Here is an 85,277-nt window from a genome sequence, read left to right as displayed (position 1 = left end):
AGGCTATTGATCCCCGCACGAAAGTCGATCGGGTCCCGGTGAAGATAGACGCGAAGATCGTCAGCCAGCCGGAACATCGCACCGCCCCAGAACTTCGATCATCGCGCAAAGGGCACGCTCATCCACATTCTCAAGTTCAAGCCGCACACCATTCGGCAAAGACGCCATCAGCCGCATTCCTGCCGATGATGACCGGGCCGGCATGTCGGGCTGCCGCGCAGTCGGCGACGCTGCAACCACCGGAACAAAGGCCGACGTTTCCGGCCCTGCAACGACCGTCAAAGTGTCTTGGGCCTGCCGATTTCGGCGAAGCTTCACCCAATCGCGTAACTGATTGGCGTTGACGCCGCGCGCCAGGGCCAGGCGGGCGACTGATACGCCGGGCTTCATTGCAGCGTCGATCAGACGGTCTTTCTCGATGGGATCGAACCGTCGCTTCCCGTTGGAAAGAACCTTCACAGCCCGAAGGGGCTCCGATCCAGTCAAGATATCCAATGCCATTATGTCCACAGTCTCCGTTGTGGACACAGACTCCTTCATTCGATTTTCAATGAACAGGTGCCGCGAATTGTGCGCTTACGTTTAATTCACTCCTCGGGATCGAGCAGCCGCGGTCCCGCCCCTTCCTCGGAAAGCCTATCCCAGGGATTGCGCAAGGGACAACTGTCGAGCGACAGGCAGCCGCAGCCGATGCAGCTGTCCAGCTGGTCGCGAAGCCCCTGCAGGCGTTCGATGCGCGCGTCGAGATCGTCTTTCCACACTTCCGAGAGCGCCTTCCAGTCGCTAGCCGTCGGCGTGCGTCCCTGCGGCAAGGCTTTAAGCGCCGCTTGGACTTCAGCAAGCGGAATGCCGACCCTTTGCGCCACCTTGATGATGGCGACCCGGCGCAGGACTTCGCGCGGATAGCGCCGCTGGTTGCCTCGGCTGCGATGGCTCTCGATCAGCCCCTTTGCCTCGTAGAAATGCAGCGCGGAGACCGCTACGCCACTGCGCGCCGCCACCTCGCCCACCGTCAGCTGCTTGGAAAATTGACCAGGTTCGATTTTTCCCATTTTGCGCTATTGACCTCAACTTTACTTGAGGTTTTATAACCCGAGCTCCAAACCGCGTAAAGCAGGAGCAAGATATGACAGAAAGAACCCGGCTGGCGATCATTTACGGCAGCACCCGCCAAGGCCGCCTGTGTGACCGGATAGTCAACTGGGTCGCTCGGGAACTGGCGCATTATCCCCTCATCGATATCGACCTGATCGATCCCCTCGAATTCGACTTGCCCTTCCAGCATGACCGCGAGCATCCCGGCGTTGCCGCGCTTTCGGCGCGGCTTTCGAACGCGGATGCCTTCATCGTCGTCACGCCCGAATATAATCATAGCTTCACGGCCTCGTTGAAATTCCTGCTCGATCTCGTCTATGAGCCGTGGCACGGCAAGCCCGTCGCCTTCGTTTCCTATGGCGGCATTTCCGGCGGCCTGCGCGCCGTCGAGCAGCTGCGGCTGGTCTTTGCCGAACTGCATGCCGTTACCGTGCGCGATACGGTCAGCTTCGCCAATCCCTGGGGCAGGTTTGCCGAGGACGGCTCGCTGGAAAATCCGCTGGACGCCCGCAAATCGCTGGTGCTGTTGATTGCGCGGCTGAACTGGTGGAGCAACGCCTTGAAGCCGGCGCGCGCAACACGCCCCTATCGCTCCGTCGCCGCCTGATCCTCCTTCCAACATCCGAATCCGGTCTCTCGTTTCTGGCAGGTACGGGAGATCGGTTCGACGCCCGGGCCCTGCGCCATGGGTCCGGGCGTCGTGCTTTCGGGGATCCGTCTTGCCGAAACCGCCGCGATGACCTAACCCAATGGAGAGGGAATTTCGGCGGATACGGAAATGGAGAACGGAAGACGTCTGGGAGGAGCGGATTTCATGCGCGCCATCGCATGCTTGATGGTGCTCGTTCACCATCTCGTGCTTCGCATGAACTTCTACAAAATCCCGCCGAACCTGGATTTGACCTTCATCCTGGCGCGTTTCGGCAATCACGGCGTCTCGGTCTTCTTCGTTCTCAGCGGCTTTCTTCTTGCGCGGCCTTTCTGGCTGGCGCTGGATAGAGGCCAGCCGTTACCTTCGCTGAAAATCTATGCCATGCGCCGCGCAGCACGCATTCTGCCGGGTTTCTGGTTTGCCCTGACGGTCGGCTTCCTGATCAGCTTCACGGTCTACGGGTTTGCGCTCGATGGAGAGCTGGTCGGCCGCTACATCGCCGGCTTCTTTCTGATGAGCCAATGGCACTGGCGCACCTTTTTCCCGGTGCAGGGGGACGGTCCCCTATGGTCGATCCCTTTCGAGACGACCTGCTATGTTCTCTTGCCGATCGGCTTCCTGCTGCTGTTCCATGCGAAGCCACGCTCCGCTCTCGTCAGCCGTCTGCTCTGGATTGGCATCATCGCTGTATCATTGATCGGCCACTGGCTTGTCGTCACCTATCTCCCGACCGATAGTCTCGGGAAGGGATGGCTACATGGCTTCCAGGGCGGCGCCAAGGAATGGATGCCGCGCTATAACCCCATCGGCTTCTTCGCGATATTTGCGATCGGCGCATTGGCTGCCGGAATCCAGACCATCCTCCCGCCGCGCCGCTCGGCAATCTACGATATCATCGGAGCGCTGGCGATCGTCATGGGCGCATGGCAGTTGCCGCAGTCGATCGGCGGCGCGGGAGAAGGCTATGCCTGGCTCGGCATTCCCTATCAATTTCCGCTGCTTCCCGTGGCGGTCGCGATCGCGCTTTGCGCGCTGCCGCAATCGCTACTGCTGGCAAGGCTGCTCGACAACGGCCTCACCCGCTACATCGCCACCGTCTCCTTCGGCGTCTATATCTGGCAGGATATCGTGCTGACCTTGATGCCGCAGCTCTTCCCTTCATCCTTCGGTGTCGGCTCGGACGACGTGCTGGGCGGCTGGGTAGTCTCAAGCTTCATCGCAACCGCCATTATCTTCGCCATCGGCACGCTGAGCTATATCCTGCTCGAACGCCCCGTCATCCAGTGGGCACGGACACGAGAAAACACGGTGACACGACCCGTCACCGCGTGACACGCAATTGCCCCGCTATGTGATGGGGTAAACGGATAAGGCTGAGGATTCGGAAGGCGCCTTTATATGCGCGTCGCCTTCAGACGCTCCTCATCAAGAACGATGCCAAGCCCCGGCGCAACGCCGAGATCCAGCCAGCCGGCATCGTGCTTGAGCGGCGATGCCATCGGATAGTCACGGCGAGCCTCGCTCCATTCCGGATTGTCATAGGGATATTCGAGCCAGGCCGCATCGCCAACCCCGGCGGTCAGATGCGCGTTGGCCAGCACTCCGATGCCGTTCGTCCAGGAATGCGGGGTGAACTGCACGCCCGCCTCACGGGCCTGATAGACCAGCCGCCGGCAACCGGTGATACCGCCGACCAGAGCGGCATCGGGTTGGATGACGTCGAAGGCACGCTCCTCGATGATGTCGCGGAACTCGTAGAGCTCGCGCGTCATCTCGCCGCCGGCGATCCGGACCGAGGTTGCCTGCTTCAGTTCCTTCATGCCCTTGCGGTCCGAGCGGTGAAGCGGCTCTTCCATCCAGTAGACGCCGAGCCGCTCCAATTCCTTCGCGACAGCAAGCGCATCCTTGAAGGTCCAGGGCAAGGTCGTATCCCAGGGCATACGCCAGCCCTGATTGCAGTCGACCATGAGCTCCAGCCGGTCGCCGACGCGGGTGCGGATCGCTTCCAGCGCCTTGACATCCTCGCGCCAGCCGCCACGGCCGCCCGAAGACGATGAGAAGCGCACCTTCATGGCCGGAAAGCCTTCATCGATATAGCGTTCGGCCTGATCGGCCATGGCAGAGGATTCGCGCAGCACGCCGGAGGAGGCATAGAGCCGCACGCGGCTGGCGCGGCCACCGAGCATCCGCCAGACCGGCTCGCCGGTGATCTTGCCGGAGAGGTCCCACAGCGCCAGGTCCATCGGCCAGCAGCGGCCATAATGGAAGTTGATGTGCGACAGGACTTCATAATGCCGTTCGACGTGCCGAGGGTCCTGCCCGATGAACAGGTCCTCATGTCCCTCGAAGCCCTTCATCAGGTCGCCGGAGCCGATGCCTTCGCGGCCTTCGTCATCCCTGACGCGAACGATGGTCGCATCGAAATGCCGGCGCGGACGGCCATCCCAGCTCGCCTTGAACGCCGGATCGAGCGGCAGGCGATGATGGGTGATTTCGATGGAAACGATCTTGCTCATGGTAACTCCCCTCTCCCGAAGCGTGGTCCCGAAGGCGAAGCGCGTTTCGGGATCACATCATGTCAAACCTCAACCGAACTGCTGCCAGATCGTCTTGTAATCGCAATATTTATCGATCGCATGCACCGAGCGATCGCGGCCGAAGCCGGATTGCTTGAAGCCGCCGAAGGGCGTGGCGAAGTTCGACATGTCGTAAGTGTTGATCCACACCGTACCCGCGTGGATCGCCTCGGAAAAGCGGTGGGCGCGATCCATGTCCTTGGTGAAGACAGCGCCGGCAAGCCCATAGATCGTGTCGTTGGCGATCTTCAGCGCCTCCTCCTCGGTATCGAAGGGAATCGCTGCCAGTACCGGGCCGAAGATTTCCTGCCGCGCCAGGTTCATGTCATTGGTCATGTCGACGAAGACGCCCGGCGAGACATAATAGCCGCCAGTCTCGCTCAAGACGCGCTCGGCGCCGAAGGCACGGCACGCGCCTTCCTTTTCGCCGGCCGCAATCATCGCCAGCACCTTGTTCATGTGCTCTTCCTCGATGAGCGCGCCGATCTGCGCCGAGGGATCGAGCGGATGCTTGAGCGCGATGTCGGAGCGCGTGACCGCCTCGATTTTTGCGATAAGCTTCTCCTGCACAGACCGCTGCACGATCAGGCGCGTCGAGGCATGGCAGGTCTCGCCGGAATTGTAGAAGCAACCCCAAGCAGCCGCGACGGCGGCGGCATCGAGATCGGCATCTTCGAACACCACCAGCGGCGACTTGCCGCCGAGCTCCAGCGCCACGCGCTTGACGTTCGATTGCGCCGCATAACCCATGATCAGCTTGCCGACTTCGGTCGAGCCGGTGAAGGCGATCATGTCGACATCCATGTGCAGCGCCAGCGGCTTGCCGGTCTCTTCGCCGTAGCCTGTGACGACGTTGAAGACGCCAGCCGGCAAGCCTGCTTCGATCGCGAGTTCGGCAAGACGGATCGCCGAAAGCGAGGATTGTTCCGCCGGCTTCAGCACCACGGAATTGCCAGCCGCAATCGCCGGCCCGAGCTTCCAGGCATCGATGATCATCGGATAGTTCCAGGGCGTGATCGCCCCGATGACACCGAGCGGCACTTTACGAACCAATGCGCGGGCATTCGGGCCGGTTGGCGCGATCTCGTCATACATCTTGTCGATCATTTCGCCGTAGAACTGGATGCCGTCGGCGCAAAGGCGCACGTCGACACCAAGCGATGCCATAACCGGCTTGCCGACATCGATCGTCTCGAGCATGGCCAATTCATCGCCATGGGCGCGAATGAGTTCGGCCCATTTCAGCATGATCTTCTTCTTTTCCAACGGCTCTTTCTTGCGCCAGACACCGCTTTCGAAGGCGGCACGGGCAGAGGTGACGGCGGCATCGACATCGGCGGCATTGCCGCGCGCGAGTTCAGCGCCGGGCTTGCCGTCCATCGGCCGGATACGGGTGAAGGTCTCGCCCGATGCGGCGGCGCGATGGGCGCCATCGATGAAGTGACGACCTTCGGGCTTGAGGCCGGAAAGAACACCTTCCCAATAGTCGCGCGTATAGGTCTTGGTCATCTCAAATTCCTTTCGGCAGCGCCATGATGGCAGCGGCAAAGCGGTCGATATCGGCATCCGTCACGTCGCGGATCGTCGAGCGCCGCATGGGCTGGTTTTCGGGCGCACGCATTTCACGGGCAAGATCGGCTTCATCGAATGGCTTGAAGGCCGCGGGCAGAGCGCGGACGATGCCGCAACGGTCCATCCAGTCGGAGATGAAAGCGGGAAGCTCAGCCGCACTATCGACACCGCAAACCTTGGCTGCGGCATTGAGGTCTGACGTATCCGCCTCGACCAGCCACGGAAGCGTCACTTCGAAGCCGAGCGCCGTTGCAAGCCCATGATGGACAGGAGCAAGGCCCGCCAGCGCATGGCTGATATTGTGGGCGATTGCCGTGCCGCAATTGTCGATGGCGATGCCGGCAAAGCAGGAGCCGAGCAGCACATCACCGCGAGCGGCCATATCCTCGGGCTCTCTGACGGCCGTTTCCAGCGCACCGGTCAGCAACCGCAGCGCCTGATGCGCATAGAACTGCGCGCCGCGATGGGTGTTGCGGTTCGTCGCCGCCTCGAAGGCGTGGATGAAGGCATCGAGCCCGCACCATGCCGTCAGGCTGGCGGGCAAGGTCTTCGTCAGCGCCGGATCGAGAATGACGAGATCCGCCTTCGTTTCCGGCCCCCAGATCCAGAGCTTCTTGCCCTCGGGGCCAGCGAAGATATTCGTCGCCGATGTCTCCGAACCAGTCCCGGCCGTAGTCGCGATCATGACCTTTTTCAGCGGAGTCTTCGGCAGCGGATTGGCGGCCAGCGCATAATGCATCGGATCTTCACCGGAGGCGATGCAGCAGGCGACGATCTTGCCGATATCGAGCGCCGAGCCGCCGCCGATACCAATCACCATATCCGCCGCCTGTCCGGCTTCGATCGCCGCGTGCAGATGCGCAAGCTTCGGCTCACCGGCAAAATCGGAAAAGACCTGTGTCTTCACGCCGGCCTCGGCAAGCTCGGCGCTGATCCTGGCGGCAAGGCCCGACTGCGCCAAAAAGGCATCGATCACAAGCAGAACGGCGCCGACGCCATCGAAGGATTTGACTGCGGTGGGAAGGCCGGAGAGCGCCCCCTCACCGAAACGAATGTCTGGAATGGCGGAAATGGAAAAGGACACGCGGGATCCCCTTGGAAAAGCTGCCGAAAATCATGCCATAATCCTGCATCACAATTTCAGATCTTCAAATCCGGGCAATTATCAGGAATATTGATGATCTGAAGTCATGGAGAACCAATGCTGGAGAAAATACCGCTAGAGGCCTTCCGCGTGTTCGACGCGGCCGCGCGCGCCATGAATTTTTCCCGCGCCGGCCGGGAGCTGAACATCACCCAGGCCGCCGTCAGCCGCCGCATCAAGGGGCTGGAGGATCACCTCGGCGCGACGCTCTTTACCCGGCGCGGCCGAAATCTGGCGCTGACGCCGGATGGCGAGCGGCTGTTCCAGCGCGTGCGCGCCACGCTGGAGTATCTGGAGGAGAGCCTGGAACCCTTTCGCGCCGGTACGGGCGAGATCATCTCGATTGCGGCAAGCGGCTCGATCTCGCATCTCTGGCTTGGGCAGCGGCTCAGGGATTTCGGCAAGGAGAGCCCGGGTATCTCCGTGCGCCTGCTGACGACGGACGTGCATTCCGAACTCGCCTCGGAGAACAACGACCTCATCATCATCTATTCCACCGGCGAGCATCCGCGCTGGAGCCTGACACCGCTGATGAAGGAGGTGCTGGTGCCGATCGCCTCGCCGGACTATCTGGCGGTCCGTGGCCTCGACCCGGAGGCGCTGACAGCGGTCGACATCGCCGGGCTCGATCTCATCGATTACGAGCGCGCCAACGCCCATTGGATCAGCTTCCGCCAATGGTTCGGCCGCATCGGCGATCCCTTGATGGGCAAGCTGCCGAGACCGCGCCTGTCCTTTTCGACCTATATTATGGCGGTGGAGGCGGCACTCAGGGGCGAAGGCATAGCGCTCGGCAGCCTCGGCCTCATTGAGGAGTATCTGCAGTCAGGCGCGCTCGTCACCGTCGGCAACGATCGCGTGGAAAGCGGCTTCGGATACTATCTCGGCGCCCCGCGCTTCCGTTCGCTGTCGCCGGAAGCGACCCAGCTGCACCGGTTCCTGCTGCAGGGGCAACAAGTCTGATACGATTTCGGGAAAGAATCTTCTCGCTGTTCCAGCCGTGAGAAGTCGGAGTTGCGGTCGCTCGCCATCCGCCCTCGTGGTTCGAGGCTTCAGCCCCCATTCGACAAGCTCATGGGGCTTTCGCACCTCACCATGAGGACTGATCTTGCGTGCCTTGCCACAGGGCGTGCTCCACCTCATGGTGAGGTGCAACGCCGTTAAGCGAAGCGAAAACGGTGATGCCTCGAACCACGAGGTGGCCCAAGTTCGCGCCGAATCTTACCCAAACCCTGTGATTTGCTCCACCTCAGCCTGAAGTAAGCAGGCCGAAGCCTCGAAGCGCGAGGACGGCCTCCGGACCTTCCAACAAAAAAGCGGCCCATGGGACCGCTTTCATCTCACTCATCAGTATCTGTATCGCATCAATCCTGCGGGATCGAGCCGCGCAGATGCGTGAGTTCCATGATGAAATGCTCCAGGCGCGACTTGTGCTCGTGATGCTCGGCATCTTCGAGTTCGGCCTTGGCGGCATTGATGCGGCGGTCCAGCTCGTCGCGGCTCATGTCCTCGACCGGAACGGCGGATTCAGCAAGCAGCGTGCAGCCGGTCGGCAGGATATCGGCGAAGCCACCGAAAACGACGTAGTCCTGCTTCTTGCCCGAAGCCGAATGCACCTTGACGACGCCGGGCTTGATCGTGGTCATGGTCGGCGCATGGTTCGCCATGACCGTCATCTCGCCTTCGGTCGCGGGGATGACGACATCGATGACCTGTTCCGACAGCAGCAGACGCTCCGGAGAAACCAGTTCGAAATTGAAATTGTCAGCCATGGCCCGTCACTTCTTGATTGTCTTATTCGCAAGGCAAGGGCGCGCGGGCAATGCCGCGCGCCGATGGATTGGCCTTATCAGGCAGCCAGCTTCTTGGCCTTTTCGATCGCTTCGTCGATCGAGCCGACCATGTAGAAGGCAGCTTCCGGCAGGTGGTCGTATTCGCCGTTGACGAGGCCCTTGAAGCCCTTGATCGTGTCTTCGAGCGCGACGAGCTTGCCCGGCGAGCCGGTGAAGACTTCGGCGACGAAGAATGGCTGCGACAGGAAGCGCTCGATCTTGCGGGCGCGGGCAACAGCCAGCTTGTCGTCTTCGGAAAGTTCATCCATGCCCAGGATGGCGATGATGTCCTGCAGGGCCTTGTAGCGCTGCAGCGTCGACTGAACCTTACGAGCAATTTCGTAGTGCTCTTCGCCGACAACCAGCGGGTCGAGCATGCGCGAGGTGGAGTCGAGCGGGTCAACGGCCGGATAGATGCCCTTTTCAGCGATCGAGCGCGACAGAACCGTCGTTGCGTCCAGGTGGGCGAACGAGGTTGCCGGTGCCGGGTCGGTCAAGTCGTCGGCCGGAACGTAAATGGCCTGAACTGAGGTGATCGAACCCTTGGTCGTCGTGGTAATGCGTTCCTGCATCTGGCCCATGTCGGTTGCGAGCGTCGGCTGATAGCCCACAGCCGACGGAATACGGCCGAGCAGAGCCGACACTTCCGAACCAGCCTGGGTGAAGCGGAAGATGTTGTCGACGAAGAACAGAACGTCCTGGCCTTCATCGCGGAAGTTTTCGGCAACCGTCAGACCGGTCAGAGCGACGCGGGCGCGGGCGCCCGGCGGTTCGTTCATCTGGCCATAGACGAGCGCAGCCTTGGAGCCTTCGCCGCCGCCATGCTTGTTGACGCCCGATTCGATCATTTCGTGGTAAAGGTCGTTGCCTTCGCGGGTACGTTCACCCACGCCTGCGAACACCGAGTAACCACCGTGTGCCTTGGCGACGTTGTTGATCAATTCCATGATGAGAACGGTCTTGCCGACGCCGGCGCCGCCGAACAGGCCGATCTTGCCGCCCTTTGCGTAAGGCGCGAGCAGATCGACAACCTTGATGCCGGTGACCAGGATCTGACCTTCGGTGGATTGCTCGACGTAGGACGGAGCGTCCTGGTGGATGGCGCGCTTGTGGGCAGTCACCAACGGACCGGCTTCGTCGACGGGCTCACCGATGACGTTCATGATACGGCCGAGCGTTTCGTGGCCGACCGGAACCGAAATCGGAGCGCCGGTGTCGGAAACGGGCTGGCCGCGAACCAGACCTTCGGTGGAGTCCATGGCGATCGTGCGGACCGAGTTTTCGCCGAGGTGCTGCGCGACTTCCAGAACAAGGCGGTTGCCATTGTTGCTGGTTTCGAGAGCATTCAGGATCTTCGGCAGATCGCCGTCGAAAGAAACGTCCACGACGGCGCCGATAACCTGCGTAACCTTGCCGACCGAAACTGCGGCCTTAGCTGCGTCAGCCATAATCTTACCCTCTTTTCCTAACCTCAGAGCGCTTCCGCGCCCGAAATGATTTCAATCAATTCCTTGGTGATCTGCGCCTGACGCTGACGGTTGTAGTTCAGCGTCAGCTTGTTGATCATCTCACCGGCATTGCGCGTCGCGTTGTCCATCGCGCTCATCTTGGCGCCCATTTCGCCGGCGACGTTTTCGAGCAACGCGCGGAAGATCTGGACGGAGATGTTGCGCGGGATCAGGTCCGCGAGGATCGAAGCCGCATCCGGCTCGTATTCGTAGACGGCGCCCTTGTGAGCGGCATCTTCTTCGACAACGGCCGGAGCAGAAGCCGGGATGAGCTGCAGACCGGTCGGCACCTGACTGATCACCGACTTGAATTCGGAATAGAACAGCGTGCAGACGTCGAACTCGCCAGCTTCGAACATTTCGATAACGCGCTTGCCGATCGCGTCGGCATTGTCGAAGCCGATGCGCTTGACGTCGCGCAATTCCTTGCGCTCGATGATCAGCGAAGCGTATTCGCGGCGAAGTACGTCATAGCCCTTCTTGCCGACGGTGAAGATCTTCACCGTCTTGCCTTCGGCCAGAAGCTTGCGGGCATGGTCGCGGGCGAAGCGCGAGATCTGCGAGTTGAAGCCGCCGCAAAGACCGCGCTCGGCCGTGCAGACGACAAGCAGATGCACGTCGCTCTTGCCGGTGCCTGTCATCAGCAGAGGTGCGTCGTCCGCTTCGCTGACGGCAGCCGTGATGTTGGCAAGAACGGCGCCCATACGCTGCGAATAAGGCCGCGCGGCCTCGGCCGCCTCCTGGGCACGCCGAAGCTTCGCCGCGGCGACCATTTTCATCGCCTTGGTGATCTTCTGCGTCGCCTTGACGGAGGCGATCCGGTTTTTCAGATCCTTAAGTGAAGGCATCCGGTATCCGTCCTAGAAGTGAGTCCCGATCAGGCGAAAGATTTGGCGTAGCTATCGAGAGCAGCGGTGAGCTTGCCCTTGGTCGCGTCACTGATTGCCTTTTCGGCGCGGATCGTGTCGAGGATTTCCTTGCCTTCCGAACGGAGGTAGGACAGCAGGCCCTGTTCGAACTTGCCGATCTGCGGAACCGCGACCTTGTCGAGGTAGCCATTGACGCCGGCGAAGATCACCGCAACCTGCTCTTCCGTCTTCAGCGGCGAGAATTGCGGCTGCTTCAGGAGTTCGGTCAGGCGGGCGCCGCGGTTCAGGAGGCGCTGCGTTGCCGCATCGAGGTCGGAACCGAACTGAGCGAAGGCGGCCATTTCGCGATACTGGGCGAGTTCGCCCTTGATCGAGCCGGCAACCTGCTTCATCGCCTTGATCTGAGCGGACGAGCCAACGCGCGAAACCGACAGACCGACGTTAACAGCCGGGCGGATACCCTGATAGAACAGGTCGGTTTCGAGGAAGATCTGTCCGTCGGTGATCGAGATCACGTTGGTCGGAATGAAGGCCGAAACGTCGTTGCCCTGCGTTTCGATGACCGGAAGAGCGGTGAGCGAACCGGCGCCCTTCTCGTCGTTCATCTTGGCAGCGCGCTCGAGGAGGCGCGAGTGCAGGTAGAAAACGTCGCCCGGATAAGCTTCGCGGCCCGGCGGGCGGCGCAGCAGCAGCGACATCTGACGGTAAGCAACGGCCTGCTTGGACAGGTCGTCATAGCCGATCAGCGCGTGCTGGGCGTTATCACGGAAGTATTCGCCCATGGCGCAGCCGGCGAACGGTGCCAGGAACTGCATCGGAGCCGGATCGGAAGCGGTCGCGGCAACGATGATCGAATACTTCAGCGCGCCGCGCTCTTCGAGCACCTTGACGAACTGGGCAACGGTCGAACGCTTCTGGCCGACGGCGACGTAGACGCAGTACAGCTTTTCGCTGTCCGGGCCGGCATCGTGGATGGCCTTCTGGTTCAGGATCGTGTCGAGAATGATGGCGGTCTTGCCGGTCTGGCGGTCACCGATGACCAGCTCGCGCTGGCCGCGGCCAACCGGGATCAGAGCGTCGATGGCCTTGAGGCCGGTCGACATCGGCTCATGAACCGACTTGCGCGGAATGATGCCCGGAGCCTTGACGTCGACGCGCGAACGGCGGGTCGCATTGATCGGGCCCTTGCCGTCGATCGGGTTGCCGAGCGCGTCGACAACGCGGCCGAGCAGTTCCGGACCGACCGGAACGTCAACGATCGCGCCGGTGCGCTTGACGGTGTCGCCTTCCTTGATGTCGCGGTCGGAGCCGAAGATAACCACGCCGACATTGTCGGCTTCGAGGTTCAGCGCCATGCCGCGGATACCACCGGGGAATTCGACCATTTCGCCGGCCTGGACATTGTCCAGACCGTAGACGCGGGCGATACCGTCACCGACGGAGAGAACCTGGCCGACTTCGGAGACTTCAGCTTCCTTGCCGAAGTTTTTGATCTGATCTTTCAGAATTGCGGAAATTTCCGCGGCGCGGATATCCATCAGCCGACCTCTTTCAATGCAAGCTTAAGGGTGGAGAGTTTGGTGCGAAGGGACGTATCGATCTGACGCGAACCGACCTTGACGATCAGGCCGCCAAGGATCGACGGATCGACGGTGACGGCAATCGCCACGTCCTTGCCGGTGACGCCCTTCAGCGCCGCCTTCAATTCATCTTCCTGCGCGGGGGTGAGCGCATGGGCCGAGGTAACCTCGGCGGAAATCTCGCCGCGATGCTGAGCGGCGATGATGCGGAAAGCCCTGATCATGCCCGGCAGCGCAAAAAGGCGCCGATTGCTGGCCACAAGCTTTAGAAAATTGGTGGCGTAAGCGCCGAAGCCGGCCTTCGTTGCCAGCGCCTGAATCGCGCCGACCTGCTCTTCAGCCGAAAAGACCGGGCTGAGGACGAAGCGCTTTAGATCTTCGCTTTCGTCGAGCATGGCTTGGAACCGATCGAGATCGGCGGTCACCGCCGGCACGGCACCTTCTTCAAGGGCCAATTCGAACAGCGACGAGGCATATCGTTCTGCAACGCCAGAAACATGCTGGGATGTGTCTGCCACGGGCACAAAATTCCCTGATTTCAACCCAAGAACTCGACTCCCGGGTGACGGAAGCCATATGTCCTTGAATTCGTTTTGATTTCCCCCAGAAATCAGCAGGAGCGCGCTCCCACCTCATCCGAAATTCGGGGTTCGTCTAACATAGGATATTGAGACTCGCAACACGCGTAATCGACGAATACGCCATTCGGGCGAATTTATGATGCCAAAATTCGAAAAGCATGGGGATAGCGCGGGCAAAACAGGCCGCGCCGGAGCTGTTTTCGGCTCAAATATAGCCAAGCCCATAGAGAAAAGGTAGCGCAGCCAGCGCAGCCTGCACAACCAGAAGGAGAATACTCAAAAATATGCTGCCACGATCGGACATGAGCGACAGGATACGACCGAACGCCGCGACACCGAAGGAAGCACCAAGCGCGAGATAGATCATCGGCTGCGCCAAGAGAATTGCCACCAGCCCGAAACCGGCCAGGAAGCCGCCGGCGGAGCGGGCCTCGGCATAGGCTTCGGATCGCCCTTCCTTCACCTGCAGCTTGAGAAAGCGATAGGTGTAACCCGGCGCAAACATCAGGAATAGGCCGATCAGCGCCGTGACGGCAGCCGAACAATAGGCAAGCCGCTCGCCGAATTCGGTTGGAAAATAAAGCTCCATCGGTTGCCCCCAAATCAGCCCAAATCAAATCAATCGCAGGAAGAGATCGACATATGGCATGAAGCGCAAGAAGAAGGAATACGGAATGACGGTGCTTCGGCGCAGGATATATATAACCGTATCAACATTTTGAAAATATATACATTATCCCTTTCTGATGGTATTTTGAATGAAAAGGGATAATTTGCCGCTGAAGGCCACCCGCTTTGCGGAGATGAATTTATCCCTTTTTGGTAAGATAGTTTTCTGAAAGGGATAAATTGTTTTATTTCAGCGAATTAAAGAGCGATCAAATAAGGCAAACCATCGATACGGAGCAGCTGTTCGAGGCGTGGCTCGCCGTAAATGCCGAGTTGTCCCATCGCTTTGCGGGCGCCATGGCATGGAAAACGGTTTCCGGACGCGACTACCTTTATCGCAAGGCAAAGACTGCATGGAAATCACTTGGTCCACGCTCTTCCGAAACTGAGCAAACTTACCAGCAATTTCATGAAGGCAGAAACGAACGTCGGCAGCACCTGGCCACATTATCAACCAAGCTCGATGAAATGGCGGCCATCAATCGGGCTATGCGACTTGGCAGAATGCCACTAACAACTGCGCGTATTCTGCGGGCGCTCAATAAGGCGGATCTTATCGGCAACGCCCTGGATATTGTCGGTACGAATGCACTTTTTCTCTATGAAAGGCTTGGCGGCATCAGGATCGACAGCGGTCTGCTCGCCACCGGCGACATCGATCTGCTTTTCGACGCGCGAACAAGCCTCAATCTCTTGCGAAGGAATATCGGCGCGGAAGGCTTGATGGGTGTCCTACGCACCGCCGACAAATCGTTTCATCCACTTGGCAAGCGGAGCTTCCGCGCGGCAAACAAGGATGGATATCTTGTCGACTTGATCGGCCCCATGCCATCGCATCCCATCAGCAATTCAAGGCCCACCAGTATCAGTCAGAATGAGGATGATCTGGCTGCCGTCGAGATAGAGGGGCTGCAATGGCTGGTTAATAGCCCTAAAGTGACAGCTATTGTCCTTGATGAACGCGGCTACCCCGTACAATATACCTGCCCCGATCCTAGAAGTTTTGCCTTGCACAAGCTTTGGCTTTCACGCCGGGACGATCGTGACCCCCTGAAGAAACTCCGCGATGAAGCGCAGGCTCATGCGGTCGCAAACATGATAGGCCGTTATCTGCCGCATCTTCGATTTGACGACACTGTACTCGGCGCTGTTCCGAAGGGCCTGCGAAAGCTGTCCCACGAGTTGGAAGAAACGGCGCCGAAGTCGCCAGACGATAAAATCGAACCGAATTGGTAGCCTCACAGAAAGCTTTGCGGATCGATGTCGAGCTGCACCTGCACGGAGCCGCGCTCTTTCGGTGACTGCGCGAGCATGGCCCGCAGGAACCCCTGCATGTCGGAATTGCGCCGGCCGTGTACCAGCAGGCGGAAGCGGTGGCGGCCACGCACCAGCGCGATCGGCGCTTCGGCCGGGCCGAGCACCGAAATGCCTGTCACCTGCGGTGCCGCATTGCGCATGCTTCGTGCGTGGGTCTCCGCATCCTGCCTGCTGTCGGCCGAGACAATGATCGAGGCAAGCCGGCCGAAGGGCGGCAAGATGGCCCTCTCCCGCTCCGAGATCTCGCGCTCGTAAAAGGCGCTGGCATCGCCCGAGACAATTGCCTGCATGACGGGATGCTGCGGCTGGTAGGTCTGCAGCAATCCGTGGCTCTTAAGACCGGTTCGCCCGGCACGCCCCGTCACCTGCGACAGGAGCTGGAACGTCCGCTCGGCGGCGCGTGGATCGCCATTGGCCAGGCCGAGATCCGCATCGACGATGCCGACCAGCGTCATCAGCGGAAAATTGTGGCCCTTGGCGACCAGCTGCGTACCGATGACAATGTCGGCCTCGCCCTTGGCGATCGCATCGAGCTCCAGCCTCAGCCGCTTGACGCCGCCCATGATGTCGGAGGAGAGCACGATTGTCCGCGCCTCGGGAAAATGCCGCTCCACCTCCTCGGCGATGCGCTCGACGCCCGGCCCGCAGGCGACGAGATGATCGAGCGTGCCGCATTCGGGGCAGGCTTCCGGCGTGCGCTCGGCATAGCCGCATTGATGGCACTGGATCTGGTTGCGGAAACGGTGCTCCACCAGCCAGCTCGAACATTGCGGACACTGGAACCGGTGGCCGCAGACGCGGCAGAGCGTCAGCGGCGCATAACCGCGCCTGTTGAGAAACAACAGCGCTTGCTCGCCCTTGGCAACCGTCTTGCCGATCGCGCGGATCATGACGGGCGAAAGGAAACCGCCGCGCTCCGGCGCATGCCGCCGCATGTCGATCAGATGCAGATCGGGAAGTGCCGCATCGCCAAAGCGGGTCGGCAGATGGATTGTCGTGTAGCGGCCGCTCTGGCCGTTGACCTGGCTTTCGACTGATGGGGTCGCCGACACCAGTACTACGGGAAAATCGCCGATGCGGCCGCGCACCACGGCCATGTCGCGCGCATTATAATAGACGCGATCCTCCTGCTTGTAGGCAGGATCATGCTCTTCGTCGACGATGATGAGCCCGAGATCCTCGAAAGGCAGGAAAAGCGCCGAACGCGCGCCGGCTACCACCCGCACCTCGCCTGTGACGGCCTGACGCCAGACCTTTTCGCGCATGCGCGGCGCGAGATCGGAATGCCACTCGGCCGGTTTGGCGCCGAAGCGATCCTGAAAGCGCTCGAGAAAACTTGCCGTCAGCGCGATCTCCGGCAAGAGGATCAGCACCTGCTTGCCGCGCCTCAGCGTTTCGGCAATGGCCTCGAAATAGACCTCCGTCTTGCCGGAGCCGGTGACGCCGTCGATCAGCGAAACCGCGAATTCGCCCTTGCGCACATCCGCCAGGATCTCGTCGGCCGCGTCCTTTTGCGGCCCTTGCAGCCGCGAGAGGGTGAATTCCGGGTCCGGCTTGGCGACGACCGGCGGCGGCGGCAAAAAGATGGTCTCGAAAATGCCCTGCGAGATCAGCCCGTCGATGACGCTGGTGGAAACGCCCGCCGCATGCGCAAGGCCCGTGCGCGTCCACGAAAGCCCGTCGGCGGCAATCTCCATCACCTTGGCGCGAGCCGGCGTCAGCCGCTCCGGCTGACCGCCGATGAAGCGCAGCCCCTCAATCATCGGTTCGGGATCAAAGGCGGCCGGCGCCCTGAGCGCCATGCGCGCCACCAGCCCCGGCGGCGACAGCGTATAGGCGGCAACCCAATCGATGAAATCGCGCATCTGCTTGCCGAGCGGCGGGCAATCGAACACATGGCTGATCGGCCGAAGCTTCTTCGGATCGACGCCACCATCGTCATCGCCATCCCAGACGACACCGATAACCTGCCGCGGGCCGAGCGGCACCTGCACGACCGAACCCGGCTCCACCGCCACGCCCTCCGGCACGGCATAGGAATAGGCCGTGGGCGCCGGCATCGGCACGAGAACCGGAACCGTACGGCTCATCACAGGTTTTGCGGGCGCCGCCTCGAAAAGCGCACCGAACAGATCGGAAGAATCTTTGCTCATTGCGCCAGACCATGCCCCGGACGGACAAAAAAGAAAACCCGGGAGCTACTCAAGAGCACGCGCAAAATGCGAGCGGCCCGCAGAGTGGTAGTAGCCGAGACATTTCGGAGCTAAAAACCGGCGGTCTCACGCACCTCGATCGCCCCCATCCGAGCGAGCGAGTCCCGCTCCGCGATCTCCATCGCCTCTGCAAGGTTCTTCGCTTCGATGAGCAGGAAGCCACCCAGATGCTCCTTGGTCTCCGCGAAGGGCCCGTCGGTCCAACTCGCCTTGCCGGCACGAACGCGCAATGTCTTTGCGGTCTTTGGATCGGCGAGAGCGTTGGAGGCGAGATAGTGGCCTGATCGTTTGAGCCCTTCATTGGAAGCTAGGGACTCCCGGTCGATCTCGGCCCATTCCTCCTTACTGGCAGCGTCAGCAAGGTTTTGATCGATGTAGAAGAGACAAAGGTAGCGTATCCGGTTCCTCCATTGTGCTATCGATGCTAGTCGCAGGGGACGACCGCAATTCGACAATGAGCGGAAGAATCCTGTTCACTTCCGCTTCAGGGAAGTTGTCGGCGATCATCTACCGTCGCGGCTCGATCAATCCAAGCGAGTAACCATTCGCGACTGCCACCGGCCTACGCAGAACGACGAACTCGAATCACCGCTATTCGTCGTCGTCATCGATCACGCCGGTCAACCGCATGCCGTCGATCCAGGTGGAGCCGTCTTCGCGGATCACTCGGCGCGGCTTGGCACCGCAGCGCTCGCGCACGGCCTCTGCCAGACGTTCGGAATGGGTGACGATCCAGATCTGGCTCGTCTTCGCGGCCTCAGCGATCATATCGGCAAGCGGCGGCAGCATGTCGGGATGCAGGCTGGCTTCCGGCTCGTTGAGCGCGATCAGCGGCGGCAGGCGGTAGGACATCAGGGCCGCGGCGAGACCGAGGAACCGGATCTGGCCATCGGAGAGCTCGCGCGGCTGGAAAACGCGATTGGGAAATTCTGGCAGCATCAGCCCGAAATACGCCGTTTCCAGCGGCTCCGGCACGACAAGCCGCGCGCCGCCGAGGGCAGCGGCGATCACTCGGTCGAGCTCAACGGTATCTCCCCGTATATGCGCGAGCGTGGCGAAAACGGCGGCGATATTGGCGCCGTCCTCATCCAGCATCGGCGAGGTCACCGCCAGGCACGGCGCGCGCAGCGGCGAGCCGCGATCAGTGCGAAAGCCATGAAAGAACCGCCAGGCGTCGACAGCTCGCCGGAAAGTGCCGACTTCGGGATAGTGTCCGGCATCGCCGAGCAGCGTGATCGCAGTTTCCGATGGCAAAGCCTGCTCACCATAGGCTTCCATGCGGCCGGTGTCGCCGCGCACGGAAATGCCAGGCCCATCGCGTTTCATCATCGTCACCGGCCGTCGCCCGGTCTCGACCGAAAGTTCCTCGGTCTTGATTTCCGGCTCAAGCGGGAAACCTGCTGCAGCCGGCGGCCGCATCCCGGCCTCGATCCAGTAGCGGAAGGTCGCCGCCCGCTCCATATCGAGCAGTTCGACATCGAAGCGGATACGGGCGGATTCGTGCGAACGCCGCTTGCCCGACCACATGGCCGAGAACATGCCGCCCTCGCTGGAGATTTCATGCGCCAGCCGCCCGCGAACAGCCGCCTGCACGAGCTGCAGCGAACGATAGAGGTTGGATTTGCCCACACCGTTCTCGCCGATGAATAGATTGACATCGGAGAGATCCATGCGGATCGAGCGCAGGGAGCGATAATTCCGGGCAAACATGGAGCGTAGCTGCATGCCCGGGGATTTAGCCGATTCCCCTGTCAAAGAGAATGCGAAACCAGGGGCTCATCCTGTTCGGAGGGAACAAGCGGCGAGAAGGTTGCATTGCCGTCGGCGGCAAGGTCGACCACCGTGTGCTTCTCCAGTGCCTTCGTCACCTCGTTCACATCGCCATCCAGATGCTCGACGGGGATGAGATTGCCGACGAGGAAATCGAAGCGGTCGCCGCGCTTGTTGAGCAGCTCGTGAAAGACGGTCATGTCGCGCAGCTCCGTCGACCATTTGGCAAACCAGTAGAACAGGCCGGAATTGCGCGCCGTCAGATGCACAGGCAGGATCGGCAGATTGTATTTGCGCGCCAGGCCCACGGCCGATGTCTTCCACGGACGCTCGTTGAGCCTGCCGTTCGCCCAATAGGCAATGCGGCCGGACGGGAAGAGCACGGTCACCTTGCCCTCCGCCACGGCACGGTTGGTCAGCTGCAGCGTTTCGCGCGTCTTCGGCTTGCTCTTATATTCCTCGCGCCATTCGACCGGGATGATCATCTCGGCAAAACGCGGGTTGACGCGTACAGCATCGCGATTGGCAAAGATCATCATGTCGGGCCGGCGCGATTTCAGCAGATCGAAGACAGCGACGCCATCGGCAATGCCTGTCGGATGGTTGCTGACGAGAATGAAACCGCCGGAGGCGGGAATGCGATCGGCATGGGTGACGCCGATGTCGAGCTGCAGCAGATCGCTCATATATTCGAAGCACTGGAAGCCTGAAAGCTTGGCGACATCATCGGCGAATTCGATCGCCTTGTTGTAGCGCAGCAGCATGTAGAGAAACGGGCGCATCAGCGGCCAGAGCGGATTGCGGACGATCTTCTGGCCGCGCTCGGCGATCAACGTGTCGACGATATGTCCGGGCTGGCCCTGGGACACCAAAGCGATCGCCTCTGCAAGCTGTCCCAGTGCAGTTATCGACCCGCGGCGTGCCATGAAGTATCCTGAATGGTTGGGAAATATTCTATCGCAATCGAATATGATCGAAGCATGACAAGCGCCTCGCATGCAGCCACCGAACCACCGGAGATCTGGGAGCAGGCCTGCATGCCCTTTGTGTGCAGCCGCATTCCAGACACATGCGGAAACATGTCTGGAGCAGCGGGAAAGTTAGCGATTCCATAACCTTCCTTCCTTCAAAGTGGCAGAAGGAATCCGAATTTCAAGGGGTTTTCCACTGAACGAGTTGTTGATCATCGCCGACTCAGGGTTGATGGCCGAACGCAGCCGCTGGCTCGAAGCGCTTGGTCAGGAGCGGCGGCTCGCGGCCCACACGTTGAATGCCTATGAGCGCGATACGCGGCAGTTTTTGACGTTTCTTACCGGCCATCTCGGCGGTCCGGCGACGATCGCCGATATTCACGATCTGCGCCCTGCCGACTTCCGCGCCTTTCTCGCCGCGCGCCGCAAGGATGGCGCCGGCGCTCGCTCACTTGGGCGCAATCTTGCCGGCCTTCGTTCGTTGCTGCGCTACCTCGAAAAGAAGGGCCTGGTCAACGCCGCCGGTGCTGCCGCCGTGCGCTCGCCGAAGCAGCCGAAATCGCTTCCAAAGCCGCTTTCCGACACACAGGCGATCACCGTCGTCAGCGACGAATCGCAGCTGCACGAGGAGCCCTGGATCGCCGCGCGTGATGCGGCGGTGCTGACCCTGCTCTACGGCTGCGGCCTGCGCATTTCCGAGGCGCTCGATCTAAAGCCTCAGGACTTTCCGAGAGGCGCGACGTCGCTGCGCATCACTGGCAAGGGCAACAAGACACGGCTGGTGCCGTTGCTGCCGATCGTTGTCGAAGCGGTCGACCACTACCGGGCGATTTGTCCTTACCATCTCGATGCGGATGGCCCGCTCTTTCGTGGCGCGCGTGGCGGCAAGCTGCAGCCGGGCATCATTCAGCACGGCATGCAGAAGTTGCGCAGCGCCTTCGGCCTGCCCGATACGGCGACGCCCCATGCGCTGCGCCATTCCTTCGCCACCCATCTGCTCGCCGGAGGCGGCGACCTGCGCACTATCCAGGAGCTGCTCGGCCATGCCAGCCTCTCGACGACCCAGGTCTATACCGGCGTCGATTCCTCTCGCCTGCTCGAGGTCTACGACCGCGCTCATCCCCGCGCGTAAGAAAAGATTAACTTCTTGCGTTAAGGGAATATCCGTCTCGTGCGCATAAAGCAGAACCATGTCTCGGCATGCCTCCCGAAAGCCGCTTTCGCGCGTTAGGGATCACGCCCTCTGCGAATGGAAGGTTTTGATGATTTCTGCCCTCGGATCCAGGACGATGCGGTCGATGAAGCCGGCACTCGGCGATATCCTGCTTTGGATTGCCACGGCCCTTCCGTTGATGCTGGCGATCCTGCTCATCGCGACGATGCTGACGCTGCAGCCGGCGCATGCGGAAGGCGCAGTCTCCGATAGCTGCGGCGGCAAGGATCTCATGGCCGAACTTCAAAAGACCGATCCGGCCAAATATGCCTCCATCATCGCCGCCGGCGACAATGTGGAAAACGGCAAGGGCATCTTTTGGAAGATCGAAAAGCCCGGCCTGAAGCCGTCATGGCTGCTCGGCACCATGCATGTCTCGGATTCACGCGTGCTCACTATGCCGAAGGGCGCCGCCGAGGCCGCTGCCAGCGCCGATGCGATCATCGTCGAATCCGACGAGATCCTGGATGACAAGAAGGCGGCCCTTGCCCTTTTCGCCAATCCCTCCCTGACGATGCTCACCGACGGATCGACCATCAGCGAGCATCTGTCGCCTGAAGACAATACCCGGCTGGAAGCCGGCCTGAAGGAGCGCGGCCTGACACTCGCCGCTGTCTCGCGCATGCAGCCCTGGCTGATCTCGAGCTCCTTCGAAATGACCGGCTGCGAGGTTCGCCGCAAGGCGGCCGGCGCAAAGTTCCTCGACCAGAAGCTCGCGGGCGATGCCGCCGCCAAGGGCAAGAAGGTCGTCGGCCTCGAGACGCTGGCCGAGCAGGCGAAGGCGATGAGCGATCTGCCGATCGCGCTGCATCTGAAGTCGCTGATGCAGACGCTCGAACTGGGCAACAAGATCAATGACGTCAACGAAACGATGACCGGCCTCTATCTCGCCGGCAATATCGGCGCGATGATCCCGATGCTGAAGGTGATCGAGCCGGACCAGAAGATCACGGACGACGATACCGCCGCCTTCGAGCAGCGCATCATCCTCGACCGCAACAAGGTGATGGCCGAACGCGCCGCCCCGGTTCTCGACAAGGGCAATGCCTTCATGGCCGTCGGCGCACTGCACCTCGTCGGCGACCAGGGTCTGGTAACGCTGCTGCGCAAGCAGGGCTTTACGGTAACGGCCGTTAACTGACAGCTCGCATCCGCTTGGCCAAATTGGAAAGCGTCGTCGCGACGATCAGCCGGTGGAATGGCGTGATGATGGCGAGATAGATCCGGCCAAGCAAGATTTTCCGCCGGACGAGCGTCGTAGCATCGACCAGCCGATGCCCCTGATCGTCGTTGCGCACATCTATGACGACCCGAAAATCGAGATGCCGGTCATCGAACCCGAGTACGACCTGATTGTCGGACTTGCTGACGACGGGAAAGAAGCCGATCTTTTCCAGCTCGTCCGCCCGAAGGTCGCTGCTGGCTCTCAAGCCGAACAAGGCGGTTACCGCATCGCGCACTCGTATCAGCAGCCGCACCCAAAATGGAAAGCGGCTGAGCATCGTTCGGGCGGCGACAATGGCCGTTAGATTCGAGTTCGGGATCTTCAGCTCGTAGCAGTCAGCCCAATCGGCATCCGGCAACGCCGGATGCGGCATAAGGGGCTTCACCATCAAAGGCCTTGCAGACATGGTTTCATCCGTCTCTATTCGACGTCTGCAAGCTACCACACATTGCGATGCGACCCGATCGGCAAATGCTGGCTGCGGCAATTTTACCGATGGGTTTTCCGCTTAGCGAACCGCTGATCCGCCGGCCGGCAATATCTTCATCCGCCACGAGGTCCCCGGCTTCAGATAGGTCGTCGCGATGGCGCGGACGTCCTGTGCGGTTACGGCCTGGTAGCCGCTGATGCCGCTGCGAATCCGTTCGAGACGGCGCGAGTCCGTCTGGGCGTTCTGCAGGCTTTGAAGCCAGTAGCTGTTGGTCTGCTGAGACCGTTTGACCTCTTCGATGATCGGAGCCTTCGCGCGCGTCAGCTCATCCGGCGAGACGTCTCCGACGCCCAGATCGCCGGCGATCTTGTCGACCAGATCGAAAAAGTGATCCAGCTTGGCCGGCGTCGTCTCGACATAGGCATAGGCAAAGCCATAGCCCGGGATCGATCTCGACAGATCGACCTCGCTCTGGGGGCTGTAGGTTGCTCCCTCGGCGAGGCGGAACTGGTCGACCAGGCGATTCTGCAGGATCGCCCCGGTCACATTGGCGGCGGCGGCTCTGGGCAGATCCGAGAGAAAATCGCCGATCGGCATTGCGACGGCCGCGCCGGCATTGTCACTTCGTCCGTCGTGAAGCCGGATGACCGGCTCTACGGTCGGCGCGGGAAAATGCACATCGGCGCCATCTACCAGACCCTGCGCATCGCTGCGCGGCGGCAGCGCGCCGAAAGTCTCAGCTGTCATGCGGATGGCATCCTCGACCTCGACGTCGCCGGCGATGATCACCTCGATCCGTCCCTTGGAGAGAAGCGGCTGCAGAAGCGCCTCGAACTCCTCCGGATTGGCATCGAGCAGCTGCGACCGGTTCGGGAATGCCCAGCGCGGATCGCCGGAGTGCAGGAGGCCGGGCAGATCGCGACCGACCACGCTGCCCGGCGTCGCCTGAAGCTGGGCGAGACTGTTCAGATAGGCCTGCTGCACCCTCTTGAAAACGTCAGGGCGGTAGGCCGGATCCGAAACATAGGCCGTCAGAAGCTGCAATTGCGCCGCCAGATCGCGCGGCCGCGTCGTGCCCTCGAATTTGAAGGCGGCATCCTGGATGGCAAAATCGTTACCGACGACCTTTCCGGCAAAGGCCTTCTGTATGTCGTCATAGCCGATGGCCTTCAGGCCGGACAGCGGCAGCGCCGGCGCCGCCCAGATCGGCAGCGGACGGTCTTGCGGCAGATCCAGCCGGCCATGGCCGATGTTGGCGCGCACCAGCACCTCGTCGAGGCGGTACTTCGTCGGCTTCACGGTCAGGCGGACGCCATTGGCAAAGCGAAGCATGGTAATGCCGAGATCATCGACCGACCGACGTTCGACGATGTCATCCGGCTGCCCGAAATTGGTGTAGGGCCAGGCGACCACGGCCGCCTGCTCCGGCGCGGTGACCGCAACGGCGCGCGACTCGGCATAGGTCTTGGCGACGGCCGCATTGCCGCCCTCCGGCGCTTGCGGGATCTGAAGCACCAGCTGCGGGCCGTTGCCGGAGAAAACGCGCTGGAGAGTTTGATTGACTTCATGCGCGCTCAGGCCCTCCATCGCGGCATCGAACAGCGAAAGATCGTCCGCGGGCGACGTGAAAACCAGGTTCTCGCCGACGCTCCAGTTGAGCGATGAGGCAATGTCCGGGCTGGTACGCGTTGCCGCCCCGCCCGCAGCCGCCTGCAGGGCGGAACGATAGTCGGCGATTTCACGATCGATCTCGCTTTGATCGACGCCGAACTGCGCGATGCGGCGTTGCTCCTGATCGATGGCGGCAAGCGCTGCCTGCCACTTGGCTGCGTCGCTATCGGCGGCAATCAATGCGACACGAGCCGACTTGAAGAAATCCTGCGCCCCGGCCTGCGCACTGACGAAGGGCGGATTGGGTTGCTGCGCCAGAAGCGACAGGCGCCGGTTGAGAACGGCGAGACCGATATCCTCGATCAGTTGCGCGCGTCGCTTGGCGGCCATATCAGGCGAAGCATCATAGGGGCGCGTCCAGGCGAGCTGTACGCGGGTAGCACCGCCGGGCACGACGACCGTACCGACGCGTTCGCCATGCTTTTCCAGCGCACCGAGGTCAGGATCGACCGGCGCCGGGCTGGCGGCGGCCCAATTGCCGAACCGGTTGCGGATATCGGCTTCGATGGCGGCGGCATCGACATCGCCGACCACCATCAGCGTGGCGCGATCCGGGCGATAATAGCTGCGGTAAAAGTCCCGCACGAGATCGACCGGGGCGTTGCTGATGATATCGGTCTTGCCGATCGGCGGGCGCTGCGGCGCGCGCTGCCCTGGCAGCAGTTGCGCAAGCAAACCGGTCCCGCCGCGATATTGCGGCGTGTCGCGCAGCTTTTCTTCCGAAAGGATGACGCCGCGCTCGCGGTCGAAGGCGCCGGCATCGAGCGTCAGCTCGCTTGCCGTCTCCCGCATCAGCATCAATCCGGTCGAAACCGTCTCCGGATTGGCTTCCGGCAGATCCAGGGCATAGACCGTCTCGCCATAGCTGGTGGACGCATTGGTATCCGCGCCGAAGGCCAGGCCGAGACGCTGAAGAATGCGCACCATCTCGCCTTCGGGAACATGGGTCGAGCCCTTGAAGGCCATATGTTCGAGGAAATGCGCCAGGCCCTGCTGGTCGTCACGCTCCTGCAGCGAGCCGGCGCCGATGCGGAAGCGGATCGCCACCTGGCCGGCCGGCGTCGCATTGTGCATGACGGCAAAGCGCATCCCGTTCGGCAAGGTGCCGAAGCGGATCCCCGGTTCCACCGGCAGGTCGCTGACCGCCTGCGGCCAGCCCGCGGCCGGCGCTTCGGCATGCACGGGCGCCACAACGGCAGCGAGGAATGCGAGCGCCGTCGCAACGAAAAGTTTCAGGGATAGATAAGCGGCGGGGATTTGGCGTGACATGCTTGCTTTGTTGGTGAGAACGATTGGATGATGCGATGCACGGGAGCCCCGTACATCGCATCATCAGGCAAGCATTGCAATCCTGCGCTGAACCTGGCGTAAAACGCCGGATCTTACATATGGATCGGCTTGAAGAAGGTCGCGAGCGCGGCTTCCTTCACGGCTTCCGACATGGTGGGATGCGCATGGCAGGTACGGCCGAGATCTTCCGACGAGCCGCCGAATTCCATCAGCACGGCAATCTCGTGGATCATCTCGCCAGCGCCGAAGCCGACGATATGACCGCCGAGAACGCGATCCGTTTCCTTGTCGGCCAGGATCTTGACGAAACCATCCGTCGCCAGCATGGCGCGGGCGCGGCCATTGGCGGAGAACGGAAACTTGCCGACCTTGTAGGCGATGCCCGCGGCCTTCAGCTCTTCCTCGGTCTTGCCGACGGAGGCGACTTCCGGCTGCGTGTAGACGACGCTCGGGATGACGTCGTAATTCACATGGCCGGCCTGGCCGGCGAGGATTTCGGCAAGCGCCACGCCCTCGTCTTCCGCCTTGTGCGCGAGCATCGGACCCTTCACCACGTCGCCGATGGCATAGATGCCGGCGACATTCGTCTTGAAGTGACCATCGATTTCGACGCGGCCTCTGCCGTCGAGCGCAACGCCGGCTTCTTCCAGGCCGAGGCCTGCCGTGTACGGCTTGCGGCCGGTGGCAACGAGAACGACATCGGCATCGAGCACGACCTTGTCGCCGCCCTTGACCGGCTCGAAGGTGACCTTCGCGCCATTGCCTGTTTTTTCGACGCCGACGACCTTGGCGCCGAGATTGAATTCGATGCCCTGCTTGGCGAGCATGCGCTGGAACTGCTTGGAGACTTCGCCGTCCATGCCGCCGAGGATGGTGTCGAGATATTCGACGACGGTGACCTTGGCGCCGAGGCGCGACCAGACCGAGCCGAGCTCGAGGCCGATGACGCCGCCGCCGACCACGATCATCTTGCCCGGAACCTTGTCGAGCGCGATGCCGCCGGTCGAGGAGATGATGACCTTCTCGTCGATTTCGAGCGGCACGCCCGGAATGCCGGCAACGTCGGAACCGGTGGCGATGACGATGTTCTTGCCCTCGATTTCGGTCACCTTGCCGTCGTCGGCGGTGACGGCAACCTTGCCGGCCGAAACGATCTTACCGGTGCCCTGGAAAGCATCGATCTTGTTCTTCTTGAAGAGGAAGGCGACACCGTCGACATTCGACTTAACCGTCGCGTCCTTGTGCGCCAGCATCTTTTCAAGATTGAGCTTCGGCGCGGCGACTTCGACGCCAAGAGCATCCATGCCATGACCGGCATGATGGAACACTTCGGAAGCGTGCAGCAGTGCCTTGGACGGGATGCAGCCGACATTGAGGCAGGTGCCGCCATAGGTCGCGCGCTTTTCGACGACCGCGACCTTCAAGCCGAGCTGCGCCGCCTTGACTGCGCAGACATAGCCGCCGGGGCCGGTTCCGATAATGATCACATCGTAGGACATGTTTTAATTTCCTTGTTTTGTATCTGTTTTAGTCGGTCGCCCGCGCCAAGGCGAGGCGGATGCCGAAGCCGACGAGCGCCGCTCCGGTGATGCGGTTGAACCATTTGCCTGACGCGATGAAGCGATCGCGGACCGGCTTGACTGTGAAGAAGGTAGAAACGCCGGCAAACCAGGCGACAAGCGCTACCGCCATGCCGATGCCATAGCTGAACTGGATGAGCGCCGGCGTGTCGTGATGAACGAGTGTCGAAAACAGCGACAGGAAGAACAGCACCGGCTTCGGGTTGAGCGCATTGGTGATGAAGCCCGTGGCCAGGCACCGCCAGACGGAAACCGGCTTACGGTCTTCCTCGGTGATCTCGACGTCCTTTACCTGGAAACCCGCCTGGCGGAAGGACTTGATGCCGAGATAGACGAGATAGAGGACGCCGGCCCACTTGATCATGCTGAACAGGACAAGCGACTGCGAGACGATCAGGCCGAGGCCGAGAATGGTGTAGCTGATGTGGAAGAGCAGCGAGAAGCCCATGCCGAGCCCGGTCATCATGGCGGCGCGGCGGCCATGCACGATGCTCTGGCGCAGGATGACGGCAAAGTCGGCGCCGGGCACGACGATGAAGATCGAGAACACCGCCATCAGGCCGAGGAATTCGAGAATATACTGCATCTTATCGACCCTTTCCGATCAGCGCCCGCCGCTCACGTCGAGCACGGCGCCGGTTATATAGGATGCATGCGGGCTCAAGAGGTAGAGGATGGAGTCGGCGACCTCATCGGCCGTTCCCGCCCGTTTCATCGGCAATTGCGGCGCGATATCGCGCGCCCGGTCCGGCAGGCCGGCGGCTGCATGGATATCCGTATCGATGATCCCCGGCCGCACCGCATTGACGCGGATGCCTTCCGCCGCCACCTCGCGCGCAAGCCCCACAGTGAATGTATCGATCGCACCCTTGGAGGCGGCATAATCGACATATTGTCCGCCGCCGCCGAGCGTGGCGGCCATGGAGGAGACATTGACGATCACCCCGCCCTTGCCGCCATGCCGCGTCGACATGCGGCGCACGGCTTCCGCCGCCGCCAGCATCGAGCCGGTGATGTTGATGCGGAACATGCGGTCGAGCCGCTCCGGCGTCATCGCGTCCAGGCGCTGGATGGCGTCGACGATACCGGCATTGTTGACCAGCCCGTCGATGCGGCCGAAATGCGCGTCGACTTTGGCGAAGAGGGCTTTGATATCCTCGGGCTTGCCGACATCGCCGGGGATCGCGATCGCCTCGCCGCCGCCGTCGCGGATCGTTGCTACCACGGCCTCGGCCGCATCCCTGTTGGACGCATAGTTGACCGCCAAGGCCCAGCCATGCTGGGCGGCGGCCAGGCAGACCGCGGCACCGATGCCGCGGCTGCCGCCGGTCACGAGGAGAACGGGTGCATTCTCGGTCATTGATTGCATCCTTTCAGGCTGAGGACGTCCCAGGGTGCGACGGTCGCTTTCCCTTTGCCCCACAGCGACGACTTCTGGATCGAGGGACCAAGCGCCGGCAGAAACAGCCGGTCGGCAGCACTCTCGCCTTCCGCCGGCAATGCCCGGATATGGCCTTTCAAGTCGGAGGCGTAGACCATTCCTTGCCAGACGGTGCAGGCTCTGAGCTCCGCCCCGGTGGCGTCGCCCTCGGGGCATTCGAACATGATCCGGCCGTCGGCGCGCAGCTGATCGTCACCGCGCATGACGATGCCTTCGGCCACGATGACGGTATTGCGCACGGAGAGCTTGAACCTGTTGCTGATCGCAGATTCCGACCCCATCGGCTCGAACCGCAACTCGTAGGCATTGTCCATATCGACGTAGACGGCCTTTTCCTGCACGCATGCTTCTGCATGAACAGAGACAGGAGCGGCCGCGCAGACCAGCGTTACCAAGGGCATCGAAGCCAGTCGTGCCACCATGTTTTGAGCCGGCATGATCATTCCCCTCCCGGCTCGTGCCGGCCATCGGCATTTTCGGCCACGCCGAAATCGGTGAGAAGCACAAGCGGGCGCCCACTGGCATCGAGCCCCCAGAAGACCGGATAGAAGCCGTCGCCCCAGCCGCTCCAGAAGATGGCAACGTTGCCGCGCTTGCCCGATATCGGCCGATGCATGACAGAGTTGTCGCTCAGCTCCGGCGCCAAAACGTCGTCATAGTAGTTGACGTCGGACGACGCCTTCTCCGCCTGGACCTGCTTTTCGCGCTCCTGGATCAGCGCGTACGTATCGGCATCCATGTAGCAGCCGAGACCGGCATCGACCGGATACCCGAAGAATTCGTCATTCTTCAGCGAATTGATATCCTGGCCGGAGATCACGGCCAGCTCCCAGCGCACCGGCTTGCCCTCGGCAAAGCGCATGCTGGCTGCGGCGATGCGGCCGAAGGCCTGATAGAGCGTGACGGGATAATCGCCGGGGGAAACGGCACGAGTGAGCGCCGGGCGATCAGGTCCGACGAGCGGATCGCTGGCGACGATGCGCCCCGAGGTCAATTCCACCTTGCCGATGCGCAGGACCTTGATCGAGCGGGCGGCAAGATCGGCGTCGCTGAGCGACGCCAGATCGAGATTGCTGCTGAGCTTGGAAATGTCGAGCTCGACCGCGCCAGCGGACGACGGCATCCATGCGGAAACGGCGCACATCAATCCGCGCAGCGTCCGCATGGGCCATGTCGACATGATCCAACGCTCCCCTTAGAGATCGAGAACGAGACGTTCCGGATCTTCCAGGCTTTCCTTGACGCGCACGAGGAAGGTAACCGCTTCCTTGCCGTCCACCATGCGGTGGTCGTAGGAGAGCGCCAGATACATCATCGGGCGGATGACGACCTGACCGCCGATGGCGACCGGACGCTCCTGGATCTTGTGCATGCCGAGAATGCCGGACTGCGGCGCATTCAGGATCGGCGAGGACATCAGCGAACCGTAGACGCCACCATTGGTGATGGTGAAGGTACCGCCCTGCATGTCGGCCATCGACAGCGTGCCGTCGCGAGCAGCCTTCGCCAGACGGCCAAGCTCCTTCTCGACTTCGGCAATCGACATCTGGTCGGCATCGCGGATAACCGGAACGACGAGGCCCTTGTCGGTGCCGACGGCCATGCCGATGTGGCAGTAGTTCTTGTAGACGATGTCGGTGCCGTCGATCTCGGCGTTGACAGCCGGCAGTTCCTTCAGCGCGTGGGTAACAGCCTTGGTGAAGAAGCCCATGAAGCCGAGCTTCACGCCATGCTTCTTCTCGAAGACGTCCTTGTACTTGTTGCGCAGGTCCATGACAGCCTTCATGTCCACCTCGTTGTAGGTGGTGAGCATGGCGGCGGTGTTCTGCGCATCCTTGAGGCGGCGAGCAATCGTCTGGCGCAGGCGCGTCATCTTAACGCGCTCTTCGCGGCTGACGTCCTCGACGGCGGTCGGGGCGCGGGCGGCAACGGGTGCGGCCGGTGCGGCGGCAGGCGCCGAAGCAGCCTTGGCGACAGCGGCGATGGCATCGCCCTTCAGCACCTGGCCGCGCTTGCCGCTGCCTTCGATCTGGTCGGCCGAGAGATTGTTTTCAGCAAGCAGCTTGGCCGCGGCCGGTGCCGGCGGCATGGAAGAAGCCGGAGCGGAAACGGCGGGCGCTGCAACTGGTGCGGCGGCGGCCGGTGCAGGAGCAGCCGGAGCTGCGGGTGCGGCAGCCGGTGCCGGAGCGGCGGCAGCGCCATTGCCGGCGGAGATCTGGCCGAGCAGCGCGCCGAGGCCCACGGTTTCTCCGGCCTGGACAACGATTTCGGAAAGCGTGCCGGCGGAAGGCGCCGGAACTTCGATCGTCACCTTGTCGGTTTCAAGTTCGAGAAGCGGCTCATCAGCCTTGATGGCATCGCCGACCTTCTTGAACCAGGTACCGACGGTCGCTTCGCTGACGGATTCGCCGAGGGTAGGAACGCGGATTTCAGTGGCCATTGTTCAAATCCTGATTTTCGTCATTATGAGTTAGATGGAATTCCGGCGACAGAGGGCCGGGGGACGGGTGATACGCCGCGGCGCTGACGCCCGGACAACGACGACGGTCGGCCGGGCTTTTGCTTGATTGTGGCGATAGGCTGCATGTTGTTGCATGGCGGCCATCTTCTCCCCCGTCGCATCATGCGGAAGGCTGGAGCGCGACGACGCGATTTTCAAACGAAAACGTGTCATCGCGCAACCCCTCAACCGCCGAGCGCGTCCTCGAGGAACGCCGCAAGCTGCGACAGATGCTTGGACATCAGGCCCGTCGCCGGAGAGGCGGCGGCCGGACGGCCGGTGTAGCGAACGCGCTGGTACTTCGCATCGATATGGGCAAGCACCCATTCCAGATACGGATCGATGAAGGACCATGCGCCCATGTTCTTCGGCTCTTCCTGGCACCAGACCATCTCCGCGTTGCGGAAGCGGCTGAGCTCGTTGATGAGCGCCTTGGCAGGGAACGGATAGAGCTGTTCGATGCGCAGCAGGTAGACGTCGTCGATGCCGCGCTTCTCGCGCTCTTCCAGGAGATCGTAGTAGACCTTGCCGGAGCAGATGACGACGCGACGGATCTTGTTGTCCTTCTGCAGCTTGATCGGGCCATCCTTGATCACTTCCGCATCGTCCCACAGCAGGCGGTGGAAGGAGCTTTCGCCCGCCATCTCCGCAAGGGTCGACACCGCGCGCTTGTGGCGCAACAGCGACTTCGGCGTCATCAGGATCAGCGGCTTGCGGAAATCGCGTTTCAGCTGACGGCGCAGGATGTGGAAGTAGTTCGCCGGCGTCGTGACGTTGGCGACCTGCATGTTGTCTTCGGCGCAGAGCTGCAGATAGCGTTCCAGGCGGGCGGAGGAGTGTTCCGGACCCTGGCCTTCATAGCCATGCGGCAGCAGGCAGACGAGGCCGGACATGCGCAGCCACTTGCGTTCGCCCGACGAGATGAACTGGTCGAACACGACCTGCGCACCGTTGGCGAAGTCGCCGAACTGGGCTTCCCAGAGGGTCAGCGCGTTCGGACGGGCCAGCGAATAGCCGTATTCGAAGCCGAGAACCGCTTCCTCCGAGAGCATCGAGTTGATGACTTCGTAGCGAGCCTGGGTCGGCGACAGGTTGGCGAGCGGAATGTAGCGCTCCTCCGTCTCCTGATCGTAGAGAACCGAATGACGTTGCGAGAAGGTGCCGCGTTCGCAGTCCTGGCCGGACAAGCGGATCTTGTGGCCTTCGACGACGAGCGAACCGAATGCCAGGGCTTCCGCCATGGCCCAGTCGATACCCTCGCCCGTCTGCACCATGTTGGCGCGGTTTTCCATGAAGCGCTGGATGGTGCGGTGCGCGTGGAAGCCGGCCGGGATTTCCGACAGCTTGCGACCGATTTCCTTCAACGACTTCATCGGCACGGCCGTCTTGCCACGGCGCTGCTCGTCGGCATTGTCGGCCGTGTGCAGGCCGGACCACTCGCCGTCCAGCCAGTCGGCCTTGTTCGGCTTGTAGGACTGGCCGGCCTCGAACTCCTGCTCGAGATGGGCACGCCAATCGGCCTTCATCTTTTCGACTTCGCCTTCGGTCAGCACGCCTTCGCTGACCAGCCGCTGCGAGTAGATCTGCAGGACCGTGCTGTGGGCGCGGATGACCTTATACATGTTCGGCTGCGTGAAGGACGGTTCATCGCCTTCATTGTGGCCGTAGCGGCGGTAGCAGAACAGGTCAAGGACCACAGGCTTGTGGAACTTCATACGGAATTCGGTTGCGATCTTCGCAGCGTAAACGACCGCTTCAGGATCGTCGCCGTTGACGTGGAAGATCGGCGCTTCGATCATCTTGGCGACGTCGGACGGATAGGGCGACGAACGCGAGAAGGCCGGATTGGTGGTGAAACCGATCTGGTTGTTGATGATGACGTGCATCGTACCGGCAACGCGGTGGCCGCGCAGGCCGGAGAGGCCAAGGATTTCGGCAACGACGCCCTGGCCGGCAAAAGCCGCGTCACCATGGATGAGCAGCGGCACGACCTTGGCACGCTCGGACAGAGGGATGATATCGCCGTCCCACTGGGTGGCGCCCATGTCCTGCTTGGCGCGGGCCTTGCCCATGACCACGGGATTGACGATTTCGAGATGCGACGGGTTCGCCGTCAGCGAGACATGCACCTTGGCGCCGTCGAAATCGCGGTCCGAAGAGGCGCCAAGATGGTACTTCACGTCGCCCGAACCTTCGACTTCGTCAGGCGCGTAGGAGCCGCCCTTGAATTCGTGGAAGATGGCGCGGTGCGGCTTGCCCATGACCTGGGACAGCACGTTCAGGCGGCCGCGATGGGCCATGCCGAACACGGCTTCCCGGAGACCGAGCTGGCTGCCACTCTTCAGGATCTGCTCAAGAGCCGGGATCAGCGATTCGCCGCCGTCGAGGCCGAAGCGCTTGGTGCCCTTGAACTTGACGTCGAGGAACTGCTCGTAGCCTTCGGCTTCGATGACCTTCTGAAGGATGGCCTTCTTGCGCTCGGGGTTGAAAGCGATGCCCTTGTCCGGCCCTTCGATGCGCTCCTGAATCCAGGCCTTTTCCTCCGGATTGGAGATGTGCATGAATTCGACGCCGAGGGTGGAGCAGTAGGTGCGCTCGAGAATCTCGATCATCTCGCGAAGGGTTGCGAATTCGAGGCCGAGCACGTTGTCGATGAAGATCTTCCGGTCGAGGTCCGCATCGGTGAAGCCATAGGCTTCCGGCGACAGCTCCTTGTAGTCTTCAACGGGAGCGGCGATGCCGAGCGGGTCGAGCTTGGCGTGCAGATGGCCGCGCATGCGATAGGCGCGGATCATCATGATGGCGCGCACGGAATCGCGGGTCGCCTGCAGGACGTCGGTCGCGTCAGCCGGCGCACCGGCTGTTTCGGCCTTTGCCTTCAGCTTGGTCTCGATGACCTTTTCGACAACGCCCCAGTCGCCGTCGAGCGCCGACACGAGATCGCCCTTTGCCGGGATCGGCCAGTTCTTGCGCTGCCAGGAGGCGCCCTTGGCCGCCCTCTTCACATCGTCGGGGCTATCCTCGAGCGCCTTGAAGAAAGACCGCCATTCGTCGGAGACCGATGAAGGATTGTCCTCGTAGCGCGCATAAAGCTGCTCGATATAGGCAGCGTTGGCGCCATCCAGGAACGAGGTGATCTGAAATTGCTCGTTGGCTTCTTGCCTTGCCATGGTGAATCCGCGGGCGCTCTCGCCCGTCTCCCAACTTGTTTGCATTGCCGGTTTTCGGATCCCGGCGACCGTATGTCGTTCGCGGCCATCAAGACCGCAGCTATGCACTTGCGAATGTCGGAACCGGACGGGACAAGGCGGCTGCCGCCCCGTCCGGCCTTGCTATAGGTAGGCTCAGCCCTTCAGGACTTCCACCAGCGTCTTGCCGAGACGCGCCGGCGACGGCGACACGCGGATGCCCGCCGCTTCCATCGCCGCGATCTTGTCTTCCGCGCCGCCCTTGCCGCCGGAAATCACGGCGCCGGCATGGCCCATGGTGCGGCCGGGAGGTGCCGTGCGGCCGGCGATGAAGCCGACCATCGGCTTCTTGCGGCCCTTCTTGGCTTCGTCCTTGAGGAACTGCGCGGCTTCTTCTTCCGCCGAACCGCCGATTTCACCGATCATGATGATCGACTTGGTTTCGTCGTCGGCGAGGAACATTTCCAGGATGTCGATGAATTCGGTGCCCTTGACCGGGTCGCCGCCGATGCCGACGGCCGTCGTCTGGCCAAGGCCTTCATTGGTGGTCTGGAACACGGCTTCGTAGGTCAGCGTGCCGGAGCGCGAGAGAACGCCGACGGAACCCTTCTTGAAGATGGAGCCCGGCATGATGCCGATCTTGCATTCGTTCGGGGTCAGAACACCCGGGCAGTTCGGTCCAATGAGGCGCGACTTCGACTTCAGCAGGCGATCCTTGACCTTGACCATATCGGCAACCGGAATGCCTTCGGTGATGCAGACGATCAGCGGGATCTCGGCTTCGATCGCTTCGAGGATCGCAGCGGCAGCGCCTGCCGGCGGCACGTAGATGACCGAAGCGTTGGCGCCGGTGGCGTCCTTGCCTTCGGCGACGGACTTGAAGATCGGCAGCTTTTCGCCGTCCTTGCCGGTCCAGGTTTCACCGCCCTTGGAGGGGTGAATACCGCCGACCATCTTCGTGCCGTGATAGGCAAGAGCCTGTTCGGTGTGGAAGGTACCGGTCTTGCCGGTCAGGCCCTGAACCAGAACCTTGGTGTCTTTGTTGATGAGAATAGACATGCGAGGCCTTTGTTACGAGAGGTTGGAAGACGCGGAGGCAACGCGACGATATAAGCCGCTGACGACCTCCTGCCATGTATCGCTGCCGGCGGGCGAGAACGTGACGCCCATGCGGTAGCAGTCTTCATTTTCGAACTGGAAGAGAGTGCGCTGGCGACCGCGCGGCGAGGCTTTGGTCAGGACAAGCTTTTCGTCGATCCATTCGCCGGAGGCCGGCGCGGCGGGCGTAAAGCCCACCGTATCGAACTGATAGAGCTTGTAGGCCTGATCCGCAGCGTCGAAGCCGAGAATGTTCCGGGCTTCGAACGATGTGCTGCCGTCCCGCTTCTGCACGTAGCGCTGTTCGACGAAAAATCCGCCGAACAGACATTCTGCCGTGAGCTGCGCGGTTGCCGTTCCTTCCTTCGTCCAGGCCGAAGCCGCGACACGCTCTTCCCCCTCCCAGGTGCCGGCAAAGGCACCGAGGCGGAGATGAGCAGCCGTTGGAGCGAAGGAAGCAGCCATCCCGATCAGCCCTTGACTGCCTTCACGATCTTCTGGGCGGCATCGTCCAGGTCATCTGCGGAGATGACGTTGAGACCGGATTCATTGATGATCTTCTTGCCGAGCTCGACATTGGTGCCTTCGAGGCGCACGACGAGCGGAACCTTCAGACCGACTTCCTTGACAGCTGCGAGCACGCCTTCGGCGATGACGTCGCACTTCATGATGCCGCCGAAGATGTTGACCAGAATGCCCTGGACAGCCGGATCGGCAGTGATGATCTTGAAGGCGGCCGTGACCTTTTCCTTGGTGGCGCCGCCACCGACATCGAGGAAGTTCGCCGGCTCGGCGCCGTAGAGCTTGATGATGTCCATGGTCGCCATGGCGAGACCGGCGCCGTTGACCATGCAGCCGATGTTGCCGTCGAGGGCGACATAGGCGAGGTCGTATTCGTGCGCCTGGATTTCCTTCTCGTCTTCTTCCGACGTGTCGCGCAGCGCGCGGACGTCTTCATGACGGAAGAGTGCATTGCCGTCGAAGGAAACCTTGGCGTCGAGGACGCGCAGGCGACCGTTGGTCATGACGATCAGCGGGTTCACTTCGAGGAGCGCCATGTCCTTTTCGACAAAGGCCTTGTAGAGGATCGGGAAGAGCTTGGCGGCATCTTCGCGGGCAGCACCCTCGAGCTTCAGCGCGTCGGAAAGAGCAGCCGTGTTGGCGGCCGTGACGCCCGTCGCCGGATCGATGGCGACGGTGATGATCTTTTCCGGCGTGTCGTGCGCGACGGTCTCAATGTCCATGCCGCCTTCGGTCGAAACGACGAAGGCAACCTGACCGACGGAACGGTCGACCAGGATCGAGAGGTAAAGTTCGCGGTCGATATCGGCGCCGTCTTCGATGTAAAGACGGTTGACCTGCTTGCCGGCCGGGCCGGTCTGCTTGGTCACCAGCGTGTTGCCGAGCATGTCCTTGGCGTTGGCGACGACATCGTCGACCGATTTGGCAAGGCGGACGCCGCCCTTGGCATCCGGGCCGAGTTCCTTGAACTTGCCCTTGCCGCGGCCGCCGGCGTGGATCTGGCTCTTGACGACGTAAAGCGGGCCAGGAAGCTGCTTGGCAGCGGCGGCGGCTTCGTCGGCGGAGAAGATGGCAACGCCGTCCGCGACGGGTGCGCCATAGGTCTTCAGCAGAGCCTTGGCCTGATATTCATGAATATTCATGGGTTTATCCCTGTTATAACGGCTAGATTATTTCAGCGACGGCGCGATGGTGATGCAGGCTTCGCAAAGGCCGGCGACGGAAGCGACCGACTTGTCGAAGGCTTCCTTTTCGGCCCTGTTCAGGTCGATCTCGATGATGCGCTCGATGCCGCCGGCACCGATGACGGTGGGAACGCCGACATACATATCCTTGACGCCATACTGGCCGTCGAGGTGAGCAGCGCAGGGCAGCACGCGCTTCTTGTCCTTGAGGTAGGATTCGGCCATGGCGATGGCGGAAGCGGCCGGAGCGTAAAAGGCAGAGCCGGTCTTCAGCAGGCCGACGATCTCGGCGCCGCCGTCACGGGTGCGCTGGATGATCTCTTCGAGGCGCTCGGCGGTGAGCCAGCCCATGGTGACGAGGTCGGTCAGCGGAATGCCGGCAACGGTGGAGTAGCGGGCGAGCGGCACCATCGAGTCGCCATGGCCGCCAAGAACGAAAGCCGTGACATCTTCGACGGAGACGTTGAATTCCTTGGCGAGGAAGAGGCGGAAGCGCGAGCTATCGAGCACGCCGGCCATACCGACGACCTTGTTGGTCGGCAGGCCCGAGAACTTCTGCAGCGCCCAGACCATGGCGTCGAGCGGATTGGTGATGCAGATCACGAAGGCATTCGGGGCATATTTCTTGATGCCGGCGCCGACCTGCTCCATGACCTTGAGGTTGATGCCGAGAAGATCGTCGCGGCTCATGCCGGGCTTGCGGGCAACGCCTGCCGTAACGATGCAGACGTCGGCGCCTTCGATCGCGGAATAGTCGCTGGCGCCGGTGAGGTTGGCGTCGAAGCCTTCGACCGGCGAAGACTGGGAAATGTCGAGGCCCTTGCCCTGAGGAATGCCGTCCGCGATGTCGAACAGGACGATGTCGCCCAGTTCTTTCAGGCCGGCGAGATGCGCCAGCGTGCCACCAATCATGCCAGAACCAATAAGTGCGATCTTGTTGCGCGCCATTTCGGTGTATCCTTTGCGATCAAAATCCGTGGCGGGACACCTGCAAGGCATCCACCTTTGCCGCCATTCGCATAGACCCAAAGGTCGAAATTGGCAATTGATTATTTTGAGATCAGGAATTTCAATCGGTTAGATCGAAAAATTCTTACGTAAACGTAAGTCATCCTGTCACCGATTTGTTACTCGGCGGCACGCCTGGCCGGAGTCTGGGCGAGGTATTCGGCGCTGCGCATTTCGAAAAGCCGCGACGCCGTGCGGTCGAATTCGAAGCCTTCCGTCCCTCGCCGCTCTTCCAGCAGGTCCTCCGGCATGGCGGCGGCAGACACATAAAGGCGGATATTATGATCGTAGAGCGTGTCGACGAGAATGATGAAACGCTTCGTCTGGTTGCGCTTGTCCGGCCCGAGCTTTGGTACGCGATCAAGAAAGATCGTATCGAAGCGTTCGGCGATGGCGAGGAAATCGGCAGGTCCGAGCGGCGCCTCGCAAAGATCGGCAAAGGAGAAGCGCGCCATGCGGTCGACGGCGAGCGGCACATGAATGGAGCGCCCCTTCATCGGGATTTCGGTCGGCTGCGCCTTGCGTCCGTGCAATGCCTGCATCCACGACGCGTCCATCGCCATATCGGTGCGCTGGTCGAGCGGCGTCAGATAGACGGGTTGGCTGTTCAGCTTCTCCATGCGGTAATCGGTCGGCGAATCCAGCGTCACAATATCGACATGCTTCTTCAACAGATCGATGAAGGGCAGGAAAAGGCCGCGATTGAGCCCGTCACGATAGAGATTGTCCGGCTCGACATTCGACGTGGCGATCAGCACGCAGCCGAGCGAGAACAACTCGGAAAACAGCCGCGAGAGGATCATCGCATCGGCAATGTCGGTCACGGTAAATTCGTCGAAGCAAAGCAGTTCGGCTTCGGCGTAGAGATCGGCGGCAACCGGCGGCAGGGGATCGGTCTGCTTCGTCTCGCCATTCTTGAATTTCAGCCGCTGCGCCGCGATGCGATTGTGCACATCGGTCATGAACTCGAAAAAATGCGCCCGGCGCTTCTTCTGGCAGGGCGCCATGGAGAAGAACATGTCCATCAACATGGTCTTGCCGCGTCCGACGCTGCCGTGAATATAGAGGCCCTTGATCGCCTCGGCGGACTTTTTGCGCGCGGCAAACATCCAGCCGAGCGCGCTGGATTTGGCCGCGGGCCGCTTCCGCTTGAGATCGGCAAGCACGCGGTCCAGCATTTTCGCCACATCCATCTGCGCCGAATCCACCTGGAGGGATCCGGACGCCGTCAGCGCCTTTAGCTGTTCGCAGACGCTGAGCGAGTAATCTGGCATGGGCTGCATGGGGAAATATCCGCCTGTGCAAATGGGGCGCATCCAAGGGATGCTGCCCCTTCAAATAAGCTTATCGGCTGAGGCTGAGCGGCTGACCGGAGGCGGTCGAGCCGTCAAAGCGCGAATCGGCCGTCTTGTAGACCGTGCCGATCGTCGAGCCATCACGATTTTTCAGGAGGACCTGCTTGCCGGACACTTCCCACGAACCCATCGCGGTCAGTTCACCGGCGCAACCGCGCGTACCGCCGCGCGAGCCGCCGCCGAGGTTCGTCAGCGTCAGGAACATGTCGCAGCTCGATCCGCCATTGCTGACCTTCCAGCTGCCGACCATCGATTCCTTCGTGACATCCATGGCGGAAGCCGCCATTGCCTGCTGCTGCGCCGGATTGGCGGCATTCGGCGCGCTCGCCGGCGCGGCCGGGAATTGCGAACCGTTGCCGGCGCCTGCGGGCGGAAGCTGGCTGGATTGGACGGAAGGAACAGGCTGGGCCTGCAGTGGCGGGGCAGAATAACTGTCATTGTTGTATGCCGTGCGCTGGCAACCGGCAAGCGACAGGCCAATCGCCGCAGCCGTCACTGCATATCTAAACTGCATCATCACACTCCTGGTTGATTGTCCACCGCTGACATCTGCGAAGTCATGTTTAATGATGTCCGAATTATCGTATTTCACTTTGGTTAATCAAGTCGATACCGCTACAAATTGCCGTTGGCGATAGCTGGACAAGAATCGGGTGGTTTCAAGGCTTAATTCGACAGCCTCGCCCAAAATTGGACGCAAGCAGTGAATTTCGGCACCCTCTTCGATCCCATCCGGGACGAGATGATATCTGGTGTCACCTGAAGGACCACCCCAGCGCTTCGGCAAATCTGCCGAAGCATTCTTTCCTCGTTGGCGGTCAAATGGCCGGAATCGGCGGACTTAAACCCGCCGCTCGACCATCATCTTCTTGATTTCGGCGATTGCCTTGGCCGGGTTCAGACCCTTCGGGCAGGTCTGAGCGCAGTTCATGATCGTGTGGCAGCGATAGAGGCGGAAGGGATCCTCGAGGTTGTCGAGGCGTTCGCCCTTGGCTTCGTCTCTGGAGTCGATCAGCCAGCGATAGGCCTGCAGCAGGACGGCGGGACCGAGATAGCGGTCGCCGTTCCACCAGTAGCTCGGACAGGAGGTCGAGCAGCAGGCGCAGAGAATGCATTCGTAAAGACCGTCGAGCTTCAGGCGATCCTCATGGCTCTGCTTCCATTCCTTGGCCGGCGGCGGCGATACCGTCTTCAGCCAGGGCTCGATCGAGCGATGCTGGGCATAGAAGTTCGTCAGATCCGGCACGAGGTCCTTGACGACGGGCATGTGCGGCAGTGGATAAATCTTCACCGTGCCCTTGATTTCGTCCAGACCCTTGGTGCAGGCGAGCGTGTTGGTGCCGTCGATATTCATGGCGCATGAGCCGCAAATGCCTTCGCGACAGGAGCGGCGCAGCGTCAGCGTCGGGTCGATCTTGTTCTTGATGTAGAGCAGACCGTCGAGCACCATCGGGCCGCAATCGTCGATATCGATATAATAGGTATCGATGCTCGGGTTCTGGCCGTCATCCGGGCTCCAGCGATAGACGCGGAATTCGCGCGTATTCTTGGCGCCGACCGGTTTTGGCCAGACCTTACCTTCGCGCATCTGAGAGTTCTTGGGGAGAGCGAGTTCAACCATGGTCAGTTCCTCTCAGATCAGTACACGCGTGCCTTCGGCTCGATCTTGTGCGGATCGATGCCTTCGGCGATCAGGTCTGTGTGAACGGGACGATAGTCCAGTTTCACGTCGCCTGACTCGTTGACCCAGGCAAGCGTATGCTTGCGCCAGTTTTCGTCGTTGCGGCCGGCGAACTTGCCCTCGGTATAGTCCTCGCGGGCGTGCGAGCCGCGGCTTTCCTTGCGGGCCTCGGCGCCGTAGATCGTCGTGATGGCGTTGGCCATCAGATTGTGCAGTTCCAGCGTTTCGACGAGGTCGGAATTCCAGATCAGCGAGCGGTCGGTGACCTTGATATCAGACATTTCCGTCCAGATTTCCGAAAGACGGCGGCAACCGGATTCCAGCGATTCCTGGGTGCGGAACACGGCGGCGTCTTCCTGCATGGCGCGCTGCATCTTCTCGCGCAGCGCGGCCGTCGGCGTCGAGCCGCTGGCGTGGCGCAGACGGTCGAAGCGATCCATGATCTTGTCGCAGGCAGCGACATTGACAGGCGGAACCGGGCTGTTGCGGTCGATGACCTGGCCGGCGCGGATGGCGGCGGCGCGGCCGAAGACCACGAGGTCGATCAGCGAGTTCGAGCCGAGGCGATTGGCGCCGTGCACCGAAGCGCAGCCGGCTTCGCCGACGGCCATCAGGCCCGGCAATACGCGCTCGGGATTGTTGCTGTCGGCGTTGAGCACTTCACCCCAATAGTTCGTGGGAATACCGCCCATATTGTAGTGAACGGTCGGAAGCACCGGGATCGGATCGCGGGTCACGTCGACGCCGGCGAAAATGCGGGCACTCTCGGAAATGCCGGGCAGACGCTCATGCAGCACGGCCGGATCGAGATGGTCGAGATGCAGGAAGATGTGATCCTTGTTCTTGCCGACGCCGCGTCCCTCACGGATCTCAAGCGTCATGCAGCGCGAAACGACGTCGCGCGAGGCAAGGTCCTTCGCGGAAGGAGCGTAGCGCTCCATGAAGCGCTCGCCCTCGGAATTGACGAGATAGCCGCCTTCGCCGCGCGCCCCTTCGGTGATCAGGCAACCCGAACCGTAGATGCCGGTCGGATGGAACTGCACGAACTCCATGTCCTGCAGCGGCAGGCCGGCGCGGGCCACCATGCCGCCACCGTCGCCGGTGCAGGTATGGGCCGAAGTCGCCGAGAAATAGGCGCGGCCGTAGCCGCCGGTCGCCAGCACCACCATCTTGGCGGCGAAGCGATGGATCGTGCCGTCGTCGAGGCACCAGGCAACGACGCCGGTGCAGCGGCTGCCGTCATCGGACATGATCAGGTCGAGCGCGAAATATTCGATGAAGAATTCCGCATTGTTGCGCAGCGACTGGCCGTAAAGCGTGTGAAGGATGGCGTGGCCGGTACGGTCGGCGGCAGCGCAGGTGCGCTGCACCGGCGGTCCATCGCCGAAATTCTGCATATGGCCGCCGAACGGGCGCTGATAGATCTTGCCTTCTTCGTTACGCGAGAAGGGCACGCCGTAGTGTTCCAGCTCGTAGACGGCCTTCGGCGCTTCCATGACCATATACTGCATGGCATCGACGTCGCCGAGCCAATCGGAGCCCTTGACGGTGTCGTAGAGATGCCACTGCCAGCTGTCCGGCGTCATGTTCTGCAGCGAGGCGGCGATGCCGCCCTGGGCTGCGACGGTGTGCGAACGGGTGGGGAAGACCTTGGTGATGCAGGCGGTGCGGAAGCCCTGTTCGGCCATGCCGAGCGTGGCGCGCAGACCGGCGCCGCCGGCGCCGACGACGATCACGTCATAGGAGTGGTCGATATACTTATAGGCTTTCCCGTTCTGAGCGGGCCCATTCTGAGCAGAAGAGTTCGGTGCCATGATGCAATTATCCTACGAACGCGATCTTCAGAATGGCGAAAAGACAGAGCCCCGCCACGACGACCGCGAAGAACGTGTTGAGCATGAGAAGGACGATCTTGCCGAATTCGCCGTGGACATAGTCCTCGATGATGACCTGCATGCCAATCTTCATATGGATAATGGCGGAGATCACCATCAGGCCGAAGATGACGGCAACGATCGGATTCGAGATCGCATGCACGACTTCAGCGTAAGGCGCGCCGGCATAGATCATCAGGAAGATGACGAAGAAGAGAAAGAGCGGGACATTGGCAACGGCGGTCAGGCGCTGGCGCCAGAAATGATCGGTACCTTCCTTGGCGGAACCGAGACCGCGGACTTTGCCCAGAGGAGTGCGCATATCCATGAGAAATATCCTTTAAAGCATGATCCCGAAAGGCGCCTGAGCGCTTCCGGGAATGATCATGCCAATCAACCCAGGCGGATGACGATGCCGATGATCCAGACCAGCGCGGTCAGACAGATCGAGGCGATGAGCGTGGCCTTGGCCATTTTCGTCGAGACGGCGGGATCGAAACCGTATCCGAGGTCCCAGACGAAATGGCGCAGACCGCCGACCATATGGTGCAGCAGCGCCCAGGTGTAGCCGAGCAGGATGATGCGGCCGATGATCGTGCCCATGATCCAGTTGACCAGCTCGAAATAGCCCTGGCCCGTCGCCGCGGCAATCAGCCACCAGGCGACCAGCAGCGTGCCGAAGTAAAGCGCGGCGCCGGTGATGCGGTGGACGATCGACATGACCATGGTGGGGATGGGTTTGTAGATTTGCAGATGCGGCGACAGAGGCCGGTTTTGTGTGACGTTCGCCATCAGAACCTCGCGGCGTTACGATACGCTTAGAACCCGGTTATCCGGGGCAACGCGCGCACAGGGATATGCAGTGTGCGTTGCATCATTGCGACCATTAATCACCCAGACGCCTATCCACAAGCACAATTGATGCCTGCTTTGAATTTAATCGATTCGGATTGCCCTGCACTTTAGCGAGCATGCAGGGACGAGCTCTCCAAGCCGGGCCGTTTACCATTTCATCAACCCTGGCGTGGACTTCGCCACGGTCTTGGGGCAATCTGCCGTTAAGATTTCATTAACCGACCGAAGCGGAGCGAATCATGAAGCCGCATCTTTTCAAGGCAGCAGCGTTCGTTTTGGCGGCAGCAGCCATTCTTTCCTTCGCGCCGGCCTCAGCGGGCGACTATCGCCACTGGCATCATCACGATCATTCCGGCATCATGCGCCTCAACCAGATTTCCGCGCCGCAAGGCACCATGCGGCAACAGCCGGACAGAATCATTTTCATGGAACGGCCTGAGGCGGCAAGCGCCGGAACCTATGCCGGCACGGCGGATGTCTACCAGGCCAATGGCGGGACCTATGTGCTGGGCTATGGCGGCTATAACCCCTACGCCCGCCCCACCGCGGTGCAGCTGAGGCCGAAGGCGAAAGTCATCGATGTCCGCTATGCCGGCAATCCCTGCTCATACGAAGCGGGCGTCTGCGTCATCCGGCACTGACGATCCTCAACCCGCAAGAAATCGCCAGACCGTCGTTTTCTTGACTTCGCTATCCTCGAGCGCGCGCGTAACAGGCACCTGATAGGTTACCTGCATCTCCAGGCGATCCTTGGGAAGATAGGCCCTGCCGGGATCGCCGACCAGAACCAGCCTCCCCTCACCGGCCAGCCGCCGTAGCCAGGGAACGAGGCTCGTGGCAAAATCGCGATCGTAGAAGACGTCGCCGGCGAGGATGATGTCCGCACCCACAGCGCGACCGATAATGTCATCGCCAGAGAAATCGACGGTGACATCATTTTCAACAGCATTGAGCCGGATCGCCGTGCCCGCCCAAGGATCGACATCGACGGCCAATACATGGCTTGCACCCGCGCGCTTGGCCGCAATGGCGACAAGCCCTGAACCGCTGGCAAAATCCAGCACGGTTTTGCCGGTCACGGTCTCCGGATGATCGAGGATATAACGTGCCAGGCCCTGGCCGCCCGCCCAGGCAAAGGCCCAGAAGGGCGGCGGCAGGCCGATCTCTTCAAGCTCCTCTTCCGTCTTCAGCCACAGCTCATGTGCCTCGCTTGCAAGATGTAGCCGGATTTCGGGCACATGCGGCGGCGACATCAGGCTGGTATTGGCGCGGATGAAGCTTTCCGGATCGGTTTTCAATGGATTCCTCGCACCGGATCAGACGGGCGGGTTGTCCAGACCACCCATGCGGCAGACTTCCAGCCATTCCTCATCCGTCACCGGCTGCACCGAAAGCCGCATGGAGGTGACGAGCGCCATTTGCAAGAGCTTCGGATTGGCCTTGATGTCCTTGAGCGTCACAGGGTTCGGCATGTCGCGGACGGCGCGGATGTCGACGCATTCCCAGCGAAGATCGTCCTTGGCGGTCAAATCCGGATGCGCCAGCGCGCAGACTTCAACGATGCCGACGACCTCCAGCCCGTCATTGGAGTGATAGAAGAAACCCTTGTCGCCGATCTGCATGGCCCGCATGTTGTTGCGGGCGAGATAGTTGCGCACGCCGGTCCATTCGGTGCCTTTTGCCCCCGCATCCTTCTGCTGCTGCCAGGACCAGGAGGACGGCTCGGATTTATAAAGCCAATGCGCCATCTCTCATGCCTCCGGATTGTTGAAGACCCAGTTGAACGGCTTGATCTCGACGCTCTCGAACAGGCCGGCCTTCGTATAGGGATCGGCATCGGCAATCACTTTCGCCGCCTCGATGCTCTCGGCATTGACGACCACGAGACTGCCGTTCGGCTTGCCTTCGGCATCCAGGAAAGGCCCCGCCATCTTCAGCGTCCCCTCGGCATTGAGCTTGTTCAGATGCTCCAGATGCGCCGGGCGCGTCTCCATGCGAACATTCAGATGACCGGGCTTGTCCTTGCAGACAAAGGCAAACAGCATGTTTGGCTCCTTTAGATATTCAGAAATTATTCCGTGGTGATCGGTCGTGTCATCAACTGCCCGATGACGGTGGCTATGTCGAGCTTGCCGTCGATGATGGCGGAAACCGCGTCTGTGATCGGCATGTCGACACCGAGTTTCTGTGCAAGCCGCGCGGCGATGGAGGCCGCATAGGCGCCTTCGACCAGCGCGCCATGCGTTGGATCGGCAGCCTTGCCTTCACCAAGCGCGATGCCGAATCGCAGGTTGCGGGATTGATGGCTGGTGGCAGTCAGAACGAGGTCACCAAGGCCGGAGAGCCCACGCACGGTTTCAGCCTTGCCGCCCTTGGCCGCGACGAAGCGCGACATCTCGGCAAGACCCCGGCTGATCAGCGCCGCCCGTGCGGAATCGCCGATGCCCCGTCCCTCGACGATGCCGCAGGCAATCGCGAGAACATTCTTCAAGGCACCGCCGAGCTGCACGCCGATGCGATCATCCGATGCATAGAGGCGGAAGGTCGGGCCGGAAATTGCCTGCGCAAGCCTTTCGGCCACCACGATGTCTGCAGCGGCAATCGCCATGGCCGTCGGCAGGCCCTTGGCGATATCTGTGGCAAAGCCCGGCCCGGAGAGAACCGCGATAGCGTGCTGCGGCAGCTCGCGCTCCAGCATGTCGGTCAGGAGATCACCGGAGACCTTGTCGATACCCTTGGCGCAGGTGACGACGACGGCATCCTTGGCGAGATAGGGCCCATAATGCCTGGCAGCATTGGCCTGTGCCTGCGAGGGCATGGCGAAGAGAACGATGCCGGCATTGGAAACGGCATCCGCCTCGGCCGAAAACTGCAGCGAATCCGGCAGCTCGATCCCGGGCAGCACGGCATCATGCATGCGATCAGCGGCAAGATCCGCCATCAGACCGGCTTTCCGCCCGACGAGCGTGACGTCGCTGCGGCCGGTCAACGCGATGACGGCTGCGAGTGCGGTGCCGAAAGCGCCGGCGCCGATGACTGCGATCTGCTCGTTGCCGCTCATGCCTTTGCTCCTCGTTTGCCGTGTCCAAGCAGAGTTGCCGCCTTCTGATCCAGCGGCCAGCGCGAGCGCGGCTGCACATCGAGATCGTCAGGGGCCGCCCCCGTCGCCATGCGTTCCAATCCCGCCCAGGCGATCATGACGGCATTATCGGTACACAATCTCAATGGCGGCGCGATGAAACGGAAGCCATTGGCATCGCAAAGCTCCTGCAGAGTGCGGCGCAGCTCGAGATTGGCGGCGACGCCGCCTGCCACGACAAGCGACGGCTTTTCCTCAGTCTTCGGAAACTCCACCTTGAAGCGCTGCAGGCCACGGCTGATCCGGTCCTTCAGCGTGCGCGAGATCGCCTTCTGGAAGGAGGCGCAGATATCGGCGATATCCTGCTCCGTGACCGGCGCGATTGCCGTTGCCGCCTGCCGCACCGCCGTCTTCAGGCCGGAAAAGGAAAAATCGAGGCGCGCTTCGCCGACCAGCGGCCGTGGCAGATCGAAGCGGTCCGGATTGCCGTTCCTGGCGGCTGCCTCCACAGCCGGACCGCCTGGATAGGGCAATCCCAGCAGCTTCGCCGTCTTGTCGAAAGCTTCGCCGAGCGCATCGTCGATCGTCGTGCCCCAGCGCTCGTAGTCGCCGACACCGCGCACCAGGATCAGCTGGGTATGGCCGCCGGAGACGAGCAGCATAAGGTAGGGAAATGCAAGTCCGTCCGTCAGCCGCGCCGTCAGGGCATGGCCTTCCAGATGGTTAATGGCGTATAATGGTTTGCCTGTGGCACGCGAGATTGCCTTGCCAGTCATCAACCCGACAAGCAGGCCGCCGATGAGGCCGGGGCCAGAGGTGGCAGCGATGGCATCGACGTCTGAGAGCAACACATTGGCGCGTTTCAATGCTTCGTCGATCAGCGTATCCAGCGCCTCGACATGCGCCCGCGCGGCGATTTCCGGCACGACGCCGCCATAGGCGCTATGCTCGTCCAACTGGCTGAGGACGACATCGGAACAGACCGTCGAGGTGCCGTCATCCCGGCGCTCGACAATGGCCGCAGCGGTTTCGTCGCAGCTTGTTTCGATGCCGAGAATGCGAAGAACGGGCGCCATGGAGATTGTTCGTTGCCTACAGGTCGATTGCGATAAAGCGGAAATATGGTTACGGGAACTGTCGGTAACAACGGATCAAAGCGGATGCAAACAAAACCTTTCCGGATCGGCACGCGCGGCAGCCCGCTGGCGCTCGCCCAGGCGCGAGAAGCGCGCGACCGCCTGATGGCGGCTCATGGCCTTCCGGAGGAGATGTTCGAAATCGTCGTTCTCAGCACCAAGGGCGACCGCATCACCGACCGGTCGCTCGCGGCAATCGGCGGCAAGGGCCTGTTCACGGAGGAGCTGGAAGAGAAACTGACCTCCGCCGAGCTTGATTTCGCCGTGCACTCCGCCAAGGACATGGCGACCAAGCTGCCGCAGGGTCTGGCGCTGACCGCCTATCTGCCGCGCGAGGACATCCGCGATTCCGTCATCGGCCGCACTGCGCCGAAACTGATCGAGCTGCCGCATGGCGCAACCGTCGGCTCGGCGTCGCTGCGCCGCCAAGCCCTGATCCGCCGCCTGCGCCCGGATATCAATGTCATCACCTTTCGGGGCTCGGTCCAGACCCGGCTGCGCAAGCTGGAAGAGGGACAGGCCGACGCGACCTTGCTGGCGCTCGCCGGCCTGAAGCGGCTCGGCATGGTCGAGGTCATCACCGATATTCTCGACCCCGACGAATTCCCGCCCGCTCCCGCGCAGGGCGCAATCACCATCGAGAGCCGGATCGACGATATCAGGATGAACGACCTGCTCGCCGCCGTGAATGACGGGCCGACCTTCGACGCCGTCTCCTGCGAACGCGCCTTCCTGGCCGCGCTCGATGGCTCCTGCCGCACACCGATAGCCGGCTATGCAATCTGCGAAGGCGACCATCTGCGCTTCTTCGGCATGATCCTCACCCCGGACGGCCAGCAGGTGCACACGACCACCATCGAAGGCCACCGGCGCGATGCCGAGGCGCTCGGCATCAACGCCGGCCAGGCGATCCGCGCCGAGGCCGGCAGCACTTTCTTCGAAGACTGGACCTGACGAAAGATGCGCGTCGTCGTCACCCGCCCCCAGCATTCGGGTGAACGCACCGTGCGGCGACTGGCGCAGATGGGGCACGAGGCCTTCCTCCTGCCGCTCGCGGAGCCCGTGCATCATGTCGAGGAAGCAGGGCGGGCACTGCTGAACACGCAGGGCGCCATCGCCGTTACCAGCGCCGAGGCGATCCGGACGCTTGCATCATTAGGCTCCGATCTGGCGCCGCATCTTGGTCGAACCCTCTTTGCCGTGGGAAAGGCGACAGCCAAGGAGGCGGCTGATCTCGGCTTTAACAATATCGCCATATCGGAAGGTGGCGGCACCGAGCTTGCCGTCTTGATTTCAGGCCATTCGGCGAGCTTTGGCGAGGTCCCCCTCCTCTATCTCGCCGGCTCCCCTCGCGCGCCCGGTTTCGAAGCGGCGCTGACGGAGCTGCAACTGCCGTTCCTGACTGTGGAATGCTATCGGATGCGTGACATCGCTCCCGACAATGCCGTTCTTCGCCGCCTTTTCACGGATGCCCGCGCCGATGCCGTGCTGCTTTACTCCCATCAAACGGCGCAGCGCTTTTTCGGCCTCCCCTTCGTCCAGGAAAATCCCGAAGCCCTCGCCGAAACGCGATTTCTCTGCCTGAGCGAGGCGATCGCCGCGGCTATTCCGGCACGAATGCATTCCCTGACCGACATCGCCGACATGCCGAATGAAGACCGGCTTCTGTCGCTCCTGATCCAGGCGTAACGCCGCAATTTTGATCTAAGGCCTTTCCATAATCGTCTTGTCTGTCTAACTTCGTTGCAGCGCATGATAAAGAGGACCTCATGGTATCGCGAAAACCGCCTAACCATTCGAAGCCCAACGACGAACCGGTCACGATCGATCTGGAAGCCGAAAAAACAGCGCAGGACGCAGCTCCCGAAGACGTGACGGAGCACGGTCACGACGAATTCGGCTCCTCCTCCGCCAATGAAGTGGAAATGCCGCTCGAAACGGATAAGGAACCGCTTCCCGAGGAAGCTCAGGAGTCTATCTTCGCCTCTACCCCTGAAGAACGGCAAACGACGGCGCAGCAGGCAAATCCTGAGCCTCCTCATGCCGAGCAGCCGCAGCAGCAGTCTCGCGAAGGCTCGACCTCCGGCCTTATCGCGGCCGGCATCGTCGGCGGCTTGATTGCCCTCATCTGTGCCGGCGCATTGCAATATGCCGGTCTTCTGCCCGGCGGACGCGCAGCCAGGGACAATTCCGCCGATGTAGCCGCATTGAATGCGGAGATCGACGGCATCAAGCAGAGCATCGCCAATCTCCCTGCCGCGCCGGCGGCCAAGCCCGACGAGGCGCTTACGGCCCGCGTCGCAGCGCTTGAGACGAGTGCGGCCAACGGCACTTCGACGGGCGGATCGGGCGAAGCCGCAAACCCGGCATCCGATCAGAAGATCGCCTCGCTGACCGGCGAAGTCGAGCAGTTAAAGGCGGATCTCAGCAAGGCGACCCAGAGCCAGGCCACCGCCGATGCCGAAGTCAGCAAGCGCCTCGACGACGCCGAAAAGAAGCTGAGCGGACCGAGCCAGGAAAGTGCCGTTGCCCGCGCCATCGCCGCAGCTGCCTTGAAGGCGGCGATCGACCGTGGCGGTCCCTTCCGGCCCGAGCTCGACACCTTCGCCAATGTCGCGCCGGACGATCCCGCTGTTGCCGATCTCAGGAATTTCGCCCAGACCGGCGTTCCCTCCCGCGCCGACCTGATCCGCCAGGTTTCCGATGTCGCGACCGCAATCGTCGTGACGGCGCAAACGGAAGATCCGAACCAGAGCTGGAGCAGCCGCCTGATGTCGGGCGCCAAGTCGCTGGTGCAGGTCCGCCCGGTCGGCAACGTACCCGGCGACAGCATCGATGCCATCGCCGCCCGCTTCGAGGACAAAGTCAGGAACGGTGATCTGCCGGGAGCCGTCACCGAGTGGAACAGCCTGCCCGATGCGGCCAAATCGGCTTCGGCCGCCTTCAAGCAATCGCTGGAGGCCCGCATCCGCGTCGAGGATCTGGTAAGCGACGCCTTGTCGAAGGCGATCGCCAATACCGGGAAACAGAACTAGAGCATGATGCCGAAAAATGTGAGCGGTTTTCGGACGACATCATGCTCTACCTATTTGATTTTAGAGCGGATTCAGATTTTAGATCGTTTCGATCTAAAATCATCCGGCTCTAATGACGGAGCGCAGCAATGATCAGACTGCTCATCTTCGCCATTCTCGTCCTGGCTCTCGGCTATGGTTTTTCCTGGCTGGCGGATCGCCCTGGCGATCTATCGCTGGTGTGGGGAGGCCAGCTTTATCAGACGAAGCTGATTGTTGCCGCCGCGATCCTGATTGCGCTCGTCGCGGCCGTCATGATCCTTTGGTGGTTCGTGCGGCTGATCTGGACCTCGCCTCACTCCGTCACCCGCTATTTCCGCGCCCGCAAGCGGGATCGCGGCTATCAGGCATTGTCTACCGGCCTGATCGCCGCCGGCGCCGGCAATTCGCTGCTGGCCCGCAAGATGGCGGCGCGCACCCGCGGCCTCATCCGTGCCGATCAGGAGCCGCTCATCAATCTGCTTGAAGCGCAGGCCGCCTTGATCGAGGGCAAGCATGACGAGGCTCGCCAGAAATTTGAGCTGATGGCCAATGATCCCGAAACGCGCGAGCTCGGATTGCGCGGCCTCTATCTCGAAGCCAAGCGCCTCGGCGCGCATGAGGCGGCGCGGCAATATGCCGAAAAGGCTGCCGACCAGGCGCCCTACCTGCCCTGGGCGGCGCAGGCGACGTTGGAATATCGCAGCCAGGCCGGCCGCTGGGACGATGCCATCAAGCTGCTGGACCAGCAGAAGGTTGCCCATGTCGTCGACAAGACCACGGCCAACCGTCAACGCGCCGTACTCCTGACGGCACGCGCCAATGACAGGCTTGAGAGCGATCCGGCCGGCGCGCGCGACGATGCGCTGGCGGCGCTGAAGCTCGTGGACGATTTCGTGCCCGCGGCACTGATCGCGGCCAAGGCGCTCTTCCGTGAAGATAAGGTACGCAAGGCGGCTTCCACCCTTGAGCAGGTCTGGAAGGCGCATCCGCATCCCGAGATCGGCAAGGCCTATGTGCGAGCCCGCAGCGGCGATTCCGTTCTCGATCGCCTGAAGCGTGCCGAGCGGCTGGAAGCCATCCGCCCGAACAATGTCGAAGCCCTGCTGCTGACCGCGAAGGCGGCGATGGATGCGGGCGATTTCGGCAAGGCCCGCGCCAAGGCGGAAGCCGCCGCGCGGATCGATGCGCGCGAAGGCGCCTTCCTGCTCCTGGCCGATATCGAGGAGGCCGAAACCGGCGATCAGGGCCGCATCCGGCACTGGATGGCGCAGGCTTTGCGCGCGCCGGGTGATCCGGCCTGGGTCGCCGACGGTTTCGTCTCGGACAAGTGGCTGCCGCTGTCTCCGGTCACGGGCCGTCTCGATGCTTTCGAGTGGAAGGCGCCCTTCGGCCAGATCGAAGGCCCGGTGGAGGAGGGTTCGGCCGTTTCGGTCGATGCGGCACTGAAATCGCTCCCGCCGATACGCGAGGCCGCTTCCGCAACCTCAGCGGCGAAGCCAAGTTCACCGAAAGTTGCATCGCCGGCGCGCGATACTTATGTCATGGAACTGGAGCCCGCCTCGGCGAAGCCGACGCCGAGCGCACCCGGAGTTGCCCCGCAGCCGGCCCAGCAGGATGCGGAACCTCGGCCTTTCTTCGGCGGCGCGCCGGACGATCCGGGCGTCAAGGATCACAGACTTGAACCGGAACCCAAGACACGGCTCAAGTTGTTTTAAAGCAATTCCAGCAAAACTGCGCAGCGGTTTTGCGGCCGGAATTGCGTGACGATAAAACGATAGGGCATGGTGACCCAAGCACCCTGCTCGGCTTGCTTTGAGAATGGAAACGCATGTTCGAACGCTTTCAGGAATTTCTTCATAACCTGACCCAAGACCATCCCAGATCTGGCTTTGCACCCGACGACCCGCGTGTCGCGGTGGCGGCGCTCTGTATCCAGGTGATGGAGGCGGACGGCAAAATCGAGAACAGCGAGAAAAAGAGGCTGCGCAAGCTCCTAAAGGACCAATATGGTCTCGATGGCCGCCAGCTAGACGCACTGATCGCCGCCGGCGAGGAAGCCGAAAGCGAGGCGGTCGATTACTATCGCTTCACCTCGGATCTGAAGCGCCATCTCGACGGCACCCAGCGGCTGGAATTGCTCGGCATCCTCTGGGATATCGTCTATGCCGATGGCGAGCGCAGCGAGATGGAAGACCATGCGATCTGGCGCATCGCCGACCTCATGGGCATTTCCGACCGCGAGCGCATCATGAAGCGCCAGGAGGCAGCCGCACGCGCACCCGGTTCCAGGGTGGAGACAGGCAATGATGATTGAAGCGCCGAGGAGTGCCGGCCGCCCGATATTGATCGTCCTGCATCAGGAGCGCTCCAGCCCCGGCCGCGTGGGCCAGATGCTCATGCAAAAAGGCTACGATCTCGATATCCGCCGCCCGGTCCTCGGCGATCTGCTGCCTTCCACGCTCGAGGCCCATGCCGGCGCCGTGGTCTTCGGCGGCCCGATGAGCGCCAACGATCCGGACGAGTTCATCAGGGCCGAGACCGACTGGCTGAAGGTGCCGCTGAAGGAAAACCGCCCCTATCTCGGTATCTGCTTGGGGGCACAGCTGCTCGCCCGCCATCTCGGCGCCAAGGTGAAGGCCCGCGACGACGGCAAGACCGAGATCGGCTGGTATGCTCTACAGCCGACGGAAAAGGGACGGCTGCTGATGCGCTGGCCGCAGATGGTCTATCACTTCCATCGCGAAGGCTTCGAACTGCCGCACGGCGCCGACCTGCTGGCAACGGCGGAGACCTATCCCAACCAGGCTTATCGCTACGGCGCCAACGCCTGGGGCCTGCAATTCCATGCGGAACTCACGCGCGCGATGATGCAGCGCTGGGTCGTGCATGGCGAACATCGCTTCTGCATGCCGAACGCCCAGCAGGGCCGCGAGCATCTGGAAGGCCGCATGATCTTCGATGCAGCGCTCAAGGCCTGGCTGTCGGAATTCCTCGATCTCGTCTTCGAGGGCAAGCAGGCAATGGCCGCCTGAGGCGGCGAAAGCTTAAATCGAAACGGTCGTCAGTCAGGTTTCCCGCTCCTCACACCGGCTGCGGCTCGCCCTCGCGGTCGGGCGCGTTGAGACTATCGATCTGGCGAAGCTGCGGGAAGCCCGTAGCCCAGAGGGCGGCAACCGCAAGCGTGCCGATACCACCGATGACGACAGCGGGAATCGCGCCGAAATAATGCGCCATGGTGCCGGCGCGGAATTCGCCGAGCTCGTTCGACGCGCCCACGAAGACCATGTTGACGGCATTGACGCGGCCACGGACATGATCGGGCGTCCAAAGCGTAATCAGCGTTTCGCGCACATAGACGGAGATCAGGTCGGACGCGCCCATGATGGCAAGGGCTGTTATCGACAGCCACGGCGTGTGCGAAATGCCGAAGACCAGCGTTCCCAGGCCGAACATGGCGACCCCGGCAAACATATAAAGGCCGGCGCGGTGCCGGATGGGGTAGGTCGCCAGAAACAGGCCCATGGCGATCGCGCCGAAGCTCGGTGCCGCACGCAGGAGGCCGAGCCCCCAGGGCCCGAGCGTCAGGATGTCGCGCGCATAGATCGGCATCAGCGCCACCGCGCCGCCAAGCAGCACGGCAAAGAGATCGAGCGACACCGCGCCAAGTACCACTTTTTCCGACCAGATGAAGCGGAAGCCGGCAAGGATCTCGTTCATGCTTTTCGATTGATGTGCCGCACGCTGCTGCGGCTTCGGGATGAGATAGGTCAAGATCGAGCCGGCGGCGAGGAAAACGACGGCGACCGTATAGGATGCGCCGGCGCTGAGACCGTAGAGCAGGCCGCCAGCGACGGGACCGAGAATGGCCGCCGCATCCCAGGACATCGAATTCCACGTCACCGCATTCGACAGATCCTGCGGCGGAATGAGATTGGGAGCGAGCGATTGCATTGCCGGCGTCATGAAGGCACGCTCAACGCCGAAGACGGCGAGGATCATGAAGACGAACAGAGGTGCAAAGGTGCCGGTGACGGTCAGGAAGAGCAGCGCGACGGTACAGAGCATGCCGACGAAGATGCAGATCGCGGCAACCCTGCGCCTGTTGTAGCGGTCAGCCACCGTGCCGGTGACAAGGATCAGCAGCAGGGAGGGAAGGAACTGCACAAGGCCGATCAGGCCGAGATAAATCGGGTTGCCGGTATGGTCGTACATCTGCCAGCCGACCGAAACACTGACGATCTGAGTTGCGAAGGCCGTCAGAAACCGCGCGAAGAAGAAATAGGTATAGGCAATGTGCCTGAAGGCGGCAAACCGGTCTCCGCTGGCGGCAAATGACATGGGACGAGACTTTCCGACGCGAAGGCCGGCGTAAACGCCCTCACCGGCCTTTTAAACATGATTCAACATGCTTCGGAGCATGGGACTTGCCCGTTTAGTCGCCAATGTCTACATGTCTGTCAACCGCGAATTTGGAGACGGACATGCTCGCCTTATTTCAAACCATTGATCTGGCTTTGAATCTTTATACCTGGATATTGATCGCCAGCGCCATCTTTTCCTGGCTCCATGCATTCAACGTCATCAATTCAAGCAATCAGTTCGTCAATTCCGTCGGCAATTTCCTCTATGCGGTTACCGAACCGGCCCTCCGCCCGATCCGCCGCATCCTGCCGGATCTCGGCGGCATCGATATCTCGCCGGTCATCCTGCTCTTGATCATCTTCTTCATCCGCTCGCTGATGTGGAATTCGATCGTCCCCATGTTCCTGCGGTGAACAGGCCCTGGCAGGCCTTTCCGGATCACCTCCGGCTTTCCGTGCGGCTTACGCCCAATGGCGGGCGTGATGCGATCGATGGACTGGAAGCCGGTAGCGACGGCGAATGCTATTTGAAGGCGCGCGTCTCTGTCGCGCCGGAAAAGGGCAAGGCCAACAAGGCGCTGATCGTGCTGCTTGCCAAGAGCCTCGGCATCCCCAAATCCTCGCTTACCCTGGTCAGCGGCGACACGGCGCGCAAAAAAATCCTCCGGATCGAGGGCGAACCGGAGGATTTGATAGGGAGGCTTTGCGCCGTAACCGAAGGCCGCTGATCAGGCCTTGGTGTTCTTGGCGCGTTCGATCGCTTCGAGAATGAGCTGGCCGGCTTCCTTCGAGCCCTTCCAACCGAAGATCTTGACCCACTTGCCGGGCTCGAGATCCTTATAGTGCTCGAAGAAATGCTCGATCTGCTTCACCGTGATTTCGGGCAGATCGGTATATTCCTTGACCTTGTCATAGCGCATCGTCAGCTTCGGCGAGGGAACGGCGATGATCTTCTCGTCCTTGCCGGAATTGTCTTCCATCATCAGCACGCCGATCGGGCGGACATTGATGACGCAGCCCGGCACCAGCGGGCGGGTGTTGGCGATCAGAACGTCGATCGGGTCGCCGTCGTCGGAGAGCGTGTGCGGAACGAAGCCGTAATTGCCCGGATAGGTCATCGGCGTATAGAGGAAACGGTCGACGACCAGCGTACCGGCCTCCTTGTCCATTTCATACTTGATCGGATGACCGCCGACCGGCACTTCAACGATGACGTTGACGTCTTCGGGCGGGTTCTTGCCAATGGAAATCGCGTCGATACGCATACTTGTCCCCTAAATAAGGATGGTTGCCGCCAGCCAAATAATAGGTTTCATCCCGCAACGCAACAACGCATCGGGAAAGAGGCGGATTTACTGCATGATTTAAAGCGCTACAGCGGCGCTGTAGATGCCGCTCAGGGCCAGACGAAACCGATCTTTCGAAGCTGCCTGTGATCGAACGTCTCGATGCCCTCACAGAAATCCGCGCCGCCCTGCCCGCGATAGAAGCGGTAGGCATTTTCATTTTCTTCGAGGCACCAGACGACCAGCCCCTTGCAGCCAAGAGACTTCAACAGCCGGCGCGCCTCGCCGAAAAGCATGCGCCCAAGGCCCAGCCCCTGATATTGCGGGCGCAGATAGAGTTCGTAGATTTCGCCTTCCTGCGGCAGCGCGCGGGCACGGTTGAGGCCGAGCGTGGCATAGCCCGCGATCTCGCCGGCGACGTCCAGAACCAAGAGCGTTGCCGGACCGCTGGTCGCCTTGCGCCACCAGTTTTCGCCGCGGCGCTCGATCATTTGCCCAAGGGCGCGATGCGGAATGATGCCGGCATAGGTGTACTGCCACGACTGGCGGTGCACCTCCGAAATGGCCCGGGCATCATGGGGTTCTGCCCGCCGAACATCAATCGACAACGTCTTCATAACGTCTACTCTGGTCTTACCAACGCGAATTAACCATCCTCATTCATAAAGATGGCGAACTTGCCCACAGGCTTTATCCGTGGATCATCAACGAAAATTAACGACTTTTTAACCTTTAGGACAAGGGCTCAAAAATCGAACATGCAAAATAAAACCCCGGCACAATGGCCGGGGTCTGATGATTCAAAGCGGTGCAGGCTTTGCCGTCAGGCGGTACGCGCCTTTTCGAAGCGCTTACGCTCGTTCGGGTCGAGATACATCTTGCGCAGGCGAATCGACTTCGGCGTCACTTCCATCAGCTCGTCGTCCTGGATCCAGGAAAGCGCGCGGTCGAGCGTCATGCGGATCGGCGGCGTCAGCTTCACGGCTTCGTCCTTGCCGGCGGCACGGATGTTGGTCAGCTGCTTGCCCTTGAGCACGTTGACTTCGAGGTCGTTGTCGCGGGAATGAATGCCGATGATCATGCCGGCATAGACCTTTTCACCCGGTTCGATGATCATCGGACCGCGGTCTTCCAGGTTGAACATCGCGTAGGCGACGGCTTCGCCGGAGGCGTTGGAGAGCAGGACGCCATTGGTGCGGCCGCCGATCGCGCCCTTGTAGGGCTGATAATCATGGAACAGACGGTTCATAATGGCGGTGCCGCGCGTGTCGGTCAGCAATTCCGACTGATAGCCGATGAGACCGCGGGTCGGCGCAAAGAATTTCAGGCGCAGGCGATTGCCGCCGGACGGACGAAGCTCGACCATTTCGGCCTTGCGCTCGGACATCTTCTGCACGACGACACCGGAATGTTCTTCATCGACGTCGATGACGACTTCTTCGATCGGCTCCAGCATCTGGCCGGTGGCTTCGTCCTTGTGCATGACGACGCGCGGACGCGATACGGCAAGCTCGAAGCCTTCGCGGCGCATGGTTTCGATCAGAACGGCGAGCTGCAATTCGCCGCGGCCGGAAACGTAGAACGAATCCTTGCCTTCGGCTTCTTCGATCTTCAGCGCGACGTTGCCTTCGGCCTCCTTGAACAGGCGGTCGCGAATGACGCGCGAAGTGACCTTGTCGCCCTCGGTGCCGGCCAGCGGGCTGTCGTTAACGATAAAGGACATGGTGACGGTCGGCGGATCGATCGGCTGGGCGTGCAGCGCCTCGGTAACGGACGGATCGCAGAATGTGTCGGCGACCGTACCCTTGGACAGGCCGGCGATAGCAACGATATCGCCTGCATGGGCTTCCTCGATGGGCGTGCGCTCGATGCCGCGGAAAGCGAGGATCTTGGAAATGCGGCCGGTTTCGATCAGCTTGCCATCCTGGCCCAGAACCTTGACGGCCTGGTTCGGCTTGATCGAGCCTGAATGAATGCGGCCAGTGATGAGGCGGCCGAGGAAGGGATTGGATTCAAGAAGCGTGCCGATCATGCGGAACGCGCCATCTTCTTCGCCGACGCTCGGCTCCGGCACATGCTTCAGCACGAGATCGAGAAGCGGGCCAAGACCATCTTCAACCGGGCCTTCCGGTGAATAGTTCATCCAGCCGGCGCGGCCCGAGCCGTAAAGGATCGGGAAATCGAGCTGCTCGTCGGTTGCGTCGAGCGCCGCGAAAAGATCGAAGACTTCGTTGATGACTTCTTCGTGGCGACCGTCCGGACGGTCGATCTTGTTGATCGCGACGATCGGGCGAAGGCCGACCTTCAGCGCCTTGCCGACGACGAACTTGGTCTGCGGCATCGGGCCTTCCGAGGAATCGACCAGCACGATCGCGCCATCCACCATCGAAAGGATACGCTCGACTTCGCCGCCGAAGTCGGCGTGGCCGGGCGTGTCGACGATGTTGATGCGCGTGCCCTTCCAGACGACCGACGTCGCCTTGGCGAGAATGGTGATGCCGCGCTCTTTTTCCAGATCGTTCGAATCCATCATGCGCTCAACGGTGCGCTGGTTCTCGCGGAAGGAACCGGACTGCTTCAGAAGCTCGTCGACGAGGGTAGTTTTCCCATGGTCAACGTGCGCGATGATCGCGATGTTGCGAAGTGCCATATGTCTTAATCTCTGAGGCTGGGGCGCAGTATCTAGTAAACACGCCAATTGCATTTGGCGCGCTCATAGCCTTTTTTTCGCGATTGCGAAAGGGGGAAGGCGCGAAAGGGGCTGAAAGCTTGCCCTCACGCCCAACGAAGACATCAATCTCGCGCTGACCGATGGCAAAGCCTCCGCTCCGCCATGCCGCCAATATCAGCTGCATGCAGCGCCCCAACCGGGATTTTTGCGGCACCGTCAGGCAGCCCGCTTCAGGAGCCATGCATCATGATTCACCAGGAAGGCCTTGAGGCGATCGGGGTAATCCTGCGTCACCGCATCCCGCACGCTTTGCCGCGAAACCAGCTCCGCGCGCCATGCCATGACACGCGGCAGCGCATCGAACATTCCCGTCGGTGTGATGGCGTCGAATACTTCGAAATAACGAAAGATGGGTGCGAAGACCGCGTCGACCAGGCTGAACGCCTTACCGGCGAAAAACGGCCTATCGTTCAGCTCGGCCTCGACGCGACCGAACTTCTCGATGAGCGTCTTGCGCTTGGCCTCATAGGTCCCCTCGTCTTTCGCCGTCTCGAACCCCCACAAATCCGAAAGGATCGAGGAGCCGAACTCCATCCAGCCACGATGGCGGGCGCGTGCCAGGGGATCGGCCGGATGGAGCCGAGCGCCAGATTGGGTTTCCTCGAGATATTCGCAGATCACCGCGCTTTCGAACAATACCGTTTCTGACCCGTCGCCTTGCCGCACGATCAGGAGGGGCACCTTGCCGAGCGGCGAAATGGCAAGAAACCAGTCGGGCTTTGCCGACAGATCGACATAGCAGATCTCAAATGGCACGGACTTTTCAGCAAGTGTGATGGCCGCCCGCTGGACATAGGGGCACAGGTGGTGGCTGACGAGGATCAACTTTGCATCGGACATGGTCAAATCTCCCAGAGGCTTCGCTTAATGTAGATGTAATTGCATCTATATATAGGCTTGCCACGATCGTCAATATAGATGTAATTGCATCCATGTCCGATTGTTCAGATGCCACCCAAGCAAAGCCCTCCCCTGCCGTCACGCGAGCATGGGTGCATCTCATGCGCGCTCAGCAAATCACCCTGGCTGCGATCGAGAGGGATTTGAAGGCGGCCGATCTGCCACCGCTTGGCTGGTATGACGTGCTGCTGGAGCTGTCGCGGGCTACCGACGGCAGATTGCGGCCCTATGAGATCGAGGAGCGCACGCTGCTCGCCCAGCATAATCTCTCCCGCCTCCTCGACCGGATGGAAAAGGCTGGTTTCGTTCACCGCGAGGTATTTTCCGAGGACGGACGAGGCCGGTGGGTGGTTATCACCGAGGCGGGGAATGCGATGCGGAACCGCATATGGACCATCTATGCCTCAGCGATCCAACGCCACCTGGGCGACAAGATGGACGATGCCCAAGCCGATCAGCTGGCCGAGCTGTTAGCCGTGCTTTCGCGCAAATCCTGATCCCGCAAGGCAAAATCGATCCGAACCAAACACGGTCACACAATCGGTCGCGAAAGTGGACCTTCCGCGACCGGCCTTGCGACACGCCAAAGGTGGGGAATCAAGCCGCCAGCCCCTTCTTCTTCAGCATCGCATCCGCACTGGGCAGCTTGCCGCGGAAGGCCTTGTAGGCATCTTCTGGGTCGATCGAGCCGCCGACGGAATAGATGTTGCCTTTCAGTTTTGCAGCCATGTCGGAATTGAAGGCGTCGCCGGTTTCCTCAAAAGCGGCGAAGGCATCGGCATCAAGCACTTCCGACCACATGTAGGAATAGTAGCCCGCCGAATAGCCATCACCGGAAAACACATGCTGGAAGTGCGGCGTCGCATGGCGCATGACGATCGATTTCGGCATGCCGATCTCGGCAAGCACTTCCCCCTGCACGGCCATCGGATCCTCGACCGCGCCACGGGTATGGAAGGCCATGTCGACCAGAGCCGAGGAGGTAAATTCGACCGTATTGAACCCGGCATTGAAGGTGCGAGCCGCTAGAACCTTGTCGAGCAGCGCCTGCGGGATCGGCGCGCCGGTCTCATAGTGGACGGCATATTCCTTGAGGATGGCCGGCACTGTCAGCCAGTGCTCGTAAAGCTGCGACGGCAACTCGACGAAATCACGGGAAACACCGGTGCCCGATACCGAGGGATAGGTGACATCGGAAAGTATTCCGTGCAGCGCATGCCCGAATTCGTGGAACAATGTGCGCGCGTCGTCGAGCGACAAGAGCGCCGGCTTTCCTTCCGCCGGCTTGGCGAAATTGCAGACATTGTAGATGATCGGCAGCTCACCGACCTCGCCGTTCTTCAGCGGCAGCTTGTGCTGCGACTGGAACGAACTCATCCACGCGCCGGAGCGCTTCGAGCCGCGGGCGAAATAATCGCCGAGGAACAGGGCGACGAGCTTGTCGGAGCGGTCGCGGATTTCGAAAACGCGCACGTCGGGATGATAGGCGGGAACGCCCTTCTGCTCGACGGCCTTGATGCCGAAGAGGCGGCCGGCGACATCGAAGCAGGCGGCAATGATCTTTTCGAGCTGCAGATATGGCTTCAGTTCCGTTTCGGAGAAATTGAACTTCCGCGTCCGGATCTTCTCGGCATAATGACGCCAATCCCAGGGCATGACCTCGTGATTGCGGCCTTCCTCGGCGATCAACCCGGCGATGTCCTTTTCTTCCTCTGCGGCGCGCGCGGCTGCTTTCGCCCACACGGTCATCAAGAGGTCGTTTACCGCATCAGGCGTCTTCGCCATGGTATTGTCGAGCTTGAGTTCGGCGAAATTGGCATAGCCGAGCAGCTTGGCCTTCTCTGCCCGGAGCGCCAGCGTCTGGCGGATAATCTCGCGGTTGTCGGTCTTGCCGTCATTGGCGCCGCGTGCCACCCAGGCATTAAAAGCCTGCTCGCGCAGGTCGCGGCGCTCGGACGAGGCGAGGAACGGTTCGATGATCGAGCGCGACAGCGTGACGGCATATTTGCCTTCGTCGCCGCGTTCGCGGGCCGCCGCCGCCATCGCATCACGCAGATAGTCCGGAAGACCCGCAAGATCAGCCTCCTCCGACAGTAGCAGCGCCCAGTCCTTCTCATCCGCCAGCACGTTCTGGCCGAACTGCGCGCCAAGGCCTGCAAGCGTCTCGTTGATCGAAGACAGGCGCTCCTGTTCGGCCTTCGGCAGCTTGGCGCCCGATTTGACGAAGCCCTTCCAATGCCGCTCCAGCACGCGAGTCTCCTCGAGCGTCAGCCCAAGCGCTTCACGGCCGTCCCAGAGAGCATCGAGGCGGGCAAAGAGCGCGGGATTCGTGCCGATCTTCGAATAGTGCCGCGCCATCTTCGGCGCGATCTCGCGCTCCAGCGCCTGGATCGTCTCGTTCGTATGGGCGCCGGCCTTGTTCCAGAAAAGCGCCGAGATGCGCGACAGCGCGTCGCCGGCAATTTCGAGCGCCGTTACGGTGTTGGCGAAGGTTGGCGCCTCGCTGTTGCCGGCGATCGCGTCGATCTCCGCTTCATGCGAAGCAAGTGCCGCGTCGAAGGCAGCGGCAAAATCCGTATCCTTCACCGCATCGAAACGCGGCAGCCCCAGATGTCCGGTCCAATCGGTGAGTGCGGGATTGACGGCGGCAAGAGAAGACATGCAAGGCATCCTTTCGACAGACATCTGATCGAAGCACGATATAAGGCTAGCCCCGCCGAATTGGTATGGCGGGGATCGAACAAATTGATCCGATGAGGGTCAGGCCTTGCGCCAGCCGAGAAGACCCGGCGTCGCGTGCAGAAGCGCCTGGGCGGCAAATCCCATGAAGAGCACGCCGGAGCAACGCACGATCAGCCGCTCGTGCGCCCGATAGAAACGCCGCACCGCGCCGGCGCCGATGATGCTGATCAGGATGAGATCGGCGGTGATGAAACCGGCAAGGGAAACGGCGAGCAACAGCGGCAGCGCACTGAATGTCAGCGCGCCGGCGGAGCCTGCGACAAGAGCCGTGAAGGTCGCCAGAGCCACGGGATATCCCTTCGGATTGGTGACACCGAAGATCAGCCCACGGCGGAAGGGCCGCTCGACATTGACGAGCGATTTGCCTTCGCCCTTCGGCTTGGCGGTCACGGCGCTCCAGCCGATCCAGGCGAGGTAGAAGCCGCATAGCAATCCGAGCAGATCAAACACGAAGGTGCCGATGGTCTTTGCGCCGACGATGGCGACCAATGCGAGCGTGGACCAGACGAGATCACCCAGCAGATGGCCGCTGACGAAGAACGCGCCGGCCTTGCGCCCCTGCCCGGCGCCGATACCGAGCAACGCCAGGAAAGCAGGGCCGGGAATAAGGACATAGAAGAGTGCGGCCAGAAAGGCGCCGACAACAAGCGATTGTGTCATGATGAATGTTCCCCGCAGGCAATCGCGCGAGAGTAGCAATCTGCGGAACCCGGTCAAGCAGCAGCGCGTTTCGGAGAGAAGAAGTCGTTGTGTTCATGGGACGAAATCAATAAGAACGTAGTGGGGCCTAAAAATTAAAGAGCGTAGGTAGGGAAGCGCTTATGAACAGCAGGATTAATACGGATTCGCTCGCCTTTCTTGTGAGCGACTGCGCCCGACTGATCAGGACGGCCTTCGAGCGACGCATTCTTGTCGCTGGGCTTGGACTGACGGCGGGCGAAGCGCGGACGCTGATGCAGGTCGCCGCCATCAATGGCAGCCGCCAGCTCGACATCGCCTCCCGCATGGGGCTGGAGCCGATGACGGTCAGCGCCTTTCTGGACAAGCTGCAGGCACGCGGCTTGATCGAACGCCAACCCGATCCGCTCGATCGCCGCGCCAAGCGGATCGTGCTTTCGGAATCGGCCGACGCCAAGCTGAAGCAGATCGATAGGGAAGTCTGCGAAGTCGAACGCAATGCGACGCAAGGCTTCGACAAAGACCTTCAACTTAAGCTGCATGACGCACTCTGCGCCTTCCGCAGCAATCTGCAGAAGGCCGAAGCGCCGGTCGAAGTCGAGCGCGAATTACGGCCGGTCGATTAATTCCGGCCATCCATTCCATATAGGAAAGCCCGCTTCCGGTCACCGGAAGCGGGCCTTTCAGCATTTGAAGCTATCGATTACTTCGACAGATTACGCTTGGCGAGCGTGCGCAGGCGCAGCGCGTTCAGCTTGATGAAGCCTGCCGCATCCTTCTGGTCGTAAGCGCCCTGGTCGTCCTCGAAAGTGACGAGCTTGTCGGAATAGAGCGACTTCGGGCTTTCGCGGCCGATGACCATGACATTGCCCTTGTAGAGCTTCAGCGTCACTTCGCCTTCGACATGCTCCTGGCTCTTGTCGATCAGCGCCTGCAGCATCTCGCGCTCCGGCGAGAACCAGAAGCCGTAATAGATGAGCTCTGCATAACGCGGCATCAGCTCGTCCTTGAGGTGTGCCGCACCGCGATCGAGCGTAATGGATTCGATGGCGCGGTGGGCTGCAAGCAGGATCGTGCCGCCAGGGGTCTCATAGACGCCGCGCGATTTCATACCGACGAAGCGGTTCTCGACGAGGTCGAGGCGACCGATACCGTTATCGCGTCCGTACTCGTTCAGTTTCGCAAGCAGGGTTGCCGGGCTCAGGCGCTTCCCGTCGATCGAGACGGCATCACCCTTTTCGAAGCCGACCTTGATGATCGTGGCCTTATCGGGAGCAGCCTCCGGAGAGATCGTGCGCATATGCACGTATTCGGGCGCTTCCTGGGCCGGGTCTTCCAGAACCTTGCCCTCGGAAGAAGAGTGCAGAAGGTTGGCATCGACGGAGAAAGGCGCTTCGCCCTTCTTGTCCTTGGCGACCGGGATCTGGTGCTTCTCGGCGAATTCGAGCAGGTCGGTACGGCTCTTGAACGACCAGTCGCGCCAGGGGGCGATGATCTTGATGTCCGGGTTCAGCGCATAGGCCGAAAGCTCGAAGCGAACCTGGTCGTTGCCCTTGCCGGTCGCGCCGTGGGCGATGGCGTCGGCGCCGGTCTTCTTGGCGATCTCGATCAGATGCTTGGAGATCAGCGGACGTGCGATCGACGTGCCGAGCAGGTAGACACCTTCATAGACGGCATTGGCGCGGAACATCGGGAAGACGAAATCGCGCACGAATTCCTCGCGCACGTCCTCGATATAGATTTCCTTGATGCCGAGCAGTTCGGCCTTCTTGCGCGCCGGCTCCAGCTCTTCGCCCTGGCCGAGATCGGCGGTGAAGGTGACGACTTCGGCGCCCAGCTCCGTCTGCAGCCACTTCAGGATAATCGAGGTGTCGAGACCGCCGGAATAGGCGAGAACGACTTTCTTCACGTCTTTATGTGATGCCATGATAAGTTCCGTTTCGAGGCGGACCAGGAGAAAGGCCCGCAAACCTGTATCGCGGAACTTTTAGCGAGATTATCGTGAGGTGCAAGGGGAAGCGCGTTGGAGGGCGCTGCCAAGGCTTAAGCCAGGATGACGGTTTCAGAAAGCGTGCTCTATTTCGTCCGGCATCGGTGTGAGCCCTGTTCTGATCGTCTCAGCCTGCCACCACATCGCGTCCTTCGGCATTCTCGCTCGGCGAAGAGGCTCCATTTCCGTAAAAATAAATCTTCTCCGATAAGCACTGGGACTTTCCACCAGATAGACCGGCTTCATTCTTTCCGACCCGAGAAACCATGGGCGCTTGAGAAAACGTGCTGGATTTTCCGTCCATTCCGGAGCTCGACCCAATTGCCATCTCCGGCAGAGATGCTCGGCGATGGCACCCATGAGGGCATCGAACCTTTCGTCACCCGTCAGCGGGGCTTCATCCTCAATACGCGCACGACGGTCGGTAGCAGTACGGTCGTTATAGAAATCATCGAGAAAGCTTGCGAGATGAAAGCGAAACGCACTGCCCGTCTCAAGGTGCGAGCGGACCGCCTCTGCCAGCGTTCCATGTCGGCCGTTCTCGGCTTGTGGCATTGTAGTCATCCACCAGGCCCTGGATCTTGAGTTTCATCCGTGTCGAAACCACCGGCGTGACGATACCGGGAATATTAGGATAACACTGCCTCATGAGGTCGACAATCTTATCGAACGTGTCGATACCGGTGATGGCCATCAGCGACAGCGCATCGGAACTGTCGGTCAGATTTTTCACATCGTCGTCGGCTCGATTGGCAAGAATCTTCATTGCGAGCACATATTCCGGCGTCGGAGTAAAAATGCGCAGGCCGATAGCTGAGCTGTCTCGTGGATAATCTCTGAACTGCAACAGGTTTGGCGCGGGATTGCCACGCGGCGGCGCGAATTGCTTTGCAGCCTGATTCAGCCAGTCTGACGGAAGTTGCCTGCGCCGCGTGACTGCTTCGACGACGTCTCGCGCTTTATCCTGGTGATTGAGATAGACGGCATCGACGTCCTCAGACGATTGCCGGATATCAGAGGCTAGCACCAGGCAGGAGCCGCCATAGACAGCCATATCGAGAATGATTCCCCGCTCTGCTGCCAGATTGCCGATGGCATCGAACGCATCCTCTATCGTCGCTCTATCGAGCTGTTTATCACCGGCCATGCCTGTCTCCATATCGACATCAGTATAGATGCCGGCAATAGGCAATGAAAGCGTCGGTGCACATGTCATTGGCGCTGCAGGCAGCGGCCATGTGATGGATTGGCGATTTCGATTTGACACATCAAATCGGGGGATCATATCTGCCGGTATCCAAAGGATGCTCAGGGAGGGCGCCGCTCGTGACCGATATTCAAGCTATTTTCAAAAAATCCAATGTTGCCGTCATCACCGGAGGCGCATCCGGCATCGGCTTTGCGGCGGCAAAATATTTCGCCTCGCTCGGCATGAGCGTCGTCATCGCCGATCTCGGCGGCGACCGGCTGGCGCAAGCGGCCTCAGAGCTCAAGGCGATGGCAGGCGAAGAGCATGTCATGGCCGTGGAGACCGATGTCGCCAGCAAGGAGGCGTTGGAAGCGTTGCAGCGCGCCGTCCTGCAGCGCTTCGGCCGCGTCCACGTGCTGATGAACAATGCCGGCATCGGCCCGGAAACCTCGATCTTCAGCGCGCAGGCCGGCTGGGATGCCATCCTCGGCGTCAATCTGCTGGGAGTCATCAACGGCACGCGCACTTTCGGACCTGGCATGCTGACGCATGGCGAACCGGGTATCATCATCAATACCGGCTCGAAGCAGGGCATCACCACGCCTCCCGGCAATCCCGCCTACAATGTGTCGAAGGCCGGTGTGAAGGTCTTTACCGAAGCGCTGCAGCACGAACTGCGCAATACGCAAGGCGCGAAGATATCGGCCCACCTCCTCATTCCAGGCTTCGTCTTCACCGGCCTTACCAAGGGCGACCGCCGAGAAAAACCCGCCGGCGCCTGGACGCCGGAACAGACGGTCGAGTTCATGGTCGAAAGCCTTGAGCGCGGCGATTTCTATATCCTTTGCCCCGACAACGACGTGGCCCGGCCTGTCGACGAACGCCGCATGCTCTGGGCCGCCGGCGATATCGTCGAGAACCGCCCGCCGCTGTCGCGCTGGCACCCCGACTATGCCGATCAATTCAAGGCCTTCCTCGAAAAGAAGGATTGATTTGCAATCCTTCGAAAGCCGGATAAGAAAACGCTGAGCACCATTATCCGGCTTTCGGAGCGACTTTCATGGATTTCATACCAAGCCTGCCGACCCTCCTCGCCTTTGCGGCAGCGAGCCTGTTGCTGGCCATGACACCCGGCCCCGACATGACGTTGTCGATCAGCCGCGCGCTCGCGCAGGGCAAGAAGCCGGCGCTCTTCGTCGTGCTCGGCACCAGCCTCGGCGTCATCGTCCACACCTGCCTGGTGGCCTTCGGTATTTCGGCGCTGATAACGGCCTCTCCGCTTGCCTTCACCATGCTGAAGACCGGAGGCGCCGCCTATCTGCTCTGGCTGGCGATCCAGGCAATCCGCTTCGGCTCCAGCCTGTCGGTCAAAAAGGTCGATGCCATCAAGGGCACGCCGCTTGCCAATATTTCCACCGGCTTCTGGGTCAATCTGCTGAACCCGAAGGTTATCATCTTCTTCATGACCTTCCTGCCGCAGTTCGTCACGGCGGGCGATCCGGCCGTCACGCACAAGCTGCTGTTTCTCGGCTTCTTCTTCATCGTCATCGGCATGCCGGTGAACATGCTCGTCGTTCTTGCCGCCGACGGCCTGTCGTCGTGGCTGCAGAGGAACCGCGGCGTGATGCGCGGCCTCGACTATACCTTTGCCGGCGTCTTCTCGGTTTTCGCGATGAAGATCTTCTTCACTCAGGCTCGTTGAGCATGGAACAGCGGCCGGCAAACCGGCCGGCAATCCACCAATAGACGGTGGCGCTGGCCATGCCCAGGAAGGCGAAGCAGACCGCAATGGTGATCAGATTGAGGGTCTGCGGCCCTTCCACGCCGCCGGAAATCAGGATGGACGCCACGGCCGACAGAATGGCCCCATAGGTCGCATAGCCGTACCAGCGGCGAACCCGCCGCCATTCGAGAATGGGGATGACGACCAAGGACGGCAGGATGCTGACGATCAGCGCGACCTTCGTCAGCACGACGGTCAGAACGAAAAGCTCAGGCGCCGCGGTCTCCGGCACTGTCCATGCAGCGGCACAGGCCAGCACGAAGCCCATCAGAACGCAAGCGGCGAGATAGCCCCATAGGAGCCGTATCGGCCTGCGCAGTCCGAGAAGCATCGATCTCAATCCTCGCCGTGATTGGCGATCATCATGGCTTCGAAAGCCAATCGCTCCGTCTTGCGCATGCGCTCCGACTCCGACTTCAGCTGACCGCAGGCGGCGAGGATGTCGCGCCCGCGCGGTGTGCGGATCGGTGAGGCATAGCCGGCCGAATTGATGAAATCGGCAAACTTCTCGATCTGCTCCCAATCGGAACACTGATAGTTCGTGCCCGGCCAGGGGTTGAAGGGGATCAGATTGATCTTGGCCGGAATGCCCTTCAGAAGCTGGATCAGCCCCTTTGCGTCCTCGAGGCTGTCGTTGACACCCTTCAGCATCACATATTCGAAAGTGATGCGCCGGGCATTCGAGAGGCCGGGATAGGCGCGGCAGGCATCCATCAATTCCTTCAGCGGATACTTCTTGTTGATCGGCACCAGCATATCGCGCAGGTCGTCGCGCACCGCATGCAGCGAGATTGCCAGCATGACGCCGATCTCGTCACCGGTGCGATAGATTTCCGGAACGACGCCCGAGGTCGAAAGCGTGATGCGCCGCTTGGAAAGAGAAAGGCCGTCGCCGTCGGAGGCGATCAGCAAGGCCGTCTTGACGCTGTCGAAATTATAGAGCGGCTCGCCCATGCCCATCATGACGATGTTGCTGACCTTGCGGCCCTCGGCCGGCATGATCGTGCCTTGCGGCGCTTCACGGTCCGGAAAATCGCCGAGCCGGTCGCGCGCTAGAAGCAGCTGCGACAGGATTTCCTCCGCCGTCAGGTTGCGCACCAGGCGCTGCGTGCCGGTATGACAGAAGGAACAGGTGAGCGAACAGCCGACCTGGCTGGAAATGCAGAGCGTGCCGCGACCTTCTTCCGGGATGTAGACGGCCTCGATCTCGACGGGCCGGCCGGCGCCGCGCGGCGGAAAGCGCAGCAGCCATTTGCGGGTGCCGTCATTGGAAACCTGCTCCTCGACGATCTCGGGGCGGGCGATGGTGAAATGCGCCTTCAGCATTTCGCGCATGTCCTTGGAGACATTCGCCATGGCATCGAAATCGGAGACGCCGCGCACATAGATCCAGTTCCAGAGCTGGCTGACGCGCATCTTGATCTGCTTGTCGGCGACACCCTTTTCCTTGAGGGCGGCGCCCATTTCTTCGCGCGTCAGGCCAATCAGCGACGGCTTCGGCGAGAGCTCGATCGGCTGCGATACGGGCATCGGCTTGAGCCGGGAGGGGGTTATGACATCGGTGGCGGACATAGGATCGTTCCAACGGTTCACATCGGCGATGCCGCAAAAGCTGACGATAGCTGCGGATGCAGGCAAGGCACGGAAATCTGAAGATTCATGCGGTGGCGGGACGAGCTGTCTGCCGCACACCTGCTGTTGGCGCGGCCTTTAGCATTAATTTCCGCTCGCGTCATCCCTTTCCCTAAAAAGCGAAGTTTGGCCCTAAAAAGCAAAAGGCCGGTCGATATGGCCGGCCTTGTCATTGCGGTCGCGGCGTTAGAGCAATCACGTTTCCGTGATCCATCGGCCTTCGATCTTACTTGCAGTTTTCGACCTGCTTGAGAGCAGCGCTGACGCCCTTCAGCGAATAGGTGTAGGAGGTTGCCGTGCCCTTCTTCGAGGTCGCCGAAACCTTCAGCGAATGGCCCGATTTCAGGGCGGCTACCAGAGCCGGCTCCTGCGCGGCATTTTCGACCCAGGCGGCCTTGTCCTTGGTGAACATCACGAAGGTCTTGTTGTCGATGATGACGTTGACCTTGGAATTCTCCTTGAGAGGATAGCCCATCATCGCCTGCGGCTCATAGGAAATATTCTGGCCCGGGCGCTGCGACACGATGAAGAAATTGTCGCCATGGTCGATGCCCGTCGTCGGCGCCTTCGCTGTGGGCACCGAGAGAACGTAGCACACCTTGCCGCCGGCGGACTGGTAGGAATAAGCGCCCCAGGCGTCGAATTGCTGAATGCGCGTGGGAGCTGCCGGCGCGGCCGCTGTCGCCGCTGGTGCCGGCTGCGTCTGCTTCTGCTTCTTGGTCTGCGCGGACGCGATGCCGGTTCCGGCCAGAACGAGCGAGAGGGCGATTGCGAAGCTTTTTACAAACATGGTTTCCTGCCGATTTCTTGCGATCCAGAGCTCATGGCGATTCGATTGACGCACGCCTGTGCTCGTGAGCTGCCTTATTTTGACTTTATTCAGGTTACCAAACCGTCAACGGAGCGCTGCCGCCACCGGCTCCGTGCCATTTCAATCCAGTTATCGCGCAAAGCTTGAAACGCATCAGAAGGAATTGGAAAACCCGGATGGTGAAGTACCACCCTGCAGGTTCGATTTAAGACAGAAAGATTCGGGCAAGAATTTGACCTCGCTAAAATCAGGCAGCTCTCATAAATCTCTGGAAACCCGAAAGAATTCAGATCGGCTCCGCAAAACGAGCGTCAGGCCGTCTTGACAGCTTCTGGCTCGTTCTCCAGCGCGCGGTCGGCGGCGTCGTAATGTTCCTGGCGGATATGGCCCCTGATCATGCTGAAAGCGAGCGTCAGCACCGCGACATCATCGGAAAAGCCGATGACGGCAAAGAAATCGGGGATAATATCGACGGGCATGACAAAATAGCCGAGCGCCGCCAGCAGGATGCCGCGAACACGCGTCGGCGTCTGCGGGTCGAAGGCACAATAGAAGGCGGCCACGACGTCGCGGGAAAAGGGAATATGGCGAGCTGCCTTCCGCAAGGTCGGCCAGAATTTGCCGCGCACCGATTTCTCCTGCTCTTTTTGGGTCTCTTCGTCACCAGGCATCAGGATTTCCCCATACTTGATGTCATCCATTCCATTCACCTCTAGCGAGGCCCGTCGCCCGGGCCGGGTAAACATATGGTGATCGCTTGCCGCGATTCAATCGAGCCGGCGCGCCGCAGCCTTTTCCATCGCCTTGGCCAGCTTGACGTCATGGTCGGTCAGGCCGCCGACATCGTGCGTCGTCAGTCTCACCTCGACCCGGGAATAGACGTTGAACCATTCCGGGTGATGGTTGAATTTTTCCGCGGCAAGGGCGGCTTCCGTCATGAAGCCAAAGGCCTCGACGAAACTGCGGAATTTGAAGGTCTTCGAAATCGAAAGGCCGTCGTCCGCAAGCGCCCAGCCTACAAGTTCCGCAAGATTTTCATCGATTGCCGTCCGGTCCAGCTTCTCGTATTTCATGGCAAACTACTCCTCTCAGAGCAATTCCAGGAAAAGTGCGAAGCGGTTTTCCGTCCGGAATTGCGTAACAACAAAGGATAGAGCTTTTTCGCGTTTCGAAGAAAAGCAGTAAAGCTCTAGCGGTGAAACGATAGCATGGATCGTCACAGGATTCTTTTCGTCTGCGCCGGCAATATCTGCCGGTCACCCCTCGCCGAAGGCATATTCAGGCATCTGGCGGGCAAGGCGGGCCGTGCGGCTGAATTCGACATCGATTCCGCCGGCACCGGCGGCTGGCATCAGGGCCAACGACCGGATCGGCGCTCGATCGCCGTCGCGGCCGGTCACGGAATCGATATTTCACGCCAGCGCGCCCGGCGTATCGAACCTGCCGATTTCGGCAGGTTCGATCTGATCCTGGCAATGGATCAAGACAATTTGAAGAACTTGCGCAAGACGGCACCCGCCGATGCGCTAGGCAAACTGCATCTCTTCAATGCCCTTGCGCTCGGCCACAACAGGGACATTCCCGATCCCTACTATGGCGACCGCGAGGATTTCGAGACGGTTTACACCATGCTCTTGGCGGGCTGCGGCGCATTATTGCCCAAGGCCGGGAAGGTGCTGCGCGGCTCGTGAAGCGGGAATATCTCTTCGGTGAGATAAGGCCCGCCGCCGACCGATTCGCGCGACGAGAGAAGCACGAAGCGCCCCACCGTGAACGGCTGAGTATAGAAGTTGCCGCGACCGGAGAGATAGTGCACGACATCGTCGACCCGCGAGGATTTCAACCTGGCAAGCGTAACATGCGGCGTGAACTTGCGGGGATCGGGCTGCAGGCCGATGCGCTGGCAGATGCGTTCGATCTCGCCTTGCAGCGCGTGCATGTCCGGTGTCTGCGAGACACCGGCCCACACCGAGTGCGGCTTCTTGGAGCCGAAGGAACCGATGCCCTCCAGCCGAAGCTGGAATTCAGGTCGATCTATCCGGTCCAGCCGGTCGACGATCTCATCGGCAGTGCGGCCATCGACATCGCCGATGAAGCGCAGAGTGATGTGATAATTTTCAACGTCGATCCACCTGGCTCCCGGGAGACCACCGCGCAACAATGACAGGCTCATGGCCGCATTGCGCGGAATTTCGAGGGCGGTAAAAAGTCTCGGCATGACGAGCACTCCCCGAATCTCTTGCAGGTACAGGTAGGGAATCACGCATTTGCAGTCGGTGCAAGCACCTATTTCGCACCTGCGTCAATCGTCCCTACAAAACTGATAACAGCCGGCAACATATGCTCGATCATCACATCCACGCCCTTGGAGCTCGGATGCATACCATCGGCGAGCTGCAGATCCGCATGCGTGGCGACGCCGTCGAGGAAAAACGGATAGAGCGCAAGCTGGTATTTGTCGGCAAGACGCTTGTAGATCGGGTTGAATTTGTCGGCGTAGTCAGGCCCCATATTCGGCGGAGCCAGCATACCGACGAGAAGGATCGGGATTTTTCTGCCCTTCAACCGCTCGATCATCGTCTCGAGGTTCTTTTCCGTCTGCTCCGGCGGAATGCCGCGCAGGGCGTCATTGGCACCGAGCTCGAGGATCACGCCATCGGTACCATCGGGCACCGACCAGTCGATGCGCGCGAGCCCGCCCGAGGTCGTATCGCCGGAGACACCGGCATCGGCAACGGCGTTATCCAGTCCCTTGGCCTTCAGCGCGGCTTCCAGCTTGGCGGGAAATCCGTCGCCGGGCGGCAGCTGGTAACCCGCCATCAGGCTGTCGCCAAAGCCCACCAGCTGGATCGTCCGGGCCTGCGCAATGCCCACCGCGCCAAACAAAAGACCGAAAGTGATGACAGCGAAGTGAAGCGCAGCAACTTTAAAACCCATGATCCATTCCCTAAATTCGCTGCTCGGGCCAGTCGCGCCCGCCATTATCTCTGATGTTCACTGATATATAGGGCGTTCGCATTGGCAAAAACCATCATCGAGCTGAAGAAGGCGGATTTGACGCTCGGCAGTGCCGCCGCGTCAGTCCATGTGCTGAAGGGCATCGACCTCACGGTCATGGAGGGCGAAGCCGTCGGCATCGTTGGCCCGTCCGGCTCCGGCAAATCGACCTTGCTGATGGTGTTGGCCGGCCTTGAAAAGCTCGACAGCGGCGAACTTCTGATCCGTGACACACCCCTGCACAGCCTGAGCGAGGACCGCATCGCCGATTTCCGCGGCCGCAATATCGGCATCGTTTTCCAGTCCTTCCATCTTATCGCCAACATGACGGCGCTGGAAAACGTCGCCGTGCCGTTGGAGCTTGCTAATGTCCGCGACGCCTTCGACATCGCCCGGCGCGAGCTGGAAGCGGTGGGGCTGGGCGAGCGGCTCAACCACTATCCCGGCCAGCTCTCCGGCGGCGAACAGCAGCGCGTCGCCATCGCCCGCGCGCTGGCCCCTTCGCCCGCCGTCCTCATCGCCGACGAACCCACAGGCAATCTCGACACCGATACCGGGCGGCAGATCGCCGACCTGCTCTTCGCCCAGCAGGCCGAGCGCGGCACGACCATGCTGCTCGTCACCCATGATCCGGCGCTTGCCGCCCGCTGCTCGCGCCAGATCCGCGTCCGCTCCGGCGAAATCGAGAATGACAGTACACGCGCACGCACCAGCCAGGCAGCGATTGCATGAGCGCGGCGGGATTTCGCCTGACGCTCGCTTTCCGCCTTGCCATGCGCGAATTGCGCGGTGGCCTTGGCGGCTTCTACATCTTCCTCGCCTGCATTGCGCTCGGCACCAGCGCGATTGCCGCCGTCAATTCCGTATCCCGTTCGATCACTGACGCCATCGCGACGCAGGGGCAGTCGCTGCTATCAGGCGATGCCCGGTTCGAACTGCGCAATCGGGAGGCGACGCCGGAGGAATTCGCCTATCTCCAAAGCCTCGGCGAGGTCTCCCGCTCCACCGGACTGCGCTCCATGGCGCGCCTGCCCGACGGCTCGGACCAGGCGCTGGTCGAGGTCAAGGCCGTCGACGATGCCTATCCGCTCTACGGCACCTTCGAGGCCGAACCCAATCAGCCGCTCCCAACGCTATTGGCTGCCAAGGATGGCACCTATGGCGCCATCGTCGCCCCCCTGCTGCTCGAACGCCTGAACCTCAAGATCGGCGATGCCCTGCTGTTGGGTCACACCAAGCTGCGCATCACCGGAACCGTTGAGAGCGAGCCGGATGCCGTCTCCGAAGGCTTCGGCTTCGCGCCACGCCTGCTCACCAGCCGCGATGCCCTGATCGCTTCCGGCCTGATCACGACAGGCAGCCTCGTCGAGCAGGCCTATCGGATCCGCATGGACAATCCGGCGGCTGGCATCCGCAATCTCGGTGACCGCGCCAATGCCGCCTTCCCGCAGGCGGGCTGGTCGATCCGCAGCAGCGACCGCGCCGCGCCGCAGCTTGCCGACAACATCACACGTTTCTCGCAGTTCCTGACGCTCGTCGGTCTGGCGGCTCTCATCGTCGGCGGCGTCGGCGTTGCCAATGCCGTCCGCGCTTTCCTCGATTCGAAGCGCAGCACCATCGCCACCTTCAAATGCCTGGGCGCTCCGGCCTTCGTCGTGGTGCTGATCTATCTCATCCAGATCGCCGTCATTGCACTGGCCGGCATCGCCGCCGGTCTCGTTCTTGGCGCCATCGCTCCCATGATCGCGTCGAAGTTCATGGCCGAATTCCTGCCCATTTCAACCACACCGAGGCTTTATCCCGGCGCGCTGATACTCGCCGCCGCCTTCGGCTTGCTGACGACGCTTGCCTTCGCCATTCCGCCGCTCGGCCATGCCCGCGAGGTGCCGGCAACCGCGTTGTTCCGTGAACAGGGCTTCGAAGCACGCCGCCTGCCCGGCTGGCCCTATCTGCTGGCCGCCGGCCTGCTGATGGCGGCACTTGCGGCGCTCGCGATCATCACCGCCTATGATCGCTTCATCGCCATCGTCTTCGTCGTCTCCATCGCCGTCGCCTTCGTCATCCTGCGCGCTGTCGCCGCCGCGCTCTCCTGGCTTGCCCGCCGCAGCCCGCGCGTGCGCTCGCCCGCTTTGCGCCTCGCGATCGGCAATATCCACCGGCCGGGCGCGCTGACCTCATCCGTCGTGCTGTCGCTCGGCCTTGGCCTGGCGCTGCTGGTGACCCTGACACTGATCGACGGCAACATGCGGCAGGAATTGACGGGCCGCATGAGCGAACAGGCGCCGAATTTCTTCTTCGTCGATATTCAGGGGCCGGAACTGGAAGGCTTCCGCAAGATCATGCTCGCCGAGGATCCGAAGGGCAAGCTCGTCGAGGCGCCGATGCTGCGTGGCCGCATCGTCGCCTTCAATGGCGAGGATGTCACCAAGATGAAGGTGCCGGCCGCAGGTCAATGGGTCCTGCGCGGCGATCGCGGCATCACCTATGCCGATACAGTGCCGGAAAACGCCTCGGTCACGGAAGGCAAATGGTGGGACAAGGACTATAGCGGCGAACCGCTGGTCTCTTTTTCCGAAGAGGAGGGCAAGGCGCTCGGCCTGAAGCTCGGCGACAAGGTCACCGTCAACGTGCTCGGCCGCAACGTCACCGCGAAGATCGCCAGCTTCCGCAAGGTTCAATGGCAATCGCTGTCGATCAATTTCGTGATGATCTTCTCGCCCAATACCTTCAGGGGCGCGCCGCACGCCTGGTTGGCAACGCTGACCGATACGTCCGCCACCTCCGCTCAGGAAGCGGCGATCCTCCGGAAGGTCACCAATGCCTACCCGACCATAACAAGCGTTCGCGTCAAGGACGCGCTCGATGTCGTCAATACGCTTGTGGGGCAGCTCGCCACCGCTATCCGCTCCGCCGCCTCGGTCGCGCTCATCGCGTCCGTGCTGGTGCTGGCAGGTGCGCTCGCGGCCGGCAACCGCGCCCGCACCCATGATGCCGTCATCCTCAAGACGCTCGGCGCGACGCGTGCGACGCTGATCCGCGCTTTCAGCTACGAATACCTGATCCTGGGCGCGGCAACCGCCGTCTTCGCGCTGATCGCGGGTTCAGCATCCGCCTGGTATATCGTCAGCCGCATCATGCGCCTGCCGTCTGCCTTCCTGCCGGACGTCGCCTTCTCGACGCTGATCATCGCCCTGGTGCTGACTGTTGGTATCGGCCTGATCGGTACCTGGCGCATCCTCGGTCAGAAAGCAGCGCCCGTTCTGCGCGAGCTCTGATTCATTACCAAGATGAACCGGGAGCCGGCAAAACGGCTCGATATTACATCGATTTAACATGCGCCGGATCGCTGGACCCTTGTGTATGAGGCCCGAAAGCCTCATATTCTGTGCAGGCATGCTGGAGCTCCGCAGCGGCGCCTGGGCTTGAAAGACCCGACACCGTACTCACATCGGAGCTTGAAAGAGGAAAACATGGCTGACTTCCGCAATTACCAAAACCGGGCGCAGAGCGGCGCGCAATCCGGTGCGATGATAGACGAGGGCCTTCGAGCTTACATGCTCAAGGTCTATAACCTGATGGCGCTGGGTCTGGCGATCACGGGTGTTGCCGCCTATCTCTCCTTCTCGCTCGCCTTTGCAAACGGACAGATCACGGCCTTCGGCCAGGCGATCTATCTCAGCCCGCTGAAGTGGGTTGTCATTCTCGCCCCGCTGGCAATGGTCTTCTTCCTGAGCTTCAGGATCAACCGCATGAGCGTGGCTGCCGCGACGACGACCTTCTGGGTCTACGCCGCGCTGGTGGGCCTGTCGCTGTCGTCGATCTTCATCATCTACACCGGCCAGAGCGTCGTGCAGACCTTCTTCGTGACCGCCGCCTCCTTCGGCGCGCTGTCGCTCTACGGCTACACGACCAAGCGTGATCTGTCCGCGATGGGCTCGTTCCTGATGATGGGTCTCTTCGGCCTGATCATCGCGACGCTAGTCAACATCTTCCTGGCTTCGTCCGCCCTGCAGTTCGCCATCTCCGTGATCGGTGTCCTGATCTTCGCAGGCCTCACCGCCTACGATACGCAGCGGATCAAGGAAATGTACTATACCGCCGATGATGCGACCGTGGCCGGCCGCAAGGCCATCATGGGCGCCCTGTCGCTCTACCTGGACTTCATCAACCTGTTCATGTTCCTGCTGCAGTTTATGGGCAACCGCCGTTAATCGCAGCGCATGAAATGAGCAACGGAAAGGCGGCTTCGGCCGCCTTTTTTATTTGCCTGGCGGTCGGCCCTGCGATTTGATACCGACGGTCATATCAAGCAGATCAGGCAATAGAAGCAATGTCCGTCAGCCTTCGCAGCGCTACCACAGACGACCTCCCCCACATCACCGCCATCTATCGGGATTCCGTATTGAACGGCACGGCGAGCTATGAGATCACGCCGCCGAGCCAGGAGGAGATGGCAGGCCGCTTCCAGGCAATCCGTGAAAAGGGCTATCCCTATATCGCCGCAGAAGACGAAACCGGCGCGTTCCTCGGCTATGCCTATGCCTCATCGTTCCGTACGCGGCCGGCCTATCGCTGGATGGTGGAGGATTCGATCTATCTGGCGCCCGAGGCCCGTGGGCGCGGCGTCGGCAGGCTGCTGCTCGATGCGCTCGTCGAACGCTGCGAAGCTCTCGGCTTCCGCCAGATGATCGCCGTCATCGGCGGCGCCCATCCCGCCTCCGTCGCCGTACATCGCGCCGCAGGCTTCACCGAAAGCGGCCTCTTGAAAGGCACCGGCTACAAGCACGGCCGATGGCTGGATACCATGCTGATGCAGAAGGCCTTGGGCGAGGGCAACGGCACCGATCCGGATCCGTCGGTTTATCCTGGGACGTTGTTTGGGGAGTAAGATCTACCTACTGATCGAGTCTCGAATACCCCCTCTGTCACTTCGTGACATCTCCCCCACAAGGGGGGAGATCGTTGGGAGCTCGGGACTGGTTACCCGTTAAACAATAGGCTGCATTTTCAGCGGATTCGATGTTCGCTTGAGGCGGGAGCGTGTTGCGAGCTAACAATCTCCCCCCTTGTGGGGGAGATGTCACGAAGTGACAGAGGGGGGTGCGCACTATCCTCACACCGTCGAAACTATTTCTCCACCAGCTTCAGCTGCTTATCGAACACCTTAAGAACCTGCTGCACCTCGTGGCCGCGCTTCAGGATCATGCCGTTGGTGTTAACCACGGAAAACGCGCCCTGCTTGGCGGCAAGCTTCGGATTCTTTTCGATGCGGAAGAGCGGCATCTCGCCGGAGCGCTTGAAGACAGAGAAAACCGCCTTCTCCTTCAGATGGTCGATGGCGTAGTCGCGCCATTCGCCTTCGCCGACCATGCGGCCGTAGATCCATAAGATCGCGTCCAGCTCCCGGCGATGGAAGGTCACCGGTAGCGGATCCTTGCTTTGTTTGTATTCTCTGAGATCGACGACGACGGAGGAATTAGTATCGGCGGAACGGTGTTCGCCGTGTCGCAAATCCGGCTGATCAGTCATCAATCCCCCAAGGGCTATCTCATGACAGGAGAATGACAGTTTGCCTCAGCCACACCAAATTGCAAGACGGCTGATCGCTCACAATTTCTTTCCCGTGCCCGAAAGCATCTCGGCAGCGCCGCATTTCAGACAAAACGACGCCCAATTTACAGGAAGTATAGGAGCCGTTTGGCGCCGCCGCGTCAAACGGCCCGGCCGGGGCGCATCGATTAAACCCCAGCCCCGAATGCGTCCTCGCCGGGCATCCCCCCTTTTTGGCGTGAGCCAAAATAGGGAATCTTTTCGGCGCGAGCCGAAATTCAGAAAAGCCGCTCAGCCGTCCGAGCCGATGGTCAGAACCGTTGCTCCAAGAATGGCGGCCGGATCGCCCGAAGGCGTCGACGATTGCAGAAGGACGGCAAGACCTCTTCGGCCGGCCTTATCAAGCACGGTGGAGGGCAGTACCAGGCTCATGGCCTTGCCATCCCACATGCCCACGGTCTCGACGTCCGATACGGCATGCATATAGGCGATCTGCTGGCCGGTGTTTTCACCGCCTTTCGGCGCCACCATCTGCTCCTTGTCGAAATAGACGACGACCACATTGGCCCTGCCCTCACCGGCGCCGATCTTGATCTCGAGTTCGTCGCCCTTCGTGGCGGCGTTCACCGGAACGATCAGCCCCTCGCCGTGGCGCTGGAAATCGTCGAGCTTGACATTGATGGCGTCGAGATCGGCACCGTTCATATGGTCCCTGCCATTGACGATCGCCTGCGGCGTATAGACTCCGCTGCGCCCCATCGTGCGGGCATAGGCATATTGGCGCGCCGTATTGTCCTTGGACGCCATGGTGTCGTTCCAGCCGAGATAGTTCCAATAGTCGACATGATAAGCGAGCGCGACGACATTGCCCTGGCGGATCAGCTTGCGGAACGCCGCGTCGGCAGGCGGACAAGAGGCACAGCCCTGCGAGGTGAAGAGCTCAACGACGCCCTTGATCTTCGATGCCTCCTGCGCATGCAGCGAACTTGCGAGCGCGATGCCTGCCAGAAGTGGAACCGAAAATCGAAGGCGCATTTCTATCTCTACCTCTGCATCCAATCTCGAGCGCCGTCTGCCTATACGGGCTCTGCAAAACTCGCGCTTCTTGGGGCGACCAGGCCACATCAAGCCCGAAAAATCTGAAACAAGAGATAATAGCTTAACGCGATGACGCAAAGTCACGATGGGGTGAGGCTGACGCCCGGCGGAGGAGATGCCGTACACATCACCGTGAAAAACAAGACGCCGCCGGGAGACTTTCCCGGCGGCGTGCAAGAGTAGTTCGGACGCCTATCAGGCGGCGAGATCGCGCAGAACGGTCTGCAGGATGCCGCCATTGTTGACGTAGACGACCTCATCCAGCGTATCGATGCGGCAGATGATCGGAACATCCTTCACCGTGCCGTCGCCATAGGTGATCTTGGCGATCTTGCGCTCGCGCGGCTTGATGTGTTCCAGGCCTTCGATGGTCACGAGCTCATCGCCCTTCAGACCGAGGCTCGCCCAGGTGGTGCCTTCCTCGAAGACGAAGGGGATGACGCCCATGCCAACCAGGTTCGAGCGGTGGATACGCTCGAAGGACTGGGCGACGACGGCGCGGACGCCGAGCAGGTTCGTGCCCTTGGCAGCCCAGTCGCGCGACGAGCCGTTGCCGTATTCGACGCCTGCGAAGATGACGAGCGGAACGCCCTCGGCCTTGTACTGCATGGCCGCATCGTAGATCGACGTCTCTTCCTTGGACGGATAATGGATGGTGTAGCCACCTTCCTTGCCGTTCGGGCCGAGCATGTGGTTGCGGATGCGGATGTTGGCAAAGGTGCCGCGCATCATGACTTCATGGTTGCCGCGGCGCGTGCCGTACTGGTTGAAGTCTGCAACACCGACGCCATGGCCGATGAGGTAGGAGCCGGCCGGCGAGGCAGCCTTGATCGAACCGGCCGGGGAAATGTGGTCGGTGGTGATCTTGTCCCCGAAGAGGCCGAGAACGCGGGCGCCCTTGATGTCGGAAACGCCGGCGCCGGTCTTGCCCATGCCCACGAAGTAAGGCGGGTTCTGCACATAGGTCGAGTTGTCGTCCCAGGTATAGGTCTGGCCCGGAGGGACCTGCACGGCCTGCCAGTTGGCGTCGCCCTTGAAGACGTCGGCATACTTGCTCTCGTAGAGCTCGCGGGTGACGTATTTCAGGATGAATTCCTGTACTTCCTGCGAGGTCGGCCAGATGTCCTTCAGGTAAACGGGCTTGCCGTTCTGGTCTTCACCGATCGGCTCCTTCGTCAGGTCGAGCTGCACCGAGCCGGCGAGCGCGTAGGCGACGACCAGCGGCGGCGAAGCCAGGTAGTTCGCCTGAACGTCGGGCGAGATGCGGCCCTCGAAGTTGCGGTTGCCGGAGAGAACGCCCGATACGATCAGGCCCTTGTCGTTGATCGTCTTCGAGATCGGCGCCGGCAGCGGGCCGGAATTGCCGATGCAGGTGGTGCAGCCGAAGCCGACCAGGTTGAAGCCGAGCTTGTCGAGATCGGCCTGCAGGCCGGACTTGGCAAGATATTCGCCGACGACCTGCGATCCCGGCGCGAGCGAGGTCTTGACCCACGGCTTGGTTTTCAGGCCCTTGGCAACGGCGTTACGGGCAAGAAGGCCGGCAGCGATCAGCACCGACGGGTTGGAGGTGTTGGTGCAGGAGGTGATGGCGGCGATGGCAACGTCACCATGGCCGATATCGAAATCCGTGCCTTCGACCGCATAGCGGTTGGAGAGCTGGCCGGGCTTCTTGTATTCGGTGTCCAGCGAGGTGGCGAAGCCGGAAGCGATGTTTTCCAGCGCGATACGGCCTTCCGGGCGCTTCGGGCCAGCCATCGACGGCACGACGTCGTTAAGGTCGAGTTCCAGCGTGTCGGTGAAGACGAGGTCGGAACCGTCATTGTCACGCCACATGCCTTGAGCCTTCGAATAGGCTTCGACGAGCGCGATACGGTCCTTGGCGCGGCCGGACATGTTGAGATAGTTCAGCGTTTCCTTGTCGACCGGGAAGAAGCCGCAGGTCGCGCCGTATTCCGGACCCATGTTGCCGATGGTGGCGCGGTCGGCGAGCGGCATGTTGTCGAGGCCGGGGCCGAAGAATTCGACGAACTTGGAAACGACGCCCTTCTTGCGCAGCATCTGTACCACGGTCAGCACGAGGTCGGTCGCGGTGACGCCTTCCTTGAGCTTGCCGGTCAGCCTGAAGCCGATGACCTCGGGCAGCAGCATGGAGACCGGCTGGCCGAGCATGGCGGCTTCCGCTTCGATACCGCCGACACCCCAGCCGAGAACGCCGAGGCCGTTGATCATGGTCGTGTGGCTGTCGGTACCGACGCAGGTATCGGGATAGGCGATCGTTTCGCCGTCCTCTTCCTTCGTCCAGACGGTCTGGCCGAGATATTCGAGGTTCACCTGGTGACAGATGCCGGTGCCGGGGGGAACGACGCGGAAATTCTTGAATGCCTGCTGGCCCCACTTCAGGAAGCGGTAGCGCTCGCCGTTGCGCTGGTATTCCAGCTCGACGTTCTTGGCGAAAGCCTGTGGCGTGCCGAATTCGTCGACGATGACGGAGTGGTCGATGACGAGATCGACGGGAACGAGCGGATTGATCTTTTCCGGATCGCCGCCGAGGGAGACCATCGCGTCGCGCATGGCGGCAAGGTCGACAACGGCGGGAACACCGGTGAAGTCCTGCATCAGCACGCGCGCCGGGCGATAGGCGATTTCGTTCTCGACGGTGCCCTTGTTGGTCAGCCATTCGGCGACGGCAAGGATATGGTCCTTGGTGACCGACTGCCCGTCTTCAAAACGCAGCAGGTTTTCCAGAAGCACCTTCATGGAATAAGGCAGCTTGGAAACGCCGGGCAGACCATTGGTCTCAGCCTTGGGAAGGCTGAAATAAACATAGTCTTTCCCGCCCACGGTCAGCGTGGAACGACAATTGAAACTGTCAAGAGATTTAGACACGAGATACCCCGTTTCTGATAGCCAACACAGTCGTGCGAACGCCTATGCACTTTATGCACATCAGGATGCGGGTGCGGCCATTTCCGCTGTCCGCACGTAAGGCAGAAAACCTTATGTTCGGCGCAAGGATGAAATTCACGCCGACCGCTGGCGTGGTTGCAGGTCTTATAGATAATTTCGTAAAGACTTGCCAGAGTGACAAAGCGCAAATTTGGACAATTTTTTGCGCGCTGCGGCAACGACAACGGGGAAAGCCTGAGCGAATGCATCTAAGCGCTGAAAATCTGGCGGCAAGGCGGGGTGAGGACCTGATTTTCTCGAATGTTTCCCTCAGCTTGGCTGGCGGCGAAGCCCTTATTCTGACCGGGCGCAACGGCTCTGGAAAATCAACGCTTCTGCGAGTTGTGGCCGGCCTTCTGAGGCCCGAAAAAGGTCGCGTCACATTCACCGGAAAGGCCGGCGAATCGGACCATCCGGCGGGCGAAGCCAGCCACTATCTCGGCCACCGCAATGCGATGAAATCCGAGCTGACCGTCGCTGAAAACCTGACCTTTTGGAAAACCTTCCTCGGCAACATGGTGGGAGGTTTCGGCCTGGATGTCGATGAAGCTGCAGACGCCGTCGGGCTCGCCGGCATCACCCACCTGCCCTTCGGCTACCTCTCCGCCGGCCAGCAGCGGCGAATCGCTTTCGCCAAACTTTTGGTCGCCCACCGCCAGATCTGGATCCTCGACGAGCCGACGGCAGCGCTGGACAGCTCCGCTGACCGGCTGTTTGCGGAACTGATCACAACGCATCAGAAGAATGGCGGCATCGTTCTTGCGGCCACGCACCAGCCGCTGGGCTTGGAGAATGCGCAGGAAATGCGTATGACGGGGTTTGCCGGGGTGAGTGAGGGGGTTTGGGGA

At 61.2% G+C, this 85,277-nt stretch carries 84 protein-coding genes; 25 read left to right on the top strand and 59 right to left on the bottom strand.

What is annotated here, in order from left to right; all coding sequences use genetic code 11:
• Positions 1-60: 60 nt before the first annotated feature.
• The gene (gene tnpA, locus ACPYOP_RS19635) at positions 61-501 is read right to left on the bottom strand and encodes an IS66-like element accessory protein TnpA (protein WP_481412009.1); all 441 of its coding nucleotides are present in this window, start codon (positions 499-501) and stop codon (positions 61-63) included.
• An 86-nt stretch (positions 502-587) separates the two neighbouring features.
• The gene (gene soxR, locus ACPYOP_RS19630) at positions 588-1,052 is read right to left on the bottom strand and encodes a redox-sensitive transcriptional activator SoxR (protein ID WP_481412008.1); all 465 of its coding nucleotides are present in this window, start codon (positions 1,050-1,052) and stop codon (positions 588-590) included.
• Between the two features lie 74 nt (positions 1,053-1,126).
• On the opposite strand from soxR, the gene ACPYOP_RS19625 reads away from it, so the two are divergent.
• Positions 1,127-1,702 carry an NADPH-dependent FMN reductase gene (locus tag ACPYOP_RS19625; RefSeq protein WP_481412007.1) on the top strand — a complete coding sequence of 192 codons (576 nt, stop codon included), beginning with the start codon at positions 1,127-1,129 and terminating at the stop codon, positions 1,700-1,702.
• Positions 1,703-1,873: 171 nt separating this feature from the next.
• Positions 1,874-3,079, top strand: a complete 1,206-nt coding sequence (locus tag ACPYOP_RS19620) for an acyltransferase family protein (RefSeq protein ID WP_481412006.1) — start codon at positions 1,874-1,876, stop codon at positions 3,077-3,079.
• Between the two features lie 62 nt (positions 3,080-3,141).
• Here the strand turns inward: ACPYOP_RS19620 and ACPYOP_RS19615 are convergent, their stop codons facing one another.
• The 3 genes from ACPYOP_RS19615 to ACPYOP_RS19605 all read right to left on the bottom strand — a co-directional run bounded on the left by ACPYOP_RS19615 (position 3,142) and on the right by ACPYOP_RS19605 (position 6,979).
• The gene (locus tag ACPYOP_RS19615) at positions 3,142-4,263 is read right to left on the bottom strand and encodes a mandelate racemase/muconate lactonizing enzyme family protein (RefSeq protein ID WP_481412005.1); all 1,122 of its coding nucleotides are present in this window, start codon (positions 4,261-4,263) and stop codon (positions 3,142-3,144) included.
• A 69-nt stretch (positions 4,264-4,332) separates the two neighbouring features.
• Positions 4,333-5,832, bottom strand: a complete 1,500-nt coding sequence (locus ACPYOP_RS19610; RefSeq protein ID WP_481412004.1) for an aldehyde dehydrogenase — start codon at positions 5,830-5,832, stop codon at positions 4,333-4,335.
• A gap of 1 nt (position 5,833) precedes the next feature.
• Positions 5,834-6,979 carry an iron-containing alcohol dehydrogenase gene (locus ACPYOP_RS19605; protein ID WP_481412003.1) on the bottom strand — a complete coding sequence of 382 codons (1,146 nt, stop codon included), beginning with the start codon at positions 6,977-6,979 and terminating at the stop codon, positions 5,834-5,836.
• A 117-nt stretch (positions 6,980-7,096) separates the two neighbouring features.
• Between ACPYOP_RS19605 and ACPYOP_RS19600 the strand changes: the two genes are divergently transcribed.
• Positions 7,097-8,002 carry a LysR substrate-binding domain-containing protein gene (locus ACPYOP_RS19600; RefSeq protein ID WP_481412002.1) on the top strand — a complete coding sequence of 302 codons (906 nt, stop codon included), beginning with the start codon at positions 7,097-7,099 and terminating at the stop codon, positions 8,000-8,002.
• Between the two features lie 401 nt (positions 8,003-8,403).
• Here ACPYOP_RS19600 and ACPYOP_RS19595 read toward each other — a convergent pair whose 3' ends face one another.
• The 6 genes from ACPYOP_RS19595 to ACPYOP_RS19570 all read right to left on the bottom strand — a co-directional run bounded on the left by ACPYOP_RS19595 (position 8,404) and on the right by ACPYOP_RS19570 (position 13,998).
• The gene (locus tag ACPYOP_RS19595; RefSeq protein ID WP_481412001.1) at positions 8,404-8,811 is read right to left on the bottom strand and encodes a F0F1 ATP synthase subunit epsilon; all 408 of its coding nucleotides are present in this window, start codon (positions 8,809-8,811) and stop codon (positions 8,404-8,406) included.
• A 77-nt stretch (positions 8,812-8,888) separates the two neighbouring features.
• On the bottom strand, positions 8,889-10,319 hold the full coding sequence (gene atpD, locus ACPYOP_RS19590; RefSeq protein ID WP_481412000.1) for a F0F1 ATP synthase subunit beta: 1,431 nt from the start codon (positions 10,317-10,319) through the stop codon (positions 8,889-8,891).
• 23 nt (positions 10,320-10,342) lie between these two features.
• Positions 10,343-11,227 carry a F0F1 ATP synthase subunit gamma gene (locus tag ACPYOP_RS19585; protein ID WP_481411999.1) on the bottom strand — a complete coding sequence of 295 codons (885 nt, stop codon included), beginning with the start codon at positions 11,225-11,227 and terminating at the stop codon, positions 10,343-10,345.
• Between the two features lie 29 nt (positions 11,228-11,256).
• Positions 11,257-12,786 (bottom strand): F0F1 ATP synthase subunit alpha, encoded by a 1,530-nt coding sequence (atpA, locus tag ACPYOP_RS19580; RefSeq protein ID WP_481411998.1) that lies wholly within the window; start codon positions 12,784-12,786, stop codon positions 11,257-11,259.
• On the bottom strand, positions 12,786-13,352 hold the full coding sequence (locus ACPYOP_RS19575) for a F0F1 ATP synthase subunit delta (RefSeq protein WP_481411997.1): 567 nt from the start codon (positions 13,350-13,352) through the stop codon (positions 12,786-12,788). Before ACPYOP_RS19575 ends, atpA begins: the two co-directional genes overlap by 1 nt.
• A gap of 262 nt (positions 13,353-13,614) precedes the next feature.
• The gene (locus ACPYOP_RS19570) at positions 13,615-13,998 is read right to left on the bottom strand and encodes an AGROH133_08824 family phage infection protein (RefSeq protein ID WP_481411996.1); all 384 of its coding nucleotides are present in this window, start codon (positions 13,996-13,998) and stop codon (positions 13,615-13,617) included.
• A 260-nt stretch (positions 13,999-14,258) separates the two neighbouring features.
• Here ACPYOP_RS19570 and ACPYOP_RS19565 point away from each other — a divergent pair, with 260 nt between their 5' ends.
• Positions 14,259-15,314, top strand: a complete 1,056-nt coding sequence (locus ACPYOP_RS19565; protein ID WP_481411995.1) for a nucleotidyltransferase family protein — start codon at positions 14,259-14,261, stop codon at positions 15,312-15,314.
• A gap of 2 nt (positions 15,315-15,316) precedes the next feature.
• Here the strand turns inward: ACPYOP_RS19565 and ACPYOP_RS19560 are convergent, their stop codons facing one another.
• The 4 genes from ACPYOP_RS19560 to ACPYOP_RS19545 form a co-directional block, all read right to left on the bottom strand.
• Positions 15,317-17,548, bottom strand: a complete 2,232-nt coding sequence (locus tag ACPYOP_RS19560; RefSeq protein WP_481411994.1) for a primosomal protein N' — start codon at positions 17,546-17,548, stop codon at positions 15,317-15,319.
• A gap of 110 nt (positions 17,549-17,658) precedes the next feature.
• Positions 17,659-18,006, bottom strand: a complete 348-nt coding sequence (locus ACPYOP_RS19555) for a YciI family protein (RefSeq protein WP_481412013.1) — start codon at positions 18,004-18,006, stop codon at positions 17,659-17,661.
• A 193-nt stretch (positions 18,007-18,199) separates the two neighbouring features.
• Positions 18,200-19,333: an AAA family ATPase gene (locus ACPYOP_RS19550; protein WP_481411993.1), complete on the bottom strand. Its 1,134-nt coding sequence runs from the start codon at positions 19,331-19,333 to the stop codon at positions 18,200-18,202.
• A gap of 26 nt (positions 19,334-19,359) precedes the next feature.
• Positions 19,360-20,304, bottom strand: coding sequence for a GNAT family N-acetyltransferase (locus tag ACPYOP_RS19545; protein ID WP_481411992.1), 945 nt, complete (start codon positions 20,302-20,304; stop codon positions 19,360-19,362).
• Between the two features lie 241 nt (positions 20,305-20,545).
• Between ACPYOP_RS19545 and ACPYOP_RS19540 the strand changes: the two genes are divergently transcribed.
• Positions 20,546-21,481 (top strand): tyrosine recombinase XerC, encoded by a 936-nt coding sequence (locus tag ACPYOP_RS19540; RefSeq protein ID WP_481412012.1) that lies wholly within the window; start codon positions 20,546-20,548, stop codon positions 21,479-21,481.
• A gap of 130 nt (positions 21,482-21,611) precedes the next feature.
• Positions 21,612-22,703, top strand: coding sequence for a TraB/GumN family protein (locus ACPYOP_RS19535; protein WP_481411991.1), 1,092 nt, complete (start codon positions 21,612-21,614; stop codon positions 22,701-22,703).
• Here the strand turns inward: ACPYOP_RS19535 and ACPYOP_RS19530 are convergent.
• The 19 genes from ACPYOP_RS19530 to sdhC form a co-directional block, all read right to left on the bottom strand.
• Entirely contained in the window at positions 22,696-23,193 is a 498-nt protein-coding gene (locus tag ACPYOP_RS19530) for a DUF2867 domain-containing protein (protein WP_481411990.1), read from the bottom strand. The genes ACPYOP_RS19535 and ACPYOP_RS19530 overlap by 8 nt on opposite strands.
• Before the next feature lie 102 nt (positions 23,194-23,295).
• Positions 23,296-26,157 (bottom strand): M16 family metallopeptidase, encoded by a 2,862-nt coding sequence (locus ACPYOP_RS19525; protein WP_481411989.1) that lies wholly within the window; start codon positions 26,155-26,157, stop codon positions 23,296-23,298.
• Positions 26,158-26,270: 113 nt separating this feature from the next.
• A complete protein-coding gene (lpdA, locus tag ACPYOP_RS19520; RefSeq protein WP_481411988.1) occupies positions 26,271-27,677 on the bottom strand; it encodes a dihydrolipoyl dehydrogenase in 1,407 nt (468 codons plus the stop codon).
• Between the two features lie 28 nt (positions 27,678-27,705).
• Positions 27,706-28,344, bottom strand: coding sequence for a LysE family translocator (locus ACPYOP_RS19515; RefSeq protein WP_481411987.1), 639 nt, complete (start codon positions 28,342-28,344; stop codon positions 27,706-27,708).
• Positions 28,345-28,362: 18 nt separating this feature from the next.
• A complete protein-coding gene (locus ACPYOP_RS19510; RefSeq protein ID WP_481411986.1) occupies positions 28,363-29,118 on the bottom strand; it encodes an SDR family oxidoreductase in 756 nt (251 codons plus the stop codon).
• Positions 29,115-29,636, bottom strand: a complete 522-nt coding sequence (locus ACPYOP_RS19505; protein WP_481411985.1) for a hypothetical protein — start codon at positions 29,634-29,636, stop codon at positions 29,115-29,117. The genes ACPYOP_RS19510 and ACPYOP_RS19505 overlap by 4 nt, the downstream gene beginning before the upstream one ends.
• Positions 29,637-29,638: 2 nt before the next feature.
• Positions 29,639-30,379: a DUF4241 domain-containing protein gene (locus tag ACPYOP_RS19500; RefSeq protein ID WP_481411984.1), complete on the bottom strand. Its 741-nt coding sequence runs from the start codon at positions 30,377-30,379 to the stop codon at positions 29,639-29,641.
• Positions 30,380-30,394: 15 nt separating this feature from the next.
• The gene (gene odhB / locus ACPYOP_RS19495) at positions 30,395-31,639 is read right to left on the bottom strand and encodes a 2-oxoglutarate dehydrogenase complex dihydrolipoyllysine-residue succinyltransferase (RefSeq protein ID WP_481411983.1); all 1,245 of its coding nucleotides are present in this window, start codon (positions 31,637-31,639) and stop codon (positions 30,395-30,397) included.
• A 245-nt stretch (positions 31,640-31,884) separates the two neighbouring features.
• Entirely contained in the window at positions 31,885-34,869 is a 2,985-nt protein-coding gene (locus ACPYOP_RS19490; RefSeq protein ID WP_481411982.1) for a 2-oxoglutarate dehydrogenase E1 component, read from the bottom strand.
• Positions 34,870-35,043: 174 nt separating this feature from the next.
• A complete protein-coding gene (gene sucD, locus ACPYOP_RS19485; protein ID WP_120665619.1) occupies positions 35,044-35,946 on the bottom strand; it encodes a succinate--CoA ligase subunit alpha in 903 nt (300 codons plus the stop codon).
• Between the two features lie 12 nt (positions 35,947-35,958).
• Positions 35,959-36,450: a DUF1579 family protein gene (locus ACPYOP_RS19480; protein WP_481411981.1), complete on the bottom strand. Its 492-nt coding sequence runs from the start codon at positions 36,448-36,450 to the stop codon at positions 35,959-35,961.
• Positions 36,451-36,455: 5 nt separating this feature from the next.
• Complete coding sequence (sucC, locus tag ACPYOP_RS19475) at positions 36,456-37,649, bottom strand: ADP-forming succinate--CoA ligase subunit beta (protein WP_481411980.1); 1,194 nt, start codon at positions 37,647-37,649, stop codon at positions 36,456-36,458.
• 27 nt (positions 37,650-37,676) lie between these two features.
• Positions 37,677-38,639, bottom strand: a complete 963-nt coding sequence (mdh, locus tag ACPYOP_RS19470) for a malate dehydrogenase (protein WP_481411979.1) — start codon at positions 38,637-38,639, stop codon at positions 37,677-37,679.
• A 179-nt stretch (positions 38,640-38,818) separates the two neighbouring features.
• A complete protein-coding gene (gene zapE / locus ACPYOP_RS19465) occupies positions 38,819-39,982 on the bottom strand; it encodes a cell division protein ZapE (protein ID WP_481411978.1) in 1,164 nt (387 codons plus the stop codon).
• A 61-nt stretch (positions 39,983-40,043) separates the two neighbouring features.
• On the bottom strand, positions 40,044-40,568 hold the full coding sequence (locus ACPYOP_RS19460) for a protease inhibitor Inh/omp19 family protein (RefSeq protein WP_481411977.1): 525 nt from the start codon (positions 40,566-40,568) through the stop codon (positions 40,044-40,046).
• A 327-nt stretch (positions 40,569-40,895) separates the two neighbouring features.
• Positions 40,896-41,675, bottom strand: a complete 780-nt coding sequence (locus tag ACPYOP_RS19455) for a succinate dehydrogenase iron-sulfur subunit (protein ID WP_047630647.1) — start codon at positions 41,673-41,675, stop codon at positions 40,896-40,898.
• A gap of 17 nt (positions 41,676-41,692) precedes the next feature.
• A complete protein-coding gene (gene sdhA, locus ACPYOP_RS19450; protein ID WP_481411976.1) occupies positions 41,693-43,549 on the bottom strand; it encodes a succinate dehydrogenase flavoprotein subunit in 1,857 nt (618 codons plus the stop codon).
• Between the two features lie 7 nt (positions 43,550-43,556).
• A complete protein-coding gene (gene sdhD / locus ACPYOP_RS19445; protein ID WP_120665638.1) occupies positions 43,557-43,937 on the bottom strand; it encodes a succinate dehydrogenase, hydrophobic membrane anchor protein in 381 nt (126 codons plus the stop codon).
• Between the two features lie 65 nt (positions 43,938-44,002).
• Positions 44,003-44,401: a succinate dehydrogenase, cytochrome b556 subunit gene (sdhC, locus tag ACPYOP_RS19440; protein WP_481411975.1), complete on the bottom strand. Its 399-nt coding sequence runs from the start codon at positions 44,399-44,401 to the stop codon at positions 44,003-44,005.
• Positions 44,402-44,703: 302 nt separating this feature from the next.
• Between sdhC and ACPYOP_RS19435 the strand changes: the two genes are divergently transcribed.
• Positions 44,704-45,105, top strand: coding sequence for a hypothetical protein (locus ACPYOP_RS19435; RefSeq protein WP_481411974.1), 402 nt, complete (start codon positions 44,704-44,706; stop codon positions 45,103-45,105).
• A gap of 6 nt (positions 45,106-45,111) precedes the next feature.
• Here the strand turns inward: ACPYOP_RS19435 and ACPYOP_RS19430 are convergent, their stop codons facing one another.
• Genes ACPYOP_RS19430 through tsaD form a run of 5 tightly spaced genes read right to left on the bottom strand, consistent with a single transcriptional unit; the run spans position 45,112 to position 48,619 of the window.
• Positions 45,112-45,762 carry a class I SAM-dependent methyltransferase gene (locus ACPYOP_RS19430; protein ID WP_481411973.1) on the bottom strand — a complete coding sequence of 217 codons (651 nt, stop codon included), beginning with the start codon at positions 45,760-45,762 and terminating at the stop codon, positions 45,112-45,114.
• A gap of 18 nt (positions 45,763-45,780) precedes the next feature.
• A complete protein-coding gene (locus ACPYOP_RS19425) occupies positions 45,781-46,212 on the bottom strand; it encodes an EVE domain-containing protein (RefSeq protein ID WP_481411972.1) in 432 nt (143 codons plus the stop codon).
• A gap of 3 nt (positions 46,213-46,215) precedes the next feature.
• Positions 46,216-46,509: a YciI-like protein gene (locus ACPYOP_RS19420; RefSeq protein WP_120665651.1), complete on the bottom strand. Its 294-nt coding sequence runs from the start codon at positions 46,507-46,509 to the stop codon at positions 46,216-46,218.
• A 26-nt stretch (positions 46,510-46,535) separates the two neighbouring features.
• The gene (locus ACPYOP_RS19415; RefSeq protein WP_481411971.1) at positions 46,536-47,525 is read right to left on the bottom strand and encodes an NAD(P)H-dependent glycerol-3-phosphate dehydrogenase; all 990 of its coding nucleotides are present in this window, start codon (positions 47,523-47,525) and stop codon (positions 46,536-46,538) included.
• Positions 47,522-48,619: a tRNA (adenosine(37)-N6)-threonylcarbamoyltransferase complex transferase subunit TsaD gene (gene tsaD / locus ACPYOP_RS19410; protein WP_481411970.1), complete on the bottom strand. Its 1,098-nt coding sequence runs from the start codon at positions 48,617-48,619 to the stop codon at positions 47,522-47,524. The genes ACPYOP_RS19415 and tsaD overlap by 4 nt, the downstream gene beginning before the upstream one ends.
• Positions 48,620-48,703: 84 nt before the next feature.
• Between tsaD and hemC the strand changes: the two genes are divergently transcribed.
• The 6 genes from hemC to ACPYOP_RS19380 all read left to right on the top strand — a co-directional run bounded on the left by hemC (position 48,704) and on the right by ACPYOP_RS19380 (position 54,767).
• A complete protein-coding gene (gene hemC / locus ACPYOP_RS19405; RefSeq protein WP_481411969.1) occupies positions 48,704-49,633 on the top strand; it encodes a hydroxymethylbilane synthase in 930 nt (309 codons plus the stop codon).
• Positions 49,634-49,639: 6 nt separating this feature from the next.
• Entirely contained in the window at positions 49,640-50,368 is a 729-nt protein-coding gene (locus ACPYOP_RS19400) for a uroporphyrinogen-III synthase (RefSeq protein ID WP_481411968.1), read from the top strand.
• 80 nt (positions 50,369-50,448) lie between these two features.
• Positions 50,449-51,714 (top strand): COG4223 family protein, encoded by a 1,266-nt coding sequence (locus ACPYOP_RS19395; protein ID WP_481411967.1) that lies wholly within the window; start codon positions 50,449-50,451, stop codon positions 51,712-51,714.
• A 128-nt stretch (positions 51,715-51,842) separates the two neighbouring features.
• Entirely contained in the window at positions 51,843-53,450 is a 1,608-nt protein-coding gene (locus ACPYOP_RS19390) for a heme biosynthesis HemY N-terminal domain-containing protein (protein ID WP_481411966.1), read from the top strand.
• A 113-nt stretch (positions 53,451-53,563) separates the two neighbouring features.
• Entirely contained in the window at positions 53,564-54,049 is a 486-nt protein-coding gene (locus tag ACPYOP_RS19385; RefSeq protein WP_112341381.1) for a tellurite resistance TerB family protein, read from the top strand.
• Positions 54,042-54,767, top strand: a complete 726-nt coding sequence (locus ACPYOP_RS19380) for a glutamine amidotransferase (protein WP_481412011.1) — start codon at positions 54,042-54,044, stop codon at positions 54,765-54,767. The genes ACPYOP_RS19385 and ACPYOP_RS19380 overlap by 8 nt, the downstream gene beginning before the upstream one ends.
• A gap of 49 nt (positions 54,768-54,816) precedes the next feature.
• Here the strand turns inward: ACPYOP_RS19380 and ACPYOP_RS19375 are convergent, their stop codons facing one another.
• A complete protein-coding gene (locus ACPYOP_RS19375) occupies positions 54,817-56,073 on the bottom strand; it encodes an MFS transporter (protein ID WP_481411965.1) in 1,257 nt (418 codons plus the stop codon).
• A 143-nt stretch (positions 56,074-56,216) separates the two neighbouring features.
• On the opposite strand from ACPYOP_RS19375, the gene ACPYOP_RS19370 reads away from it, so the two are divergent.
• Both ACPYOP_RS19370 and ACPYOP_RS19365 read left to right on the top strand, forming a co-directional pair.
• Entirely contained in the window at positions 56,217-56,510 is a 294-nt protein-coding gene (locus tag ACPYOP_RS19370; protein ID WP_481411964.1) for a YggT family protein, read from the top strand.
• Positions 56,507-56,824 (top strand): DUF167 domain-containing protein, encoded by a 318-nt coding sequence (locus ACPYOP_RS19365; protein ID WP_481411963.1) that lies wholly within the window; start codon positions 56,507-56,509, stop codon positions 56,822-56,824. Before ACPYOP_RS19370 ends, ACPYOP_RS19365 begins: the two co-directional genes overlap by 4 nt.
• Here ACPYOP_RS19365 and ppa read toward each other — a convergent pair whose 3' ends face one another.
• From ppa to ACPYOP_RS19345, 4 genes are all read right to left on the bottom strand, one after another.
• The gene (gene ppa, locus ACPYOP_RS19360) at positions 56,825-57,361 is read right to left on the bottom strand and encodes an inorganic diphosphatase (RefSeq protein ID WP_481411962.1); all 537 of its coding nucleotides are present in this window, start codon (positions 57,359-57,361) and stop codon (positions 56,825-56,827) included.
• Positions 57,362-57,492: 131 nt separating this feature from the next.
• Positions 57,493-57,999, bottom strand: coding sequence for a GNAT family N-acetyltransferase (locus ACPYOP_RS19355; protein ID WP_112341386.1), 507 nt, complete (start codon positions 57,997-57,999; stop codon positions 57,493-57,495).
• Positions 58,000-58,205: 206 nt separating this feature from the next.
• Positions 58,206-60,032: a translational GTPase TypA gene (gene typA / locus ACPYOP_RS19350; protein WP_481411961.1), complete on the bottom strand. Its 1,827-nt coding sequence runs from the start codon at positions 60,030-60,032 to the stop codon at positions 58,206-58,208.
• A 237-nt stretch (positions 60,033-60,269) separates the two neighbouring features.
• The gene (locus ACPYOP_RS19345; protein WP_481411960.1) at positions 60,270-60,953 is read right to left on the bottom strand and encodes a glutathione S-transferase family protein; all 684 of its coding nucleotides are present in this window, start codon (positions 60,951-60,953) and stop codon (positions 60,270-60,272) included.
• A gap of 92 nt (positions 60,954-61,045) precedes the next feature.
• Here ACPYOP_RS19345 and ACPYOP_RS19340 point away from each other — a divergent pair, with 92 nt between their 5' ends.
• Entirely contained in the window at positions 61,046-61,510 is a 465-nt protein-coding gene (locus ACPYOP_RS19340; RefSeq protein ID WP_481411959.1) for a MarR family winged helix-turn-helix transcriptional regulator, read from the top strand.
• A 100-nt stretch (positions 61,511-61,610) separates the two neighbouring features.
• Here the strand turns inward: ACPYOP_RS19340 and ACPYOP_RS19335 are convergent, their stop codons facing one another.
• Together ACPYOP_RS19335 and ACPYOP_RS19330 are read right to left on the bottom strand one after the other, a co-directional pair.
• Complete coding sequence (locus tag ACPYOP_RS19335) at positions 61,611-63,674, bottom strand: M3 family metallopeptidase (RefSeq protein WP_481411958.1); 2,064 nt, start codon at positions 63,672-63,674, stop codon at positions 61,611-61,613.
• Between the two features lie 99 nt (positions 63,675-63,773).
• Positions 63,774-64,415 (bottom strand): LysE family translocator, encoded by a 642-nt coding sequence (locus tag ACPYOP_RS19330; protein ID WP_481411957.1) that lies wholly within the window; start codon positions 64,413-64,415, stop codon positions 63,774-63,776.
• Between the two features lie 161 nt (positions 64,416-64,576).
• Here ACPYOP_RS19330 and ACPYOP_RS19325 point away from each other — a divergent pair, with 161 nt between their 5' ends.
• Positions 64,577-65,059 carry a MarR family winged helix-turn-helix transcriptional regulator gene (locus tag ACPYOP_RS19325; RefSeq protein ID WP_481411956.1) on the top strand — a complete coding sequence of 161 codons (483 nt, stop codon included), beginning with the start codon at positions 64,577-64,579 and terminating at the stop codon, positions 65,057-65,059.
• A 77-nt stretch (positions 65,060-65,136) separates the two neighbouring features.
• Here ACPYOP_RS19325 and ACPYOP_RS19320 read toward each other — a convergent pair whose 3' ends face one another.
• From ACPYOP_RS19320 to ACPYOP_RS19310, 3 genes are all read right to left on the bottom strand, one after another.
• Complete coding sequence (locus ACPYOP_RS19320; protein WP_481411955.1) at positions 65,137-66,360, bottom strand: argininosuccinate synthase; 1,224 nt, start codon at positions 66,358-66,360, stop codon at positions 65,137-65,139.
• A 135-nt stretch (positions 66,361-66,495) separates the two neighbouring features.
• On the bottom strand, positions 66,496-66,978 hold the full coding sequence (locus ACPYOP_RS19315; protein ID WP_481411954.1) for a hypothetical protein: 483 nt from the start codon (positions 66,976-66,978) through the stop codon (positions 66,496-66,498).
• Entirely contained in the window at positions 66,917-67,708 is a 792-nt protein-coding gene (locus ACPYOP_RS19310; RefSeq protein WP_481411953.1) for a hypothetical protein, read from the bottom strand. Before ACPYOP_RS19310 ends, ACPYOP_RS19315 begins: the two co-directional genes overlap by 62 nt.
• Positions 67,709-67,749: 41 nt before the next feature.
• Between ACPYOP_RS19310 and ACPYOP_RS19305 the strand changes: the two genes are divergently transcribed.
• On the top strand, positions 67,750-68,604 hold the full coding sequence (locus ACPYOP_RS19305; RefSeq protein WP_481411952.1) for an SDR family NAD(P)-dependent oxidoreductase: 855 nt from the start codon (positions 67,750-67,752) through the stop codon (positions 68,602-68,604).
• 68 nt (positions 68,605-68,672) lie between these two features.
• Positions 68,673-69,314, top strand: a complete 642-nt coding sequence (locus tag ACPYOP_RS19300; protein ID WP_481411951.1) for a LysE family translocator — start codon at positions 68,673-68,675, stop codon at positions 69,312-69,314.
• On the opposite strand, the gene ACPYOP_RS19295 is transcribed toward ACPYOP_RS19300, so the two are convergent.
• The 5 genes from ACPYOP_RS19295 to ACPYOP_RS19275 all read right to left on the bottom strand — a co-directional run bounded on the left by ACPYOP_RS19295 (position 69,298) and on the right by ACPYOP_RS19275 (position 72,911).
• Positions 69,298-69,726 carry a hypothetical protein gene (locus ACPYOP_RS19295; RefSeq protein WP_481411950.1) on the bottom strand — a complete coding sequence of 143 codons (429 nt, stop codon included), beginning with the start codon at positions 69,724-69,726 and terminating at the stop codon, positions 69,298-69,300. The two genes, ACPYOP_RS19300 and ACPYOP_RS19295, sit on opposite strands and share 17 nt — an antisense overlap.
• A 5-nt stretch (positions 69,727-69,731) precedes the next feature.
• Positions 69,732-70,967 (bottom strand): dual-specificity RNA methyltransferase RlmN, encoded by a 1,236-nt coding sequence (gene rlmN, locus ACPYOP_RS19290; RefSeq protein ID WP_481411949.1) that lies wholly within the window; start codon positions 70,965-70,967, stop codon positions 69,732-69,734.
• A gap of 286 nt (positions 70,968-71,253) precedes the next feature.
• The gene (locus tag ACPYOP_RS19285) at positions 71,254-71,817 is read right to left on the bottom strand and encodes an invasion associated locus B family protein (RefSeq protein ID WP_481411948.1); all 564 of its coding nucleotides are present in this window, start codon (positions 71,815-71,817) and stop codon (positions 71,254-71,256) included.
• A gap of 332 nt (positions 71,818-72,149) precedes the next feature.
• Positions 72,150-72,539: a YkvA family protein gene (locus tag ACPYOP_RS19280; protein WP_481411947.1), complete on the bottom strand. Its 390-nt coding sequence runs from the start codon at positions 72,537-72,539 to the stop codon at positions 72,150-72,152.
• 66 nt (positions 72,540-72,605) lie between these two features.
• Positions 72,606-72,911 carry a 4a-hydroxytetrahydrobiopterin dehydratase gene (locus ACPYOP_RS19275; RefSeq protein ID WP_481411946.1) on the bottom strand — a complete coding sequence of 102 codons (306 nt, stop codon included), beginning with the start codon at positions 72,909-72,911 and terminating at the stop codon, positions 72,606-72,608.
• A gap of 135 nt (positions 72,912-73,046) precedes the next feature.
• On the opposite strand from ACPYOP_RS19275, the gene ACPYOP_RS19270 reads away from it, so the two are divergent.
• Complete coding sequence (locus ACPYOP_RS19270; protein WP_481411945.1) at positions 73,047-73,529, top strand: low molecular weight protein-tyrosine-phosphatase; 483 nt, start codon at positions 73,047-73,049, stop codon at positions 73,527-73,529.
• On the opposite strand, the gene thpR is transcribed toward ACPYOP_RS19270, so the two are convergent.
• Positions 73,460-74,056 carry an RNA 2',3'-cyclic phosphodiesterase gene (thpR, locus tag ACPYOP_RS19265; protein ID WP_481411944.1) on the bottom strand — a complete coding sequence of 199 codons (597 nt, stop codon included), beginning with the start codon at positions 74,054-74,056 and terminating at the stop codon, positions 73,460-73,462. The two genes, ACPYOP_RS19270 and thpR, sit on opposite strands and share 70 nt — an antisense overlap.
• Positions 74,057-74,124: 68 nt before the next feature.
• Positions 74,125-74,775, bottom strand: coding sequence for an arylesterase (locus ACPYOP_RS19260; protein WP_481411943.1), 651 nt, complete (start codon positions 74,773-74,775; stop codon positions 74,125-74,127).
• An 81-nt stretch (positions 74,776-74,856) separates the two neighbouring features.
• Between ACPYOP_RS19260 and ACPYOP_RS19255 the strand changes: the two genes are divergently transcribed.
• The 4 genes from ACPYOP_RS19255 (at position 74,857) to ACPYOP_RS19240 (ending at position 79,723) form a co-directional block, all read left to right on the top strand.
• Positions 74,857-75,567, top strand: coding sequence for an ABC transporter ATP-binding protein (locus ACPYOP_RS19255; protein ID WP_481411942.1), 711 nt, complete (start codon positions 74,857-74,859; stop codon positions 75,565-75,567).
• Complete coding sequence (locus ACPYOP_RS19250) at positions 75,564-78,110, top strand: ABC transporter permease (protein WP_481411941.1); 2,547 nt, start codon at positions 75,564-75,566, stop codon at positions 78,108-78,110. The genes ACPYOP_RS19255 and ACPYOP_RS19250 overlap by 4 nt, the downstream gene beginning before the upstream one ends.
• 195 nt (positions 78,111-78,305) lie before the next feature.
• On the top strand, positions 78,306-79,046 hold the full coding sequence (locus ACPYOP_RS19245; protein ID WP_075853634.1) for a Bax inhibitor-1/YccA family protein: 741 nt from the start codon (positions 78,306-78,308) through the stop codon (positions 79,044-79,046).
• A 119-nt stretch (positions 79,047-79,165) separates the two neighbouring features.
• A complete protein-coding gene (locus ACPYOP_RS19240; protein ID WP_481411940.1) occupies positions 79,166-79,723 on the top strand; it encodes an N-acetyltransferase family protein in 558 nt (185 codons plus the stop codon).
• Positions 79,724-79,962: 239 nt separating this feature from the next.
• Here the strand turns inward: ACPYOP_RS19240 and ACPYOP_RS19235 are convergent, their stop codons facing one another.
• From ACPYOP_RS19235 to acnA, 3 genes are all read right to left on the bottom strand, one after another.
• Positions 79,963-80,364: a DUF2794 domain-containing protein gene (locus ACPYOP_RS19235; protein WP_481411939.1), complete on the bottom strand. Its 402-nt coding sequence runs from the start codon at positions 80,362-80,364 to the stop codon at positions 79,963-79,965.
• 312 nt (positions 80,365-80,676) lie between these two features.
• Positions 80,677-81,420 carry a DUF1223 domain-containing protein gene (locus ACPYOP_RS19230; RefSeq protein WP_481411938.1) on the bottom strand — a complete coding sequence of 248 codons (744 nt, stop codon included), beginning with the start codon at positions 81,418-81,420 and terminating at the stop codon, positions 80,677-80,679.
• A 258-nt stretch (positions 81,421-81,678) separates the two neighbouring features.
• Positions 81,679-84,369, bottom strand: coding sequence for an aconitate hydratase AcnA (acnA, locus tag ACPYOP_RS19225; RefSeq protein WP_481411937.1), 2,691 nt, complete (start codon positions 84,367-84,369; stop codon positions 81,679-81,681).
• A 263-nt stretch (positions 84,370-84,632) separates the two neighbouring features.
• Between acnA and ccmA the strand changes: the two genes are divergently transcribed.
• The coding region (gene ccmA, locus ACPYOP_RS19220) for a heme ABC exporter ATP-binding protein CcmA (RefSeq protein WP_481412010.1) at positions 84,633-85,277 on the top strand (645 nt) is incomplete at its 3' end.

It is taken from the genome of Rhizobium sp. KNZ2-6A (genome assembly GCF_056755475.1).
Note: the sequence above shows the minus strand (reverse complement) of the source record. Positions and strands in the feature narration are given on the sequence as shown.

Bases quoted from the DNA above. Each gene is read 5' to 3' on its own strand.
- ACPYOP_RS19235 (WP_481411939.1), bottom strand. From the start codon at position 80,364: ATGACTGATCAGCCGGATTTGCGACACGGCGAACACCGTTCCGCCGAT.
- odhB (WP_481411983.1), bottom strand. From the start codon at position 31,639: ATGGCCACTGAAATCCGCGTTCCTACCCTCGGCGAATCCGTCAGCGAA.
- thpR (WP_481411944.1), bottom strand. From the start codon at position 74,056: ATGCCGAGACTTTTTACCGCCCTCGAAATTCCGCGCAATGCGGCCATG.
- ACPYOP_RS19355 (WP_112341386.1), bottom strand. From the start codon at position 57,999: ATGAAGACGTTGTCGATTGATGTTCGGCGGGCAGAACCCCATGATGCC.
- ACPYOP_RS19620 (WP_481412006.1), top strand. From the start codon at position 1,874: ATGGAGAACGGAAGACGTCTGGGAGGAGCGGATTTCATGCGCGCCATC.
- ACPYOP_RS19310 (WP_481411953.1), bottom strand. From the start codon at position 67,708: ATGATCCCCCGATTTGATGTGTCAAATCGAAATCGCCAATCCATCACA.
- ACPYOP_RS19525 (WP_481411989.1), bottom strand. From the start codon at position 26,157: ATGTCACGCCAAATCCCCGCCGCTTATCTATCCCTGAAACTTTTCGTT.
- ACPYOP_RS19240 (WP_481411940.1), top strand. From the start codon at position 79,166: ATGTCCGTCAGCCTTCGCAGCGCTACCACAGACGACCTCCCCCACATC.
- tnpA (WP_481412009.1), bottom strand. From the start codon at position 501: ATGGCATTGGATATCTTGACTGGATCGGAGCCCCTTCGGGCTGTGAAG.
- ACPYOP_RS19390 (WP_481411966.1), top strand. From the start codon at position 51,843: ATGATCAGACTGCTCATCTTCGCCATTCTCGTCCTGGCTCTCGGCTAT.
- ACPYOP_RS19460 (WP_481411977.1), bottom strand. From the start codon at position 40,568: ATGCAGTTTAGATATGCAGTGACGGCTGCGGCGATTGGCCTGTCGCTT.
- ACPYOP_RS19480 (WP_481411981.1), bottom strand. From the start codon at position 36,450: ATGGCTGCTTCCTTCGCTCCAACGGCTGCTCATCTCCGCCTCGGTGCC.
- ACPYOP_RS19500 (WP_481411984.1), bottom strand. From the start codon at position 30,379: ATGTCGACATGGCCCATGCGGACGCTGCGCGGATTGATGTGCGCCGTT.
- ACPYOP_RS19550 (WP_481411993.1), bottom strand. From the start codon at position 19,333: ATGCAGCTACGCTCCATGTTTGCCCGGAATTATCGCTCCCTGCGCTCG.
- ACPYOP_RS19260 (WP_481411943.1), bottom strand. From the start codon at position 74,775: ATGGGTTTTAAAGTTGCTGCGCTTCACTTCGCTGTCATCACTTTCGGT.
- ACPYOP_RS19325 (WP_481411956.1), top strand. From the start codon at position 64,577: ATGAACAGCAGGATTAATACGGATTCGCTCGCCTTTCTTGTGAGCGAC.
- ACPYOP_RS19425 (WP_481411972.1), bottom strand. From the start codon at position 46,212: ATGGCGCATTGGCTTTATAAATCCGAGCCGTCCTCCTGGTCCTGGCAG.
- sdhD (WP_120665638.1), bottom strand. From the start codon at position 43,937: ATGGATATGCGCACTCCTCTGGGCAAAGTCCGCGGTCTCGGTTCCGCC.
- ACPYOP_RS19300 (WP_481411951.1), top strand. From the start codon at position 68,673: ATGGATTTCATACCAAGCCTGCCGACCCTCCTCGCCTTTGCGGCAGCG.
- ACPYOP_RS19380 (WP_481412011.1), top strand. From the start codon at position 54,042: ATGATTGAAGCGCCGAGGAGTGCCGGCCGCCCGATATTGATCGTCCTG.
- sdhC (WP_481411975.1), bottom strand. From the start codon at position 44,401: ATGGCGAACGTCACACAAAACCGGCCTCTGTCGCCGCATCTGCAAATC.
- lpdA (WP_481411988.1), bottom strand. From the start codon at position 27,677: ATGTCCTACGATGTGATCATTATCGGAACCGGCCCCGGCGGCTATGTC.
- sucD (WP_120665619.1), bottom strand. From the start codon at position 35,946: ATGTCTATTCTCATCAACAAAGACACCAAGGTTCTGGTTCAGGGCCTG.
- ACPYOP_RS19570 (WP_481411996.1), bottom strand. From the start codon at position 13,998: ATGGAGCTTTATTTTCCAACCGAATTCGGCGAGCGGCTTGCCTATTGT.
- hemC (WP_481411969.1), top strand. From the start codon at position 48,704: ATGCAAACAAAACCTTTCCGGATCGGCACGCGCGGCAGCCCGCTGGCG.
- ACPYOP_RS19385 (WP_112341381.1), top strand. From the start codon at position 53,564: ATGTTCGAACGCTTTCAGGAATTTCTTCATAACCTGACCCAAGACCAT.
- typA (WP_481411961.1), bottom strand. From the start codon at position 60,032: ATGGCACTTCGCAACATCGCGATCATCGCGCACGTTGACCATGGGAAA.
- ACPYOP_RS19510 (WP_481411986.1), bottom strand. From the start codon at position 29,118: ATGACCGAGAATGCACCCGTTCTCCTCGTGACCGGCGGCAGCCGCGGC.
- ppa (WP_481411962.1), bottom strand. From the start codon at position 57,361: ATGCGTATCGACGCGATTTCCATTGGCAAGAACCCGCCCGAAGACGTC.
- ACPYOP_RS19245 (WP_075853634.1), top strand. From the start codon at position 78,306: ATGGCTGACTTCCGCAATTACCAAAACCGGGCGCAGAGCGGCGCGCAA.
- soxR (WP_481412008.1), bottom strand. From the start codon at position 1,052: ATGGGAAAAATCGAACCTGGTCAATTTTCCAAGCAGCTGACGGTGGGC.
- ACPYOP_RS19335 (WP_481411958.1), bottom strand. From the start codon at position 63,674: ATGTCTTCTCTTGCCGCCGTCAATCCCGCACTCACCGATTGGACCGGA.
- ACPYOP_RS19275 (WP_481411946.1), bottom strand. From the start codon at position 72,911: ATGAAATACGAGAAGCTGGACCGGACGGCAATCGATGAAAATCTTGCG.
- ACPYOP_RS19280 (WP_481411947.1), bottom strand. From the start codon at position 72,539: ATGGATGACATCAAGTATGGGGAAATCCTGATGCCTGGTGACGAAGAG.
- ACPYOP_RS19395 (WP_481411967.1), top strand. From the start codon at position 50,449: ATGGTATCGCGAAAACCGCCTAACCATTCGAAGCCCAACGACGAACCG.
- ACPYOP_RS19610 (WP_481412004.1), bottom strand. From the start codon at position 5,832: ATGACCAAGACCTATACGCGCGACTATTGGGAAGGTGTTCTTTCCGGC.
- ACPYOP_RS19435 (WP_481411974.1), top strand. From the start codon at position 44,704: ATGAAGCCGCATCTTTTCAAGGCAGCAGCGTTCGTTTTGGCGGCAGCA.
- ACPYOP_RS19415 (WP_481411971.1), bottom strand. From the start codon at position 47,525: ATGAGCGGCAACGAGCAGATCGCAGTCATCGGCGCCGGCGCTTTCGGC.
- ACPYOP_RS19345 (WP_481411960.1), bottom strand. From the start codon at position 60,953: ATGTCCGATGCAAAGTTGATCCTCGTCAGCCACCACCTGTGCCCCTAT.
- ACPYOP_RS19370 (WP_481411964.1), top strand. From the start codon at position 56,217: ATGCTCGCCTTATTTCAAACCATTGATCTGGCTTTGAATCTTTATACC.
- ACPYOP_RS19315 (WP_481411954.1), bottom strand. From the start codon at position 66,978: ATGCCACAAGCCGAGAACGGCCGACATGGAACGCTGGCAGAGGCGGTC.
- sdhA (WP_481411976.1), bottom strand. From the start codon at position 43,549: ATGGCACCGAACTCTTCTGCTCAGAATGGGCCCGCTCAGAACGGGAAA.
- ACPYOP_RS19375 (WP_481411965.1), bottom strand. From the start codon at position 56,073: ATGTCATTTGCCGCCAGCGGAGACCGGTTTGCCGCCTTCAGGCACATT.
- atpD (WP_481412000.1), bottom strand. From the start codon at position 10,319: ATGGCTGACGCAGCTAAGGCCGCAGTTTCGGTCGGCAAGGTTACGCAG.
- zapE (WP_481411978.1), bottom strand. From the start codon at position 39,982: ATGCAGCCCATGCCAGATTACTCGCTCAGCGTCTGCGAACAGCTAAAG.
- ACPYOP_RS19625 (WP_481412007.1), top strand. From the start codon at position 1,127: ATGACAGAAAGAACCCGGCTGGCGATCATTTACGGCAGCACCCGCCAA.
- ACPYOP_RS19595 (WP_481412001.1), bottom strand. From the start codon at position 8,811: ATGGCTGACAATTTCAATTTCGAACTGGTTTCTCCGGAGCGTCTGCTG.
- sucC (WP_481411980.1), bottom strand. From the start codon at position 37,649: ATGAATATTCATGAATATCAGGCCAAGGCTCTGCTGAAGACCTATGGC.
- mdh (WP_481411979.1), bottom strand. From the start codon at position 38,639: ATGGCGCGCAACAAGATCGCACTTATTGGTTCTGGCATGATTGGTGGC.
- ACPYOP_RS19455 (WP_047630647.1), bottom strand. From the start codon at position 41,675: ATGGTTGAACTCGCTCTCCCCAAGAACTCTCAGATGCGCGAAGGTAAG.
- ACPYOP_RS19250 (WP_481411941.1), top strand. From the start codon at position 75,564: ATGAGCGCGGCGGGATTTCGCCTGACGCTCGCTTTCCGCCTTGCCATG.
- ACPYOP_RS19340 (WP_481411959.1), top strand. From the start codon at position 61,046: ATGTCCGATTGTTCAGATGCCACCCAAGCAAAGCCCTCCCCTGCCGTC.
- ACPYOP_RS19320 (WP_481411955.1), bottom strand. From the start codon at position 66,360: ATGGCATCACATAAAGACGTGAAGAAAGTCGTTCTCGCCTATTCCGGC.
- ACPYOP_RS19230 (WP_481411938.1), bottom strand. From the start codon at position 81,420: ATGCGCCTTCGATTTTCGGTTCCACTTCTGGCAGGCATCGCGCTCGCA.
- ACPYOP_RS19490 (WP_481411982.1), bottom strand. From the start codon at position 34,869: ATGGCAAGGCAAGAAGCCAACGAGCAATTTCAGATCACCTCGTTCCTG.
- ACPYOP_RS19560 (WP_481411994.1), bottom strand. From the start codon at position 17,548: ATGAGCAAAGATTCTTCCGATCTGTTCGGTGCGCTTTTCGAGGCGGCG.
- ACPYOP_RS19505 (WP_481411985.1), bottom strand. From the start codon at position 29,636: ATGCCGGCTCAAAACATGGTGGCACGACTGGCTTCGATGCCCTTGGTA.
- atpA (WP_481411998.1), bottom strand. From the start codon at position 12,786: ATGGATATCCGCGCCGCGGAAATTTCCGCAATTCTGAAAGATCAGATC.
- ACPYOP_RS19285 (WP_481411948.1), bottom strand. From the start codon at position 71,817: ATGTTTGTAAAAAGCTTCGCAATCGCCCTCTCGCTCGTTCTGGCCGGA.
- tsaD (WP_481411970.1), bottom strand. From the start codon at position 48,619: ATGGCGCCCGTTCTTCGCATTCTCGGCATCGAAACAAGCTGCGACGAA.
- ACPYOP_RS19535 (WP_481411991.1), top strand. From the start codon at position 21,612: ATGATTTCTGCCCTCGGATCCAGGACGATGCGGTCGATGAAGCCGGCA.
- ACPYOP_RS19400 (WP_481411968.1), top strand. From the start codon at position 49,640: ATGCGCGTCGTCGTCACCCGCCCCCAGCATTCGGGTGAACGCACCGTG.
- ACPYOP_RS19585 (WP_481411999.1), bottom strand. From the start codon at position 11,227: ATGCCTTCACTTAAGGATCTGAAAAACCGGATCGCCTCCGTCAAGGCG.
- ACPYOP_RS19545 (WP_481411992.1), bottom strand. From the start codon at position 20,304: ATGGCACGCCGCGGGTCGATAACTGCACTGGGACAGCTTGCAGAGGCG.
- ACPYOP_RS19515 (WP_481411987.1), bottom strand. From the start codon at position 28,344: ATGCAGTATATTCTCGAATTCCTCGGCCTGATGGCGGTGTTCTCGATC.
- ACPYOP_RS19600 (WP_481412002.1), top strand. From the start codon at position 7,097: ATGCTGGAGAAAATACCGCTAGAGGCCTTCCGCGTGTTCGACGCGGCC.
- ACPYOP_RS19330 (WP_481411957.1), bottom strand. From the start codon at position 64,415: ATGACACAATCGCTTGTTGTCGGCGCCTTTCTGGCCGCACTCTTCTAT.
- ACPYOP_RS19530 (WP_481411990.1), bottom strand. From the start codon at position 23,193: ATGTCTGCAAGGCCTTTGATGGTGAAGCCCCTTATGCCGCATCCGGCG.
- ACPYOP_RS19420 (WP_120665651.1), bottom strand. From the start codon at position 46,509: ATGCTGTTTGCCTTTGTCTGCAAGGACAAGCCCGGTCATCTGAATGTT.
- ACPYOP_RS19615 (WP_481412005.1), bottom strand. From the start codon at position 4,263: ATGAGCAAGATCGTTTCCATCGAAATCACCCATCATCGCCTGCCGCTC.
- ACPYOP_RS19270 (WP_481411945.1), top strand. From the start codon at position 73,047: ATGGATCGTCACAGGATTCTTTTCGTCTGCGCCGGCAATATCTGCCGG.
- ACPYOP_RS19295 (WP_481411950.1), bottom strand. From the start codon at position 69,726: ATGCTTCTCGGACTGCGCAGGCCGATACGGCTCCTATGGGGCTATCTC.
- rlmN (WP_481411949.1), bottom strand. From the start codon at position 70,967: ATGTCCGCCACCGATGTCATAACCCCCTCCCGGCTCAAGCCGATGCCC.